This is a genomic window from Shinella sp. GW821-FHT10F02 (genome assembly GCF_058809275.1).
The window spans coordinates 340,331-451,010 of record NZ_JBXASL010000005.1 but is presented as its reverse complement, the minus strand read 5'-3'; the positions used below and the strand labels follow the sequence as shown (position 1 = coordinate 451,010).

The window sequence follows — 110,680 nt, the reverse complement described above, 5'->3', positions numbered from 1 at the left end:
GGTGCAGCCGGCCAAGCGGCCATTTGCAAGCATTGGGGGTCCTAATCCGGTTTTTTTGCCTGTTTGGCAAGAGGGTGATGGGTCTGAACGAGCTGGTGCAGCCGTTCTTCCAGCACATGGGTATAGATTTGTGTCGTGGAAATGTCCGAGTGGCCGAGCAGTTCCTGCACGGCACGCAGGTCCGCGCCGTTCTGCAGCAGATGGCTGGCAAAAGCATGGCGCAGCACATGCGGCGAGAGCGTCGCGGCACGAATGCCGGCCCGCCCCGCCAGCGCCTTCAGGTCGCGCGCGAAAACCTGGCGCGGCAGAAAGCCTTCCTTGCTTTGCGCGGGAAACAGGAAGCGCCCCGCCGCCGGATCGTCGCCGATCTCGGCCGCCAGCGCCCCGCCATAGGCATCGAGGGCGGCAACCGCGGCGCGCGACAGCGGCACCAGCCGCTCCTTGTTGCCCTTACCCTTCACCACGAGGAAGCGGCCGGTCTGCGCCAGCGCGCTTGCCGGGAGCGAAACGAGTTCGCTGACGCGCATGCCCGTCGCATAGAGCAGCTCCACGAGCAGGTGCATGCGACGGCGCAGAAGAACGTTGCCGCCGGGCTCCGCCGCCTCCGCCTCCGCCCGCCCGATGAGGCGGCCGACATCGTCGACGCTCAGCGTCTTCGGCAGCGAGCGGCCCTTCTTCGGCGCATCGAGAATGCCGGTCGGATCATCGCCGCGCAGACCCTCGCCATAGAGGAACTTGAAGAACTGCCGAAGCGCCGACAGGCGACGCGCCTGCGATGAGGCGGCAAAACCCTGTTTGGCGAGATGGCCGAGATAGGCGCGCAAATCGTCCGGCGTCGCCTCCGTCAGGCGCACGCCGCGCCCGTTGAGGAAGGAGCGCACGTCCTCCAGGTCCCGCTCGTAGGATTGCAGCGTGTTCGTCGCAGCGCCGCGCTCGGCGCTCATCATTTCGAGAAAGGATTCGACCTGCAGTGCGGAGGGGTCCCTCATGGCTGCGGGTTCACCCGTTCGGAAGGAATGCGGATCGTCACCTCGCGCTCCGTCGGCTCCACGAAGGTCACCAGCGCCACCATCGTGCCGTAGATCGAGCCGGCGATCACGGCGCAAAAGAACAGGAATCGGAACAGGGTCGGCATGGCGCTCTCCGGGACGATGCCCCCTATATCGCCTCGCCCCACGCCGAGCGCAAGGCCGACACGAGGCCGACACAAGGGATCAACCCCCGCGCAGGCTTGACGCTTCCGGTGCTTTTGTCGATACGGAAAGGGACGAAACCCCGGAAACACCAATGACCGAGCTGATCGAACAGGCCCCTCCCACGCTCGCCGAGCAGGCCCGCGCAGCACTCGGCAAGCGCAACCTCGTGCTGATCGGCCTGATGGGCGCCGGCAAGTCGGCGATCGGCCGGATGACGGCGCAGGCGCTCGGCATTCCCTTCATCGATTCCGACCACGAAATCGAGCGCGTCTCGCGCATGTCGATCACCGATCTTTTCGCGGCTTACGGCGAGGCGGAGTTCCGCGCGCTGGAAACCCGGGTCATCAAGCGCCTGCTGCGCTCCGGCCCGCGGGTCGTATCGACCGGCGGCGGCGCCTATATCAACGAGAACACGCGAAAACACATCCGGCGCGGCGGGCTCACCGTCTGGCTGAAGGCCGACCTCGACGTGCTGTGGGAGCGCGTCAACAAGCGCGACACCCGCCCGCTGCTCAAGACGGAAAATCCGCGCCAGACGCTCGAAAACCTCATGAACGCCCGCTATCCCGTCTATGCGGAAGCCGATCTCACGGTGCTCTCGCGCGACGTGAAGAAGGAAACCATGGTGGAGGAGGTGCTCTCCGCGATCACCGCCGCCCGCCCCAGAACCTGACGAGATGATAATGACTGCCACTGCCACCGCCCGCCGCACCGTAAGGGTCGAACTGGGCGACCGCGCCTACGATATCCTGATCGGCCCCGGCCTGATCGCCGCCGCCGGCCGCGAGATCGCCACCCGCCTCAAAGGCCGCAAGATCGCCGTCATCACCGATGCGCATGTCGCCCCCCTCTATCTCGACGGCTTCATGGCCGCCCTCAACGCAGAAGGCATCGATGCCGTCTCGCTGGTGCTGCCCGCCGGCGAGAAGACGAAGAGCTTCGAGCACCTGATCAGCGTCTGCGACAGCGTGCTCGCCGCCCGCATCGAGCGCAACGACGCGGTCGTGGCGCTCGGCGGCGGCGTCATCGGCGACTTGACCGGCTTTGCCGCCGGCATCGCGCGTCGCGGCTCGCGCTTCATCCAGGTGCCGACCTCGCTGCTGGCGCAGGTCGATTCCTCCGTCGGCGGCAAGACTGGCATCAACTCGTCGCACGGCAAGAACCTGATCGGCGTCTTCCACCAGCCGGACCTCGTGCTTGCCGATACGGACGTGCTCGATACGCTCTCGAAGCGCGAATTCCGCGCCGGTTATGCCGAAGTCGCCAAATATGGCCTGATCGACAAGCCGGACTTCTTCGCCTGGCTGGAGAAGAACTGGCAGGACGTCTTTGCCGGCGGCGAGGCCCGCATCGAGGCGATCGCCACGAGCTGCCAGGCCAAGGCCGACGTCGTCGCCGCCGACGAGCGGGAGAACGGCGCACGCGCCCTGCTCAACCTCGGCCACACCTTCGGCCATGCGCTGGAGGCCGCGACGGACTATGACAGCGCCCGCCTCGTCCACGGCGAGGGCGTTTCGATCGGCATGGTGCTCGCCCACCAGTTTTCCGCCCGCATGAACCTTGCCAGCCCGGACGATGGTCGGCGCGTCGAGGCGCATCTTCGCGAGGTCGGCCTGCCGACCACGCTGGACCAGATCCCGGGCGGCCTGCCGCCGGCGGAACGGCTGATGGACGCGATCGCCCAGGACAAGAAGGTCAAGGGCGGCAAGCTCACCTTTATCCTGACGCGCGGCATCGGCCAGTCCTTCGTCGCCGACGACGTGCCGCAATCCGAAGTCGTCGCCTTCCTCAAGGAAAAGCTGCCGAAATGAACAGCGACACGCCCGCCGCGCTCGCTCCCAACCACTGGCTGTTGATCGTCCTCATCCTCGGCCTGATCCTTCTCGCCGTGGCTCTCTTCCGCTGGCGGGCGTCGATCGCCGGGCTCTGGCGCTCACACCAGGAGACGCGCGAGACGGAAGGCGAGCGCCGCAACGGCCAAGCCTCTCGCGACCCGCAGGCAAAAGCCGAGCGCGAAAAGTCCCCCAGCACGCTCGACCTCGACGCGCTGGAGGTCTCCGACATCATGATCCACCGCACCACGATGCGGGCGCTCAATGCCGGCGATCCGCCGGAGGAGATCGTGAAGGCCGTGCTCGAAAGCCCCTATACGCGCATGCCGCTCTGGGCAGGCTCGGTCGACAACATCGTTGGCGTCGTGCACGCCAAGGATCTTCTGCGCGCGCTGGCGGAACCGGGAGTGGAGCCGAAGAACCTCGACATCACCGAGGTCGCGCAAAAACCCTGGTTCGTGCCGGACACCACGACGCTCAAGGAACAGCTCGCCGCCTTCCTGCGCCGCAAGGAGCACTTTGCCACCGTGGTGGACGAATATGGCGAGGTGCAGGGCCTCGTCACGCTGCAGGACATCCTGAAAGAGATCGTCGGCGATATTTCCGACGAGAAGGACGTCGACATGCAGGGCGTGCGCCAGGAGGCGGACGGGTCGCTCGTCGTCGACGGCAGCGTTTCGATCCGCGACCTCAACCGCGCCTTCGACTGGGCCTTACCCGACGAGGAAGCCACGACCATTGCCGGCCTCGTCATCCACGAATCGAAATCCATTCCGGAAGAACGCCAGGCCTTCACCTTCCACGGCAAGCGCTTCATCGTCATGAAGCGGGTAAAGAACCGCATCACCAAGCTGCGCATCCGCCCGGTCGCCCCGGAGCAGCTGCGAGCCTGATTACCAGCGCGTCGGCTCGCCCGGTGCCGCCACCTCGACGGCGAGCGCATGCAGCCCGGCATCGAACTCCGCCTTCACCAGATCGTTGATCGCCCGGTGGCGCGCCACGCGGCTCATGCCGGCGAAGGCGGACGAGACGATGCGTACGCGCATATGCGTCTCGCCCTCCCCGTCAAATTCCGGCTTGTGGCCGGCATGCAGGTGGCTTTCGTTGATGACCTCGAGACGCTCCGGCGCAAAAGCGGCGCCGAGCTTCTCGGTTATGCTGGATTTCATGGACATGGCAAACCTTCGGCGGCGCTGCCGCGACGCAGGAAAAGGGTCCCACAAAGCCAGCAACAATCCGCTTTGTCAATTCTTGTGGGAGATCGTCCTGACCCCCATAATTAGCGCCATGAAACTCGATTCCAAATACTTCGACCGCATCCGCACGAAGCGGCGCGTGGAGCGTCCCGAACGCGCCGCGCCGGCCTGTCAGTGGGACGGCTGCGAGGAGAATGCCGTGCATCGCGCGCCGGTGGGCCGCAATGCCGAAGGCCAGTATTTCATGTTCTGCTTCGAGCACGTCAAGGAATACAACAAGGGCTACAACTACTTCTCCGGCCTCTCCGACGGCGAGATCGCGCGCTACCAGAAAGAGGCGATCACCGGCCACCGCCCGACCTGGACGATCGGCGTCAACAAGGCCTCCAAGAACGGCCCGACACAGGGCAGCGCCCGCTCCGGCACCGCTGGGGCAAATCAGCGCATCCGCGATCCTTTCGGCCTGTTCGGCGAGGGCAAGGGCAGCCGCGGACCGCGCCTCGAACCCCGCACCCGAAAACTGAAGACACTGGAGGCAAAAGCCTTCGATACGCTCGGCCTTGCCGCCAATGCGACGGCCCAGGACGTCAAGACCGCCTACAAAGCCCTTGTCAAAAAGCATCACCCCGATGCAAATGGCGGAGATAGGGGCTCGGAGGAGCGTTTTCGCGCGGTCATTCAAGCATATCAATTGTTAAAGCAGGCCGGCTTCTGCTAGAGCAGTCGGCGCACAATAAGACGGCGCACAACAAGACATTGGGCGGACGCGCGGGTGGCGGCAGCCCACGGAGACGTGATGAGCAAGATGGATCTCGATATTTCCAACCTCCCGGACACCACGGTTTCCGTACGGGAGGCCTTCGGCATTGATACGGACCTTCGGGTTCCGGCCTATTCCAAGGCGGACGCCTATGTGCCGGACCTCGATCCGGACTACCTGTTCGACCGGGAAACCACGCTGGCCATCCTCGCGGGCTTCGCGCATAACCGACGCGTCATGGTCTCGGGCTATCACGGCACGGGCAAGTCGACCCATATCGAGCAGGTCGCGGCCCGCCTCAACTGGCCCTGCGTGCGCGTCAACCTCGACAGCCATGTCAGCCGTATCGACCTCGTCGGCAAGGACGCGATCGTCGTCAAGGACGGCTTGCAGGTCACCGAATTCAAGGACGGCATCCTGCCCTGGGCCTACCAGCACAATGTCGCGCTCGTCTTCGACGAATACGACGCCGGCCGCCCGGACGTGATGTTCGTCATCCAGCGCGTGCTGGAATCCTCCGGCCGCCTGACGCTGCTCGACCAGAGCCGCGTCATCCGCCCGCACCCCGCCTTCCGCCTGTTTGCCACCGCCAACACGGTCGGCCTCGGCGATACGACGGGCCTCTACCACGGCACGCAGCAGATCAACCAGGCGCAGATGGACCGCTGGTCGATCGTCACCACGCTGAACTACCTGCCGCACGACAACGAAGTCAGCATCGTCGCCGCCAAGGTGAAGCGCCTGGCCGCCGGCAAGGACGGCCGCGAGACGATTTCGCGCATGGTGCGCGTCGCCGATCTCACCCGCGCCGCCTTCATCAACGGCGACCTTTCCACCGTGATGAGCCCGCGTACGGTCATTACCTGGGGCGAAAACGCGGAAATCTTTGGGGACATCGCCTTTGCCTTCCGTGTCACCTTCCTCAACAAGTGCGACGAACTGGAACGCACGCTGGTCGCCGAACTTTACCAGCGCGCCTTCGGCGTCGAGCTGAAGGAAAGTGCCGCCAACATCGTGCTTGAGGCGACGGCCTGACGGTCGGGTAGGAATCTCATGGCTGCTCGCGGAGACAATTCGAAGCCGAGGCCCGGCGGCGTGGTCGACATGGAGCCGTTCCGCCGCGCGGTGACGGGCTGTGTTCGCGCCGTCTCCGGCGATGCGGAGGTGGAAGTCACCTTCGCCAACGAGCGGCCCGGCATGACCGGCGAGCGCATCCGCCTGCCGGAACTGACCAAGCGCCCGACGCCTGCCGAAGTCGCCATCACCCGCGGCCTCGGCGACAGCATGGCGCTGCGCAAGGCCTGCCACGACGCCCGCATCCACGCCACCATGTCGCCGCAGGGGGCGGATGCCCGCGCCATCTTCGACGCCGTCGAACAGGCGCGCGTCGAGGCGATCGGTTCCAACCGCATGCATGGCATGGCGCAGAACCTAACCACCATGCTGACGGAGAAATACGCCAAGGCGAATTTTTCCGCTATCACTCGCCAGGCCGATGCGCCGCTCGAAGAAGCCGTCGCCCTCATCGTGCGCGAAAAGCTGACGGGCCAGGCCCCGCCGGCCTCCGCGGGCAAGGTGCTCGATCTCTGGCGCGATTTCATCGAGGACAAGGCCGCCAGGGACATGGACGGTCTTTCCGCCACGATCAACGACCAGCAGGCCTTCTCCCGCGTCGTGCGCAACATGCTCGCCTCGATGAATGTCGCCGAGCAGTATGGTGACGACGAGACCGAGCCGGACGATTCGGAAACGCCCGAGGACGAAAACCAGCCGCGCAGCGACGAGCAGGAAGACAACGACAGCCAGGAAGATGCCGGCGACGATTCGGCGCCGGCCGACGAGACCGAGACGTCCGACGAACAGATGGACGAAGGCGAGATGGACGGCGCGGAAATCTCCGACGACGACCTCGTCGACGACGACGGCGACGACACCGAGACGCCCGGCGAAGTGCGCCGCCCGAACCATCCCTTCACGGATTTCAACGAGAAGGTCGATTACACGGTCTTCACGCAGGAATTCGACGAGACGATCACCGCCGAAGAGCTCTGCGACGAGGCGGAACTCGATCGCCTGCGCGCCTTCCTCGACAAGCAGCTCGCCCATCTGCAAGGGGCGGTCGGTCGCCTGGCGAACCGCCTGCAACGCCGCCTGATGGCGCAGCAGAACCGCGCCTGGGAATTCGACCTCGAAGAGGGTTACCTCGACAGCGCCCGCCTGCAACGCATCATCATCGATCCGATGCAGCCGCTCTCCTTCAAGCGCGAGAAGGACACGACCTTCCGCGATACGGTCGTGACGCTGCTCATCGACAATTCCGGCTCCATGCGCGGCCGGCCGATCACGGTTGCCGCTACCTGCGCGGATATTCTCGCCCGCACGCTGGAGCGTTGCGGCGTGAAGGTGGAAATCCTCGGCTTTACCACCAAGGCGTGGAAGGGCGGACAGTCGCGCGAAAAATGGCTCGGCAGCGGCAAGCCGCAGGCACCGGGCCGCCTCAACGACCTGCGCCACATCATCTACAAGGCAGCGGACGCCCCCTGGCGGCGTGCACGGCGCAATCTCGGCCTGATGATGCGCGAGGGCCTGCTCAAGGAAAATATCGACGGCGAGGCACTGATCTGGGCGCACGACCGCCTGCTTGCCCGTCCCGAACAGCGCCGCATCCTGATGATGATCTCGGACGGCGCGCCGGTCGATGATTCGACGCTCTCGGTGAACCCCGGCAACTATCTGGAACGGCACCTGCGCGCCGTCATCGAGCAGATCGAGACGCGCTCGCCGGTCGAATTGCTGGCGATCGGCATCGGCCACGACGTCACCCGCTACTATCGCCGCGCCGTCACCATCGTCGATGCGGACGAGCTGGCGGGCGCGATGACCGAGCAGCTCGCCTCGCTCTTCGCCGACGAGGCCACCAGCCGACGCCCCGCCGGCCGCCGCCGTGCAGGCTGAGCCGGCGGCGCACCGGCGCCTGTTGCGTGGCCTCGCGCTCTCCGTGGCGCTCATACTCGCGCAACCGGCGACGGCTGAAATCATCGACCTGCCGGTCGTCAACCGCGCCTTCTCGCAATTCGCGCTCGGCTCCGACACGCGTACCTTCGGCAAGCTCGAATTCCTCGGCGGCCTTAGCTATTCCTCCAGCAATCCGCTGCTCGGCGCCGTGTCGGCGATCCGCTTTCGCGCGGACCATCAATCCTTCGTCGCCGTGCTCGATACCGGGCACTGGCTGACCGGCCGCATCGAGCGGGACGCCGAAGGTCGCCTCAGCGGCCTTGCCGACCTCAAGACGCGCTCGATGTTCAACGCCGAGGGCCAGGACGAGAACGTCAAATACCAGATGGATGCCGAGGGCCTGGCGATCGGCAAGGGCGAGCTGCTCGTCAGCTTCGAGTCCGTGCATCGCATCGACGCCTATCCGGACCCGGGCTTCATGGAAGCACGGCCATCACGCGAACTGCCACTCCCCTTCCCCCGCGAGGAACTGCGCGGCAATCGCGGCATGGAGACGCTTGTGATGTCGCCGGAGGCCGGACCGCTCGGCGCCGTACCGGTGACGGTCACCGAGCGCAGCCTCGATGCCGAGGGCAACGCGCTCGCCGCCATCCTCGACGGCCCGCTTGCCGGCTTGTTCACCGTGAAGCGCAACGACCCCTGGGACATCACCGACGGCGCCTTCCTGCCGAACGGTGACCTGCTGCTGCTGGAGCGCCGCTTCCGGCTTTCCGACGGCGTCGGCATGCGCATCCGCCGGATCGACGGCACGAAGATTCGTCCGGGCGCGGTGGTCGATGGCGAGGTTCTGATCGACGTCGACCTCAGCCACCAGATCGACAATATGGAGGGGCTGGACGTGGTGGTGATGGCGCCAGACGACATCCGCCTCATCGTGGTCTCCGACGACAACCACTCCATTCTCCAGCGCAACCTCATGCTGGAATTCCGCCTGCTCCAAGCGCAATGAAGCGTCACGCCAGCTGCGTTTTAACCGGTTCTCGCCTGCTACATCTCCTTGATACCAGTCAAAACCACCGATGCCCCTTAATAACGGTGGTCGTTCTCTAATCACGCCGCTCTTGACGTCATGGTCTTAGGAAGGAAAATCAGCGAACGAATCGATCGATATGCTGATCGATCCCGTCCTGTCTCTGCTGTAATTGCACCGGAATATCTGTGCGTACTTTATTAAGGAAGTTACATGAACAGATCTACAATCATTGCCACGCTCGTTGCTCTGGCCGCCTTGCCCGCATTTGCGCAGGACGTAAACCCGCTGGAGGGATTGTGGTCCGGCAAGGGTGAAGGCGATCTGACGGTCGATCTCAAACATGTGCAGGACGATATCTACAAGATCTCCATCGAGACGGTGGTTCCCATGCAGGAGGATGGACTTCCAGGCTGCGGCGGCGGCATTGAGGGTGAAGCGAAGCTCGATAGTGCCGGAGGAAACTTCTTCGTCGAGAATGAAGCCTACGATCCGAACGCGGAACAGTCGGGGGTCAATGCACGCTATTGTGAAATCGGTCTGGTCTTTTCAAGAGACGGCAAACTGTTGATCGAAGAGCGCAGCGGTTGCCTCAGCTATCATGGCGCCGCGTGTGGATTCACGGGTGAGCTCGTCCACGACGCGGCAGGGCTCTAGCCCTTTCTTTTTTCAAGCCGTCTTTTCGACGCCCGGCATCGGCTTCAGCTTGCTCATCAGCGCGCCGTACGGCAGCAGCATGACGATGCCGACCAGCACCTTTACCGTGAAGTCGCCGAGTGCCCAGGAGATCCAGCGCGGCGCGTCCGTGGTCAGCACGCCGAGCACCGGCGCCCATTCGATCGCGAAGGCATCGTTCGGGCCGAAGATGGAAAAGACCGGCGCGAAGGCGAAGGAGAAGAAGATCACCGTATCGAGCACCGAGCCGATCACCGAGGCGAGCAGCGGCGCGCGCCACCAGGCCTGCCGGCGCAGCTGGTTGAACACGGAGATGTCGAGGAGCTGGCCCAGCAGGAACGCCGAACCGGACGCAATGGCGATGCGCGGCGAGGCGACGGCGAAGGAAAACACCACGGCGACCAGAAAGCCGGCCGCGACGACGCGGCGCGCAACGCGCGGGCCGAACTGGCGGTTCGTGAGGTCGGTGATGAGGAAGGCGACCGGATAGGTAAAGGCGCCGTAGGTCAGGAGGTCGCCGAGAGCGATGCCGAACAGTTCGCCGGAAAGCGGATACTGCACCAGCACGTTGGAGGCGACGACGACGACCGTCATCAGGAGGACATAGATAAGGGTAATGCGGTTCGCTAGCATTTTTTTATCCTGGGTGATGCCACCAGTTGGAGGACTGACAATTTAACGCAAAGCATTGAGGCCTGCCCGGAACCGGTCAAGCCTCAATCAAAGCATCGCAACGCAAAACCTGAAAGATCAGGCAGCGATAGCAGCGGCTGCGGTCTTCTTGGCGATCTGGCGGCGCAGCAGACGGGCGCGCATCGACAGTTCGTTCTCGTCAGCCTTCAGAAGGAAGGCATCGAGGCCACCGCGGTGCTCGACGGAGCGGAGCGCTGCAGCGGAAACGCGAAGACGGTAACGCTGGCCGAGGGCGTCGGAAATCAGCGTGACACTGCACAGGTTCGGCAGGAACTTGCGCTTCGTCTTGTTGTTTGCGTGGCTCACATTGTTGCCCGACTGGACGCCCTTGCCGGTCAATTCGCAACTACGGGACATGGTACACCTATTTTTCTTGGTTCAGGACAATACGTTTCCGGCACCGAAACCGGCCGCAGTCCGTCTGGCCTTTTTGGAAAGTTGCGGTTCTATAGTCACACGGAGCGGAGCCGTCAAGCCAAACCTGCCGTTCAGCTTGAATTCAGTTGCCAAAGCTCATGATTTGCAGGCAATAGCAAGCCGATCGGGATTTTTCGACCGGCGCAGAATCGCCGCAATGGCGGGTTAGGCGGAGCGTCTCAATGGAGAGCGTAAGGATGAACGGGCGGGGTTGGATTGCTGGCGCACTGATGTCGCTTGCCCTTGCGGGCAGCGCGACACCCTTGTCGTCGGCTGAAATCGAGCACCGCACGGACTACAGCATCCGGCTTTCCGGCCTGCCGGTCGCCACCGCCACCTTCCGCTCGGCCTTCCAGGGCAACCGCTACACGATCTCCGGCAGCCTGCAATCGGCCGGCCTCGCCGATATCTTTTCCAGCACCAAGGGCACGACCTCGGTCTCCGGCACGGTCAGCCGCGACAAGCTGCGCGCCACCAACTATTCCGTGACCTACAAGAGCGGCAAGCGCAGCCGCGCCATCGACGTCACCTTCCGCAACGGCAACGTCATCACCGCGAACATGACGCCGCCGCGCCGCAAGCCGAAGAACTGGGTGCCGGTCTCCAGCGCCGACATGCGCGCCGTGCTGGACCCGATCTCCGGCCTGATCATCCCGTCCGACGACGGCAAGGTCTGCCCGAAGACGCTGCCGATCTTCGACGGCGAATCCCGGATGGACCTGAAGCTCACCTCCAAGGGCACCAAGCCCTATTCCACCAAGGGTTTCGAGGGCGACGTCGTGGTCTGCGGCATCCGCTTCATCCCCAAGTCCGGCTACAAGAAGGGCCGTGACGACGTGGAATACCTGCGCAAGCTGAAGACGATGGAAATCTGGTTTGCCAAGGCCGAGGGGGCAAATGTATATGCTCCGGTCTATGTGCAGATTCCGACCAAGCTCGGCCCTGTCACCGTCTCGGCCACGCGCTTCGGCGGCTGACGCGGCGCCCCGTCGGAAAACCGGCGGGAGTGATCGGCCTTGAAGACGCGTGCAACCCTCATCGGCTTTTCGGCGATCCTCATGTGGGCGCTGCTGGCGCTCTTCACCGCCGCCTCGGGCAAGATGCCGCCCTTCCAGCTTTCCGCCATCTGCTTCCTGATCGGCAGCCTGCCCGGCCTCGTCGTGCTCGCCGCAAGGCCGCAGCGCGTCAGACTGCTGCGCCAGCCGCCAAAGGTCTGGATCATCGGCATTCTCGGCCTGTTCGGCTACCACTTCCTCTATTTCACGGCGCTGCGCAACGCGCCGGCCGTCGAGGCCGGCCTCATCGCCTATCTCTGGCCGCTGCTGATCGTCGTCGGCTCGGCACTGCTGCCGGGTGAGACACTGAAGTGGAACCATGTCGTCGGCGCCGTCCTCGGCCTTGGCGGCACGGTCCTCATCGTCGGCCGCAACGGCTTTGCCTTCGACGAGGCCTATCTCGTCGGCTATGGCGCGGCCTTCCTCTGCGCCTTCACCTGGGCGGGTTATTCGCTGATCACCCGCCGCTTCGAGACCGTCTCGACCGATGTGGTGACCGGCTTCTGCCTTGCCACCTCGCTCCTGTCGCTCCTCTGCCATGTGATGCTGGAAACCACCGTCTGGCCGCAAAGCAATTTCGAGTGGTTCGCCGTTGCCGGTCTCGGCCTGCTGCCGGTGGGGGCCGCTTTCTATGCCTGGGATTTCGGCGTCAAGAACGGCGACATCCAGATCCTCGGCGCCGCAAGCTATGCCGCGCCGCTGCTCTCGACCTTCATGCTGATCCTCACCGGGTTCGCCGAACCGTCCTGGCGCATCGGCCTCGCCTGCCTGCTGGTGACGGGCGGCGCGGTGCTCGCCGCCAAGGACATGATCCTGCGCAGGCGCGCGACGGCGCCGGTCTGAACTTCAGCTACCAGGCACCCAGCCGGGCGGCGCCATCTCGAAGGAGGAAAAGACGAAGCCGGGCGAGACCGTGCAGCCGACCAGCGTCCAGTCGCCGAGCGGCTCGGCCGCCTGCCACCAGTTTGCCGGAACGATGAGCTGCAGCCGCTCGCCCGCAGCAAGATCCGGCCCGAGCACCTGCACCTTGGCCGGCGCCTTGCCATCGCTCAGCGACAGCGCCAGCGGCCCGCCCGCATAATGATGCCAGATCTCGACGGCATCCTTCACCCGGTGCCAGTGCGAGCGCTCGCCCTTTTCCAGCAGGTAGTAGATCGCCGTCGAATGCCCGCGCTCGCCGCCATCGGCATCCCTGAACGTCTGCACATACCAGCCGCCCTCCGGATGCCGCTCCATGCCGAGCCGGGCGATGATCTCCTCGGGCGTCATCAGAACCGATCCTTGCGCGCCCGGATCTCGGCAAAGACCTCGGCGTCGCTCGCCGTCTCCAGGCCGAGATGGCGGCGGATCGCCGGGTCAGCGGCGCGCAGGAAGGGGTTCGTCGCCTTTTCCAGCCCGATCGTCGTCGGCGCCGTGAAGGCGCCGTCCGCCCGTAGCGCCTCGATCTCGGCGACACGGCTGAGGAGCGCCGCATTCTCCGGATCGACGGTCTTTGCGAAGCGCGCATTGGACAGCGTGTATTCGTGGCCGAAATAGACGGTGGTCTCGTCCGGCAGGGCAGCGAGTTTTGTCAGCGAGTCCCACATCTGCGCCGGCGTGCCCTCGAAGAGACGACCGCAGCCGAGCGCGAAGAGCGTATCGGCCGCAAAGAGCAGCTTTTCCTGCGGCAGGTGGAAGCAGATGTGCCCCAGCGTATGGCCCGGCGTCAGGATGACCTCGACGCGGCGGCCGGCGAAGTCAAAGCTGTCGCCGCCATCCACCTTCTGGTCGATGCCGGGAATGCGCGGCGCCTCGCGCGAAGGCCCGATGATCGTGACGCCGAAACGATCCTTCAGCGCCAGGTTGGCCTCGACATGGTCGTTGTGGTGATGGGTCGTGAAAATATGGCTGAGCGTCCAGCCGCGGCGGGCGAGCGCGTCGAGGATCGGCTGTTCCTCCGGCGCATCGATGCTCGCGGTCGCGCCCGTTGCCGGGTCATGCAGCAGCACGCCGAAATTGTCGCTGCGGCAGGGAAAGAGGTCTAGTTCGAGCGAAGCCATGGCGCAATCCTCATCTATCGGTCGGGCGGTCGGCGGGAATGTAAGGCAATCGGCCTTGAAGTCCACCGGCCTATCGCTCACATTCAAGCCATGCATGCCGATATCGTCGACCTCCGCGAATTCTACCACTCGTCGCTCGGCCGCCTGGCCGATCATTCGATCGCCATGGCGCTCGCCTCGCTCTGGGCGCGGCTGCCGGACGAGCGGCTGGTGGGGCTCGGTTATGCCGTGCCCTATCTCGAACGCTTCCGCGCCGATACCGAGCGCACCTTCGCCTTCATGCCGGCCGGCCAGGGCGCGGTAAACTGGCCGCCGAGCGAACTCTCCTCCACGGCGCTGGTCTTTGACGAGGAACTGCCGCTGCCGGACGCGGCCGTCGACCGTATCCTGATGGTGCATTCGCTGGAATTCGCCGAAAATCCGCGCGAGACCATGAAGGAACTCTGGCGCGTGCTGGCACCGGGCGGGCGGCTCGTCATCGTCGTGCCGAACCGGCGCGGTGTCTGGGCGCGCATGGAGCACACGCCCTTCGGTTCCGGCCGGCCCTATTCGCGCGGCCAGCTGACCGCGCTGCTGCGCGAGACCAATTTCACGCCCGGCGCCAGCGCTGAAGCGCTGTTCTTCCCGCCCTCGAAACTGCGCAGCGTGCAGAAACTGCGCGGCGCCTTCGAGCGGCTGGGGCGCATGCTCTGGCCGATGTTTTCCGGCGTGATCATCGTGGAGGCGCAGAAACGGCTCTACCAGGGCCTGCCGGTCGCCGCCCGCGCCTCGCGCCGCGTCTTCGTGCCGGTGCTGGCGCCGCAGGGCGTGCCGACGACACGCGAGCGCGCGCCGCGCTGATCCTCTCGACAAATGTCGAGCTGCCCGCTAATCCGGGCCGGAGCGGGAAAAAGGGACGGCGGACATGACGGACGGACATTTCGACAAGATCACGCTGATCGGCATCGGCCTCATAGGCTCCTCCATCGCCCGCGCGGTGAAGGCCAAGGGGCTGGCAAAGACCGTCACCATCTCCAGCCGCAGCCAGGAGACGCTCGACCGCGCCCGCGAGCTCGATCTCGGCACCGATTATGTGCACGATGCGGGCCAGGCCGTCGAAGGCGCCGACCTCATCGTCGTCTCGGTGCCCGTCGGCGCCTCGGGCAAGGTGGCGGAGGAAATCGCGCCGCACCTGAAGCCCGGCTCCATCGTCACCGACGTCGGCTCCACCAAGGCCTCGGTGGTAGCGCAGATGCTGCCGCATATTCCGAAGAACGTGCATTTCATCCCCGGCCACCCGCTGGCCGGCACCGAACATTCCGGGCCTGACGCCGGTTTCGCCGAACTGTTCCAGGGCCGCTGGTGCATCCTGACGCCGGTGCACGGCACGGACAAGGACGCCAAGCGCAAGCTCGCCGCGTTCTGGGAGGCGCTCGGCTCGAAGGTCGACGAGATGGACACGGAGCACCACGACAAGGTGCTCGCCATCGTCTCGCACCTGCCGCATATCATCGCCTACAACATCGTCGGCACGGCCGATGACCTGGAGACGGTGACGGAATCGGAAGTCATCAAATATTCGGCTTCAGGTTTCCGCGACTTCACGCGTCTGGCGGCCTCGGACCCGACCATGTGGCGCGACGTCTGCCTGCACAACAAGGACGCGATCCTCGAAATGCTGTCGCGCTTCTCCGAAGACCTCGCCTATCTCCAGCGCGCCATCCGCTGGGGCGACGGGGAAAAGCTCTTCGACCTCTTCACCCGCACCCGCGCCATCCGCCGCTCGATCATCGATGCCGGCCAGGATACCGCAGCGCCGAACTTCGGCCGTCCGGTCGCTGATAAGAAAGGTTAGAACGGCGGGATGAAGGCGATCGGGAAGAGACCGAGATAGACGGTCCCGTCCTCGACATTGAGCTTGACCACCGCACGGTCGCCGCCCTTCGACAGGCCTTCGATGACCTGCGCCACCTGCGCCGCCGTCTCGGCAATCTCCGGAAAGGCCTCGGAAATCCGGTCGCGCCAGACCGTGATACCGGCAATGTCGAGATCGAGCGTGCCGGAGAGATAACCATCATCGCCCACCTTGAGCGGTCCGGAGAGTGCCGCGACCTTGCCGTCGCCGAGATCGAGCGAAAGGCGGCGTAGCTCCACGCTCGCGCCGAGCGGCACGTCCGCCGGCGGGCCTTCGGTGGAAATCCATTTCGCCGCATCGGCAACCGTCATGTCGACCACGACGTCGAGCGGCGGCAGCACGCGGTCGCCGAGATCGAGCGACAGCGCATCGAAGGAGGCGGCGACGTCGAGCGCTTCGCCGGACTGGCGGATATGTTTTTCGCCATGCGCGGCGGCAACACCGATCGAGACGGCTTCTGACGGCACGTTGAGCCGGCCCTTCAGCCCGTCATAGACGACGGAAGCCCGGTCGAGCCCGTTCGTCCAGGCGACGGCGCTGGCGCGCAACAGGTCCCAGTCGGCATCGAAGACGAGATCGGGCGTCACGCGCACCTGCGCCGGCCCGTCGAGCTCAACGACGGCATGGCCCGGACGATAGACCTGGGCGGCAGAGCGCAGCGCCCCGAACGTCGCCGACAGGCCCGTCGGGCGATCGTCGATGCCGACCGTGTCGCAGAACAGGCCGATGCGGAAGGGGAAGCCGCGGACGGAAAGATTGCTGCAGGAAGCGGAATGCAGGCCGGCGGCCGACGCCGAGAGCTGTTGCGTCAGCGTGTCCTTCAGCCAGCTTGCGGCATAGAACCATCCGCCCGTATAGAGTGCGACGACGAGAACGACGGCAATGGCGAGCCGAACGAGTTTGCGCGAGACGCCGGACGTGCCGGCGTGGCTTGACGATGCCATGTAGTTCTCCAATGGTGGCGATGCGATTTGCCCGCAAAGGCGTCAAAGCCGGCAATTGCGGCGGCTTTTAGAGAAACGGCAGAAGTGACGGTGGATATGAACGAATTCTGGGTCTTTGGCTATGGATCGCTGATGTGGAACCCGGGCTTCGAATTCGAGGAGCGACAGCCCGCCCATCTTTTCGGCTTCCGCCGGTCGCTCTGCGTGCGCTCCTGGGTGCACCGCGGCACGGAAGAGAAGCCCGGCCTGGTGCTCGGCCTCGATTACGGCGGCTCCTGCCGCGGCGTCGCCTTCCGCATCGCGCCCGAAAACCGCGACGCCGTCGTCGATTACCTGCGCGAGCGCGAACTGGTGACCCATGTCTACAAGGAGCGCACGCTCTCGGCGATGCTTAGCGGCGGCCGCCGCGTCACGACGCTGGCCTACATCATCGACCGCGCCCACCAGCAATATGCCGGCTCGCTCTCCGTCGACGAGGCGGCCTCGACCGTGAGTGCGGCGGTCGGAAAATCCGGCCGCAACATCGACTATGTGCGCAACACGCTGGCGCATCTGCGCGAAATGGGCATCCGAGACCATTGGCTGGAGGATGTCGGCCGCGCCGCGGACGGTCTCCACGCCCACCTGCCGGCCTGATCAGGCGGCCGCGTGCGCTTTCAGTTCCGCCAGCCGTTGCTCGGCGGTCGGCGGCAGGGGCAGGCTCGGGTTTGCCGCCGCGGTCTCGATCAGCAGGCGGTCGCTCGCCGTTTCCATGACGTCGATGAGATGGGCGAGGAAGGCATCCGGATCCATGCCCGGCGCGATCGGCGGCAGGATGCGCACCTTGAAGTGGCCGGGATAGCGCATGGCCTTGCGCCGCGGCCAGAACAGGCCCGGATGCATGACGACCGGCACCACCGGCACCTGAAGATCGCGATAGAGCCGGGCGATGCCGTATTTGTATTCGGGTGGCGCACCCGGCGGACGGCGCGTGCCTTCCGGATAGATGATGAGCTGGCGGCCGGAATTCATCTCCGCCTTTGTGCGCTCCATCACTGCGGCCATGACCTTGCCGCGCGCGCTGCGATCGACCGGCACCATGCGCTGCTTCTTCAGATACCAGCCGAACAGCGGGATCCAGGTCAGCTCGCGCTTGAGGATATAGAAGGGATCGTCGAGCCAGGGCAGCAGCGCATAGGCATCCCAGAACGACTGGTGTTTCGGCGCGAAGATGTACCCACCCGTCGGGATGTTCTCCAGGCCCTCGATCTCGAAGGTCGTGCCGACGATCTTGTCGAAGAGCCAGTGGTTGCTCCTCGCCCAGTTCTTGGCGATGCCATAGGCCTTCTTGCGCGGCAGCAGGAAATAGGCCGGCGTCATGACGATCATCTGCACGATGAGGTTGATGTAGAAGGCGGTGTTGAAAAGCACGGAACGAAGGACGATCATCGGGCAGCCTGTGAGGGGGACGCGTCCTTTCGCCCTACACGATATTGCCGGGCGGGGAAACTCCCGTCGCTGCGATCTCAGTGCGCCGAAAGGCCCGCCACGTCGCCGCGAAGACCGGACCAGCTGCGCGCGCCTGCCAAGGCCCTGATCTGCGCGGCGCTGTATTTCAGGTATTCCGACAGCATGGCCTTCACGACGCCGGGTTCGCGCAACCAGTTGCCGTTCTTCAGGTCGGAATTGACCACCGGATAGGCGATGAAATCCGTCTGCGGATCGGCGACCCTCAGCTCCAGCAGGCTGCGCGGCATGTGGTAATTGTTGGTGACGACGAGCACCCGGCGGAACTGGTGGTCGCTGATCCAGCGCGCCGTCTCGTTGGCATTGCCGATCGTGTCCACCGCCTCGTAGCCCATATCGACGCAGCATTCGAAGAGCGCGGAAGAGCTCTGCGTGAGCTTGCGGATCTGGTTGCCGCTCGTCGTGGGGTTCACGCCGGAAATCAGCAGCCTTTGGCCGGCCCCCTGCTTGAGCAGGCCGATCGCGCGGTCGATGCGCTGGTAACCGCCGGTCAAGACCACGATGGCGTCGGCCTTCGGGTCGCGCGGCGCTTCGAGGGCAGCGACCGTCTCGGCGAAATAGAGGAAGCCACCGATGCCGGCGACGGCGGCGATCAGGATCAGCGCCAGGACGACGCGCACGACGAGCCGGGCTGGGCGCATGCGTCGGCGCCGCCCCTCCCCGTCAGACCGGATGCCCTGCGGCAGTCCCGGTTTTGCCCGTTCCAGCGCGTTCATGATTCCGTCCATAGACCCGGATTGCGGCAAGCGATAGTCCGCTTCGCGGCGATGGTTCGTCTCATCTCGGTCATTGGTCGGGCAGTTGGTCGGTTCGCGACGGGTCGGAGCGGATGAGGTCGATTTCGTGGATCGTGCGCATCACCGTGAAGCGGGCCGTCAGCGTCGTCAGCACCGCGATGACGACGATCGTCGCGGCAATGCCGAGATAGCCGGTGAGCCCCATGGAAAAGGTGCCGAAGAGCGCGGTGGCCTGATCGCTCTGGGGCGTGGCGATCGAGCGCCCCTGCCAGAAGCTGGCGACCGCGAAGAACAGGGCCGCGAGAAAACCGCCGGCAACCGAGCCCTTGAGGCTGATCTTCAAAAAATGTTTCTGGAATTCGGAGGCGACGAAACCCGCCTCCGCGCCGACGAAATGCAGCACCTCGACGATATGCCGGTTGCCGGAAAGCGCCCCGCGCGTCGCGAAGACAACGGTCAGCACCATGGCGGAAAAGACCAGCACCAGCACGCCCGTGCCGATGAAGGCGGTGGTGCGCGCCATGGCGACGAGGCGGTCCACCCAGGTGCGGTGGTCGTCGAGAAACGCCGTCGGGACCTTTTCCGCCAGCGCCACCCGCATTGCCGCGAAATCCGGCGGGCTTTGCTCGTCGATGGTCACGATGACGAGGCGTGGCACCGGCAGTTCGTCGATGTTGAGGCCCTCGCCGAGCCAGGGTTCGAGCAGGCGCGCCGTCGCCGCCTTGTCGACGATGGTGCCGTCGCGGGTGCCGGAGAAGGTGAGCGCGAGGTCGCGCACGTCCTTCAGCGCCTGTTCCATGTCGAGCGCGTCGTCCGGCTTGATCTGGATGGTAACCTCGCGGGAGATCTGGCTCTGCCAGCTCGCGGCCGTGGCGCGCACCATGTTGACCGCGCCGAAGGTGAGGCAGGCGAGGAAGGCCATGATGGCGATGACCAGCATCAGCGCATTGCCGGAGACGTTCGATGGCGGCACGATGGGTGCGGTCGGGCGCACGCGCATTTCCAGCCGGCGGGCGGGCTGGGCGTCCTGGGCGGTCTCCTGTGGAGCGTCAGTCATAGATGTCGAGCCGTCCCTGCGAGAGGATCATGCGCCGCGCCTCGTCCACCTGGTCCATCAGCGACAGATCATGCGTGGCGATCACCACGGCCGTACCGAGCCGGTTCAATTCGAGGAAGAGGCTGAGCAATCGTCGCGCCATCGGCGGATCGACATTGCCGGTCGGCTCGTCGGCAAGCAGCAGCTCGGGCCGGTCGATGAGCGCGCGCGCAATGGCCGCGCGCTGCTTTTCCCCGCCGGACAGGACTGCAGGCAGCACATTGATTCGCTCGCCAAGCCCGACCCATTTCAGCAGTTCCAGCACATCGGCGCGATAGCTCGATTCCTCCTTGCCCCGCACGCGCAGCGGCAACGCGACATTCTCATAGGTCGTCAGGTGATCGAGCAGGCGAAAATCCTGGAAGACGATGCCGATGCGCCGACGCAGCATCGGCAGCTCGTCGCGCGGGATCGTCGAAATCTCGCGGTCGAAGGTGCGGATGATGCCGCGCGTCGGCTGGAGCGACAGGAAAAGCAGGCGCAAAAGCGTCGTCTTGCCGGCGCCGGACGGCCCCGTCAGGAACTGGAAGGACCGGCGCGGAATATCGAAGGTCAGGTCGCGGAGGATCTCCGGCCCCATCCCGTAGCGCAGTCCGACATTCTCGAAATGAATCAATGGCCAATCCGGTTCTAGAAGCGGTTACCTGAACCGCGATTCGCTATCGTAGCGCAGGTCGCACAGGAAAGCGGCTCTTTCACGGTCGGGTTTCCGAAGCATTAACCAGTATGGTTTACGTTTCGTAAGGATTTCATTCAATGCCCGACTTTTCGCCCCTGACTTTGCGCGGAAAACCGGCCAAGCGGGAGATCGCGATGAACGCCTTCAGAGCGAGACAACAGGCAAAAGGCCGGATCGATCTCCTGCCGCCCGAACCCAGGACGCCTGCCAAAAAGCCGCGATCCCAGGCACGCTGCGAAGTGGTCGACGTCGATTTCGTCGTCATCCGAACCGGTCCGGCGCGCACCTCCAACGACAACCACCGCACGATTCGCCCTGCACCGCTGAGCCCGGCCCCGCGCCACCTGCTGGTGCGCACCGGCGCGGCGGGCGCCCGGCTGTGCGAGGCCGGCCTGCAGCTTCTCTCCGGCCGCGCCTTTGCCGGCCTGGTCACCGCGAGCTTCCTCTTCGTCTTCGCCTATGCCGGCGGCCTGTCGGCGCTGAAGGCGGCCCTTCCGACGGGCGAGCCCGGCGCGGCGCTTCGCGTGACCGACGTCACGGCGACGGTCGACGACCGGAACGGCATGAAGGTGCTGTCCGTCTACGGCCGCGTCGAGAATGTCGGCGATGGCGTGGAGGTCGCCCCGCCGGTGGATATCCTCGTCGGTGGTGCGGGTGAAACACCGCGCCGCGTCGCCCTCGACGGCAAGACGATCGCGGCCGGCGGCAGCGAAAACTTCGCGCTTCGCATTCCGCACGGCGGCGGAAAAGTGCCGAAAGTCACGGTTTCCCTGGTGCCCGAGGGTGCACCGGTCAACTGACTGTGCTAATCGGCTCCTTTGACGCCACCCAGGGAGCCCCCTCGCGATGCATATTGTCCGCGGAAAAAAGATCGAAACGCTCTATGATGCCGGGCAGATCGCCAAGCGCAACGAAGAGCTTGCGGTCCAGATCGCCGGCGGCCCGACGAAGGACCTTCTCGTCATCGCCGTTCTCAAGGGCTCGTTCATCTTCGCCGCCGACCTGACCCGCGCGCTGCATGCGGCAGGCCTTGCGCCGGAAGTCGAGTTTATCACGCTGTCGAGCTATGGCACCGGCACCGTCTCGCAGGGCGTGAAGGTGGTGAAGGACATCGATTCGGACGTCACCGGCCGCGATATCCTCTTGATCGACGACATCCTCGAATCCGGCCGCACGCTGACCTTCGCCAAGGAACTGATGTACGAGCGCGGCGCACGCAACGTCACCATCGCCGTGCTGCTCGACAAGCGCGAGAAGCGCAAGACCGACCTGGAGGCCGACTATGTCGGCTTCGAATGCCCGGATTATTTCGTCGTCGGCTACGGCATGGACGTCGCCTACGCCTTCCGCGAACTGCCCTTCGTCGGCATCGTGACGGGCGACGCGGACGCCTGACTGCAAATTCCGCCAGCCGCCGTTTACCGATCGACAAGGAAAGTCTGGTCTTTTCATTGCCGAACGGACCGAACAGGGGAACCGATGGCGAAGATTCTGATCACCGAAGACGAGGATTCGCTGCGCGTCTTCGTGGCGCGCGCCTTGCGGCTGGACGGCCATGAAACCGTCGAGGCGCCGGATGGCGCCGCCGGGCTCGACGCGCTGACGGCCGGCGGCTTCGACCTGCTGCTCTCCGATATTCGCATGCCTGTCATGGACGGTATCGAACTCGCCCACAAGGCCGCCGCCGCCCACCCGGCGCTGAAAATCCTGCTGATGACGGGTTATGCCGAACAGCGCGAACGCGCCGACGACCTTGCCTCGAAGATCGTCGACGTGGTGAGCAAGCCCTTCAGCCTGCCGGATATCCGCCGCGCTGTCGCACAGGCTTTGGCAGCCTAATCACCGAATCCCGAGCAGCCGCTCCAGATAGTCCCGCTCGAAGCCGGGCGCCGCACCGGTGCCGAGCCGGCGGCGGATTTCGTCGAGGATTTCACGCGCGCGCTGGATGTCGATCTCTTCCGGGATCTTCGTCGGGCCGCCGAAGTCCGGACCCTGCCCGTTGACGGGCCGCTCGCGGCCGAGCGGATCGCGCCCGTTGCGGCCGGCCTGCGGAATGCCTTCGCCGGGGCCTTGACCCTGGCCCTGCCCCATGGCCTGCATCTGGCTCATCATGTTCTGCGCGCCCTGGCGCAACGCCTCCAGCGCCCGGCCCTGGCTGCCGACGGCCGATTCGCCCTGACCTTCGCCAAGCGCTTCCGACGCACCCTTCATCTCGCGCCCGGCCTGGCCAAAGCCTTCGCCCGGCTCCATGCCCATGCCCTTCAGCGCTTCCTGCACCTCGCCGAGCTGTTTGCCCAGCGCATCCTGCTGCTCCTGAAGCTTCTTCAGCGCCTCGCGAAGCTGTTCGGCCGTCATCTGGTCGGTCGGCTGCTGGCCGGCGCCGTTGTCGCCCTGCTGCTGCTGCTGTTGCTGCTCGCCTTCCTCGCCCGGCATCGGGTCGCCGCGCTGCTGGCGGTCGCGCAAGGCCTGGTCGAGCTGGAAGGTCTGCTCCATCAACTGCTGCTGCTTCTGCATCAACTCGCCGAGCTTATCCATCTGCTGGCGCATGGCGTCGTTCTGCTGGCCCTGCTGACCCTGTTGTGGACGGCCGGCCTGCAGGTTGTTCATCATGCGCTGAAGCTCGGAAAGCATCTGCTGCGCCTGGTCACGCGCGCCGGAACGGGCCAGATTCTCGATCTGGTCCATCATTCGCTGCAAATCCTGCTGGCGCAGGATCTGGCCCTGCTGCTGGGCATTCTGCTGCATCTGGCCGTTCTTGGCGGCCTGGCGGGCGAGCTCCTGCATATAGGCTTCCATCGCCTCGCGCAGTTCCTTCATCAGCGCAGCGATCTCCTCGTCGGGGGCATTGCGTTCCAGCGCCTCGGACAAGGCCTTCTGCGCCTCGCGCAGGCGCCGGTCGGCGAGCGACAGGTTGCCGTCCTCGATGCCGAGCGCGATCTCCCAGAGATAATCGGCCGTTTCGCGCATCTGGTCTTCCGTGCGCGAAAGTTTCATGCGCGCAGCGGCCGATTGCAGCAGTAGGTAATGCGTGAGGTTCGGGATCGTCTCTTCCGGCCGCATGGTCAGCGCCTCGTTGAGCGCGATCGCATAGGGCAGCTGGTTGGCATCGAGCGCAAAGACCTGCCGCTGTTCGGCGACGGCGGCGGCGAGCGGCTCGAAGAAATTCTTCGCCGGCAGCACCATCTCGACCGGCTGGCTACGACCCTCCTGCCCCGCCGCATCCTTGGCCACGAGCGTGATCTTCACGCGCTTGCCGGAGAGCGGATGTTCGGAGAGGTTGCGGCTCGTCGTGCCCTTGGCATCCCGCGCGCTGCGGCGCGGCAGGTCGAGCCGGTATTCCGGCAGCGGATAGAGCGGCCGGGCATCCTTCTGCGCGTCGACCGGCACGATCTCTGCATGGGCTTCCTGAAGGCCGTAATCGTCCTTGGCGATGAAGCTGATCTCCAGCGCCGCCGCCACGGTCTGTTTCGGAATGCCATCGAAGGCGATTTCCGGCACGCGGTCCGGAATGACCGTGAAGGCCCAGGTCCGGCCATCGACCGAAAGCGTGCCGTCCTTCAGGATCTTGTAATGCAGGGTCTTGGCGCCGTTGGCGACCGCGACCGGCACCTTCGCCTCGGTCTTCGCGCCTTCCGCCTTCTCGTCCTTCGGCTTTTCTTCCTCGATGGCGGTGGCTGCGGTCTCGCCGGCCACCTGATAGCTCACCTGTTCGTCGCCGCTGCCGCCTGTGACGCGCACGGTCAGCTCGCTGAACTGGGGAATGCGGATCTCGCCCTTCGCCGCCTCGCTCGGCTGGCCCTGCCCGTTGCCGGTGAGAAAGACGGGCGCGCGCGACGTATGCGCCGGCGGCGTCACCCAGGCATCGATGCGCACATCCGGCGCCGATTCGCTCGGCGCGCGCAGCGAAACGACGTCCGCAAGCAGCCCACCGCGGTTGGAATAGGAGAAGGCAAAGGCGATGGCGAGGAGGAGCACCGGCACGGCGCGCAGCGCGTGGCGGTCATGGCGGGCGATATCCGGCTCCGGCGCGCCGGTGCGCAGCGTGCCGATCAGACGCGCCATGCGGGCCTGGTGCTCGCGCCAGAGCGCCTGCGCAAAGGCATCGCCACCGGCCGGCCTGTCGTCCTGCACGCGGATCGCCTGGTGGGCGAGCGCATTGCGCGTCTCCAGCATGCGGTCGGCATTGTCGACGGACGGCCAGACGATGCCGCGCAGGCGGAAAAGCAACCAGGCGAGGCCGAGCGCGAAAACGGCGAGCGTCGCGATATGCAGCCAGGCGGGTACGTGGCGGAAATAGCCGAACCAGGTCAGCGCCAGGAAACCCGCGACGAGCAGCAGGATCGGCAGCAGCCGCGGCGCAAGCGCCTCCGTGTAGAGGATGGTCCGGGCGGCAAGGCGTTTTCCCGCGAGCCGACGGGCCAGCGGATTGCCGCTTGCCCCCTTCTCGCGCTGCCTGTCCGTGTCAATCGCCATCGGTCGCCGCTCTCCGCTGCAGGTTGTCACGGCTAAAAGATAACATGCTTTGTGGCGAAGACGAGGGCACGCGCAAAAACGTGATCACGTTCCCGTGCGTGTTTTCTCAGGCGAGCCAGTCAGGCAATGAGTCGAGCCCGATCAGGTCGTCATAGGAAAGCCGCGGCCGGACGACGTGGAACTCGGCTCCGTTGACCAGCACCTCCGGCACCAGCAGGCGGCTGTTGTAGGTGCCGGCCTGCACCGCGCCATAGGCCCCGGCCGAGCCGACGGCAATCAAATCGCCCGGTTTCGGCTGCACCATCTCGCGGTCCTGCGCCAGATAATCGCCCGTCTCGCAGACCGGACCGACCACGTCTGCGCGGATGCGCGGGGCGCTCGCGGCGGAAAGAACGACCGGCTGGATCTCGTGCCAGGCCTCGTAAAGCGTCGGGCGGATGAGGTCGTTCATCGCCGCATCGACGATGACGAAGGTCTTCTCGCCGCCATCCTTCACGTAGATGACCTCGGTGACCAGGATGCCGGCATTGCCGACGATCAGGCGCCCGGGCTCCGTGACGATCTTGCAGTTCAGGCCCTTGAGCTGGTTCTTGACGATTTCAGCATAGGCATCCGGCAGCGGCGGCGGCGCGTTGTCCGTCTTGTAGGGAATACCGAGACCGCCGCCGACATCGACGTGATCGATGCCGTGGCCATCAGCGCGCAGCGTATCGACCAGTTCGCGCAGCAGCTTGAAAGCGTCTTCAAAGGGTTGCAGCTCGGTGATCTGGCTGCCGATATGCATGTCGATGCCGGTCACCTGGATGCCGGGCAGGGTGGCCGCGCGGGCGTAGACGGCGCGCGCACGCTCCCAGGAAATGCCGAACTTGTTCTCCTTCTTGCCCGTCGAAATCTTGGCATGGGTGCGCGCGTCGACATCCGGATTGATGCGGAAGGAGACGTGCGCGACCTTGCCGGCCTTCACGGCGCGGGCATTGAGGATTTCGAGTTCCGGCTCGGATTCGACGTTGAAGCAGTAGATGCCGACCTCAAGCGCGAGGTCCATCTCGCGCGGCGTCTTGCCGACGCCGGAGAACATGATGCGGGATGCCGGAACGCCGGCCGCGAGCGCGCGGCGCAGTTCGCCTTCGGAGACCACGTCGATGCCGGCGCCGAGCTTAGCGAGCGTCTTCAGCACCGCCTGGTTGGAATTCGCCTTCATGGCGTAGCACACCATGGCGTCGACGCCGTCGAAGGCCTTGGAGAAGACCTTGTAGTGGCGCTCCAGCGTGGCCGTCGAATAGACGTAGAAGGGTGTGCCGACCGCCTTGGCGATGTCCGGAACGGGCACGTCCTCCGCATGGAGGATGCCGTCGCGATGCTCGAAATGGTTCACGGGTCTTGTCCGTTTAAAACAACTAGAGAAGGGGGTCGAGGATGAAGGGCTTGTCTTCGACCTGCTCGACCTTCTTGCCGTCGATGGTCTTCACGACCGGTTTTGCGCCGCCCGGCAGGTCGAGATCGCCCTTGCGGCCGCAGGCGGTGAGAACCGCTGCGGAAAGGCAGAGCACGAGCGTGAGCCTGCCGATATCGATGCGTGTCATGAGGCGTTCCCTGGAATTGCCGGTGATCGGGTGGGCACCATCCTTAGCGAATTCGCCAAGTCTTGTGCACCCTGATTCTGCTGATGAGTCCTGCAAGCAACCTGATCAGTTCCGCTGCCGCCACCAGGCGATCTGCTTCCTGACTTCGGAGGGTGCGGTGCCGCCATAGCTCTTGCGGCTGGCGACCGAGGCCTCGACCGTCAGCACGTTGAAGATGTCGTCGGTGATCGACGCGTGGATCGCCTGCAAATCCTCCAGCGAAAGCTCGGCGAGGTCGCAACCCTTGCTTTCGGCCAGCGCCACGGCGCGGCCCGTCACATGGTGGGCATCGCGGAAGGGCAGGCCCGCCTCGCGCACCAGCCAGTCGGCAAGGTCCGTCGCGGTGGAGTAGCCGGAGCCGGCGGCGGCCTTCATCTTGTCGGTGCGGATGGTCATGTCGCGCACCATGCCGGTCATCGCGGCAATCGCCAGCTCGATGCTCTCGGCGGCGTCGAAGACCTGTTCCTTGTCTTCCTGCATGTCCTTGGAATAGGCGAGCGGCAGGCCCTTCATGACGGTCAGAAGTGCTATCAGCGAGCCGTTGATGCGGCCGGTCTTGGCGCGCACCAGCTCGGCGGCATCCGGGTTCTTCTTCTGCGGCATGATGGAGGAGCCGGTCGAGAAGGCATCCGACAGGCGGATGAAGCCGAACTGCGGCGTCGACCAGATGACGATCTCTTCGGCGAGACGGGACAGATGGACGGCGGCGATCGCGGAGATCGACAGGAATTCCAGCGCGAAATCGCGGTCCGACACGGTGTCGATCGAGTTGCGCGTCGGCTCGCGGAAGCCGAGCGCCTTTGCCGTCATGTGGCGGTCGATGGCATAGCCGGTGCCGGCGAGTGCCGCGGCGCCGATCGGGCTCTCGTCGAGATGCTCGATGGCATGGCGCACGCGCTGGCGGTCGCGACCGAACATTTCCACATAGGCCATGCAATGGTGGCCGAAGGTCACCGGCTGGGCCGTCTGGAGATGGGTGAAGCCGGGCATGACGGTTTCGGCATGTTCTTCCGCACGGTCGAGGAAGGCGGCAATCAGGCCGGTCAGCGCCTTTTCGGTCTTTTCCAGCTCTTCCTTCACCCAGAGGCGGAAGTCGAGCGCCACCTGGTCGTTGCGCGAGCGGGCGGTGTGCAGGCGTCCGGCGGCGGGGCCGATCAGCGTCGCAAGCCGGGCTTCGACATTCATATGGATGTCTTCCAGCCGGCGGGAAAACTCGAACTGGCCGCTTTCGATCTCTGACAGGATCGTGTCGAGACCGTGAACGATCTTTTCCTTATCGTCCGCCGAAATAATGCCCTGATGGGCAAGCATTTCGGCATGCGCCTTTGAGCCGCGGATGTCCTGGGCGTAAAGCTTCTTGTCGAAGCCGATGGAGGCATTTATCTCCTCCATGATCGCATCCGGCCCGGAGGCGAAGCGGCCGCCCCACATCTGGTTCGAGGATTTCGTCTCGGAAGTGCCGTCAGCCATGGGTGCCTGTCCTGGAGAATGAAATGACATTGAAGAAGACATTCGGCCTGCCCGCCACGAAGCTGATCGCCATCGCGGGACTGGCCGGACTTCTCGCCGGTGGTGCAGCGATATACGTGAAGGAAAGCCTGTCTGGCAATGGCGCGGCCGCCCTCGCCTCCGCCGATCCCGCCGCCTGCGCCGCCGCCAGCGCCAAGGCCGAGGCGATCACGCCCTTCTCCAAGGGCCAGGTTGCCGCCATGCGCACGGTCGACGAACACCGCCCGCTGCCCGACCTGATCTTCGATGGCCCGGACGGCAAAAAGAAGACGATCGCCGACTTCTCCGGCAAGACCCTGCTCGTCAATCTCTGGGCGACCTGGTGCGTGCCGTGCCGCGAAGAGATGCCGGCGCTCAACGCGCTGGAAAAGGAACTCGGCAGCGACAAGTTCGAGGTCGTGGCGATCAACATCGACACCGGCGACGACGAGAAGCCGAAAACCTTCCTCACGGAGACCGGCGTCAACGAACTCGGCTACTACCGTGACGCCTCGATGGGCGTCTTCAACACGCTGAAGAAGGAAGGCCTCGCCTTCGGCCTGCCCGTGACGCTCCTGATGGACGAGAAGGGCTGCCTGATCTCCGCCATGAACGGCCCCGCCGCCTGGGACAGCCAGGACGCAAAGGCGCTGATCAACGCCGCGCTGGCGACGCCGAAAAGCTGAGGCGTCAGGCGGTCGCGTAGACGCGCGGCCGGCGGATATCGATGAAACCCTGCTCGCCCTTGCGATGGGGGAATTCCGGCGCGGTGTCGAATTCGACCGGCTGACCGCTGCCGGTCATTGCCAGCACGCGGCGGGAATCCGGCCGGTCGATGACGCGCAGGATTTTTGCGGCAATGCCGTGCCCATCCTCGCGCCAGGTTACATCCGCCGGACGGAACAGGATCTGCCCGCCGCCATCCGCCACGTCGCCCGCGTCGAAGGCAATATCGTCGACATAGGCCTTGCCGCCGCGGATATCGGCGTCGAGCCGGTTGGCATCGCCCAGAAAATTCATCACGAAGGCATTGGCCGGCGTGCGGCAGACGGCCTCCGGCGTGCCCTCCTGCACGATCTTGCCCTTGTCGAGGATGACGACGCGGTCGGCGAGGTCGAGCGCCTCTTCCTGGTCGTGGGTGACGAAGATGGTGGTTATGCCGAGTTCGTCGTGGATTTTTCGAAGCCAGCGGCGCAGGTCACGGCGCACATTGGCGTCGAGCGCGCCAAACGGCTCGTCCAGCAGCAGCACACGCGGATCGACCGCGAGCGCGCGCGCAAGCGCCACACGCTGGCGCTGGCCGCCGGAGATCTGACCGGGGAAGCGATCCTTGAGGCCGCCGAGCTGCACGAGGTCGAGCAGTTCCTTGACCCGCTCGGCGATGGCCTGCGGCGAGCGCTTCACTTTGGAGACCTTCATGCCGAAGGCGATGTTTTCGCCCACTGTCATATGCGGGAACAGCGCATAGTGCTGGAAGACGAAGCCGACGCCGCGTTCGCGCACGGGAATGTCGGTGGCGTTCTCGTCGCCGAAATAGATCGCGCCGCCATCGGCATATTCAAGGCCGGCGACCATGCGCAGGATGGTCGTCTTGCCGGAGCCGGAGGGGCCCAGCAGCGCGACCAGCTCACCGCTTTCGATATCGAGCGAGACGCCGTGCACGGCGCGGAAAGTCTCGAACGTCTTGACCACGTTGTCCAGGCGGATCTTCAAGGTTTTGTCTCCGGAATGATGCTGTCGGCGCCGGTAAGCGCCGTCGGACGCTGCACGCGGCCTGCACCCTGCCGCTCCAGCGCCACCTTGGCGATGAGCGTGACGATGGCGAGGCCGGCGAGGATGGATGCGGCGGCAAAGGAGCCGGCCGCGTTATAGTCGTGATAGAGCAGCTCGATATGCAGCGGCAGCGTGTTGGTCTGGCCGCGGATATTGCCCGAGACGACAGAGACCGCGCCGAACTCGCCCATGACGCGCGAATTGCACAGCACCACGCCGTAGAGCAGCGCCCATTTGATATTGGGCAGCGTCACGGAGATGAAGGTGCGCCAGCCGCTGGCGCCCAGCGACGTCGCCGCCTCCTCCAGATCGCGGCCCTGCGCCTGCATCAGCGGGATCAGCTCGCGCGCCACAAAGGGCGCCGTCACGAACATGCTGGCCAGCACGATGCCGGGCAGTGCGAAGAGTATCTTGATCTCCATCGATTGCAGCGCCGGACCGAACAGGCCCTGCAAGCCATAGACGAAAAGATAGGAGACGCCCGCGACGATCGGCGAGACCGAGAAGGGCAGCTCGATGATGACGGTCAAGAGCCGCTTGCCGCGGAAATCGTGTTTGGTGATTGCCCAGGCGGCCGCCACGCCGAAGGCCGTGTTGATCGGCACGGCGATGAGCGCGGTGATGACGGTCAGCATGATGGCGTGGCGCGTATCCGGATCGGCAATCGATTCGGCGAAATAGACGATGCCCTTGGAAAAGGCCTCGACGGCGATGACGACGAGCGGGGCGACGATCATCAGCCCGACGAGCACGAGCACGATGCCGAGCAGCACGCCACGAAAGATCTTGTTGTCGCCGACGCGGGGCGGCTTGCCCTTCCTGTTATGCGCCATCGTCAGCCCCTCACCGTGTAGCGCAGGGCGCGGGCCTGCATCAGATTGGTGATGGCGAGCATGACGAAGGCTGTCAGCAGCATGACGGAGGCGATCGCGGCCGACGCCGGATAGTCGTATTCCTCCAGCCGGATGAAGGCGAGCAGCGCGGTGATCTCCGTCGAAAACGGCTGGTTGCCGGCGATGAAGATGATGGCGCCGAACTCGCCGAGGCTGCGCGCAAAGGAGAGCGACACGCCGGCCAGCAGCGCCGGCGTCAGGAGCGGCAGGATGACGCTGACGAAGATCGAAAGATCGCTGGCGCCGAGCGTCTGCCCCGCCTCTTCCAGCGCCGGGTCGAGCTCTTCCAGCACCGGCTGCACCGTGCGCACGATGAAGGGGATGCTGGTAAAGCTCATCGCGACGATGATGCCGAGCGGCGTATAGGCGACCTTGATGCCGAGCAGTGACAGCGGCCCGCCGAACCAGCCGTTCGTGGCAAACAGCGTGGTCAGCGCGATGCCGGCAACGGCGGTCGGCAGCGCGAAGGGCAGGTCGACCAGCGCATCGACGAAACGACGGCCGGGGAAACGATAGCGCACCAGCACCCAGGCGAGCGACAGGCCGAAGAATAGGTTGAACACCGTCGCGGCCAGCGCGCAGAGCACGGTCACGCGGTAGCTGGCGAAGGCGCGGTCGGACGAGATGATGCGCCAATAGTCTTCCGGCCCGAGGCTCGCCGCCTTGAAGACGAGCGCGGCCAGCGGCAGCACGACGATGATGCCGACATAGACGAGGGTTATGCCGAGCGCGAGCGGCAATCCGGGCAGTACACGCCGTCTCAAAGCGCGCGTCCTTTCTCAAGCAATTCCAGGAAAAGTGCGAAGCGGTTTCCATCCGGAATGCGTCGCGCTTTTCATGCCAACAACCGGCGGGCTTTTTGCCCGCCGGTTGCCGGAAAAACAATGGCTTTGGACGATCAGCGGCTGCCGTAGATCTTGTCCAGCGTGCCGCCTTCGGCAAAGTGCTCTTCGGAAATCTTCTTCCAGCCGCCGAAAACGTCATCGACATTCACGAGGCGGATTTCCGGGAACTGGTCCTTGAACTCGGCGGCGACCTTTTCGTCAAGGACGCGGTGGCCGAATTCGGCGGCGATCTTCTGGCCTTCCGGCGAATAGAGGAAGTCGAGATAGGACTTGGCGAGATCACGGCTGCCCTTGGCATCCGCCACCTTGTCGACGATCGCGACCGGGAATTCGGACAGCAGCGAGACCGAGGGAACGACGCTTTCGAACTTGTCCTGGCCGTACTGCTTGGCAATACCCTTGGTCTCAGCCTCGAAGGTCACGATCACGTCGCCGATCTCGCGCTCGACGAAGGTCGTCGTCGCCGCACGGCCGCCCGTGTCGAAGACCGGCACGTTGTCGAAGATCTTGGTGACGAATTCCTCGACCTTGGCCGGATCATCCTTGAAGGCTTCCTTGGCGTAGGCGGTGGCGGCGAGATAGGTGTAGCGCGCATTGCCCGAGGTCTTCGGGTTCGGGAAGATGACCTTCACGTCGTCACGGGCGAGATCCGACCAGTCCTTGATGTTCTTCGGGTTGCCGGCGCGAACCAGGAAGGACGGGAAGGAGTAGAAGGGCGAAGCGTTGTTCGGGAATTTTGCCTGCCAGCCTTCCGCGACGAAGCCGTTCTTCGCCAGGAAATCGATGTCGGTCACCTGGTTGAAGGTCACGACATCGGCCTCGAGGCCTTCGACGATGGCGCGCGCCTGCTTGGAGGTGCCGCCATGCGACTGGTCGATGGTGACGCCGGGATGCTCCTTGATGAAGGCTGCGTTCTCCGCCTCGAAGAGTTCGCGCGCCACGTCATAGGAAGCATTGAGGAGCTTGTCGGCGGCATGCGCGGAGAACGGCGCGGCGAGGCCGAGGAGAGCCACGCCGAGAAGGAGCAAACGTTTCATCTGGAAAACCCCGAATGTGAAATTGAATTCGGGCAGACAATAGCGACCGGCCGGTGGCGATCCGAGACATGGGCCTGTCGCCACCGGGGCGGCAGGCGAAACATTTTTCCCTGAAAGGCAGGCTTGGCGGAATCTCCGCCGCTCAGCGCGTCGGAATCGGAACCTCGCCGCGATAGTCGTAGAAACCGCGGCCGGACTTGCGGCCGAGCCAGCCGGCCTCGACATATTTCACGAGCAGCGGGCACGGGCGATATTTCGAGTCGGCGAGCCCGTCATGCAGCACCTGCATGATCGAAAGGCAGGTGTCGAGGCCGATGAAATCGGCCAGCTGCAGCGGCCCCATCGGGTGGTTGGCGCCGAGCCGCATCGCCGTGTCGATGGCTTCGACCGAGCCGACGCCTTCATAAAGCGTGTAGATCGCCTCGTTGATCATCGGCAGCAGGATGCGGTTGACGATGAAGGCCGGGAAATCCTCGGCGACGGTGATCGTCTTGTCGAGCTTGGTGACGAATTCCTTGGCGGCCGAAAAGGTGACTTCCTCGGTCGCGATGCCGCGCACGAGTTCCACCAGCTTCATGACCGGAACCGGGTTCATAAAGTGGATGCCCATGAAGCGCTCCGGCCGGTCGGTGGCGGAAGCAAGGCGGGTGATCGACAGCGAGGAGGTGTTGGTGGCGAGGATCGCTTCCGGCTTCAGCACGGAACAGACCAGGCCGTAGATCTTGCGCTTGACGGTCTCGTCCTCGGTCGCCGCCTCGATGACGAGGTCGGCGTCGGAGAGATCGTTGATGTCGGAAGACCCCTTGATCAGGGCGAGCGCCTTCTTGCGCTCTTCGTCGTCCATCTTGCCGGAGGAGACCTGGCGGGCGAGGTTGCCGTTGATCGTGGCGAGCCCGGCCTCGATGCGCTCCGGCGACAGGTCGTAGATATGGACCTTGTACCCGGCCATGGCCGAGACATGCGCGATACCGCACCCCATCTGGCCCGCACCCACAATACCGACGTTCTTGATCATAGCGCCAACCGCCTCGCCACACAGTCTGCGCCTCTAGGCGCAGGCAAAAAAACACCGGGCCGGTCGAGCCGGCCCGGTGAAGTGATAAAGGGACGCGACGTATATTTCCAGTGAAATCATCGTCGCAAAGCCAGGCCCTTGCCGGCTCAGAGCGCCTTCTGCAACTCCGGCAGCGCCTCGAAGAGATCCGCCACAAGCCCATAATCGGCGACCTGGAAGATCGGCGCCTCCTCGTCCTTGTTGATCGCCACGATCACCTTGGAGTCCTTCATGCCGGCGAGATGCTGGATGGCACCGGAAATGCCGCAGGCGATATAGAGCTGCGGCGCAACAACCTTGCCCGTCTGCCCGACCTGCCAGTCGTTCGGCGCATAGCCCGCATCGACCGCAGCGCGGGAGGCACCAACGGCAGCGCCGAGCTTGTCGGCCACCGGCAGGATCACTTCCTGGAATTTCTCCGACGAACCGAGTGCACGACCGCCCGAGATGATGATCTTTGCGGATGTCAGCTCCGGACGATCCGACGAGGACAGAGCATCCTTGACGTGGGTCGAGAGGCCGGGGTTAGCCACGGCCGAGACGCTTTCGATCGATGCACTGCCGCCCTCGCCTGCTGCGGCGAAGGACGCCGTGCGCACCGTGATCACCTTCTTGGCGTCGGTGGACTGCACCGTCTGGATCGCATTGCCCGCATAGATCGGACGCTTGAACGTATCGGCGGAGACGACCTCGATGATTTCCGAGACCTGGGCGACATCGAGAAGTGCTGCAACACGCGGCAGAACGTTCTTGCCGACGGAGGTCGCGGCCGAGACGATTGCCTCATAGCCGCCAGCCAGCGACACGATGAGCGCTGCCAGCGGTTCTGCCAGATTGTTGGCAAGGGTTTGATCCTCGGCGACGAGGACCTTGGTCACGCCTGCGAGCTTTGCCGCCTGTTCGGCTGCGGCCTTGGCGCCGGCACCGGCGACGAGCACATGCACGTCGGACCCGATCTTCGATGCCGCCGTCAGCGCCTTCGCCGTCTGGTCGGAAAGGTGGGCATTGTCGTGATCTGCCAGAAGAAGAATGGCCATGATGATGTCCTTTGGAAAATAGTTCGGTCCCGAAACCCGTCAGGCCCTGCCGAAAACGGTGGGGCGCGAGAACCGGCGCGCAGCGTACGTCAGTACGTGAGCACCGGAAGCGCAGTGCCACGCCGTTTGCAGGCGGGCCTCACGGGTTTCCTTACAGCACGCCGGCTTCGTTCTTAAGCTTGTCAACGAGTTCGGCGACGCTCTTGACCTTGACGCCTGCCTTGCGGCCGGACGGTTCCTCGGTCTTCAGCACCTTGAGGCGCGGGCTCGTGTCGACGCCGAAGTCGGATGGCGTCTTCTTGTCGAGCGGCTTCTTCTTCGCCTTCATGATGTTGGGCAGCGAAGCATAACGCGGTTCGTTGAGGCGCAGGTCCGTCGTGACGACCGCCGGGAGCTTGACTTCGATGGTCTGGAGACCGCCGTCGACTTCGCGGGTGACCTGTGCGGAACCGTCACCGATCTCGACCTTCGAGGCAAACGTCGCCTGTGCCCAGCCGAGCAGCGCCGAGAGCATCTGGCCGGTCTGGTTGCTGTCGTCGTCGATCGCCTGCTTGCCGACGATGACGAGGCCTGGCTGTTCAGCTTCGGCGACACCCTTGAGGATCTTCGCCACGGCGAGCGGTTCGACGGCGTCGTCCGTCTCGACCAGCACGGCGCGGTCGGCGCCCATGGCGAGTGCGGTGCGCAGCGTCTCTTCGGCCTTGGCAGGACCGATCGACACGACCACAACTTCCGAAGCCTTGCCGGCTTCCTTCAGCCGCAACGCCTCCTCGACCGAAATCTCGTCGAACGGGTTCATCGACATCTTCACATTCGCTAGCTCGACACCCGAGCCATCCGCCTTCACGCGAATTTTGACGTTGTAATCAACGACCCGCTTTACAGGGACCAAGATCTTCATGGCTTCCTTCCTTCATATGCCCGCGAGGGAAAATGCGCCTTTCAAAGGCGCCCTGATTGTCGGTTGGCGACATCGATACGCGTTTTTTCCCCAAATACAATGCGCCACAGGCCCTCCTCACGCGAAAACGCAGGCGTTATAAATTACCTTTACGTTCACGTCAATTTTCTCCACGAGACGCCATCATCGCCCCCAATGGGTGGGCGGCACGGAGGGGCCGGACGACGTCTCCTCGGCGGGAACCGGCGTCGCTTCGACATGCCGGACGGCCTTCGGCGTGACGATCGTGCGGTCGAACAGCGGCACGCCCCGCCGGCGCATGACGAGGACGAGAACCGCGCCGGCAAGAATGCCGCCGACATGGGCGCCCCAGGAGACGCCGCTGTCGCCATCGACCACCAGCATGTAGAATTGCTGGGCGATCCAGAAGGCGAGCGGAATGACCGCCGGCAGCGGCAGGGGAATGCGGAAGAACACCAGGACCCAGACGCGCACCTTCGGATGCAGGAGGAAATAGGCCGCCACCACGCCGGAAATCGCGCCCGAGGCGCCGATCAGCGGCGCCTCCGAATTCATCTGCACGAGGCCATGCACCAGCGCGCCGGCGGCCGCGCACAGCAGGTAGAAGATGAGGAAGCGGATATGGCCGAGCGCATCCTCGACATTGTCGCCGAACACCCAGAGGAAAATCATGTTCGAGGCGAGATGCATGAAATCGCCGTGCAGGAAGGCATAAGTGATGTAGGTCGCATCCTCCGGCACCAGCACGAGGCTCGGCTCCAGGTCGGCGAAATCGAAGACGACCGCGGGAATGTAACCGAGGCCGACCACCGCCGCATCGTTGAAGTCCTGCGTCGAGGCGAGGCCCGTCACCAGCCAGACGACGACATTGATCACGATCAGGCTGATCGTGACATATTGCACCTTGATGTATTTCAGGGCGTTGGCGTCGTGCAGCGGTATGAACATGGATCCCCTTCCCCAAAGGATGGCTGCGCACTTTTGCTAAGCTGCTTGCGACGACCTTATCTGTTCTGCCCCGGAACCCACAATATGTCCGTGCTGCCCTTGTCGTTGACCCAGCGGGCGGCGACGAAGAGGAAATCGGACAGCCGGTTGATATAGGCGACGGCCGCGGCCGAGACGGTTTCCCCGCTATCCTGAAGCGCCACGATCCGCCGTTCCGCCCGGCGCGCGACGGTGCGCGCCACATGGAGTGCGGCCGCCGCCGCCGTGCCGCCCGGCAGCACGAAGGAGCGCAGCGGTTCGAGATCGGCATTGAGCGTGTCGATTTCGCTCTCCAGCCGGTCGACCTGCGCCTGCACGATGCGCAGCGGTTCGTATTCCAGCTTCTTGCCGGTATCGGGCGTGGCGAGGTCGGCGCCGAGATCAAAGAGGTCGTTCTGGATGCGCATCAGCATCCGATCGAGCTCCGGATGGCCTGCGAGATGCTGGCGGACGACGCCGATGCAGGAATTCGCCTCGTCGACCTCGCCGTAGGATTCGACGCGCAGGTCGTGCTTTTTGCGGCGCGGGCCTGCCACGAGGCCGGTCGTGCCGTCATCGCCCGTGCGTGTGTAAATCTTGTTGAGCTTCACCATCATCCGCGCCCGCCGCCCGTGATCCACAGGGTCAGCATGATGAGCACGATGGCGATCGCCTGCAAGAGCACGCGCGCCTGCATCAGCTTGTTCGAGGTATTGCCGTTGCCGCCCTTGGCCATGTTGGCAAGACCGCGCACGAGCACGATGACCACGAGGCCCATGACGAGCAGGGTCATGAAGGTGAGAAAGGAAGACATGCCAACGATCCGATTTGATTTCTGTCAGCCCTATTCAAATAGGGCATTTGGGCGAAATAGCACGCGATTTGACAACGAATGCCTGCGACGCCGCGCCGCGTCAGCCGAGTTTGCCGATGATGCGGTAGAACAGCGCCGCCGGCAGCAGCTTCTTCAGCAACGCGCCCTGCTTGGCCGGCGTCGTCACGATATAGTGCGGCCGCGGCGCCTTCGCCGTCAGCGCGTGGCGCAGCACGGCATGCACCGCCTCCGGCCCGAGTTTTCCGGGCGCGGGCTTGGCTTCGCCGCGCAGCCGCTGGAGCTGCCGGCGATATTCCTCCGCATGCACCGAGTTTTCCAGGTCGATGTTGCGCTCGATATGGGTCAGCGCATTGGCGGTGAAGCGTGAGGTGATAGGCCCCGGCTCGATGAGGCTGACATGCACGCCGGAGCCGGCAAGCTCCATGCGCAGCGTCAGCGACAGCGCTTCGAGCGCGAATTTCGAGGCATTGTAGGCGCCGCGCCAGCGATAAGGCACGATGCCGAGGATCGACGAGCATTGCACGATGCGGCCGGCCCCCTGTTTGCGCATGGTCGGGATCAACCGCCGCGTCAGGTCGTGCCAGCCGAAGACATTCGTCTCGAATTGCAGGCGTAATGCCTCGACCGGCAGGTCCTCGACGGCCCCGGCCTGCCCATAGGCGCCATTGTTGAACAGCGCATCGAGCCGCCCGCCGGTGCGCGCCAGCACCGTCTCGACGAGGGCCGCGATCGTCTCCGGCTTGGTATAGTCCATCAGCAGCGCCTCGATGCCGTCGGCTTCGAGGCTCGCGAGATCCTCCTCGCGGCGCACCGTCGCGAAGACGCGCCAGCCCTCCGCCTTCAGCGCCCGGGCGCAATGCGCGCCGATGCCGGAGGAGCACCCGGTGACGATGATGCTCGGCAGGGAGGTCGCTGTTGGAGAAGACATGGCGGTTTCCTGTACAAATCTGCCTGGGTTTCCCATATTCACCATTCCAGCAACCTCTGTCTGTCATCCAGGAGGCACAAAGGTCGCCGTAGAACGTTGAACCGGGCATAAGCCCTTAAATCGATTCTGATTTACGGGCCATGCCCGCGCAGACAATGAGAGACCGGCGACGGTCGCAAAGGGACTGGACATTGCTTATGCCAACCGTCATCCGCCTTGCCTACAAGGTCGTCTTCGACGCGATCTGGCACTTTTCCGAGGACGACGGCTGGGCGATGGCGAGCCATGTCGCGCTGTCGACGCTGCTTGCGATCTTCCCCTTCCTGATCTTCGGCACCGCGCTCGGCTCCTTCCTCGGCGCCGACCAGTTCGCCGAAACCGCCGTGCACCTGATCTTCGACACCTGGCCGGAATCGATCGCCGCCCCCATCTCGCGCGAGGTCGTCGCCGTACTCACCATCCCGCGCGGCGGGCTGCTGACGGTCTCCGTGCTCGCCGCCGCCTATTTCGCCTCGAACGGCGTGGAGGCGCTGCGCGTCTCGCTCAACCGCGCCTACCGGGTCGCCGAGACGCGCTACTGGTACGTCACGCGCCTCGCCAGCTTGGGCTTCGTCATCGCCGGCGTGCTGGCGCTGGCCGTCATCAGCATCGTGCTCGTCGCAGCCCCCCTTGCCGTGCGGGCCACGGGCGACTGGCTGCCGTGGCTCACCTATATCTATTCCTGGGTGGAGAGCTGGGGCCTCTTCGGCACGGTGCTCGTGCTGCTGGTCGGCCTGCTGATCGCCCATCTCTGGCTACCGGCGGGCCGGCGCAAGATCGCCGACGTGCTGCCCGGCATCCTGCTCACGCTGATCGCCTGGGGCGTCGGGGCCTATATCTTCGCCTCCTATCTCGCCACCTTCGCCAATTACGTCTCGACCTATGCCGGCCTCGCCTCGATCATGATCGCGCTGGTCTTCCTCTACATCGTCGGCGCGATCTTCATCATCGGCGCGGAAATCAATGCGGCCCTGATGAAATACCGGGTGAAACACCTGATCCTCGACAAGGTGCGCGGCGTGAAGAAACCGCAGGCCGAGGACGACCCGTCAATGGAAGACGAAGCCATAGCCCGCGAGCAGGGCGCGAATGCCGGCCGGTGACACGCCCTTGTCACGATAGGCCGCGATCCCCGTATCCTGGTTGCTCTTGGAGAGTTTTCGCCCATCCGGCCCCGGCACCAGCCCATGGTGGCGGTACGCAGGCACCGGCAGGCCAAGCAGGCTTTGCAGCAGGCGGTGCACGGCCGTCGCGTGAAACAGATCCTGCCCGCGCACCACGTCGGTAATGCCCTGCGCCGCGTCGTCGAGCACCACCGCGAGATGATAGCTCGCCGGCGCATCCGGCCGCGACAGGATGACGTCGCCCCAGCGCTCCGGCTTCGCCGCCACGATGCCGGTCTCCCCTTCCGGCCCCTCGCCCGCCTCCGACCAGTCGAGGATGGCCGGCGCCAGCGCCCGGGCCTTGTCCATGTCGAGCCGCCAGGCATGCTGCCGCCCCGCCGCGATCCAGGCGAGCGCCTGGTCCCGGTCGAGCGCGCGCTCCTCGGTCGAATACAGCGCCGCGCCGTCCGGATCGCGCGGCCAGGTGCCGCCCGCCGCCTCATGGGCCTGGACCCGCGCCTTCACCTCGCCGCGGCTCAGAAACCCCGGATAGAGCACGCCCATCGCCTTCAGCCGCTCCAGCGCCTCGCCATAGAAGGCGACATGCTCCGACTGGCGGCGCACCGGCTTTTCCCAGTCGAGCCCGAGCCAGGCGAGATCGCGGTAGATCGCGGCTTCGAATTCGGGTCGCGAGCGGGCAGGATCAATGTCTTCCATGCGCAGCAGGAAACGGCCGCCGCAGGCTGCGGCAAGGTCGTGATTGAGGATCGCTGAAAGCGCATGTCCGAGATGCAGGAGGCCGTTCGGGCTCGGCGCAAAACGAAAGACACGATTTTTTGACAAAGCGCTTGGCATGAGGTCTTCTGGCACGAAGAGGCGTGTCGCGTCACTACGGCATCAGGGCCGCTTGAAAAAATGCAGTTGCACATGATCAGGACGGAGGCGGACGTCGCGGCGGGTCTCGTCGACCTCGCGCTGCTCGACGCACGCCTTTTCACCGTCATCGACAAGGCCGGCCCCGTGCCGTTGCGGCGCCTGGCGCCCGGCTATCGCGGCCTTGCCGGCATCATCGTCGCGCAGATGGTGTCACGCGCCAGTGCGGACGCGATCTGGCGCCGGCTGGAGGAGGCGGCAAGCGACATCACGCCCCATCACATCCTCGACCTGTCCGATGAGGATTGCCGCGCCATCGGCCTGTCGCGCGCCAAGGCCGAAACGCTGCGCCGCGCCGCCGACGCCGTCGACCGGGGCGAACTCGATCTCGACGCGATCTGTCACATGGAGGCGACGGCCGCGACCCGCAAGCTGACCGCGATCAAGGGCATCGGCCGCTGGACGGCGGATGTCTACCTGCTGTTTTGCGGCGGCCACCCGGATATCTTCCCCTCCGGCGACATCGCGCTGCAAAATGCCGTCGCGCATGCCTTCGGCCTTGCCGTGCGTCCGGGGCCGCAGGAGCTCGACCGGATCGCCGAAAGCTGGTCGCCCTGGCGCGGCGTTTCGGCCCGGCTTTTCTGGGCTTATTATTCGCGCGAGATGCGCCGCGAGGCCGTCCCGGTGCTCGAAGGCTGAGGCTCGCGAAATACGTTGTTTTCGCTTTTCCTTTCCGGCTTCACAATGCTGTAACAACGGGCCTAATATAGAAGGGCAGATGCCGAATCGATCAGGAGAAGCCCTTGACGATTTCTGTTTCACCACAGGCCCTGCCAGCCCTTGTATTGAATGCTGACTACAGGCCGCTGAGTTATTATCCCTTGTCGCTCTGGTCGTGGCAGGACGCGATCAAGGCTGTGTTTCTCGACCGCGTAAACATCATCGCCGAATACGACCATTCGGTTTCCTCCCCGAGCTTCACGATGCGCCTGCCGAGCGTCGTGTGCCTGAAGACATACGTGCAGCCGTCACGCCACCCGGCCTTCACCCGGTTCAACGTGTTCCTGCGCGACAGGTTCGAATGCCAGTACTGCGGGTCGCCGGACGACCTGACCTTCGACCATGTCATCCCGCGCGCCCATGGCGGCGAGACAACCTGGTGCAACGTGGTCGCCGCCTGCTCCCCATGCAATTTGAGAAAAGGCAGCAAGCTGCCGAAGCAGGCGGGCATGCTCCCGCATCAGAAGCCCTACCAGCCGACGGTTCAGGATCTGCACAACAACGGGCGACTGTTTCCACCCAACTATCTGCATGAAAGCTGGATGGACTATCTCTACTGGGACGTCGAACTGCAACCCTGACGCAGGCTGCGTGAACGGCAAGACCGTTTCACGTCAGCGACATGCGTGACACGAAGGGTTGCGGCATCTCAGGCTTTCGCGGACCGCGCGCCCGAAAAGGCGATTGCGGCGAGGATGACGCTTGCGATCACATTCCAGCCGGCAAAGGACAGGCCGAGCAGGCGGAACGACGCCTCCGTGCAGGAGGGGCCGTGTTTGGTGTTGAGATCGGAGAGCAGGTCGCCGGCATTCTGCGTGACGCCCTGCGCCGTGGTCGCGCAGGTCGCAGGTCCTTCCCAGAAACCCCATTCGACGCCCGCGTGGTAGACGCCCATACCCGCACCGACCAGCATCATGATGCCGGCAATCGCCAGCAACAGCCGCGTCAGCCAGGCCGGACCGCCGAACAGCGCCGAAACCAGCGCCGCGACCGCAACCGGAATGCCGTAATAATAGGGATCGCGCTGCAACAGGCAGAGCGCGCAGGGAATGTAGCCGCCGATATGCTCGAAGGCGAGCGCGCCACCGACGGTCGCCGCCATGCCGAGCGTCAGGAGGCCTGCGGATGTCTTGCGGGAAAGGTCGAGGGGTGCAGTCATCAGGATCGTCCAATCGGGCCGGCGGGGGTGCCGGCGGAACGGCGCCGAGTTCTATCAGGCGGCGCGCCGTTGTAAATCACCCGCACGGATAAGTGATCATGCCCGCCCCCGGATTTGCCGGTTGCCGCCCGCGAAAGCTTCGTGTAAACGGCGATGGCTCACAAGTGCCGTGCCCCATTGGCGGAACTGGTAGACGCGCTCGACTCAAAATCGAGTTCCGAAAGGAGTGCTGGTTCGATTCCGGCATGGGGCACCAAAATTTTCATAGAAACGCTGGTTTCTCAGGCTATACAGCGGAAGGATTTTTCCTGAATTCACCGTTGAATGCGGTCGCCGGCCCTATTCGGTTCCTTCACCGGCCATATGTCCAGCCCTGCACGGCCACCTCGCGTGATCGTCTCAACCGACACTCACGGCGATCCTGTAAATACTGCTTCATTCACGATTTGCACCGGGATACTTCGAATGCGGGCTCATACTCAAGCAAGTGGTCGCCCTTGTTCGGGTGGCTTAGTGAAAGCGTAATCTGGTTCAAAAAAGCGCTATATTAATAGAAGATTCAAAGGCTTAAAAAGTTTCGTTAGATAGGCTGCGGAACACCGCATCCCAGTAGCGCGGCATCACGTATCGTTGAGATACAATCCAGGAATGATCTTATATGATTGTTTGCCACTTTTTGGGGTGAATCGCTTTGGTTGCAATTCTTTAATACTCCTCTCCTGATACTTGCACCTGCCCACATGGGCTCGTGCAACAGAGGTCCTTCAAGGAGGAGTAAATTATGGCAAAGACCTATTTTCTCACCGCCGACAGTGACACGTTTGTTTTCGGCGATCGGCAGGGAAGCGTATTTTCCCAGGGAGGCAACGATACGGTTGTCGGTAACGACGGCGAAAACAGGATCGGCCTCGGTTTTGGCGATGACAATGCCCAGGGTGGTGGCGGCAACGATGTGATCTGGGGGAACGCCGGCAACGACGAGATCGATGGGGGGGCCGGCAACGACACGCTGTTCCACGGCGCCGGCGACGATATCGTCCGTGGTGGTGCGGGTAACGACCATGTCTACGGTGGCCCCAACATCTCTCCAAATTCCGGTGCTGACGATATCGACGGCGGCGCCGGCAACGACACCGTCTATGGCGGCGACAGGAACGATACGATCCGTGGCGGTAGCGGCAACGATGAAATCGGCGGCGGCGCAGGGGATGACATTCTTTATGCCGACGCGAACGACACCGTCTACGGTGGCGACGGGGTCGATACCGCCTATGTCGAAGGCGACGCTCAGGACTACCTTATCTCGCTGAGGGTCGATGGTGGTTTCAACCTCCTCGGCAATGGCGGTACACAAAACATCTACAGCGTCGAAAAGATCGTTACCGGCGACAATACTGTCCTCGACCTGAATCTGGGAGTGTCGGAGTTGACCGGCGCAGTTGATGACCTGCTGGATGGTCTTGGTGTTGGCAATCTCCTTGACGAACTCGGCCTTGGCGGCGTGCTCGGCGGCCTTGGCGTCGACGAATTCTCGCTGGAAAGCCTGGTCGATGGGCTGGATCTTGATGACATTCTGTCATCTCTCGGCGGCCAGAGCGGACTTGAAGATGGTTTGACGAACCTCCTCAACTCCAATGGGCTCGGCAATCTTGTCGGCGACATTCTCGACGACTTGGGCGGCGTGCTCGACGGTCTGCTCGGTGGCCTCGGACTTGGATCGCAGCCCGACCAGCTTCTCTAAGAGCGAACTGCGAAAGACGTATTTGGTGCCGGCCCCGTTTTCTTCGGGGCCGGGCAACAGCGAAAAGTATCTTGAAGCTATCGCCTGCAATCTAAACGTTTGATGCGGAGAGCGACAATGCAGAAAGCGACTTTCGGCAAACGCAGCAACGAAATGGCGGAACGCTACATCGAAAATGGAGACGCGCCCGCGGCACGTACCTTTCTATATGGCTATGCGACCTTCCTAGTCGCAGGCTTGTTAACTTCTGCCGTACTCCTAATCGCTTGAAACGAAACAAAAAACGTGAATTTGTTTCAGTGTGCGAGGGTCACGCTCGTGGGCAAGCAGCATGTGTCCGCATGGAAAGCGCCGATCGTAGTTTTACTGGACGGCGAAAGCAGCCTCATTGCGATACATAACGTATGCGAGGCGGCGCGGTTTCTCGTTGGCAACTGTCCTCCAGTCCCTGGAATTGCGTTTAGGAAGGCCGTTTCGACGTGTTTTGCCGCGCTTGAAGGCGAGGTGGACAGTGAACGCGCGAGATTGGCATTTCTGGCAGCCGCGCATGAGGCCGGAATTGCCATAACGCTGGTTTAACCATTTCCATAGCTGCCAAGACTTGTCCGTATTGAACAAAAATGGGCCAACCGTGTGCAATTAAGGTCTCGTTAAAGGGATGAGAGCATCCTATAAGTTGTATGAGGTTTCTGTTTTGCAACGTTGGCGCAGGAGGCCTGGATGCAGAATATCAAGCAGGAAATCAATCATCTCTTACTGATGGCAAAGCTCTTAGCTGCGCAGCATAACGACCCGATGTTATGCTACTTCATCAACATGGCTATCGATCAGAATCGTGCTTCTTCACGTTCAGTCCCCAAAATCAAACCTGAGACGGACGCTGCCTGACGGCAGTGCCGCAGTGAAAACTATTACACGCGGCTGACACAGGTTGAACGACTGCGATACGTTTATCCGTGGTCTGAAGATCAACCTCGGGCCCGAGCGCCGCGGATTAACGCATGTAGATGCCCTGTCGGTTCAGCCACTTGTGCCTGTCTCTGCCCTCGCGTGACAGACAGGAGCGATTTCACTGCTACCGGCCTCTTACTGAGTTTCGGAAGGTTACGCAGTTGGAATGGGCTGCAACAAAGTTTTCCGTATCGCTGTAAAGTATCAATGATAGTCATTTGCCCTTTTTGGCGCACATATTCGCGCGCACTAACGGCTCGTTCATCACTTAATTAGCACATCATAAAATTACCTGGACTCCACCCCGACCCAGGTTCACCCTCCCACGCATAGTCCAAGCTCCGCTTCGACTATCAGCGACTTCAGCTCCGTCTGCCGTCAAGGGCCAACCAGCTGCGTGGGCGTCCATGAAATATCTGATCATCATCGTTACGGTGGTTTGCGCCATGGCATGGGACTTCACGCAGAACCACGGCGCTTACACGTCGCGGACCGTGCGGAATGTGCATCATTTCATCCAGAGCACGCTTTAGGCCAGCGCGCCATTCCGGCCGAAAACCCCGCGCTCAAAAAACCTGCATTTTAGCGGGAACAAATTTTGCACAGCCGCATTTTACGGCTGCAACTGCAGACACCCCCGGATGCGGTTGTGAGGGGGACCCGAGAGCGATGTGCACGCTCTTGGGTCTCAACCATCCTGGGGTCTTCAGAGAATGAAATCGGCCTTTGTGAAATCGATCGACGCGTCGATGCGGATCGAGAAATCGGCCCTGCCGTCGCCATCGACGTCGCCGTGGAGAAAGGTATCCCCGCCCTTCTTCTCGTAGCGCAGTTCGCCCGCATCCTTGGAAAAGGCCTTGTCTGCGATGAAGCTGAACGCCTGGTTCTTGGCGAGCGTCGTATCAGCATCGATCGCCTTGAGGTCGATCCTGTCCTTTTCCGTCTGGCTGAAATCGACGATCGTGTCGCGTCCACCCGCGGCAACGGTCGAATCCTTCACCGAGCGGAAGACGAACGTGTCCGCCCCCGCGCCGCCATGGAGCTTGTCGGCGCCCGCGCCGCCTTCCAGCCGGTCGTTGCCGGCATAGCCGTAGAGCGTGTCGTTGCCGGCCCCGCCCCAGAACGTATCGGCATATTTGGTGGCTTTGATGACGTCATTGCCGGAGAGAAGCGTGTCGAGGAAGGTCTTCGTGCTGCCGCTGTCGAGCGCATCCGAGAGTTTTTTGCCGGCGAGCGAAAGTTTTGTGATGTCGAGCAGCGCCTGACCTTCGGACACCGCCTTGAAAGACGTGATCGTTCCCGATGTAATGCCGGAGACTTCCTTGTCGTCGAAGGTGTATTTCAGCTTCGAGCCGCCGATCGCCATGTAGTTCTTTGCGTCATTTGAGAACTTCAGCGAGGTCGATGTTACTTTTTCGTGCTCGTAGTCGAGAATGTCATGCAGTTTTTCCGAAACGAACTTGCTGAAATTGGCGCCGGATTTCGATGTGAAACCGCTAATATTGATGGAACTCATAAACACGTCCTCGCTGGAGATGCCGATGCTTAACGCGGGTGCTCAGGCCCGGCAACCGCCGTTTCGGCACAGGGCTGTCCAACATCGAAGCACCCCTAACCATCCCTTAAACCGCCATGAACAAATCCGATCTTTCAGCGTTGTCCACCGAACCCGCCATAGAGGAGCGCGCGCCATGGTCTTCAAGGAAGGCACCTTCAAGGGCGAACCGCCCGAACATTTCGATGGCCCGCACCCCGCCTGGTTGGAGGCCGCGGTAGCGGATGCGCTTTCGCTGGCCGGCGACGTGGACGCCTCCGACATCAGGGTGACCTGCAAGGGCACGCGCATCATCCTCACCGGCAGCGTCGGCTCCGCCGCGGAGGCGGAGCGGGCGAGCGCGATCGCAGCTTCGCTCAAGGACGTCACGGAGGTGGACAGCCGCCTTTCCTGGCTCTGAGCCCCACAAAAAGCCGCCATTGCCGGCGGCCCCTCCGGAATGCTAGGTGCAATGCAGCAAACTGGAGTGCCGCCGGATGCTCGACGAGAGACCGACCTATGACGCGCTGTACCGGGATTTTCGCTGGAAGATCCCGGAACGGTTCAACATCGGCACCGCGGTCTCCGACGCCTGGGCGGCGCGTGAGCCCGACCGCGTCTGCCTCCAGCATTTCCTGCCCGACGCCCCGCCGCTGGCGCTGACCTATGGCAAACTCGCCGCCCGCTCGGATGCCTTTGCGGCTGCGCTTGCCGCTGAAGGGGTAAAAAAAGGCGACCGCGTCGGCATCCTGCTGCCGCAGGGTTTCGAGACGGTCATCGCCCATGTCGCGATCTACAAGCTCGGCGCCATCGCGTTGCCGCTGGCGCTGCTTTTCGGTGCGGATGCCCTGCTCTTCCGGCTGCATAATGCAGAAGCCAAGGCGATCGTCACCAACCGGTTTGGCGCCGAGCGCCTGCGGCCGATCCGCGAGGCGCTTCCGACGCTGGAGCTGGTGGTGACCACCGACCCGGTCGCCGATCCCGCGGAAAAGTCCTTCCACGACCTCGCCGCCCGGCATGCCGGCCCCTTCGAGGCCGTCGACAGCGGGCCGGACGATCCGGCGATGATGATCTACACGTCGGGCACGACCGGTCCGCCGAAGGGCGCGCTGCACGGCCATCGCGTTCTGCTCGGCCATGTGCCGGGCTTCCAGATGCACCATGAATTCCTGCCGCAGCCGGGAGACCGCATCTGGACGCCGTCCGACTGGGCCTGGGCCGGCGGGCTTCTCAACGTGCTCATGCCGGCGCTGCTGCTCGGCGTGCCGGTCGTCTCCTCGCCCGGCCAGAAATTTGATCCTGACATGGCCTACCGCATCATGCAGGACATGGACGTGCGCAACGCCTTCATCCCGCCGACGGCGCTGAGATTGATGAAATCGGTCGCCAATCCGCGCGAAAAATACCGGCTGAATCTCCGCACCATCGGCTCGGCCGGCGAATCGCTCGGCCGCGAGACCTGGGAATGGGTGCGCGACACGCTCGGCATCACGATCAACGAATTCTACGGCCAGACCGAGTGCAACATCGTGCTCGGCTCGATCGGCAAGCTCGGCGTCTCGCGCCCGGGGCCGATCGGCAAGCCGGTGCCAGGCCATGTCGTGGCGATCATCGATGCGGACGGCCGGGAAGTGCCGCGCGGCACCGTCGGCCAGGTCGCGGTGAAGCGGCCCGACCCGGTGATGTTCCTCGGCTATTGGCGGAACGACAAGGCGACGGCGGAAAAATTCGTCGGCGACTGGATGACGACCGGCGATCTCGGCCGCATGGACGCAGAGGGCTACGTCACCTTCTTCGGCCGCGACGACGACGTCATCACCTCGTCGGGCTACCGCATCGGGCCGAGCGAGATCGAGGACTGCCTTGCCGGCCACCCGGCGGTGCAACTCGCCGCCGCCGTCGGCAAACCGGACGAGCTGCGCACCGAGATCGTCAAGGCCTATGTCGTGCTGCGTCCGGGCCAGACACCCTCGGAGGCGCTTGCCGCCGATATCCGCGAATGGGTGAAATCGCGGCTCTCCATGCACGAATATCCGCGCGAGGTGGAGTTCGTCGACAGTCTGCCGCTGACGACCTCGGGAAAAGTCATCCGCCACCTGCTGCGCAAGCGCGCCGCAGACGAGGCCTCATTCGCCGCTTAACGCTTAGCCAGCGAACGGATCTTGTCGCGCAGCAGCCGCGCCACGTTGCGCGTGTTGCGGTAGAGGTGGAGCTGGGCTGCGACCTGGCGCACGTCGCGGTCGCGGTTCTGTTGCAGGCCGACGACGAGCGTGCCCATGTCCTCGCGCTCTTCCCAGAACCGGCTCATCACCGGATGGTCCGGCACCGCGCAGGAATCCGAACGCGCGATATTGGCGTCGTCGAGATGCCATTCGGTGAGTTCGGCCACCAGCAGCTTGCCCGGCGAATATTTGGAAAACTCTTCGTCATAGGCCGTCTTCCACGTATAGGCCTCGCCGCCCGTCATGAAGACGATCATCGAGGCGATGGCGCGGCCGTCGAGGTCGAGCGTGTGGATGCGCACGCCGTCGGTTTCGGCAAGGTTGGTGATCGCCTCGCGGGCGAAGGCCGCGCGGTAGCGGTCGTTGATCATCGCCGTGCGGCCGCGGCCCTTCCAGCCGGCCGCCTCCAGCAATAGGAACTCCTCCATGCGCAGCCTTATGTCGGCGGGCTGGCGGGCGACGTTGTAGCTGAGCGCGCCCTGCTGGTCGAGCTTGCGCCATTGCCGGCGCAACTCGCGAAAATGCTCGGGCGAGATCGCCTTCTGCAAATAGGTCTGGCCGTCGAGCAGGCTTTCCAGCATCGGCCGGCGATAGGTATCGGTGACCGTGACCGGCAGGTTGCGACCGATCGCCACGGCGCGCATCAGCTGCGCGAAGGCGCCGTTGAGGCGCAGGTCCGGCAGGACGAGGATCGGCGGCAGGCCGGTGCCCGCGCTGCCGAGCGCGTCGAGCAGGTTGTCGAGCGTTTCGGCCGCCTCCTCCGCATCGACGAGCGGCGTGCCGAGCGGCCCGAAAGGATTGGACCAGGCGCGAAGAATGCTGGAGCCGATGGAGAAGCCGGGCTTTTCGACCGAGAAGGGCATCAGGAAGCGCATGCGGCTGCGCCCGTTGCTCTCGTCGCGGATGACCGAGAGGCGCACCGTGCGGTCTTCGAGGCGCGGCATGGCGGGTGCGAGAAACCGGCCGGTGAAGAAGACGTTCGGTTCCATGACGCGGTTCGACAGGAAATCGAGCTCCTGCTGCAACTCGTAGCCGGCGGTCGCGGGATAGAGTGCCAGCGAACGGCCCGGGCGGCCGACGGCGACGCGTTTGTCCGCCGGCGGCTGCGCCATCGGCGGGGCCGGCGGGATGGCGGCCTGGGCACGTCCGGCCGCAATGGCGTGGTCGAAGCCGTGGCTATCGGTCATGGCGGTCCATCCCGTTGACGAGGCTCGCCTTCACCGGATTGGCGAAGGCGAAGAGAATGATGGAGAGTTTCGTGCGCACCGCCAGGTGCAGCAGCACCGCCTCGACGATCATGGCGCTGGTGGTGGCGATCGCAGCACCCGTCAGGCCGTAAAGCGGAATGAGCGTGACGTTGAAGGCGATGTTCGCGGTGAGCGCCACCGCATAGACGGCGACGCAAAGCTTCTGTTCGCCGGACATGGTGAGCAGCACCTCGCCCGGGCCGACGAGCGCCTTGGCGAGGATGCCGACGAACAGGATGAACATCAGGCTGTAGCCCGCCGTGAAGGCCGGGCCGAACAGCGACAGCAGGAAATGCCCGACCAGCAGCACGCTGCCGCCGACGACGAGCGACGGCCAGAAGCTCCAGCGCACGGTCTCGCCGGCAAAACGCGCGAGCGCCACGCGGTCACCGGCGGAAAACATCGCGGAAAAACGCGGCGCCGCGGCCGCCTTTACCGAGAAGAACACGAAATGCACCAGCGCCATCGTCTTGGCGGCGGCAAAATAGATGGCGACGCTTTCCGGATCGAGGAACAGGCCGACGACGAGCACGTCGGAATTGGTCAGCATGAAGCCGAAACCCTCGATCAGGAAGATCGGCAGCGCCGCCTTAATCCACAGCGAGAACTCGATCTTGCGCGGCCCCGCGACATAGCGTTTTCCCAGCCGGCGCACGATGTTGAAGAACTGCACGACCGTGGTGAGGTAGGTGGCGGCAAGGGCTGCGACGATCGCCGTCAGCGCCGTATGCGGCGCGTCCAGCGAGATGGCGAGCATCATGAAGACGAGGATCAGCAGCGGGCGCACGATATAGGTCGGGCTCAAAGCCACGACCGCCCAGCTATGCGCGCGCGCCGTGCTTTCGAGCACATCGCCGAGCGCGATCATCGGCATGCAGAACAGGCCGATGAAGAGCGGCACGAGATAGTAGCCGGCAAAGGATTCGTGGAAGAGCCAAAGGCAGAGGAGGCCGACGGCGGCCAGCCCCGAGGATGCCAGCATGGCGAAGATGCGCGCAGTCGAGGTCAGGCCGCGGATTTCCGCATGCGCGCTGCGCCCCGCATAACCCGGCAGGAAGCGCACGATCGTCGTGTGGATTCCGAGACAGGAGAGATCGCCGAAAATGACGACGAGCGCCCAGACGAAGACGAAGATGCCATATTCGAACTCGCCCATCACGCGGGCGAGAATGATCTGCGAAATGAAGGCGATGGCCGCGCTTACGACGCGGATGGCGAAGGCGATCAACGCCATGCGCTGGGCGAGATTGCGGGGATCGTCGCTGGCGAGCGTGGCGGCAAGCGCGCGCACGAGCGGCTCCGCCTTGCCGCGCAGGCCGGATGGCAGCAACTTTTCCGCCGACTGAATGACCGCCATCAACACAGGAACCCGAACGCTACGCGAGACTATACAAAGGCCAGTCTTGTCAGATCAGGGTTAACAAACGGTTGGGTCGGGGCGTGAAGAGCCGCCCGGCGAGGAAAAGAAAATGCCGCCAACCTCTCCCCGTCATGGTCGGGCCTGACCCGACCATCCACGCTACGAGCACGCCGTTGGATCCTCGGCTCAGGGCCGAGGATGACGTCGCGGGTGGGGGGAAACCTGTCAGCAAAATGCCGCCCGGAGGCGGCATTTTCTGGGTTCATCAGGCCTGTTCGAAGGCGCCGTGGCAATGCTTGTATTTCTTGCCCGAGCCGCACGGGCAGGCCTCGTTACGCGAAACGCGGCCCCAGGTCGCCGGATCGTTCGGGTCGCGGTTTTCCGGTGCGACGGCAACGGCCATGAAGCCACCGCCATTGCCCTCGCCGAAATCGTCCTCGCCGGTCGTGCCGTCAATGTGGTGGCCTTCCATTTCCGGAAGGGCCGGTGCCGGTCCGTCGGCAGCCTGGCGCACCAGCTCGACGCGCATCAGCTGCGCGGTCACCGTCTGGCGCAGGTTCGCAAGCAGCGCCTGGAAGAGTTCGAAGGCTTCCGCCTTGTATTCCTGCAACGGATCGCGCTGGGCATAACCGCGGAAGCCGATGACGGAACGCAGGTGGTCGAGGTTGACGATGTGCTCGCGCCACAGGAGGTCCAGCGTCTGGAGCAGCACCGAGCGCTCGACATAGGTCATGATTTCCGGGCCAAAACGGTCGGCGCGGGCCTGCGCGGCCTCGTCGACGGTCGTCTTCAGCCGCTCCAGGATGTCCTTCTCGTCGATGCCTTCCTCGGCCGCCCAGGCGTCGATCGGCAGGTCGAGATTAAGCTGTTCGAGCACGCCGGCCTTCAGGCCCGCGACGTTCCACTGCTCCGCATAAGCGTTTTCCGGAATGTTCAGGCGGACGAGGTTTTCCACCACTTCGTGGCGCATGTCGGCGACGATGTCCGACAGGCTTTCGCTGTCCATCAGCTCGATGCGCTGCTCAAAGATCACCTTGCGCTGGTCGTTCAGCACGTCGTCATATTTCAGCAGGTTCTTGCGGATGTCGAAGTTGCGCGCCTCGACCTTCTTCTGCGCCCGCTCCAGAGCCTTGTTGATCCAGGGATGGACGATCGCCTCGCCCTCCTTGAGACCAAGCTTCTGCAGCATGGAATCCATGCGCTCGGAGCCGAAGATGCGCATCAGGTCGTCCTGAAGCGAGAGGAAGAACTTCGAGCGGCCCGGGTCGCCCTGACGGCCGGAACGGCCGCGCAGCTGGTTGTCGATGCGGCGGCTTTCGTGGCGTTCGGTGGCAAGCACGTAGAGGCCGCCGCCGGCAAGCGCCTGCTCTTTCAGCTTCTTCACCTCGGCGATGATCGCCTCGCGCTTGGCATCGCGCTCCGGACCCGGCTCCATTTCGGCGAGATCCCGCTCCAGGCGCATTTCGAGGTTGCCGCCGAGCTGGATGTCCGTGCCGCGGCCGGCCATGTTGGTAGCGATCGTCACGGCGCCGGGAACGCCGGCTTGGCTGACGATATAGGCTTCCTGCTCGTGATAACGGGCGTTCAGCACCTGGAAATCCTGGAAGCCGGCCATCTTGAGCCGTTCGGCAAGATATTCCGACTTCTCGATCGAGGTCGTGCCGACGAGGACCGGCTGACCCTTTTCGCGCGCATCCTTGATCTCCTGGATGATCGCCTTGTACTTCTCCTCGACGGTCCGGTAGACCTCGTCGTCCTCGTCGAGGCGCTTGATCGGCAGGTTGGTCGGCACTTCCACGACGTCGAGGCCGTAGATGTTGCCGAATTCCTCGGCTTCCGTCGAAGCCGTACCCGTCATGCCGCCGAGCTTGGAATACATGCGGAAATAATTCTGGAAGGTGATCGAGGCCAGCGTCTGGTTTTCCGGCTGGATCGTCACCTTTTCCTTGGCTTCAAGCGCCTGGTGCTGGCCTTCCGAATAACGGCGGCCCGGCATCATGCGGCCGGTGAATTCGTCGATGATGACGATCTCGTCGTTGCGGACGATGTAATCCTTGTCGCGGGTGAAGAGCTTGTGGGCCTTCAGCGCGTTGTTGATGTGGTGGACGATCGCGACGTTCTCGACGTCATAGAGCGATTCGCCCTTGAGAAGCCCGGCCTGGCGCAGCAGGTTTTCGAGCTTTTCCGTGCCGACTTCGGAGAAGTTGGCGGAGCGCTGCTTCTCGTCGATTTCGTAGTCCGCCTCGTCCAGCATCGGGATGAAGGCGTCGATCGTCGTGTAGAGGTCGGAGCGGTCGTCGAGCGGGCCGGAGATGATCAGCGGCGTGCGCGCTTCGTCGACGAGGATCGAGTCGACTTCGTCGACGATCGCGAAGAAGTGGCCGCGCTGCACCATCTGGCTGCGCTCGTACTTCATGTTGTCGCGCAGATAGTCGAAGCCGAGTTCGTTGTTGGTGGCGTAGGTAATATCGCTGCCATAGGCGGCGCGGCGCTGGTCGTCGTCGAGGCCGTGCATGATGACGCCGGTCGAAAGGCCCAGGAAGCCGTAGATCTTGCCCATCATCGCGCTGTCGCGCGTGGCGAGGTAGTCGTTGACGGTGACGACATGCACGCCCTTGCCGGCGAGCGCGTTGAGGTAGACGGGCAGCGTCGCCACCAGCGTCTTGCCTTCACCGGTCTTCATTTCGGCGATCGATTTTTCATGCAGGATCATGCCGCCGACGAGCTGGACGTCGAAGGGGCGCAGCCCCAGGACGCGCAACGCGGCCTCGCGGGCGACCGCGAAGGCCGGCACCAGGAGGTCGTCGAGCGTCTTGCCCGCGGCAAGCTGCTCGCGGAATTCCACGGTCTTTGCCCGCAGCGCCTCGTCGGAGAGCGCCTTCATCTCCGGTTCGAGCGCATTGATGGCGTCAACGCGGGGCTTGTAGGAGCGGATGCGGCGATCGTTCGAGGAACCGAACAACTTGCGGGCTATGCCGCCGAGGCTGACCATCAGGATGGTCCTTTCTTCATGGGCGCCCGGCGCGTGACAGGTCGCACGATATTTGCGCGCAAAGCCTTGAGACGCCCGGAAACTGTTCTGGACGCGGGATTGCGTGACAGATAAGAGGGGGGTCGAATGATGTCAACGGCTCAGGCGGTTGCACAACTGCCACATTCTGGTGGTGTTGAGCCGACTGGCACCGGATATCGGCCCGATTCCGGCGAGGATGTGAAAGGTCTCTTCGAAATGTTCAAGTACAGCAAGCTCGCAGCAGTCGCCCTTATCGCGATTGCCGCCGCAAGCACCAGCGTCCGCGCACAGGATGCGGCGGCCGATCCGGTCGTCGCCAAGGTCGGCGCGCTCGAGATCCACGAATCGGAGCTGAAGCTCGCGATCGCCGGCCTCGACCCGCAGCTCGCCAACCTGCCGGACGAGCAGAAGCGCGTCGCAGCCCTCTCCTCCATCATCGACGTGAAGCTGCTGGCGGCAGACGCCGACAAGGAAGGCCTCCAGAACGACGCCGACTTCAAGCAGCGCCTCGCTTTCCTCACCGACCGCGAATTGCACAACGCCTATTTCAAGAAGCACGTCGTCGATGCCGTCACCCCGGAAGAGGTGAAGGCGCGCTACGACAAGGAAGTCGCCGCGATTACGCCGGAAGACGAGATCCGCGCCCGCCACATCCTCGTCAAGACCGAGGACGAGGCCAAGGCCGTGATCGCCGAACTCGATGCCGGCAAGGATTTCGTCGAGATTGCCAAGGCGAAGTCGACCGACCCGAATAAATCCGAAGGCGGCGACCTCGGCTATTTCGCCAAGGGACGCATGGTTCCGGAATTCGAAACGGCCGCCTTCGCACTGGACAAGGGCGCCTATTCCAAGGTCCCGGTAAAGACCCAGTTCGGCTTCCACGTCATCAAGATCGAGGACAAGCGCCAGCAGCAGCCCCCGGCGCTCGACCAGGTCGAAGCCCAGGTTCGTCAGCTCGTCATGCGCGACAAGTATCTGGCACTTCTGGAAAAGGCGAAGGCCGCGGCCCCCGTCGACATCCAGGACCCGGCACTGAAGACCGCCTATGACGCGGTCAACAAGCCGGAGGCAGCAGGCGAAGGCGAAGCAGCGCCGGCAACCGAAGGCCAGCAGTAAGATCGACAATGGCCCGGCTTTTTTCGCCGGGCCTCTTCTTGAGGCAGGAAAACAGCATGTCCGGTTCCATCTCCCCGCTCGCCCCGAAAACCTATGCCGAAATGCCGCCGGTCGGCGGTGTTCGCATGGCGACCGCCGCCGCCGGGATCAAGTACAAGAACCGCACCGACGTGCTGATGATGATCTTCGACCGCCCCGCAGCGGTCGCAGGCGTCTTCACCCGCTCCAAATGCCCTTCGGCGCCCGTCGATTTTTGCCGCGCCAATCTGCCGGGCGGCGTTGCCCGCGCCGTGGTGGTCAATTCCGGCAATGCGAACGCCTTCACCGGCCGCAAGGGCCGCGAATCGACCAAAATGACGGCGGAAGCCGCCGCCAAGGCCATCGGTTGCAGCGAAAGCGAAGTCTTCCTCGCCTCGACCGGCGTCATCGGCGAACCGCTCGACGCCACGAAATTCTCCGGCGTGCTCGACAGCCTCGGGACCTCCGCCACGGAAGATTTCTGGTTCGAAGCCGCCAAAGCGATCATGACGACGGATACCTATCCGAAGGTCGCGACCCGCACGGCGGCCCTCGGCGGCGTCACGGTCCGCATCAACGGCATCGCCAAGGGCGCCGGCATGATCGCGCCCGACATGGCGACCATGCTCTCCTTCGTCGTCACCGACGCGAATATCCCGTCCCCGGTGCTGCAATCGCTGCTCTCGGCCGGCGTCGGCCCGACCTTCAATTCCGTCACGGTCGACAGCGACACCTCGACGTCGGACACGCTGATGCTTTTTGCGACCGGTGCGGCCGAAGGCCAGGCGCCGGTGACGGCGGACGACGCAACGCTCGACGGTTTCCGCGCCGCCCTCAACGACCTCCTGCGTGATCTGGCCCTCCAGGTCGTGCGCGACGGCGAAGGTGCGCGCAAGATGGTGGAAGTCACCGTCGAAGGCGCCGAGAACGACGACGCCGCCAAGCGCATCGCGCTGTCGATCGCCAATTCGCCGCTGGTCAAGACCGCGGTTGCCGGCGAAGACGCCAACTGGGGCCGCATCGTCATGGCCGTCGGCAAGTCCGGCGAGATGGCCGACCGCGACCGCCTCGCCATCTGGTTCGGCGACGTGCGCGTCGCCGTCGATGGCGAACGCGACCCCGCCTATTCGGAAGAGGCGACCACCGCCGTCATGGAGAAGCAGGATATTCCGGTGCGCGTCGAGATCGGCCTCGGCAATGGCAAGGCGACGGTCTGGACCTGCGACCTCACCAAGGAATATGTCGAGATCAACGGCGACTATCGTAGCTGAGGCCCGGACCGCGTGACCCCTTCCGGACAAGCGACGACAAGCGATCTCCCCAAAGTCCGGCGGCTGGAAGCCGTCGGGTTTCGCGCCTGGCCCGCGGCCTCCGTCATCTATGACGGCAGCTGGCTTTGCCGGCTGACCGCCGGCCACCCCTCGCGCCGGCTGAATTCGGTGAACCCGCTCGATCCGTCGGACACGCGCGACATCGACATCCGCCTGCAGAAGGCGGCAAAACGCTTTGCCGATTACGGCCGCCCGCTGCTGGTGCGCCAGACGCCGCTGACCCCGCCGAAACTCGTCGCCTTCATGGACGAGGCCGGCTGGGTGGAGGACGGCCGCACCATCGTCATGATGGCAGACCTCGCCACCCTGATCCGCGACGAAGGCCTCGACCACCTGCCGAGCCGCGACGTCGGCCGTTTCGTCGATGCCCGCATCCGCGTGGCCGGCGACGACCCGGCGCTGAAACCCGGCCTCACCGAGATCATCAACGCCATCAAGCCGGAAACCGGCCTCTTCATCTTCGAGGAGCCCGATTTCGGCCCGACGGCGGTGACGATCGCCGTGCACGACAACGATCTCGTCGGCATCCTCCAGCTTGGCGTGGCGGAAGAACGACGCGGCCAGGGCACCGGCACGGCTATCCTGCATGCGAGCCTGCGCTGGGCGAAGCTCAAGGGCGCGCGCCACGCCTGGGTGCAGGTCGAGGCCGACAATGCGGCGGCAATCGCGCTCTACCGCCGCACCGGCTTCCATGACGTCTACCAGTACAGCTACCGGGGGCCGCAAGCGGCATGACCGAGACCATCGCAAAACCCCGCCGCATCCTGCTCGTTGCCGCCTGCGCGCTGGTCGATGCCGATGGCCGCATCCTTCTGGCACAGCGGCCGGAGGGCAAATCGCTTGCCGGCCTCTGGGAGTTTCCCGGCGGCAAGGTCGAGCCGGGCGAGACGCCCGAGGAGACGCTGATCCGCGAGCTCGACGAGGAACTCGGCATCCAGACGAAAGTGGCCTGCCTTGCGCCGCTGACCTTCGCCAGCCACACCTATGACGACTTCCACCTGCTGATGCCGCTTTACATCTGCCGCCGCTTCGAGGGCACGGCCCATGGCCGCGAGGGACAGGCGATCAAGTGGGTGCGCGCGAAGGCGCTGCGCGATTATCCGATGCCGCCGGCCGACGAACCGCTCATCCCCTTCCTGATGGACCTTCTTTGAGAAGTTTGGCTTTGAGGGGTTCGGCAGGAATTTACCCTGCATTTTTCGCGTCTCGTTAAGCAATCGTTTAGCACCGTCGTTCAAAGATTGAGCTTAACGTTGCAATGAATGCCTACGAGACTCAGAGATGCGTGACGAAGACTTCTGGAAAGCCGTTCAGGAGAAGGACTACACGCCGGCCGGAGATACCCGGACCGGTGCGTTGAACCTTGCTCTGCTGTTCGGCACGGCCGTCATAGCGCTTGCGCTGGTCCTTACCCCCGTGCTGTCGGCGAAGACCGACAAGCGCATGATGGCAAACGTGCCGGACGAATTCGATATGATCTCGACGGGATCGATCCCGTCGGAAGGCGGCAAGCGCTATACCGTGCGCCGCAGCGTGCTTCAGGAAATGCCGGGCGCCGTCTGCATCGTCAATGGCAATGGCCAGGGCAACGGCTGCTGAACCGGACAAACACGGGGGTGGGAATGGTGCTGAGACTGCTGAAATCATTCTGCTCCGATCGCGACGGCGGCACCGCCGTCGAATACGGCCTGTTGCTGGCGCTGATCTCGATCGGCCTGCTGCTCGGCTTGGAGAGCTTCCAGAACGGCCTCCAGAACACATTCGGCGCGGTCAGCAACAGCATCGATTCCGCTGGCAAGCAATAAGCCGGATCAGCTCCCGCCGCCCTGCTTCAGCGCATCGGCAAGCCGCATCGTCGCCGAACCCGGCTTCAGCGGCTTCTGCTGGCTTTCATGCGGTGCCCAGCCCGAAACATAGATGACGGAAAAGGTCGCGCGGATGCGCCCGTCCGGATCGGAAAAACGCTCCGCATAAAGCTCCGCCGCGCGCAGCAGCATGCCGCGTGTCAGCGGCCGGCGGCTGCGGCCGGAAAGCGGATTGGCCATGCCCATCGCCCGCAGATCCCGCATCAGCGGAAAGATCGAATCGTAGCGTACCGTATAGGCCTCCTTGTCCGTCACCGGCAGCGCGAAGCCGCCGCGCTGGAGCAGCGCACCGACATCCCGCACATCCGGGAAGGGAATGACCCGCGGGCTCGCCCCGCCCGAAATCTCGCTTTCCGCCGCCAGCAGCACCTCGCGCAGCTCCTGCAATGTGCCGCTGCCGGGGATTGCCGCGAGGAACAGCCCGTCCGGCTTCAGCGCCCGGCGGATCTGCACGAAGACGCCCGGCGTGTCATTGGTGAGGTGCAGCGAAAGCGGCGAGACGATAAGGTTCACCGATTGCTGTTCCAGCGGCACCGTTTCGAGCGGCGCCACCGTCAGCGTTTCGCCGGGTGCAGCAAACCGCGCATCGCTCTCTATCCGCTCGATGGCGTCCACCTTGCCCGTCTCCGTGATCGCCCGCGCGGTGGCACCGGTATGGCCGTGCAGCTCGACCGCGCGCTCGAAGCGGCGATCGATGACGCTGAGGCGCTCCGCAAGTTCCCGCGCCACCACGTCGAGCAGGAAATCCGCCGGTGTGCCGCGGAGCGCCCGCAGCCGGTTGGTGTCGATTAGGGCGTGGTCGAAGAGCGTTTCCATGGCAAGATCCCGTTCGGAATTCATGTCGCTTTGGCCGGTAAGACCGACTATTGTCAACCGCATGGGCGAAATCGAGGCCGAGGCATTGCCGGCAATCCCGCTCCGGCAGGGTATTACCCGCCGGCTGCGCGGCCTTGGCCGTGCCGCCCTCGACATCGTCTACCCGCCGGCCTGCCCCGGCTGCGACAGGCTTCTCGGCAGCCGCGCCAGCCTCTGCCCGCAATGCTGGTCGAAACTCGGCTTCATCGAGCGTCCCTATTGCGAAGTGCTCGGCACGCCGTTCACCCACGATCTCGGCCCCGGCATTCTCAGCGCCGACGCCATCGCCACGCCGCCGCCCTTCGACCGGTTGCGCTCCGTGGCGCTCTATGACGACCTCGCCCGCGTGCTCGTGCATTCGCTGAAATATCGCGACCGCACGGATCTGGCCCCCATGATGGCGCAATGGATGCTGCGCGCCGGCGACGGCACGGTGCAGGCGGCAGACGTCATCCTGCCCGTTCCGCTGCACCGCTTCCGCCTGATCTGGCGCAAGTTCAACCAGGCGGCGGAACTCGCCCGCGCGCTCGGCCGGCTTTCGGAAAAACCCGTGCTGATCGACGCCGTGCGCCGCACGAAACGCACCCGCCGCCAGATCGGCCTCGGCCCCCGGGCGCGCGAGGAAAACGTGCGCGGCGCCTTCACCGTGACGCCGGCCGGCCGCGAGGCGCTGTTCGGCCGGCGCGTCGTGCTGGTCGACGATGTCTACACGACCGGCGCCACCGTCGCCGCCGTCACCCGCACGCTGAAGCGCGCCGGTGTCACCGACATTACCGTTTTGACCTTTGCAAGGGCACTTCCCGGACCTATATGAAAAGGACGAATTTCCAAGTCTTGGAGCAGGTAAGCATGGCTTCGGTCGTTATTTATACGCGTCAATTCTGCGGCTATTGCAGCGCCGCCAAGAAACTTCTCGAGACCAAGGGCGTGAGCTTCGAAGAGCATGACGCGACCTATGCGCCGGATGTGCGCCAGGAGATGATCAAGCGCGCCAACGGCCGCACCACCTTCCCGCAGATCTTCATCAACGAGCGCCATGTCGGCGGCTGTGATGACCTGCAGGCGCTGGAGCGTGCCGGCGAACTCGACGCCCTGCTGGCGGCCTGAGGAGACACCCATGACCGTCACGATCGCCGCCCTCCAGATGTGCTCCGGGACCGACCCCGTCCGCAACGTGGAGACCATGCGGCGCCTCGTGCGCGAGGCGGCCGCCAAGGGCGCCGTCTATGTCCAGACCCCGGAAATGACCGGAGCCCTCCAGCGCGATCGCGCGGGGCTTAGGGCGATCCTGCGCTCCGAAGCCGACGACCTCGTGGTCGCCGCCGCAGCAGAGCTTGCAAAAGAACTGGGCATCCATGTGCATGTCGGCTCGACGGCCATTGCGCTTGCTGACGGCAAGGTCGCCAATCGCGGCTTCCTCTTCGGCCCGGACGGCGCGCAGGTCTGCACCTACGACAAGATCCACATGTTCGACGTCGACCTCGACAATGGCGAGAGTTGGCGCGAAAGCGCGGTCTATTCGCCGGGCGCCGTCGCCCGCATGGCGGACCTGCCCTTCGCCAAGCTCGGCTTCACCATCTGCTATGACGTGCGTTTTCCGGAACTCTTCAAGGTCCAGGCGCAGGCCGGCGCGGAAATCATCTCCGTCCCCGCCGCCTTCACCCGCCAGACGGGCGAAGCGCATTGGGAGACGCTGCTGCGCGCCCGCGCCATCGAGAACGGCGTCTACATCATCGCCGCCGCCCAGGCGGGCGTGCATGAGGACGGCCGCGAGACCTTCGGCCATTCGATGATCATCGACCCCTGGGGCCGCGTGCTCGCCTCTGCCGGTGGCACGGGGGAGGCTATCGTGGTCGCGGAAGTCGACCCCGCCGCCGTCAAATCCGCGCACCAGAAGATTCCCAACCTGCGCAATGGTCGCGCCTTCACGCTCGAAGTGGCAGGCGAACCCGCGAAGGGAGGCGTTGCCGCTTGATCCGCTACGAGCTTTCCTGTGACAACGGGCACACCTTCGAAGGGTGGTTCGGCTCGGCGGACGATTTCGACCGCCAGCAGAAGATGGCGCTCGTCTCCTGTCCGACCTGCGGCTCGGCGCATGTCGCCAAGCGCCTGATGGCGCCCTCCGTCTCCACCGCCCGCAAGAAGGAGCGCCGCCAGGAGCTCGTCGTGCAGGCCGGGCAGAAGGAGATGATGGGCAAGCTCCGCGAGATCGTCACCGCCATCCGAGCCAATTCGGAAGATGTCGGCGAGCGCTTCCCCGAGGAAGCGCGGAAAATCCACTACGGCGAGACCGAACAGCGCGGCCTGATCGGCCGGGCTTCCGCCGAAGAGGTGCGCGACCTGCTGGAAGAGGGCGTCGAAGTGGCGCCGCTTCCCGTCCTGCCCGACGAAACGAACTGATCAGGCGGACGCGCGCCGCGCCACCATCATGTAGTTCACGTCCATGTCCTTCGACAGGTTCCACTGGTTGGTCAGCGGGTTGAAGAACACGCCGGTGCGGTCCGTTACCGTCAGCCCGGATGCATTGAGCGGCTTCTCGATCTCTTCCGGGCGCACCAGCTTTTCATATTGATGCGTGCCGCGCGGCAGCCAGCGCAGCACGTTTTCCGCGGCGAAGATCGCGAGCGCCGCCGCCTTCATCGTGCGGTTGATCGTGGCGACGAACATCATGCCACCGGGGCGCACCATCGAGGCGCAGGTGGTGAGGAAGAACTCGACGTCGGAGACATGCTCGACCACTTCCATGTTGAGCACAACGTCGAAGGTCTCGCCGGCTTCCGCCAGCGCTTCGGCCGTTACGGCACGGTAATCGACCGGAACGCCGCTGCCGGCCGCATGCGCCTTGGCGATGCCGATATTCTTTTCCGAGGCATCCGCGCCGAGCACCTCCGCCCCCATGCGCGCCATCGGCTCGGAGAGCAAGCCGCCGCCGCAGCCGATGTCGAGGACGCGCAGGCCTTCGAGCGGACGATGCGCCTTCGGGTCGCGGCCGAACTGGGCGGAGACGATATCGCGGATATAGGTGAGGCGGACGGGATTGAACTTGTGCAGCGGCCGGAATTTGCCGTTCGGATCCCACCACTCCGCGGCCATCGCCGAAAACCGGTCGACTTCCGCCTGGTCGATCGTCGTGCGGGCTGCCTCGCTCATGGCTCGTCTCCTTCGCGTCCGTATCCCCGTGAAGTCGGCCTCCACGGGGCATATGTCAAGGGGGCGAAGTGAAGCGGCTCAGGGAAGCCGCGTCGCCTTGAGCCTCTCTTCGTCGAGCACGATGCCGAGGCCCGGCGCCTCTCCCAGGAGCAGCCAGCCGTTCTCGTGGCGCAGCGGCGTTGCGAGCGGATAGTCGCGGCGCGCCTCGCTCCATTCCGGCGTGTCATAGGGATATTCGAGGAAGGGCGCGTCCCCCGCACCCGCCGTCAGATGCGCATTGGCGAGCACGCCGATGCCGTTCGTCCAGGAGTGCGGTGTGAAGGTGACGCCTGCCTCGCGCGCCTGGAAGGCGAGCCGCCTGCAGCCGGTAATGCCGCCGACCAGCGCCACGTCCGGCTGGATGACGTCGAAAGCGCGCTCCTCGATGATGTCGCGGAACTCGTAGAGCTCGCGCGTCATCTCGCCGCCGGCGATGCGGATGTCGGTCGCCTCCTTGAGCGCCTTCATGCCCTTGCGGTCGGAGCGGTGCAGCGGCTCCTCCATCCAGTAGATGCCGAGCCGTTCCAGCTCGCGCGCCACGACCAGCGCATCCTTGAAGGTCCAGGGCAGCGTCGTGTCCCAGGGCATGCGCCAACCCTGGTTGCAATCGACCATCAGCTCCAGCCGGTCGCCGACACGCGCGCGGATCGCCTCCAGCGCCTTCACGTCGTCGCGCCAGCCATTGCGGCCGCCGGCAGACGACGAGAAGCGCACCTTCATCGCCGGAAAACCCTCTTCGATATAGCGCTCCGCCTGGTCCGCCATGGCGGCAGGCTCGCGCAGCACGCCGGAGGAGGCGTAGAGCCGGACACGATCCGCCCGGCCGCCAAGCATGCGCCAGACCGGCTCGCCCGTCACCTTGCCGGCAAGGTCCCAGAGCGCGAGATCGAGCGGCCAGCAGCGGCCGTAGTGGAAGTTGATATGCGACAGCACCTCATAGTGCCGTTCGAGATGGCGCGGGTCCTGACCGATGAACAGGTCCTCGTGGCCCTCGAACCCCTTCATCAGGTCGCCGGAGCCGATACCCTCGCGGCCCTCGTCATCCGTCACGCGCACGATCGTCGCGTCGAAATGCCGGCGCGGCCGGCCGTCCCAGCTTGCCTTGAACGGCGGATCGAGCGGCAGCCGGTGATGGCTGATCCCGATGGAAACGATCTTGCTCATGCGCCCCTCCCCTTCAAAACTTTAGCCGAACTGCTGCCAGATCGTCTTGTAATCGCAATATTTGTCGATCGCGTGCACCGAGCGGTCGCGGCCGAAGCCGGATTGCTTGAAGCCGCCGAAGGGTGTGGCGAAATTCGACATGTCATAGGTGTTGATCCAGACTGTCCCGGCATGGATCGCCTCGGAGAAGCGGTGCGCCCGGTCCATGTCGCGGGTGAAGACCGCGCCAGCCAACCCGTAGATCGTATCGTTGGCGATCGCGAGCGCCTCCTCCTCCGTGTCGAAGGCAATCGCCGCCAGCACCGGCCCAAAAATCTCCTGCCGGGCGATGCGCATATCGTTCGTCACATCGGTGATGACCCCCGGCGAGACATAATAGCCCCCCGTCTCCGAAAGCACCCGCTCTGCCCCGAAAGCCCGGCGCCCGCCGTCCTTTTCACCCATGGCGATCAGGCCCAGCACCTTGTCCATATGCTCCGCCTCGATCAGCGCACCGATCTGCGCCGAAGGCTCGAAGGGATGCGCCAGCGCGATCTCGCGTTTTACAACGGCCTCGATCTTCTCGATCAGCGTGTCCTGCACCGAGCGCTGCACGACGAGGCGGGTGGCGGCATGGCAGGTCTCGCCGGAATTGTAGAAGCAGCCCCAGGCGGCGGCACTCGCCGCCGCATCGAGATCGGCATCCTCGAACACGACGAGTGGCGACTTGCCGCCAAGCTCCAGCGCCACGCGCTTGAGGTTCGACTGCGCCGCATAGCCCATGATCAGCTTGCCGACCTCCGTCGAGCCGGTGAAGGCCACCATGTCGACATCCCTGTGCAGCGCCAGCGGCTTGCCGACTTCCTCGCCAAAGCCGGTGACGACATTGAACACGCCGGCGGGCAGGCCCGCCTCGGTCGCCAGTTCCGCCAGCCGCAGCGCCGAGAGCGACGACTGTTCCGCCGGCTTCAGCACGACGGAATTGCCGGCCGCAATCGCCGGCCCGAGCTTCCAGGCGTCGATGATCATCGGATAGTTCCACGGCGTGATCGCCGCGATGACGCCGAGCGGCACCTTGCGCACCAACGCGCGGGCCTTCGGTCCCGTCGGCGCGATCTCGTCGTAGAGCTTGTCGACCATCTCTCCGTAATACTGGATACCCTCGGCGCAGAGCCGCACATCGACGCCGAGCGAGGCCTGCACCGGCTTGCCGACATCGAGCGTCTCCAGCAGCGCCAGTTCCTCGCCATGCGCACGGATCAGCTCCGCCCAGCGCAGCATGATCTTCTTCTTCTCGATCGGCTCCTTGCCGCGCCACACCGCGCTCGCAAAGGCCTTGCGGGCGGAAGCCACCGCAAGATCGACATCCGCCACGTCACCGCGCGCCAGGACGGCACCCGGCTGGCCATCCATGGGACGCGTGCGGGTGAAGGTCTTGCCGGAAGCGGCGGGCTGCACCTTGCCCTCGATGAAATGCCCGCGCTCCAGCGAAAGGCCGGCAAGGCGGTCTTCCCAATAGGCGCGGCTGAACTGTTCGGTCATATCGGGTCCTCAGAGCGTCTTGGGCAGGGCCATCATCTTGGCCGCGAAGGTTTCGATGTCGGCGTCGGAAATCTCGCGCACCGTCGAGCGGCGCATGGGCTGGTTTTCCGGCGCGCGCATTTCGCGGGCGAGATCGGCGGTGGTGAAATCCGCAAAGGCCTTTGGCAGCGCGCGGACGATGCCGCAGCGATCCATCAGGTCGCCGACGAAGCCGGGCAGCATCGCCGCGTCGGAGAGCCCGCAGGCCCGCGCCGCAGCCGCAAGATCCGCCGTGTCGGCCTCAACCAGCCAGGCGAGCGTCGCCTCGAAGCCGAGCGCCGTGGCAAGCCCGTGATGCACCGGTGCAAGGCCGGCCAGCGCATGGCTGATATTGTGGGCGACCGCCGTGCCGCAATTATCGATGGCGACGCCGGCATAACACGAGCCGAGCAGCACCTTGCCGCGCGCTTCGATATCCGCGGGGTGCTTGACCGCCGTTTCCAGCGCCTCGGTCAGCAAGCCGAGCGCCGCATGGGCATAGAGCGCCGCGCCCGCATGGGCATTGCGGTTGGTCGCCGCCTCGAAGGCGTGCACGAAAGCATCGAGGCCGCACCAGGCGGTGAGGTTCGCCGGCAGCGTCACCGTCAGCGCCGGATCGAGCAGCACGAGATCCGCCTTGGTTTCCGGCCCCCAGATCCAGAGTTTCTTGCCTTCCGGCCCGGCAAAGATCGTCGTCGCCGAGGTTTCCGAGCCGGTCCCTGCAGTCGTCGGCACCATGATCTTCTTCAGGGGCGCCTTCGGCAGCGGATTGGCCGCGAGCGCATAATGCATCGGATCTTGCGAAGACGCCGCCGCGCAGGCCGCGATCTTGGCGATATCCAGCGCCGACCCGCCGCCGATGCCGACGACGAGGTCCTTGCCGCGGGCCGCCGCCGTTGCGGCCTGCACATGCGCAAGCTTCGGCTCGCCGGCAAAGTCCGAATAGAAATCCGCCGCCACGCCTTCGGCGGCGAACTGCGCTGCCAGGCGCGCGCCGAGGCCGCTGGCGGCAAGGAAACCATCGATGACGACGAGCACTTTTTCCGCGCCAAGCGCGCGGGCGGAGGCGGCGATGGTGTCATGAACCCCGTCGCCGAAGCGGATATCGGGCACGAAAGACGTTGCGAACTTCACGGAAACTCCCCCGAACGATTTTCCGAACCGTGCATCACGATTTCAGATTTTCAAATCCTTGGATTTTTCGGGCTTTTTGATAACATCAGATCATGAAGGCCAATTTGCTCGCCCATATCCCGCTGGAAGCCTTCCGCGTCTTCGACGCCGCCTGCCGGCACATGAATTTTTCCCGCGCCGGGCGCGAGCTCAATATCACGCAGGCCGCCGTCAGCCGCCGCATCAAGGGGCTGGAGGACCATCTCGGCACGCAGCTCTTCGCCCGCGCCGGCAAGAACCTGTCGCTGACGCCGCGCGGCGAAAAGCTGTTCCAGCGCGTGCGCGCCTCGCTCGATTATCTGGAGGAAAGCCTCGAACCCTTCCGCACCGGCGCCGGCCAGAGCATCTCGCTTGCCGCCAGCGGCTCCGTCTCGCATCTCTGGCTTGGCCCGCGCCTGCGCGATTTCGCCCGCGACAATCCCGGCGTTTCCATTCGCCTCGTCACCGTCGACAGCCCCGCCGACCTCGCCTCGGAAAACAACGACCTCGTCATCCTCTATTCCGCCGGCGAACATCCGCGCTGGAACCTGACGCCGCTTCTGGCCGAGGAACTGGCGCCGGTGGCGGCCCCCGCCTACATCGCCCGCAAGGGGCTCGATCCGGCCACGCTCGCCCCGGCCGATCTCGCCGGCCTCGACCTCATCGACTACGAACGCTTCAACGCCAACTGGATTTCCTTCCGCCCCTGGCTGGAGCGCGTCGCGCCCGAAACCTTTCGGCGCCGGCCGCTGCCCCGGCCGCATCTCACCTTCTCAACCTATGCACTCGCCATCGATGCCGCGCGCAGCGGCGACGGCGTGGCGCTCGGCAGCCTCGATCTCATCGCCGCCGAGCTTGCCGCGGGCACCCTCGTGCAGCTCGGCGGGACGAGCCTCGTCACCGGCTACGGCTACCATCTCGGCCTGCCGAAATTTCGCACCGCGCCGCCGGAGGTGCTGATGCTGCATGAAAGCCTGCTGGCCTCGCGCAACGCAGCGTGAGGCGAGCGCCGGGCCGCGCTTGCAGGTATGCGCCTTGTGGCCTATCAGGAACGAAAGATCGGCCGCGGCCGGGGCTTGCCCTCGCCCAGCGGCCGCATCGACACGGGCAACGGCGCGGTTCGGCATGACGGAGCGGAAGCAAAGCAGATCCGGCTTGGTTGTCTTCGGGCTCTTCGCCATCGTGCTGCTCGGAGCGATCGGCGCGACCGTGCTTCTGGCCAACGACTACCGCAACCTCAACCTGCTGCTCGCCCGCTTCGGCTACGACCCGATAGAGGCCCAACCGCGCGAACGCGCGCTGCGCCCCTACGAGATGAAGGGCAACCGCATGCCGCGCCCCGAGGGCCTTATTTCCGAACGGCTGCTGACCCCCGTCACGCCCACGCAGACCCAGTTCGTGCGCACGATCCGCAAGGCGCCGGAAGCGCTCTGCGAGGCGCTGCGCCGCGGCGGCTTCGTCAATTCCGGCTGGAAGGCCGGCGTCTTCGACCAGCAGAGCTGGGAGTGCCAGTCCTACCGCGAATTCGCCCATGAGCGCGACGGGCCGAACCCGTCCTCCTCCGTCTTCCTGTCGATCAAGGGCAATGCGGAAACGCGCGTCTCCTCCTTCCGCCTCAAGCTGAACATCGAGAACCCGGCAACGCAAACCCAGGTGACCGACGCCGTCATCAATGCCATCGAAGTCTTTCTCGACGAGGTGCGCTGGGAAGAGGCCCCCGATATTTTCGAGAACATCCGGGCGCTCAAGGAGTTCGACATCATCCGCTTCGGCAACCGCATCCAGCTCAAGAAGGAATTCGGCGAAACGCCGCGCTATAATTTCACCATCAACCCGGACCGCACGCGCAACCGCGGCTCCTACCTGCCGGATTATTTCGACCGCAGCCGCTGGCTGCCGCTCGCGGAAAAAATGTGATGCACTTGCGAACGACGCCGATGATCGCAGCACTCCTGCTGCTGCTCGTCACCACCATGGCGGCAATGGCGGCGGAACTCCTGCCGGGGGCAGCCTCCGACGATCCGATCTGGACCGACAAACCCGTGCGGATCGACCGCAGCAAGCAGACCTATGAACGGCTGGCGGTCGACCACGTCATGACGCCGCTGCGCATCCCCGTCAGCAGCCGCGTCACCGTGCTCGACAGCACGTCCTTTCGCGACGGCAACCGTCTCTACGTGCTGACGAATGCGATCGCCGTCGATGCGAAACGGTTCTGCCGCGGCGAAGGGGGCGCCATCGCAGTCTGCGGCCAGAAGGCACGGATCGTGCTGCGGCAGCTTGTCGCCAACCGCACGCTCTTCTGCGAGCAGGATTTTCGCATCGGCCCCGCCACCTTCCTCACCTGCTCATCCGGCGGCAAGGATATCGCCCAGGCGCTGATCGCCGCCGGCGCGGCCTGGGCAGCGACGCCGGAAGGAATGGCTGCCCAGCAGCAGGCGATGCAGAAGAAGGCCGGCATCTGGATCGATGCGGAATGCCGCGCGCTCGGCCGCTGCCCACCCGTCAGGCGGCGTTAGCGATGCGCCACTTTGCCGGTTTCCGTCCGCCGCCTTCCCGGCTATGACGTCGAATATGAGCATTGCCCCACCCCCGCTGCGCCGCCGCCGTCTGACGCTTCCCGCCGAGCAGCCGCTGATCTACGCGATCGGCGACGTGCACGGCTGCCACGATGCCGTGCTGGCACTGGAGGAGAAGATCCGCGCCGATGTCGCCGCCCATACCGGCGTGCCGGCGCTGATCCTCTATCTCGGGGATTACGTCGATCGCGGGCCGGCGTCCAACGCGGTGATCGAGCATCTGGCGACGGAGCGCCATGCAGACGGCATCGAGCGCATCGCGCTCTGCGGCAATCATGACGATACGTTCCTGAAGTTCATCATCGACCCGCTGCAGCACCTGCGCTGGCTGGACTACGGCGGCGACGCGACGTTGCGCTCCTACGGCATCGACCTTGCGGACTATCGTTATGGCGAGCGCGGCATGCGAGCCCTCGGCGAGGCGCTGCGCCAGCGCGTGCCGCCGCATCACATCGCCTTCCTGCAAGACCTGCCGATCGCGGCCTTGAGCGGCCGTCGCCTCTTCGTGCATGCCGGCATCCAGCCGGGCGTGCCCCTTCCGCAGCAGAAGGATTACGACATGATCTGGATCCGCGAACCCTTCCTGAGCGAAGGCCCCGGCCTGCCGATCACGGTCATCCACGGCCATACCGCTGGACCCGACCCGGTCTTCGGTACGGGCCGCATCTGCATCGACACCACCTGTTATGCCAGCGGCCGCCTGACGGCGCTGAAGGTGACACCGGAGGGCGCCACGCTGCTCTGATCAGCCGCGGCCGAACTCGTCCTCGATGCGGATGATGTCGTCCTCGCCGAGATAGGAGCCCGTCTGCACCTCGATGAGTTCGAGCAGGATCTTTCCGGGATTGGCAAGGCGATGCACTTCGCCCTGCGGGATATAAACGGATTCGTTTTCGCGCAGCATGACCGTCTTGTCCCCGATGGTCACCTCCGCCGTACCGCGCACGACGATCCAGTGTTCGGAGCGGTGATGGTGCTTTTGCAGCGACAGGCGTTTACCGGGGGTCACGAAGAGGCGCTTCACCTGGAAGCGCTCGCCGTTCAGCACGGACGTATAGCCGCCCCACGGGCGGTAGGAGGTCGGGTGGGTCTCGGTCAGCTTCGCCGTCTTCGGCAGCGCCGCGAGATGCTTCACCAGCTTGCCGACATTCTGGCTGTCTTCCATGCGGCCGACATAAACGGCGTCTTCGCTGGCGATGACGGCCACATTGTCGAGGCCCTGCACGGCGACATGGATATCACGCGAGATGACCAGCGAATTGCGCGTGTCGAGCACGGTCGTGCTGCCATCCGCCACGTTGCCGGCCTCGTCCTGCTTGCCGGTCTTCCAGACGGAATCCCAGCTGCCGAGATCGGACCAGGTGATGGGCGACGGCACGACGGCGGCGATCGGCGTCTTCTCGAAGATCGCATAGTCGACGGAAATATCGGGGGCACGCGAAAAGGCGGCCTCGTCGAGCCGTTCGAAATCGAGGTCGTGTTTCGCCTTGGCAACGGCTTCACTCGCGGCGTCGAGAACCTCCGGCGCATATTGCCGGAGCTCGCGCAGGAACAGACCGACGGGCAGCATGAACATGCCGGAATTCCACAGATAGCCGCCTGCCGAAAGCATCTCCGCCGCCTTGTCGCGATCCGGCTTCTCGACGAAGCGGCGCACGGCATTGGCGCCATTGCCGAGATCCTCGCCGATCTCGATATAGCCGTAGCCGGTCGCGGGCTCGCTCGGCGTGATGCCGAAGGTGACGAGGCGGCCGGCTTGCGCTGCGGCCCGCGCCCGGGCGATGCAGTCGAAATAGACGTCGTTCGCATCGATCTCGTGGTCGGAGGCCAGCACCTGCATGACGGCATCGTCGCCGTGGAGGCGCGCGATGAGCGTGGCGGCGGCGGCCAATGCCGGCGCGGTGTTGCGCGCGACAGGCTCCAGCAGGATCGAGGTGAGCGGCGCATCCGCGGCGCGCGCCTGCTCGGCGACGAGGAAGCGGAAATCGCTGTTGGTCACGACGATCGCCGGCTCGTAGAGCGCGGTGTCGGAAACGCGCGCCAGCGTCTTCTGGAACAGCGTCGTTTCACCGAGGAATTCGAGGAACTGTTTTGGCGCGGAGGCGCGCGACAGGGGCCAGAGCCGCGTGCCCTTACCGCCGGCCATGATTACGGGTACGATCTTGCGGGTCATCATTCCTCGTCCTGATGCTGGAGCCAGCCATTTTGGGGCCACTCTCCATCCCTGCCGTAAAGAAACAGCAAAATCGGACGCCCGGCAGCCCCCGCCGATGAGCATTCTTGCGGATAAGGTAAAGAGACCCTGTTCCGTCGGCAAGCGGATCCAGAGCAACAAAAAACCCGCCGAAGCGGGTTTGGTGTCTGCGAAATCCGGGTTCGGATCAGGCCGGCAGGAGCGTGCCCTGCAGCGTGGTGAGCTGCGCGAGGTAGCTCTCGATGCCGAACTTGTGTTCGTCCGAGGACGCATGCTCCAGCTCGGCGCGGGTGGCCTCGATCCGGCGCGTGATGTCTTCGCTCTTGATCTCGTCGACATGCACGGCCGATTCGGCCAGCAGCGTGCAGCCGGTCGGCAGGATGTCGGCGAAGCCGCCGAAGACCGCGTAGCGGTCCTTCTTGCCATCCGCGAACGTCACGGTGACGACACCCGGCTTGATCGTCGTCATGGTCGGCGCGTGGTTGGCCATGACGGTCATTTCGCCCTCGGTCGCCGGAATGACGACGGAGCTGACGCTGCCGGAAACCAGCAGTCGCTCGGGAGAAACGAGTTCAAAGTTGAAACTGTCAGCCATGACCATTCACTTCTTCTGATTTCATTCGGCCGGGAAACAGGGCGCCCGTTTCAGGGCGCCCCAAGTTCATCAAGCGGCTTCGGCAGCCAGCTTCTTGGCCTTTTCGACCGCTTCTTCCATGGAACCAACCATGTAGAAGGCGGCTTCCGGCAGGTGGTCGTACTCGCCGTTGACGAGGCCCTTGAAGCCCTTGATCGTGTCTTCGAGCGCGACGAGCTTGCCCGGCGAACCGGTGAAGACTTCGGCCACGAAGAACGGCTGGGACAGGAAGCGCTCGATCTTGCGGGCGCGGGCAACGGCGATCTTGTCGTCTTCCGACAGTTCGTCCATGCCCAGGATGGCGATGATGTCCTGGAGCGACTTGTAGCGCTGCAGGGTCGTCTGGACCTTACGGGCGACTTCGTAGTGCTCTTCGCCGACAACCATCGGGTCGAGCATGCGCGAGGTCGAGTCGAGCGGGTCCACGGCCGGGTAGATGCCCTTTTCGGCGATCGAGCGCGACAGAACCGTCGTTGCGTCCAGGTGGGCGAACGAGGTTGCCGGCGCCGGGTCGGTCAAGTCGTCGGCGGGAACGTAGATGGCCTGAACCGAGGTGATCGAGCCCTTGGTCGTGGTGGTGATGCGTTCCTGCATCTGGCCCATGTCGGTGGCGAGCGTCGGCTGGTAGCCCACGGCCGACGGGATACGGCCGAGCAGAGCGGACACTTCGGAACCGGCCTGCGTGAAGCGGAAGATGTTGTCGACGAAGAACAGAACGTCCTGGCCCTTGTCGCGGAAGTCCTCAGCGATCGTCAGACCGGTCAGGGCGACGCGAGCGCGCGCACCCGGCGGTTCGTTCATCTGGCCGTAAACGAGGGCAGCCTTGGAGCCTTCGCCGCCGCCGTGCTTGTTCACGCCGGATTCGATCATTTCGTGGTAGAGGTCGTTGCCTTCGCGGGTACGTTCACCCACGCCTGCGAACACCGAGTAACCACCGTGCGCCTTGGCGACGTTGTTGATCAGTTCCATGATGAGAACGGTCTTGCCGACGCCTGCGCCGCCGAAGAGGCCGATCTTGCCGCCCTTTGCGTAAGGAGCCAGCAGGTCGACGACCTTGATGCCGGTGACGAGGATCTGGGCTTCCGTCGACTGCTCGACGTAGGACGGCGCATCCTGATGGATGGCGCGCTTGCCGGCGGTGACCAGCGGACCGGCTTCGTCAACGGGCTCGCCGATGACGTTCATGATGCGGCCGAGCGTTTCCGGGCCGACCGGAACGGTGATCGGGGCGCCGGTGTTGGCGACCGGCTGGCCGCGGACGAGACCTTCGGTCGAGTCCATGGCGATCGTGCGAACGGTGTTTTCGCCGAGGTGCTGGGCGACTTCGAGAACGAGGCGGTTGCCGTTGTTGTCGGTTTCCAGCGCGTTCAGGATCTGCGGCAGTTCGCCGTCGAACGAAACGTCGACGACGGCGCCGATGACCTGCGTCACGCGGCCGGTCGCAACGAATGCGGCCGGAGCCGCAGCCTTCGTGGCGGCCTTGGCGACAGCGGTCTTCGCAGCCGGTGCCTTGGCAGCGGTTGCCTTTGCGGCCGGAGCCTTGGTTGCTGCTGCTGCGACCGGAGCCGCCGCTGCTGCTGCCGTCTTGGTCGCAGCCGGCTTCTTCGCCGCTGCGGTGTCCTTCGGGGTAGCTGCCTTAGCCATATCTCTTACCCTCTTTGTCCTGGTCCTTAGAGCGCTTCAGCGCCCGAGATGATTTCGATGAGTTCCTTGGTGATCTGAGCCTGGCGCTGACGGTTGTAGTTGAGTGTCAGCTTGTTGATCATTTCACCAGCATTGCGGGTCGCGTTGTCCATGGCGCTCATCTTGGCGCCCATTTCGCCGGCGACGTTCTCGAGCAGGGCCCGGAAGATCTGGACGGAAATGTTGCGCGGGATGAGATCGCCGAGGATCGCGCCGGCATCCGGCTCGTAGTCGTAGATCGCCGTTGCACCGGTCGTCTCGGCGACTGCCGCGGGAGCGGAGGCCGGGATGAGCTGGAGCGCGGTCGGGATCTGCGAAATGACCGACTTGAACTCGGAATAGAACAGCGTGCAAACGTCGAACTCGCCCTTTTCGAACAGGCCGATGACCTTGCGGCCGACCTGGTCAGCATTGGCGAAGTTGATGCGCTTGACTTCACGCAGGTCGACGCGGTCGATGATCAGCGACGCGAATTCGCGACGCAGGATATCGAAACCCTTCTTGCCGACGCAGATGATCTTGACCGTCTTGCCGCTCGCCAGAAGCTTGCGGGTGTGGTCACGCGCCAGACGCGCGATCTGCGAGTTGAAGCCGCCGCACAGGCCGCGTTCGGCCGTGCAGACGACGAGCAGATGAACCTGGTCCTTGCCCGTGCCGGTCATGAGGCGCGGTGCCGAATCGTCCTGGCCGACGGCCTGGGCGATGTTGGCAAGAACGGCGCTCATGCGCTGCGAATAGGGCCGGGCGGCCTCGGCCGCTTCCTGGGCACGCCGAAGCTTCGCCGCGGCGACCATTTTCATCGCCTTGGTGATCTTCTGCGTCGCCTTGACGGAGGCGATCCGGTTTTTCAGATCCTTAAGTGAAGGCATCCGTTTTCCGTCCTGTGACATGATCCCCCAGAAAATCCTCTGAGCGGATCATGCGTCAATCAAAGTTCCCGGGCTGCCTGCGCGCCAGCTTAGCGCGCAGGGCTCGAACCGTAGCCTCAGCCGAAGGTCTTGGCGAAGGCATCGAGGGCGGCCTTGAGCTTGCCCTTGGTGTCGTCGCTGATCGCCTTTTCGGTGCGGATCTTGTCGAGGATGTCCTTGCCCTCGGAGCGGAAGTAGCCGAGCACGCCCTGCTCGAACTTGCCGACCTGGTTGACCGCGATCTTGTCGAGGTAACCGTTGACGCCGGCGAAGATCACCACGACCTGCTCTTCCGTCTTCAGCGGCGAGAACTGCGGCTGCTTCAGGAGTTCGGTCAGGCGTGCACCGCGGTTGAGCAGGCGCTGCGTCGCGGCGTCGAGGTCCGAGCCGAACTGGGCGAAGGCTGCCATTTCGCGATACTGGGCAAGTTCGCCCTTGATCGAGCCGGCAACCTGCTTCATCGCCTTGATCTGTGCGGACGAGCCCACGCGGGACACCGACAGACCGACGTTCACGGCCGGGCGGATACCCTGGTAGAACAGGTCCGTTTCAAGGAAGATCTGGCCATCGGTGATCGAGATCACGTTGGTCGGGATGAACGCCGACACGTCGTTGCCCTGGGTTTCGATGACCGGCAGAGCCGTCAGCGAGCCAGCGCCCATGTCGTCGTTGAGCTTTGCAGCGCGCTCGAGGAGACGCGAATGCAGGTAGAAGACGTCGCCCGGATAGGCTTCGCGGCCCGGCGGGCGGCGCAGCAAGAGCGACATCTGGCGGTAGGAAACGGCCTGCTTGGAAAGGTCGTCGTAGCCGATGAGGGCATGCTTGCCGTTGTCACGGAAGTATTCGCCCATCGCGCAACCGGCGAACGGTGCGAGGTACTGCATCGGCGCCGGGTCGGAGGCGGTTGCAGCAACGATGATCGAGTACTGCAGAGCGCCGCGCTCTTCGAGAACCTTCACGAACTGGGCGACGGTCGAACGCTTCTGGCCGATAGCGACGTAGACGCAGTAAAGCTTGTCGCCTTCCGGGCCGTTGTCGTGGATCGCCTTCTGGTTCAGGATCGCGTCCAGGATGATCGCGGTCTTGCCGGTCTGGCGGTCGCCGATGACGAGCTCGCGCTGGCCGCGGCCGACCGGGATGAGGGCGTCGATGGCCTTGAGGCCCGTCGACATCGGCTCATGCACCGACTTGCGCGGAATGATGCCCGGAGCCTTGACGTCGACGCGCGAGCGCAGCTTGGCATTGATCGGGCCCTTGCCGTCGATCGGGTTGCCGAGCGCGTCGACGACGCGGCCGAGCAGTTCCGGACCGACCGGCACGTCCACGATGGCGCCGGTCCGCTTGACGGTGTCGCCTTCCTTGATGTCACGGTCCGAACCGAAAATAACGACACCGACGTTGTCGCTTTCGAGGTTCAGCGCCATGCCACGGATGCCACCCGGGAATTCCACCATTTCGCCGGCCTGGACGTTGTCGAGGCCATAAACGCGGGCGATGCCGTCACCGACGGAGAGCACCTGGCCGACTTCCGAGACTTCCGCCTCTTTGCCGAAATTTTTGATCTGATCTTTGAGAATTGCGGAAATTTCCGCGGCGCGGATATCCATCAGCCGACCTCTTTCAGTGCAAGCTTAAGAGTAGAGAGTTTGGTGCGAAGGGACGTGTCGATCTGGCGGGAACCCACCTTGACGATCAGGCCACCGAGAATGGACGGGTCGACGGTGACGGCGATCGTCACGTCTTTGCCGGTGACGCCTTTCAGCGCCGCCTTCAATTCTGTTTCCTGCGCTGCGGTCAGCGCATGGGCCGAGGTGACATCGGCCGTGATTTCGCCGCGGGCGCGGGCCGCGATGACGCGGTAGGCCTTGATCATGCCCGGAACGGCGAACAGGCGGCGATTTGACGCAACCACCTTGAGGAAGTTTGCCACGAGGCCCGTGATGCCGGCTTTGGCGGCAACGGCGGCAATGGCCTTGGTCTGATCTTCGGCGGAGAAGACAGGGCTGAGGATCAGCCGCTTGAGGTCTTCGCTCCCGTCGATCAGCGCCTGGAAACGGGCGAGATCGGCACCGACACTGTCAGCCGAACCGGCTTCCTGAGCGAGGTCGAAAAGCGAGGACGCGTATCTTTCTGCAACACCGGAAACGAGCTGGGATGTGTCTGCCACGGGCACAAGCTTCTCTTCTTTTCATCCAGAAAGCGGGGCGGTAGCGAGGCTACAGTCCTAACCCTCTGAAATCGTTGCGGTAATCTTCAGTTCCCACAGGCTTTGAAGCCCGTTTTTTCTGAATTTCGCGGTTCGTCTAGCATAGGAAACCGGGACTCGCAACACACGCGGCGCAGGAATGCGCCATAAGTCGGCCATAGTCGGAGCAAAAGTTGACTGCGCAGACTATGTTCTGGTCTCGCCGAGGCAGGCCGGGCCGGTTTTTCGCTCAGATGAAGCCGAATGCATAGGCCAAAGGCAGCGCGGCAAGGCCCGCCTGCACGAGGAGCACGACGAGGTTTTTCAGCGTGAAGGACCCGTCCGACATCAGCGAGAGAATGCGGCCGAATGCAGCGAGCGCGAAGCCGCCGCCGATGCCCATATAGATCCAGCTCTGCGCCATCATCAGCGCGACGATGGCGAGCCCCGCATAAAAACCGCCGGCCGAGCGGGCGAAGGCATAGCCTTCGCGGCTCGCCTCGCGGGTCTGGAGGCCGGCGAGCTTCAATGCCGTGCCGGGCGCGAAGAGGGCGACGAGGCCGAAGAGCGCGGTGACGATGGCCGCCGAGAATGCGAGCAGCTCGCCCGTTTCGGTGGGGATGTAGAATTCCATCGCGACGTTTCTCCGGTTGTGCTCGCCGCCCCTCTATCGCACAGGCGCGAAAGGCGCAGAAGCGGGCGCGCCGACTTCGCACAACTCTTTGTTAACTATGACGCTCAGAGGAAACTCTGCGGATCGATATCGAGCTGCACCTGAAGCGAGGCCCGTTCCTTCGGCCCGTTGGCGAGCATGGTGCGCAGGAACGTCTGCATGTCGCTGTTGCGCCGCCCATGGATCAGCAGGCGAAAGCGATGGCGGCCGCGCACGAGCGCCAGCGGCGCTTCGGCCGGGCCGAGGATCGAGATGCCGTCCACATGGGGTGCGGCCTGCCGCAGTCCCCGCGCATGCGTCTCCGCCTCACCACGGGTGTCGGCCGAGACGATGACCGAGGCAAGCCGTCCGAACGGGGGCAGCAGCGCCTTTTCCCGCTCGCCGATCTCGCGATCGTAGAAGGCCTGCGCATCGCCCGAGACGATCGCCTGCATGACGGGATGCAGCGGCTGATAGGTCTGGATGAGGCCGTGGCTCTTGAGGCCGGAGCGGCCGGCACGCCCCGTCACCTGCGAGAGCAACTGGAACGTCCGCTCTGCCGCGCGCGGATCGCCGTTCGAAAGCCCGAGATCCGCATCGACCACGCCGACCAGCGACATCAGCGGGAAATTGTGCCCCTTGGCGACGAGCTGCGTGCCGATGACGATATCCGCCTCGCCGCGCGCAATCGCCTCCAGCTCCAGCCGGAGCCGCTTCACGCCCATCAGGTCGGAGGAGAGAACGATGGTGCGGGCTTCCGGAAAATGCTTCTCCACCTCCTCGGCAATGCGCTCCACGCCCGGTCCGCAGGCGGCGAGATGATCGAAGGTGCCGCATTCCGGGCAGGCTTCCGGCGTGCGCTCGGCATAACCGCAATGGTGGCACTGGATCTGCCCGCGAAACCGGTGCTCGACCAGCCAGCTTGAGCATTGCGGGCACTGGAAACGATGGCCGCAGACGCGGCAGAGCGTCAGCGGCGCATAACCGCGGCGATTGAGGAAGAGCAGCGCCTGCTGCTCCTTCTCGATGGTGCGGGCGATGCCGCGCAGCATGACAGGCGAGAGAAACCCGCCGCGCGCCGGCGGATGGCGCCGCATGTCGACAAGGTGCAGGTCCGGAAGGGCGGCGTCGCCATATCGCGTCGGCAGATGCAGCTTGCGATAGCGCCCGACATCGCTGTTGACCCGGCTTTCGACCGAGGGCGTCGCCGAGACGAGCACGGCCGGGAAATCGCCGATGCGTGCCCGCACCACCGCCATGTCGCGCGCATTGTAGAACACCCGGTCTTCTTGCTTGTAGGCAGGATCGTGTTCCTCATCGACGATAACGAGGCCGAGATTCTCGAAGGGCAGGAACAGCGCCGAACGCGCGCCGGCCACGACCCGCACATCCCCCATCGTCACCTGCCGCCAGACCTTTTCGCGAATGCGGGGCGCGAGATCGGAATGCCACTCCGCGGGCTTGGCGCCAAACCGATCCTGGAAACGTTCGAGGAAACTCGCTGTCAGCGCGATTTCCGGCAGCAGGATCAGCACCTGCTTGCCCCGCCGCAGCGTCTCGGCAATCGCCTCGAAATAGACCTCGGTCTTGCCCGAGCCGGTAATGCCATCGATCAGCGAGACGTTGAAGCCACCGGCGCGCACGCTTTCGACAAGCTCCGCCGCACTCTCAGTCTGCGGCCCTTCGAGCCGCGGTTCCACATGCTCCGGATCGGGCACCGCCACGACGGGCGGCGGCGGCAGGAAGACGGTCTCGAAGCTGCCCTGCTTCACGAGCCCGTCGACGACGCTCGTCGAGGTGCCGGCGGCGTGCGCGAGACCAGAGCGGGTCCACGGAATGCCGTCCTCGACCATTTCCAGCACCCGCTCGCGGGCACTCGTCAGCCGCTCCGGCCGGTGGCCGGTGAACCGCAGCCCCTCGATCATCGGCTCGGGATCGAACGCCGTCGGCGCACGTAGCGCCATGCGGGCGACGAGGCCCGGCGGCGTCACCGTATAGGCGGACACCCAGTCGAGGAAATCGCGCATCTCCCTGGAGAGCGGCGGGCAGTCGAAGACCTTTTCGATCGGTCGCAGCTTCTTCGGATCAACCCGCTTGTCATCGCCGCCGTCCCAGACGACGCCCGGCACCAGCCGCGGCCCGAGCGGCACCTGCACGATCGAGCCCGGCTCCACCGCCATGCCCTCCGGCACGGAATAGGAATAGGGCGTGGGCGTGGGCACCGGCACCATCACGGGCACCGTGCGCGGAAAAAGTTTTTCCCCGAAGAGATCGATCGAATCGCTGCTCATTGCCCGCGAAGATGCCCCCGCCGGTGCGGGAAGAAAACCGCAAAGATCGCCGGCCCGCTCATTCGTCGTCCTCATCCATTTCGCCGGTCAGCCGCATGCCGTCGATCCAGGTCGCGCCGTCATTGCGCACGACGCGCTTCGCCCGCACGCCGCAGCGCGTCTCCACCTCCTGTGCCAGCCGCTCGGAATGGGTGACGATCCACAACTGGCTCGTCTCGGCGGCCCGCGCGATCATCTCGGCAAGCGGCGACAGCATGTCCGGATGGAGGCTCGCCTCCGGTTCGTTCAGCGCGATCAGTGGCGGCGTGCGGTACGAAAGCAATGCCGCCGCGAGCGCCAAAAAACGGATCTGCCCGTCGGAAAGCTCGCGCGGCTGGAAGATGCGCTGGGGAAACTGCGGGAAGGTCAGCCCGTAGGAGGCGAATTCCTCCGGCTCGGGCACGGAAAGCCGCGCGCCGCCAAAGGCATCCGCCACCGCCCGGTCGAGATCGACCGTGTCCCCCCGCGTCCATTTCAGCGTCGCGAACACCGCCGCCATGTTCGCGCCGTCCTCGTCGAGCAGCGGCGCGGTGACGGCAAGGCAGGGCTGGCGCAGCGCCGAATCGCGGTCCGAGCGGAAACCGTGGAAGAACCGCCATTGCGAAACCGCGCGGCGGAACGTGCCAACCTCCGGATAATGGCCGGCATCGCCGAGAAGGGCGATGGCGGTCTCCGAGGTCAGGGCCTGTTCGGGATACTCCACCATCCGGCCCGCCTCGCTGCGCACCATGATGCCCGGCCCGCCGCGTTTCATCATCGTCACCGGCCGGCGGCCGGTTTCGATCGACAGTTCCTCGGCCTTGACCTGCGGCTCGAAGGCAAAACCCGCGGCATCGATCGGCGGCCGCAACCCCGCCTCGACGCGGTAGCGGAAGGTGATCGCCCGGTCCTCGTCGAGCAGCTCGGCCTCCAGCCGGATGCGCACCGGCTCGTTCGCCCGCCGCTTGCCCGTCCACAGCGCCGAGGCCATGCCGCCTTCGGCCGCGATCTCATGGGCGAAGTTGCCGCGCACCGCCGCCTGTACCAGTTGCAGCGAGCGGTAGAGGTTCGACTTGCCCGCCCCGTTCTCGCCGACGAACAGGTTCACCCGCCCGAGATCCATGCGGATCGAGCGCAGCGAACGGTAGTTTTCGGCGGACATGGAGCGCAGCAGCATGAAGCGTATCCGGAATCAGAAGGACGATCGTCTCTATACCCGGCACCATGTCCAGAGGAAGGCGGCCGGTGAAGCAAACGTTAACGCAAATCAACGACCATGCGGCAAACGGCCGAAGGGCATGCCATGAACGAACTTCTCATCATCGCCGACCAGACCCTGATGACCGAGCGGCAAAGCTGGCTCGCGTCGCTTGCCGACGAGCGGCGGCTGTCGGACAACACGCTCGACGCCTACGAGCGAGACACGAGGCAGTTCCTCACTTTCCTGACGCAGCATCTCGCCGCCCCCGCGCGCCTCAAGGATATCGGCGACCTGCGCCCCGCGGACCTGCGCGGCTTCCTCGCCAGCCGGCGCCGCGACGGCGCGGGTGCGCGCACGCTCGGCCGCGGGCTTGCGGGCCTGCGCTCCTTCCTGCGCCATCTGGAGCGCAAGGGCCTTGCCAATGCCGCCGGTGCCTCCGCCGTGCGTTCGCCAAAACAGCCGAAATCGCTGCCGAAGCCGCTTTCCGCCGGGCAGGCGATCGCCGTCGTCGATGCCAGCGAACAGCTCGCCGACGAACCGTGGATCCGCGTGCGCAATGCCGCGGTGCTGACGCTGCTCTATGGCTGCGGCCTGCGCATCTCCGAGGCGCTGTCGCTGACGCCCGCCGATTTCGCCGGCACGCCGACGTCGCTGCGCATCACCGGCAAGGGCGACAAGATGCGCATCGTGCCGCTGATTGCGCCGGCGCTGACCGGCGTCGAGGACTACATCAAACTCTGCCCCATCCCGCTGGCCGAAGACAGACCGCTGTTCCGCGGCATGCGCGGCGGGCCGTTGCAACCCGCCATCATCCAGCGCGAGATGCAGAAGATGCGCAGCGCGCTCGGCCTGCCGGACAGCGCCACGCCGCATGCGCTGCGCCATTCCTTCGCCACGCACCTGCTCGCGGGCGGCGGGGACCTGCGCACCATCCAGGAACTGCTCGGCCATGCCAGCCTCTCGACCACGCAGGTCTATACCGGTGTCGATTCGGCCCGGCTGCTGGAAATCTACGACCGAGCGCACCCCCGCGCCTGAATCCGTTAACGGCTTGCGGCTAGGGTCGCGAAAAGTATGCAGGGAGTTCGACCATGACAGTCCTTCTTCACAAGAGCCGCATGGTGCTGGCCGACCGGCTGGCCGATGCCGGCCTCTGGGCGCTGGCCGCGATCCATCTTCTCATCGCCCTCTCCGTCCTCGTCGTGCTGGCCACCCTCTCCCCGGCCCATGCGCAGGAGCCCGCAGCGTGCGGCGGTGACAACCTGCTGACGAAATTCGAAAAGGACGACCCGGCCGGTTTTGCCAAGCTGCGCGCCGAGGCGGATGCCGTGCCGAACGGCAAGGGCATTTTCTGGAAGATCGAGAAGGACGGCAAGCCCGCCTCCTGGCTGCTCGGCACCATGCATGTGACGGATCCGCGCGTGCTCGCCATGCCGGAAGCGGCGCGCACCGCCTACGCCGATGCCGCCACCATCGTCGTCGAATCGGACGAGATCGCCGACGAGAAGAAGGCGGGCGCCGCCATCATGGCGCGGCCGGACCTCACCATGTTCACGGACGGAAAATCCATCACCGATTTCCTCGACAAGCAGGATGCGGAGAAGCTTGCGGAAGGCCTGAAGGGCCGCGGCCTGTCGCTCGCCGCCGTCGGCCGCATGAAGCCGTGGATGATCGCAAGCTTCGTCGCGCTGCCCGCCTGCGAAATCGCCCGCAAGACGGCCGGTGCCGCCTTCCTCGACCAGCAGCTCGCCAAGACCGCGCTCGCCGAAGGCAAGACGCTGAAGGGCCTCGAAACGCTGATCGAGCAGATCTCCGCCCTCGATTCGCTGCCGGTCGAACCGCAGGTCCAGGGCCTCGTGCAGACGCTGGAACTCGGCGATACGCTGACGGACGTCATCGAAACGATGAGCCAGCTCTACCTTGCCGGCGATACCGGCATGATCATGCCGATGATGCGGGCCTCCGCGCCTGAGACGGATGAGGATGCCAAGGCCTATGCCGATTTCGAGCAGCGCATCATCATCGACCGCAACCACACGATGGCCGAACGCGCGGCCCCGATTCTGGCGGACGGCAACGTCTTCATCGCCGTCGGCGCGCTGCACCTCGCCGGCCCGGAGGGCGTCGTCGAACTCCTGCGCAAGCAGGGCTTTACGGTGACCGCGGTGAACTGACCCGGCGCCCGACGCCGCACAGCATGGTGCGAACGATCAGCTTGTGGAACGGCATGATGGCGGCGAGATAGAGCCGGCCGAGCAGGTTGTTGCGATGCACGAGCGTCATCACGCTGAGGGTCTGGCCACTTGGCCGGTCCTGCCGGATATCGATGACGATGCGGAAATCGAGATGTTTGTCATCAAAGCCGAGCACGACCCGGTCGTCGCTGGCGCTCACCACCGGAAATCCGCCGATCTCCACCGCCGATGTCGCGGCCTGTTCCGCCGCCCGCTTCAGGCCGAAGGGCGCGACCAGCGCATTGCGCAGCGCCATCAGTCTGCGCACCCAGCCCGGCGGATGTTCGAGCGCCAGCCGCGCCGCCTCCCGCGCCGTGAGATGATCGACGGGCAGGCCGAGCGTGAAGCGATCCGCCCAGTCGGCAGTCGGCAGAAGCGGGTGCGGGAGCGAGACGGGTCTCGATACGGGGGACATGAAGGCCATCCTTTACAGCCTGCATGGTGCCCCTGATCGAGCGGAGAGGACAGGCGGCCGGTTGTCGCAGCCGCCTGATCCCGATCACATATGGATCGGCTTGAAGAAGGTTGCGAGTGCGGCTTCCTTGACGGCTTCCGACATGGTCGGGTGCGCGTGGCAGGTACGGCCGAGGTCTTCGGAGGAACCGCCGAATTCCATCAGCACGGCGGCCTCATGGATCATCTCGCCGGCGCCGAAGCCGACGATGTGCACGCCAAGCACGCGGTCGGTCTCCTTGTCGGCCAGGACCTTGACGAAGCCGTCGGTTGCCAGCATGGCGCGGGCGCGGCCGTTCGCCGTGAACGGGAATTTTCCCGCCTTATAGGCAATACCCGCGGCCTTCAGCTCCTCTTCCGTCTTACCGACCGAGGCGACTTCCGGCTGGGTGTAGACGACGCCCGGAATGACGTCGTAGTTCACATGGCCCGCCTGGCCTGCGAGGATTTCGGCAACGGCGACACCCTCGTCTTCCGCCTTGTGGGCAAGCATCGGGCCGCGCACCACGTCGCCGAGCGCATAGATGCCGGCAACGTTGGTCTGGAAGTGGTTGTCGATCTCGACGCGGCCGCGGTTGTCCAGCACGACGCCGGCCTCCTTGAGGCCGAGGCCTTCGGTATAGGGCTTGCGGCCGGTGGCGATCAGCACGACATCCGCTTCGATCGTGGCCGCATCACCGCCCTTGACCGGCTCGAAGGTCACCTTGGCGCCCGCGCCGGCTTTCTCCACGCCGGTCACCTTGGCGCCGAGCTTGAACTCCATGCCCTGCTTGGCGAGCATGCGCTGGAACTGCTTGGAGACCTCGCCATCCATGCCGCCGAGGATCGTGTCGAGATATTCGATGACCGTCACCTTGGCGCCGAGGCGCGCCCAGACCGAGCCGAGCTCCAGCCCGATCACGCCGCCGCCGACGACGATCAGGTGGCCCGGCACCTTTTCAAGCGCGATACCGCCGGTGGACGAGATGATGACCTTCTCGTCGATATCGACCGGAACACCCGGAATGCCGGCGACGTCGGAACCCGTGGCAATCACGATGTTCTTCGTCTCCAGGACCTGCTCCTCGCCCTTGTCGTTGGTGACGGAGACCTTGCCGGCGCCCAGCACCTTGCCGGTGCCCTGGATGCCGTCGATCTTGTTCTTCTTGAACAGGAAGGCGACGCCGTCGACATTCGACTTCACGGTCGCATCCTTGTGCGCCATCATCTTCGGTAGGTTGAGCGTCGGCTTCACGCCGTCGATGCCGAGGGCTTCCATGCCATGGCCGGCCTGGTGGTAGACCTCGGAGGCATGCAGCAGCGCCTTCGACGGGATGCAGCCGACATTGAGGCAGGTGCCGCCATAGGTCTGGCGCTTCTCGACGACGCCGACCTTCAGGCCGAGCTGGGCCGCCTTGATGGCGCAGACATAGCCGCCGGGGCCGGAACCGATAACGATGAGATCATATGCCATGACAAGTCCTTCCTGCGCGGGGCCTAGCGGCCGCCGCTGACGTTGAGGGCGGCACCCGTCACATAGGATGCCGCATCGGAGAGAAGATAGAGAATGGAATGGGCGACTTCATCGGCCGTGCCCGGCCGCTGCATCGGGATGAGCGACGCCATGTCGCGCGCCCGGTCCGGCAGGCCGCCGGAGGCGTGGATGTCGGTATCGATGATGCCGGGGCGCACGAGATTGACGCGCACGCCTTCCGTCGCGACCTCGCGGGCAAGACCGATGGTAAAACTTTCGATGGCGCCTTTGCTCGCGGCATAGTCGACATATTGCCCGGCCGAACCCAGCTGCGCCGCCACCGACGAGATGTTGACGATCGAACCACCCTTGCCGCCATGTCGTCTCGACATGCGCCGCACGGCCTCCTGCGCGCAGCGGATCGAGCCCATGACATTGACCGCGAACATGCGCTCCAGCCGCTCGGCGGACATTTCATCGACGCGCTGCGGCAGGGCGACGATACCGGCATTGTTCACCAGTCCTTCGAGCCGGCCGAACGTGCCGTCGATGGTGGAGAAGATATTGGCAAGCCCGAGTTCGCTGCCGACATCGCCCTGAACGGGGATCGCCGAGCCGCCCATGGCATGGATATCCGCGACCACGGCCTCGGCGGCTTCGAGGTTCGACACATAGTTCACCGCAACCTGCCAGCCGGCAGCGCCCGCCATGCGGCAGACGCTGGCGCCGATGCCGCGGCTGCCGCCGGTGACGAGAAGAACGGGCGCTTCCGTCATGCGGCACATCCCTTGCGCTTGAGCACGTCCCAGGGCGCGACCTTGGCCTTGCCCTCGTCCCACAGCGTCGAATAGCGCAGGGACGGGCCGAAGCCGGCGAGCAGCAGCGTTTCGGCCGCCTTGGCGCCATCGGCGGGCAGCAGGTCCGCACCACCGGACCCATCGAGCGTGTAGATAACGCCTTCCCAGACCGTGCAGGCGGCGATTTCCTCGCCGGTCACGTCGCCTTCCGGGCAATTGTGCATGACCATGCCGTTGGAACGGGCGGGATCGTCACCGGGCATGACGATGCCGTCGAGCACCGTGCCGGTGGACAGCACCTTCACCTTGAAATGATGGCTCGTCGCGGCAGCACTCGATCCGACGGGTTCGAAGGTCAGCTCATAGCCCCCGTCGCGATCCGCATAGATCGCGCGGTCCTGCCGGCACTCCGCCGCAGAGGCGGCGGTCGCGGCAAAAAGTCCGGCGACGACGAGGGCGGTGCGCATGGCTCAGTGGGCCTTTTCCGTGGCGAGCTTGATGCCGAGCGCGATGAAGACGAGGCCGCTGGCGCGATCGATCCACTGACTCATGCGCGAGAAGGCGGCCCGCATGCGCGGGGTCGTCATGAACAGCGATACGCCGACGAACCAGGCGATGAGGCAGGAGGCCATGACGAGGCCGTAGCCGAACTTGATCGCGATCGGCGTGTGGGCGCTGACGACGGTCGAGAAGATCGACAGGAAGAAGAAGACCGGCTTGGGGTTCAGCGCATTGGCAAGGAAGCCGAGGCCGAAGGCGCGCAAGGCCGACTGCTCGCCCTTGCCATCCTCATTGCCCTTCACGGCCTCGACGGACATGTCCGTCTTGCCGGCACGCAAGGCCTTGATGCCGATATAGATGAGGTAAGCGACGCCGCACCATTTCACGATGTTGAAGAGGTAGATCGACTGGGAAATGATGAGGCCGAGGCCGAGGATCGTGTAGGTGACGTGGAACATCAGCGACGTGCCGACGCCGAAGGACGTGATGATCGCCGCGCGGCGGCCATGCACGATCGACTGGCGCATGACCATGGCGAGGTCCGCACCCGGCGAGACGATGGCGAAGGAGAAGATCGCCATCAGCGAGGCGAGTTCCAGGAAATAGCTGCTCATGGGATACCTGTCTCCTAGAAGATGACCACGCCCGCCATGACCGCGAGGCCCGCCAGCGCGACGAGCCAGACGATCGAACGGATATAGGGAATGCCTGCCAGATAGAGCGGAAGATAGACGAGCCGGGCGGCGAACCACAGCCAGGCGCCGGCGAGCCCCCAGCCCGCCGGATCACCCGCAATGGCAAGCGCCAGGGCGAGGGCGACGAAGCCGGGATAGGTTTCCCGGAAATTGGCCGACGCGCGGCCAGCGCGACCGGCAAGCTTGCCTGTCGGCTCCCGCCCGCCATCCCGCGGGCCAGCATTCCAGGTGGAACCGAGTTCGCGCGTGGAAAGCACGCCCTGGAGCCCGATATGGAAGACGAGCAGCGCCACGCTCAATGCCAGAAGCACGAGCATGGGCGAAGACGCTGACGCTGCCGCCTCCATGACTATCCCCTCTTAGAGATCGAGAACGAGGCGTTCCGGATCTTCCAGGCTGTCCTTGACGCGGACCAGGAAGGTCACGGCTTCCTTGCCGTCGACCATGCGGTGGTCGTACGAAAGCGCCAGATACATCATCGGACGGATGACGATCTGGCCGCCGACGACGACCGGGCGCTCCTGGATCTTGTGCATGCCCAGGATGCCGGACTGCGGGGCATTGAGGATCGGCGAGGACATCAGCGAGCCGTAGACGCCGCCGTTCGAGATGGTGAACGTACCGCCCTGCATGTCGGCCATGGAGAGCGCGCCGTCACGGGCGAGCTTGCCGAGGCGGCCGATGTCCTTTTCGATCTCGGCGATCGACATCTGGTCGGCATCGCGCACGACCGGAACCACAAGGCCCTTGTCCGTGCCGACGGCGACGCCGATATGGCAGTAGTTCTTGTAGATGATGTCGGTGCCATCGATCTCGGCGTTGACAGCCGGCAGTTCCTTCAGCGCGTGCGTCACGGCCTTGGTGAAGAAGCCCATGAAGCCGAGCTTCACGCCGTGCTTCTTCTCGAACAGGTCCTTGTAGCGGTTGCGCAGGTCCATCACGGCCGACATGTCCACCTCATTGTAGGTGGTGAGCATGGCGGCGGTGTTCTGGGCGTCCTTGAGGCGCTTGGCGATGGTCTGGCGCAGGCGCGTCATCTTCACGCGCTCTTCACGCGGCGCATCGGCTTCGGAGGAGGCTGCGCGGGCGACAACCTTGACCGGCTCGGCAACGGCAGCCGGCGTCGAAACGCCCTTTGCGACGGCGGCGAGCACGTCGCCCTTCAGCACCTGGCCACGCTTGCCGGACCCATCGACCTGATCGGCGGAGATGTTGTTTTCGGCGAGCAGCTTGGTAGCGGAAGGCGCTGCCGGCATGGAAGACGCAGCCGCGGCGGGCTTGGCTTCGGCAGCCGGAGCGGCCGCAACCTTCTCGACCTTTTCGGCGGCGGCAGGCGCGCTCGCACCGGCGGAACCGCTCGCAGAAATCTGGCCGAGCAGGCCGCCCGGCTCGACCGTGTCGCCGGCATTCGCGACGATTTCCGACAGGACGCCAGCGGCCGGTGCCGGCACTTCGATCGTCACCTTGTCGGTTTCGAGCTCACAGAGCGGCTCGTCGGCCTTGATGACGTCGCCGACCTTCTTGAACCAGGTGCCGACGGTCGCTTCGCTGACGGATTCTCCCAAAGTCGGGACGCGGATTTCGGTAGCCATGAGTGTTTTCCGTTCGTGATTCTTTTCGTGGTTACTGGATAGCCGGGCGGATCAACCGCCCAGCGCGTCCTCGAGGAAGGCGGCGAGCTGCGCGAGGTGCTTCGACATCAGGCCCGTTGCAGGCGACGCAGCGGCCGGACGGCCGGTGTAGCGCACGCGCTGGTACTTGGCGTCGATATGGGCGAGCACCCATTCGAGATAGGGGTCGATGAAGGCCCAGCCACCCATGTTCTTGGGCTCTTCCTGGCACCAGACCATCTCGGCATTGCGGAAGCGCGACAGCTCGTTGATCAGCGCCTTGGCCGGGAACGGGTAGAGCTGTTCCAGGCGCAGCAGGTAGACGTCGTCGATGCCGCGCTTTTCGCGCTCTTCCAGAAGGTCGTAATAGACCTTGCCCGAGCACATCACGACGCGACGGATCTTCGCGTCCTTCTGCAGCTTGATCGGGCCGTCCTTGATGACTTCCGCATCGTCCCACAGCAGGCGGTGGAACGAGCTTTCGCCCGCCATTTCCGACAGCGAGGAGACCGCGCGCTTGTGGCGCAGCAGCGACTTCGGCGTCATCATGATCAGCGGCTTGCGGAAGTCGCGCTTCACCTGGCGGCGCAGGATGTGGAAGTAGTTCGCCGGCGTCGTAACGTTGGCGACCTGCATGTTGTCCTCGGCGCACATCTGCAGCCAGCGTTCGAGGCGGGCGGAGGAGTGTTCCGGACCCTGGCCCTCATAGCCGTGCGGCAGCAGGCAGACGAGACCCGACATGCGCAGCCACTTGCGTTCGCCCGACGAGATGAACTGGTCGAAGACGACCTGCGCACCGTTTGCGAAGTCGCCGAACTGGGCTTCCCACAGCGTCAGCGCATTCGGACGGGCCAGCGAATAGCCATATTCGAAACCGAGCACGGCCTCTTCCGAGAGCATCGAGTTGATGACCTCGTAGCGGGCCTGCGTCGGCGCGAGGTTGGCGAGCGGGATGTAGCGGTCTTCGGTCTCCTGGTCGTAGAGAACGGAATGGCGCTGCGAGAAGGTGCCGCGTTCGCAATCCTGGCCGGACAGGCGGATCTTCGTGCCCTCGACGCAGAGCGTGCCGAAGGCGAGCGCTTCGCCCATCGCCCAGTCGATGCCCTCGCCCGTCTCGACCATCTGCATGCGGTTGTCCATGAACCGCTGGATGGTCTTGTGGGCCTTGAAGCCTTCCGGGATCGTCGAGATCTTGCGGCCGATTTCCTTGAGCTGCTTCATCGGCACGGAGGTCTTGCCGCGGCGCTGTTCGTCCTGGTTGTCGGCCGAGCGCAGGCCCGACCACGCACCGTCCAGCCAGTCGGCCTTGTTCGGCTTGTAGGACTGACCGGCCTCGAATTCCTGTTCGAGATTGGCGCGCCAGTCGGCCTTCATCTTCTCGAATTCGCCCTCACTGATCACGCCCTCGGCAATGAGGCGCGCGCCATAGATGTTGACGACCGTCTTGTGGGCGCGGATCGCCTTGTACATCTTCGGCTGCGTGAACGCCGGCTCGTCGCCTTCGTTATGGCCGAAGCGGCGGTAGCAGAACATGTCCAGCACGACCGGCTTGTGGAACTTCATGCGGAATTCGGTGGCGATCTTGGCAGCGTAGGTCACCGCTTCCGGATCGTCGCCGTTCACATGGAAGATCGGCGCCTCGATCATCTTCGCCACGTCGGAGGGATAAGGCGAGGAGCGCGAGAAGGCCGGGTTCGTGGTGAAGCCGATCTGGTTGTTGATGATGACGTGTACCGTGCCGGCGACGCGATGGCCGCGCAGGCCCGACAGGCCGAGGATTTCGGCCGTCACGCCCTGGCCGGCAAAGGCCGCATCGCCGTGCAGAAGCAGCGGCATGACCTGGGCGCGTTCGAAGAGCGGGATGATGTCGCCCTCGAAGACCTTCGCCATCTGGTCCTGCTTGGCGCGTGCCTTGCCCATGACGACCGGGTTGACGATCTCAAGGTGAGAGGGGTTCGCCGTCAGCGACAGGTGCACCTTGTTGCCGTCGAACTCGCGGTCCGAGGAGGCGCCGAGATGGTACTTCACGTCGCCCGAGCCTTCCACTTCGTCCGGCGCGTAGGAGCCGCCCTTGAACTCGTGGAAGACGGCGCGGTGGGGCTTGGCCATCACGTTCGTTAGAACGTTGAGGCGGCCGCGATGCGCCATGCCGAGCACGATTTCCTTCAGGCCAAGCTGGCCGCCGCGCTTGATGATCTGTTCCAGCGCCGGGATCAGCGCTTCACCGCCGTCGAGGCCGAAGCGCTTGGTGCCCTTGTACTTGACGTCGATGAACTGCTCGAAGCCTTCCGACTCGATCAGCTTCTGAAGGATCGCCTTCTTGCCTTCCGGCGTGAAGTCGACGCCCTTGTCCGGGCCTTCGATGCGTTCCTGGATCCAGCCCTTTTCTTCCGGGTTGGAGATGTGCATGAACTCGACGCCGATCGTCGAGCAATAGGTGCGCTCGAGGATTTCGACCATCTCGCGGATGCTGGCGTATTCGAGGCCGAGCACGTTATCGATGAAGATCTTGCGGTCGAGATCGGCATCGGTGAAGCCGTAGTTCGACGGCGACAGCTCGTGATAGTCCTCGACGGGCGCCGCGATGCCGAGCGGGTCGAGCTTGGCATGCAGGTGGCCGCGGGCGCGGTAGGCGCGGATCATCATGATGGCGCGCACCGAATCGCGCGTCGCCTGGTTGACGTCGGCCTGGTTGACGGGCGCGCCGGTCTGGACCGCGACGGCTTCCGCCTTTGCCTGCACCTTCTTCTCAAGCACCTTCTCGACGACGCCCCAGTTGCCGTCGAGCGCCGAGACGAGCTCGCCATTGGCCGCGATCGGCCAGTTCGCCCGCTTCCAAGAGGCGCCCTTGGCGGCCTTCACGATGTCGGAGGGCTGGTCTTCCAGCGCCTTGAAGAAGGCCTGCCACTCTTCGCCGACGGAAGCGGGGTCCGCCTCATACTTCGCGTAGAGCTGTTCGATATAGGCCGCATTCGCCCCGTCGAGGAAGGACGTGGCCAGGAATTGTTCGTTGGCGTCTAGTCGTGCCATGGTGTTTCGCGGGCGCCGCGCCCGCCTCCCGAACGATCGTGTTGACCGGGCTTTCCCCGGATTGCCGCCCGCCGCAGGCCTGTCCGCCACGCGCCGGGAAGAGACGGATCGGCCGGCATTTTCAGCCGGCCCACCCAGTTTTGATTTCTCAGCCCTTCAGGACTTCGACCAGCGTCTTGCCGAGGCGGGCCGGCGAGGGCGAAACGCGGATGCCCGCGGATTCCATCGCCGCGATCTTGGATTCCGCATCACCCTTGCCGCCGGAAACGACAGCGCCGGCGTGACCCATGGTGCGGCCCTTCGGAGCGGTACGGCCCGCGATGAAGCCGGCCATCGGCTTCTTGCGGCCCTTCTTGGCTTCGTCGATGAGGAACTGCGCCGCATCTTCTTCCGCCGAGCCGCCGATTTCGCCGATCATGATGATGGAGGTCGTGGCGTCGTCCGCCAGGAACATCTCCAGCACGTCGATGAATTCGGTGCCCTTGACCGGGTCGCCGCCGATGCCGACGGCCGTGGTCTGGCCGAGGCCTTCGTTGGAGGTCTGGAACACCGCTTCATAGGTAAGCGTGCCGGAGCGCGAAACAATACCGACCGAACCCTTGCGGAAGATCGAGCCCGGCATGATGCCGATCTTGCATTCTTCCGGCGTCAGGATGCCCGGGCAGTTCGGGCCGAGCAGGCGCGAGGAGGAGCGGTCGAGGCGGGCCTTGACGCGCACCATGTCGGCAACCGGAATGCCTTCGGTGATGCAGGTGATGAAGGGGATTTCCGCTTCGATCGCCTCGATGATCGCGTCCGCGGCGCCTGCCGGCGGAACGTAGATCACGGAGGCGTCCGCGCCGGTCTTTTCCTTGCCTTCGGCAACGGAGGCGAAGATCGGCAGGCTTTCGCCCTTCGAGCCGGTCCAGGTTTCGCCGCCCTTCTTCGGGTGGATGCCGCCGACCATCTGCGTGCCGTAATAGGCGAGCGCCTGTTCGGTATGGAAGGTGCCGGTCTTGCCGGTCAGGCCCTGAACGAGGACCTTGGTGTTCTTGTTGACGAGAATCGACATGAGGTCAGGTCCTTCAATTAGCCGTTGATCGCGGCGACGATCTTCTTGGCAGCATCATCCAGATCGTCGGCGGCGGTGATCGCCAGGCCCGATTCGTTCAGGATCTTCTTGCCAAGCTCGACATTCGTGCCTTCGAGACGAACGACCAGCGGAACCTTGAGGCCGACTTCCTGCACGGCCGCAACGACACCCTCGGCGATGACATCGCACTTCATGATGCCGCCGAAGATGTTGACGAGGATGCCCTCGACCTTCGGGTCGGCCGTAATGATCTTGAAGGCAGCCGCGACCTTCTCCTTGCCGGCACCGCCGCCGACGTCGCAGAAGTTCGCCGGCTCCTTGCCGTAAAGCTTGATGATGTCCATCGTCGCCATGGCGAGACCGGCACCGTTGACCATGCAGCCGATATTGCCGTCGAGCGCCACATAGGCGAGATCCCACTTGGAGGCCTCGATTTCCTTGGCGTCCTCTTCGGTCTCGTCGCGCAGCGCCTTGATGTCGTCATGGCGGAACAGCGCGTTGCCGTCGAACGAGACCTTGGCGTCGAGAACGCGCATGCGGCCGTTCTTCATGACGATCAGCGGGTTGATCTCGAGCAGGCTCATGTCCTTCTCGACAAAGGCCTTGTAGAGGATCGGGAAGAGCTTTTCGGCGTCAGCCTTGGCTTCGCCTTCAAGCTTGAGAGCCGAGGTGAGCTTCGCCAGGTCGTCGGCGGTGACGCCGGCTTCCGGGTTGATCGCGACGGTGAGGATCTTTTCCGGCGTGTCATGGGCGACAGCCTCGATGTCCATGCCGCCTTCGGTCGAAACGACGAAAGCAACCTGGCCGACGGAGCGGTCGACGAGCAGCGAGAGATAGAGTTCGCGGTCGATATCGGCGCCATCCTCGATGTAGAGGCGGTTCACCTGCTTGCCGGCGGGGCCGGTCTGCGCGGTGACGAGCGTGTTGCCGAGCATTTCCTTGGCATGGGCCTTGGCCTCCTCGATCGAGAAGGCGAGGCGCACGCCGCCCTTGGCGTCGGGGCCGAGTTCCTTGAACTTGCCCTTGCCGCGGCCGCCGGCGTGGATCTGGCTCTTGACCACGTAGAGCGGGCCGGGAAGCGACTTCGCAGCCGCTTCGGCCTCGTCGGCGGAGAAGATGGCGACGCCTTCGGCAACCGGTGCGCCAAAGCTCTTCAGCAGAGCCTTGCCCTGATATTCATGAATGTTCATGGGGAAAATCCTGTCCTGATGCCGGGATTACTTCAGCGAAGGCGCGATGTTGATGCAGGCTTCGCAAAGGCCGGCGACGGCCGCGACCGACTTTTCGAAGGCTTCCTGTTCGGCCTTGTTGAACTCGACTTCGATGATGCGCTCGACACCACCCTCGCCGATGATGGTGGGCACGCCGACATACATGTCCTTCACGCCGTACTGGCCGGAGAGATAGGCCGCGCAGGGCAGGACGCGCTTCTTGTCCTTGAGGAAGGATTCGGCCATCTCGATCGCCGAAGCGGCCGGGGCGTAGTAGGCCGAGCCGGTCTTCAGCAGGCCGACGATTTCGGCGCCGCCGTCACGGGTGCGCTGGATGATTTCTTCGAGGCGCTCCTTGGTGACCCAGCCCATCTTGACGAGGTCGGTCAGCGGAATGCCGCCGACGGTGGAGTAGCGGGCGAGCGGCACCATCGTGTCGCCATGGCCACCGAGAACGAAGGCGGTGACGTCCTGCACGGAAACCTTGAATTCTTCCGAGAGGAAGAGGCGGAAGCGGGCCGAGTCCAGCACGCCGGCCATTCCGACGACCATGTTCTTCGGCAGGCCCGAGAACTTCTGCAGCGCCCAGACCATCGCGTCGAGCGGGTTGGTGATGCAGATGACGAAGGCGTTCGGGGCATACTTCTTGATGCCGGCGCCGACCTGTTCCATGACCTTGAGGTTGATGCCGAGCAGGTCGTCGCGGCTCATGCCGGGCTTGCGGGCAACGCCGGCGGTGACGATGCAGACGTCCGCGCCTTCGATGGCGGCGTAGTCGCTGGCGCCCGTCAGCGAGGCATTGAAGCCTTCGACCGGCGAGGACTGGGCAATGTCGAGGCCCTTACCCTGCGGAATGCCGTCGGCGATGTCGAAGAGGACGATGTCGCCCAGCTCCTTCAGGCCGGCGAGATGCGCCAGCGTGCCACCGATCATTCCAGAACCAATAAGTGCGATCTTCTTGCGGGCCATGAAAGCTTCCTCTTGCTCCGATCAACAGGCCCCCAATGTCGCAATTGCGGGACCTTTCGGCGCAAGGGCTTACGCTTGTCAGGTTAAAAATTCAACACATACTTTTGCATCGAAGATTTTCAATCGGTTAGATGCAAAAATACTTACGTAAACGTAAGAAATTCTGTCACGCTTTCGTCACGTCGTCGCCATATCGGGCGGTATGATCTGCAAGATATTCCGTGCTGCGGATCTCGATGAGGCGCGAGACGGTGCGGTCGAACTCGAAACCCTCGGTGCCCTTGCGGGTCACCAGAAGCTCTTCCGGGGCGGCCGCTGCGGAGGCGAAGAGCCGGACGCGATGATCGTAGACCGTGTCGACGAGATTGATGAAGCGCTTGGTCTCGTTGCGCTTGTCGGCACCGAGCAAGGGGATGTGGTCGACGAACAGCGTGTCGTAATGCGACAGGATTTCGAGATAGTCGGCAGCACCCAGTGGACGCTGGCAGAGATCGGCGAAGGAAAAGCGCGCCGCCCGGCCCGCCGCCTGCGGCACCGTTATGCTGCGTCCGCGGAAGGCGAGTGTCGCAGCATCGACCGGCTTGCCCGCCACCTCGCGCCGCCAGGCCGCATCCATCGCCATGTCGGCTTCCGGCGTCAGCGGATAGCGGAAGACCGGCAGGCCGCTGTCCTTCTCCAGACGATAATCCGTCAGGGAATCCAGCGGCACGATCTCGACATATTGTTTCAGGAGATCGACGAAGGGCAGGAACAGGCCGCGATTGAGGCCGTCCTTGTAGAGATTGTCCGGCTCGACATTGGATGTCGCCACCAGAATGCAACCGCGTTGAAAGAGCTCGCCGAAGAGGCGCGACAGGATCATCGCATCGGCAATGTCCGTCACCGAGAACTCGTCGAAGCAGAGAAGGCGCGCCTCCTCGATCAGGCTCTCCGCCACCGGCGGCACCGGATCGGCCTGCTTGGTCTCGCCGGCCTTCAGCTTCTGGCGGTGCTTGTGGATGCGGTCGTGCACATCGGCCATGAACTCATGAAAATGCGCCCGGCGCTTGCGCTTGACCCGCGCCTGCTCGAAGAACATGTCCATCAGCATGGTCTTGCCACGCCCGACGCCGCCGTAGAGGTAGAGGCCCTTGGGGGCGCTGACGGTCTCGGGCTTGCGGGAGGCAAACAGCCAGCCGAGCGCGCTGGACTTGCGCGCGGGACGCTGGGCATGCAGGTCGAGCAGCAGCCGGTCGAACCGCGCCGCCATCGCCTTCTGCGCCGGGTCGGGCTTCAGTTCGCCGCTCGCGACAAGGGCCTTCAGCCTATCCGAAACGCCATGGTCCGGATGTGTCGACCCGCTGTCCCAGTCCTTGCCCATGGGCGGAGGCTACCGTTTCGTGTCGGAGGACAAGGATCAGCGCGAGAGGCTGACGGGCTGGCCGGAATTGGTCGAACCGTCGAAGCGTGCATCCGCCGACTTGTAGAGGCGGGCGATCGCATTGCCGGCGCGGTCCTTCAGCACGACCTGCTTGCCGGCCACTTCCCAGGAGCCCATCGCCGTCAGTTCGCCCGCGCAACCGCGCGTGCCGCCGCGCGAACCGCTGCCGAGATTGGTGAGCGTCAGGAACATATCGCAGGAGGACGGGCCGCTTGCCACGCGCCAGTTGCCGACCATGGATTCCTTGGTGACGTCGAGCGCCGTCGCGGCTGCCGCGTCCCCCGTACCGGTGCCCGTCGCCATCGCCGTCTCGGTCGTCGGCTTTTCCGGGAACTGCGAGGTATCGGTCGTCGGATCGGGAAGCTGGCTCGACGACACGGTGCCGACGGGTGCGGCTTCGAGCGGCGTGATGTTCTGCTGCGTATTGACGCTGTCCATGGACGAGGAGGTCCGCTGGCACCCGGCCAGAGCAAGCGCCATCATCAGCCCGCCTGCCACATGTACAATCCGCATGTCGATACTCCCGATATCTGCCCGATACTGCTGCCATGCAGCAATTTCCGCCGAATTAACGTGAATCGCCCGTACGAATCAAGATGAAACGGCCCGATTGATCGGGCCGTCTTTCACGTTTCGTGAACGGTCGGTCATATGTCAGAGCCGACGCTCGACCATCATCTTCTTGATCTCGCCGATTGCCTTGGCCGGATTAAGGCCTTTCGGGCAGGCCTGGGCGCAATTCATGATCGTATGGCAGCGATAAAGGCGGAAAGGATCTTCCAGATTGTCGAGACGCTCGCCCGTTGCCTCGTCGCGGCTGTCGATCAGCCAGCGGTAGGCCTGAAGGAGGACGGCGGGGCCAAGATAGCGGTCGCCGTTCCACCAGTAGCTCGGACAGGAGGTCGAACAGCAGGCGCACAGGATGCATTCGTAGAGGCCGTCGAGCTTGAGGCGGTCCTCATGGCTCTGCTTCCATTCCTTGGCAGGCGCCGGCGACACGGTCTTGAGCCAGGGCTCGATGGAGCGGTGCTGGGCGTAGAAGTTGGTGAGATCCGGAATAAGGTCCTTGACCACAGGCATATGCGGCAGCGGGTAGACCTTCACGGTCCCCTTCACCTCGTCCATGCCCTTGGTGCAGGCGAGCGTGTTGGTGCCGTCGATGTTCATGGCGCAGGAGCCGCAGATGCCCTCGCGGCAGGAGCGGCGCAGCGTCAGCGTCGGGTCGATCTTGTTCTTGATGTAGAGCAGCGCGTCCAGCACCATCGGGCCGCAATCATCGACGTCGATGTAGAACGTGTCGATCGACGGGTTCTTCCCGTCGTCCGGGTTCCAGCGGTAGATGCGGAACTCGCGGGTGTTCGTGGCGCCGTCCGGCTTCGGCCAGACCTTGCCTTCGGTCATCTGCGAGTTTTTCGGGAGAGCGAGTTCAACCATGTCCTGTTCTCCTCGGGATCAGTAGACGCGGGCCTTGGGCTCGATCTTCTTGGGATCGATCCCGTCCGCGATGAGGTCTGTGTGCACCGGGCGATAGTCGAGCGTCACGTCGCCCGCCTCGTTCACCCAGGACAGCGTGTGCTTGCGCCAGTTGACGTCGTCGCGGCCGCCGAAGGGGCCGTCGACATAGTCTTCGCGGGCATGCGAGCCGCGGCTTTCCTTGCGCGCTTCGGCACCGTAGACGGTCGTGATGGCGTTCGCCATCAGGTTTTCCAGCTCCAGCGTCTCGACGAGGTCGGAGTTCCAGATCATCGAACGGTCGGTGACCTTGATGTCCGGCATTTCCTTCCAGATCGCGGTCATGCGCTTGCAGCCGCTTTCGAGCGATTCCTGGGTGCGGAACACGGCGGCGTCGTCCTGCATGGTGCGCTGCATCTTGTCGCGCAGGATGGCCGTCGGCGTGCCGCCATTGGCGTTCCTGAGGCGATCGAAGCGGTCCATGATCTTGTCGCAGGCGGCAATGTCGAGTGCGGGCACGGAGCCGACGCGGTCGATCACCTGGCCGGCGCGGATGGCGGCGGCGCGGCCGAAGACCACGAGGTCGATCAGCGAGTTGGAGCCGAGGCGGTTGGCGCCGTGCACCGAGGCACAGCCGGCTTCGCCGACAGCCATGAGGCCGGGCGCGATGCGCTCCGGGTTCTCGCTGTTGGCGTTGAGCACCTCGCCCCAGTAGTTCGTCGGCACGCCGCCCATGTTGTAGTGCACGGTCGGCAGGACCGGGATCGGCTCGCGCGTCACATCGACGCCGGCGAAGATCTTTGCGCTCTCGGAAATGCCCGGCAGGCGCTCGTGCAGCACGGCCGGGTCGAGATGGTCGAGATGCAGGTAGATGTGGTCCTTGTTCTTGCCGACGCCGCGGCCTTCGCGGATTTCCATCGTCATGCAGCGCGAAACGACGTCGCGGGACGCCAGATCCTTCGCCGACGGCGCATAGCGCTCCATGAAGCGCTCGCCTTCCGAATTGACAAGGTAGCCGCCTTCGCCGCGTGCACCCTCGGTGATGAGGCAGCCCGCGCCATAGATGCCGGTCGGGTGGAACTGCACGAATTCCATGTCCTGCAACGGCAGGCCGGCGCGTGCGATCATGCCGCCGCCGTCGCCGGTGCAGGTATGCGCCGAGGTGGCTGAGAAGTAGGCGCGGCCGTAGCCGCCGGTCGCCAGCACCACCATCTTGGCGGCGAAGCGGTGGATCGTGCCGTCATCGAGGTTCCAGGCGACGACGCCGGTGCAGCGGCCATCGGCCGACATGATCAGGTCGAGCGCGAAATATTCGATGAAGAATTCCGCATTGTTGCGCAGCGACTGGCCATAGAGCGTGTGCAGGATGGCGTGGCCGGTGCGGTCGGCGGCGGCACAGGTGCGCTGCACCGGCGGGCCTTCGCCGTAATTCTGCATATGGCCGCCGAACGGCCGCTGGTAGATCTTGCCCTCTTCGTTGCGCGAGAAGGGCACGCCGTAATGCTCAAGCTCATAGACCGCCTTGGGCGCTTCCATGGCGAGATACTGCATGGCGTCGACGTCGCCCAGCCAGTCGGAGCCCTTGACGGTGTCGTAGAGGTGCCACTGCCACGAATCCGGCGTCATGTTCTGCAGCGAGGCCGCGATGCCGCCCTGGGCGGCGACCGTGTGCGAACGCGTCGGGAAGACTTTCGTGATGCAGGCCGTCGTGAGGCCCTGTTCGGCCATGCCGAGCGTGGCGCGAAGGCCAGCGCCGCCGGCGCCGACGACGATCACGTCGAAGGAATGGTCCACATAGTTATAGGCCTTGCCGTTGGCCGCCGGGGAGGAGATCGCTGCCATGATGGATTATCCTGCGAAGGCGATTTTGAGGACGGCGAAAAGACAGAGCCCGCCGACCAGGATCGCGAAGAAGGTGTTGAGCATGAGAAGGCCGATCTTGATGCCTTCCGCATGCACGTAGTCCTCGATGATGACCTGCATGCCGAGCTTCATGTGGATGAGGCCGGAGACGACGACAAGGCCCATGAGAACGGCGACGATCGGGTTCGAGAGCGCTGCGGTCACTTCGGCGTAGGACGCGCCGTTGTAGCAGATCAGGAAGCCGATGAAGAAGAGAATGAGCGGAACGTTGGCGACGGCTGTCAGGCGCTGGCGCCAGAAGTGCTCCGTGCCGTCCTTTGCCGAGCCGAGGCCGCGAACCTTGCCGAGGGGCGTGCGCATGTCCATGGGGCTCTCCTCAGCGGGCCAGGGTGCCGATGATCCAGATCAGCACCGTCAGGGCGACGGCGACGACCGGGGTCACGATGGCAAGTTTGGTGGAAAAGTTCTTCTCGTAGCCGTGGCCGAGGTCCCACATGAAGTGGCGAAGGCCGCCCAGCATGTGCTGCATCAGCGCCCAGGTATAGCCGAACAGCACGATACGGCCGATCAGCGAGCCGAAGAGCCAGTTGGCCCAGTCGAAATAAGCTTGCCCGGACGCGGCCGCGATCAGCCAGAAGGCGACGAGCACGGTGCCGAAATAAAGTGCAGCGCCGGTTATGCGATGCACGATGGACATGACCATCGTCGGAATCGGCTTGTAGACTTGGAGATGCGGCGAGAGTGGCCGGCTTCGAGTGACATTCGCCATCTGAACCTCACGGAACCCCGGAGAGCCAAAAACTGGACAAATTTTCTCCGGAATTGCAGTATGTTGTGCACAATGTAGTGATTGCGACGTTTAATCACCAGCGTGCGGAACCACAAGCCTCATTGCAGTGCAAAATGAATTTAATCGATTAGACGGCGCGCCTGAAATTGCGCCATTTTGGGACGCATTTCCAGCGTTAACGATATCGACGGAATCCATAACCAAATCCGTGACTTTTGCCCCTCGCTGCGCCATCTTGCCGTTAAGGATCTGTTAAGCGTAATCCGGAAGGCAGGACAGAATGACTCTGTTTTCAGCGCCCCATGCGACCAAAGTGCTAGTGCTTGCGGTCGCGCTTGTGGCAGGCGGCATGACGACCGCAAAGGCCGGCGACGGCAATTTCAACTCGGGCTGGTCGAACGGCAACGTCAGCGGCTACATGGTGACGCGCCGCGACCGGCATGGCCGCGACGGCTGGCGCCAGCGTGATCGCCGGTCATTCGACGATCGCCGCACCGAGCGGCATCGCGACCGCCACTGGCGCAACAAGGACCGGAATTTCTACGGCGGCAGCGTCGCGGCGTATAACGATCCCGGCAACGGCATCTATTTCTACTTCGACGGCGATTCCTATCCGCGCATCGTCGAGCGACCCTACGCCGAAAGCCGCGGCCCGAAGGTCATCCATGTCGTGCCAGGCATGAGCGCCTGCTCCTGGGAATCCGGCGTCTGCGTCGTCCGGCCCTAGGCCAAGAAGCGCCAGACCGTCGTTTTCTTGACTTCGCTGTCCTCCAGCGCCCGCGTCACCGGCACCGTATAGGTGGCGAGCGCTTCCATGCGTTCACGCGGACAATAGGCGCGGCCGGGATCGCCGACGAGCACGGTGGCGCCGCGGGCGGCAAGCGCTGAAAACCACGGGATCAGCACATCGGCAAAGCCGCGGTCGTAAAAGACGTCGCCGGCGAGCACGACGTCCCAGCCCTCGTCCCGTCCGATCATGTTTTCGACGGTAGAGGCGAGCGTGACGCCGTTGAGGGCGGCGTTCAGCCGGATCGCCGTCTCGCTCCAGGGATCGATATCCGCCGCCAGCACGCTCGACGCGCCGGCAAGACGCGCGGCGATGCCGACAAGGCCGGAACCGCTGGCAAAGTCGAGCACCGATTTGCCGGCAACCAAGGCGGAATGATCGAGCACATGGCGCGCCAACCCCTGCCCGCCCGCCCAGGCGAAGGCCCAGAACGGCGGCGGCAGGCCGATCGCCTCCAGCTCCTCCTCCGTCTTCAGCCACAGGTCATGCGCCTCGGTGGCAAGCCGCAGCGTCACCTCCGGTACATGCGGCGGCGAAAGCACGCCGGTATTGTCGCGGATGAAGACTTCGGGGTCCGTTTTCACCAGAGCATCGTTCCGAAAATGCTCAGCGCGGCGGCTTGGACAGGCCACCCATGCGGCAGACCTCGATCCACTCCTCCTCGGTCACCGGCTGCACCGAAAGGCGCATGGAGGTGACGAGTGCCATGTTGGAGAGTTTCGGATTGGCCTTGATCGCCTTCAGCGACACCGGCTTCGGCATGTCCTGCACCGCGCGGATATCGACGCAGTCCCAGCGCGGATCTTCGCCGGCCGTCGAATCGGGGTGCGACAGGGCGCAGACCTCGGTGAAGCCGACGATCTCCAGCCCCTCGTTGGAATGGTAGAAGAAGCCCTTGTCGCCGATCTTCATCGCCCGCATGTGGTTGCGCGCCAGATAGTTGCGCACGCCGGTCCATTCGGTGCCGGCAGCGCCCGCGTCCTTCTGCATCTGCCAGGACCATTTGAAGGGTTCGGACTTGTAGAGCCAGTATGCCATGCGTCTCAGGCCTCCGGATTGTTGAAGACCCAGTTCCAGGCCTTCACCTCGACGGAGGCGAAGAGGCCCGCCTTGGCATAGGGATCGTTGTCGGCGATCTGCCGCGCGTCCTCGATGGTCTCGGCCTTGACCACGACGAGGCTGCCGGTCGGCTTGCCGTCCTCGCCCAGGAACGGGCCGGCAAAGGCGAGCTTGCCGCCCGCATTGAGCTCGTTCAGGTAGGCGACGTGTTCCGGGCGCGTATCGAGACGCACCTGGAGCGCGCCGGGCTTGTCTGCGCAGATGAATGCGAAAAGCATGAAACGATCCTTCCTTTTATTCCTGGGTGATCGGGCGCGTCATGAGCTGCCCGATGGCGGTCTTTACGTCGAGCGTGCCGTCAATGATGCGGGCGACCGCGTCGGTGATCGGCATGTCGATGCCCTTGTCCGCGGCAACGCCGGAGGCGACCGAGGCGGCGAACGCGCCTTCGACGAGATCGCCCGACCAGCCGGCGGCTGTGCCATGACGGCCGAGCGCGATGCCGAAGCGCAGGTTGCGCGACTGGTGGCTGGTGCCGGTGAGCACGAGATCGCCAAGGCCGGAAAGCCCGGTCACCGTGGTGCCCTCGCCGCCATGCGCCCCGACGAAACGCGACAGTTCCGCAAGCCCGCGCGAAATCAGGGCCGCCCGCGCCGAATCGCCGAGTCCTGCGCCCTCGACGATGCCGCAGGCGATCGCCAGCACGTTCTTCAGCGCGCCGCCGAGCTGCACGCCGATCCGGTCGGTCGAGGGATAGAGCCGGAAGGTCGGCCCGGACAGCGCCTGCGCCAGCATCGCGCCGATCTCCGCCGTGCGTGCGGCAACGACCATCGCCGTCGGCAAGCCCTTGGCGATATCGGCGGCAAAACCGGGACCGGACAGCACCGCAATTTCGCGGCCGGGCAGTTCTTCTTCCAGCACCTCGGTCAGGAGGCGGCCGGTGCCCTTCTCCATGCCCTTGGCGCAGATGACGACCGCCGTGCCGGGCGCCAGCAGATGGGCGAAGGCCCGCGCCGCCTCGCGCTGTGCCTGCGAGGGCATGGCGAAAAGCACGATGCCCGCACCGCGAACGGCCTCGACATCCGCGCTAAAGGCGAGTGCGGGCGGCAGGTCGATGCCTGGCAGAACCTTTTCGTTGCGTCGCGAGGCGCGCATGGCCTCGACGGCCTCGGCATTGCGGCCGATCAGCGTGACGTTGCCGCCGCTTGCCGCAGCGACACTCGCGAGCGCCGTGCCGAAGGCGCCAGCGCCGATGACGGCAATCCTCGGGGTCGAACTCATGCCTTGGCTCCCCGCTTGCCGGAACCGAGCATCGTCGCCGCCTCGCGGTCGAGCGGCCAGCGCGAGCGCGGTGCGACGGCAAGGTCATCCGGCGCAAAACCCGCCGCCATGCGCTCCAGCCCCGCCCAGGCGATCATCGCGGCATTGTCGGTGCAGAGCGCCAGCGGCGGCGCGATGAAGCGGAATTTGTTCTTGTCGCAGAGCGCCTGCAAGGTCGCGCGCAGCTCGGCGTTCGCCGCGACACCGCCGGCCACGACCAGCGCCGGCGTCTCGACTGTCGGATGGAGCGTGCGGAACCGTTCCAGCCCGCGGCCGATGCGATTCTTCAGCGTGCGCGACACGGCGCGCTGGAAGGAGGCGCAGATATCGGCGATGTCCTGCTCCGTCACCGGCTCGATCGACTGCGCCGCCTGGCGCACCGCCGTCTTCAGCCCGGAAAACGAAAAATCGAGCCGCGCCTCGCCGACGAGCGGCCGCGGGAAGGTGAAACGTTCCGGATTGCCGGTCTTCGCCATGCGCTCCACCGCCGGCCCACCGGGATAGGGCAGGCCGAGCAGCTTGGCCGTCTTGTCGAAGGCTTCGCCCAGCGCGTCGTCGATCGTCGTGCCCCAGCGCTCGTAATCGTCGACGCCGCGCACCAGCACGAGCTGGGTATGGCCGCCGGAGACGAGCAGCATGAGATAGGGAAAGGCGAGCCCGTCCGTCAGCCGCGCCGTCAGCGCATGGCCTTCCAGATGGTTGACCGCATAGAGCGGCTTTCCCGTGGCCCGCGCGATCGCCTTGCCTGTCATCAGCCCGACGATGAGCCCGCCGATCAGCCCCGGCCCGCTCGTCGCGGCAATCGCATCGATATCCTTCAGCGACCGGCCGGAGCGCAGGAGTGCCTCGGAAATCAGGCTGTCGAGCGCTTCCACATGGGCGCGCGCCGCGATTTCCGGCACCACGCCGCCATAGGCGCTGTGCTCTTCCAGCTGGCTCAGCACCACCTCGCCGAGGATCTCGCCCCTGCCGTCCGCATCACGCAGCACGACGGCCGCGGCGGTCTCGTCGCAGCTCGTTTCGATGCCGAGAATGGTCAATTGGGACGACATGAAGCACTAGGATTGATTGCGGGCAGCTTTAAAGCCAGTTACGAGACATCCCGGTAACAACGGATCAAGGCGGATGCAAACAAAACCTTTCAGGATCGGCACGCGCGGCAGCCCGCTGGCGCTCGCCCAGGCCCACGAGACCCGCGCACGCCTGATGGCCGCCCATGGCCTGCCGGAAGAGATGTTCGAGATCGTCGTGCTCTCGACGAAGGGCGACCGCATCACCGACCGTTCGCTGGCGCTGATCGGCGGCAAGGGCCTGTTCACGGAAGAGATCGAGGCGCAGCTGTCCTCGGGCGAGCTGGATTTCGCCGTGCACTCCTCCAAGGACATGCCGACGAAGCTGCCGGACGGCCTCTATCTCTCCGCCTTCCTGCCGCGCGAGGACATGCGCGACGCCTTCATCGGCCGCTCCGCCGCCCGCCTACTGGATCTGCCTAAGGGCGCCACGGTCGGCTCGGCGTCGCTGCGCCGCCAGGCGCTTATCAAGCGTCTTCGGCCGGACCTCAACGTCATCGTCTTCCGCGGCCAGGTCGAGACCCGTCTGGCCAAGCTCGCCGAAGGCCAGGCGGATGCGACGCTGCTCGCCTATGCCGGCCTGAAGCGCCTCGGCAAGCTCGACGTGCCGACGGAAATCCTCGATCCCGTGTCCTTCCCGCCAGCGCCGGCGCAGGGCGCGATCGGCATCGAAAGCCGCATCGGCGATGCACGCATCGACGCGCTGCTGTCGGCCATCGACGACCGGCCAACCCGCGCCGCCGTCTCCTGCGAGCGCGGCTTCCTCGGCACGCTCGACGGCTCCTGCCGCACGCCGATCGCCGGTTACGCGACCGTCGAGGGCGAGCACCTCCAGTTCCGTGGCATGATTCTCACGCCCGACGGCAGCCAGTTCCATGAAATCGAAACGAGCGGCCCGGTGGGTGACGCCGAGCGGCTCGGCGCAGCGGCGGGGCAGGCTATCCGCGACAAAGCGGGAGCGGATTTCTTCGAAAGCTGGGGCTGATCCGTGCGCGTTCTCGTTCTTCGCCCGGAGCCCGCAGCCACCCGCACGGCGCGCAAGCTCGTGGCCCTGGGGCACGAGACGGTCCTGCTGTCGCTGTCCAAACCGGAACATGACATAAACGCGGTGAAGGCAGCGCTTGCCGAGCGCCATTCCGCCATCGCCATCACCAGCGCGGAAGTGGCCCGCCTGTTCGGCAAGATCGGCGACGATCTCGACCGCCACCTGCTGACGACCATCTTTTCCGTCGGCCAGGCGTCGGCCCATGCCGCGGAAGAGGCCGGTTTCCGCACCGTGCTCACCCCCGGCGGCGACGGCAAGGACCTCGCGGAGATGATCGTCGCCCATTGCCGCGATTTCGGCATGCCCGCCGAGCCGATCCTCTACCTCGCCGGCTTGCCCCGCGCGCGCAGCTTCGAAACCCGGCTGACGGAAGCGGGCATTCCGTTTCGCACCGTCGAAGCCTATCGCATGGTGCCGATCATCCCCCGGCGCACGGCGACGGAAACAGCCCTGCTGCGCCCGGTGCCGGATGCCGTGCTGTTCTATTCGCGCGAAAGTGCGCGCGCCTTCTTCGAACTGCCGCCGCTTGCCGAAATCCCGGAACGGTTCCTCTCGACGCTGATGCTCTGCATGAGCGCAAATGTCGCAAAGGCCGTGCCGCAACGTTTTGCGGCGCTGACGGTCGTCGCCTCCTCGCCCAACGAGGAAAGCCTGCTCGACCTGCTATAGCCGCAAGTGCCGGCGGATGAATCTGCCGCCGGGGTCTTTCCCTCGCCGCCTTCCCTGTCTAGGTTTAGTGCAGTGCACATGAATAGCAGGAGGTCGCCATGGAACCGGAAACCCCGTCCCGTCGCAAGAAAGCCGGCGACGAACCCGTGACGATCGACCTCGAAGCCGTTCCGGCCTCCGTCAGCAACGAGGCGCTCGCCGCCGAAGAAAAGCCGGAAGCCGACGTAGCGGCACCGGACGCCGAGCCCACGGAAACGACGACGACCGAGACGGAAACCACGGAAACCGTGACCGAAGAGACCGTCGCCGCCGAGCCCGAACCCATCGTCGAGGAAAAGCAGGAGCCGGTGGAGCCCGCCCGCGCGACCTATGAGGAGCCGGTGCGCGCGCAAACGCCGCCGCCCCCGCAGAAAAGCAATGCGGGCACGCTTGCCGCCAGCATTCTCGGCGGCCTGATCGCGCTTCTCGGCGCCGGCAGCCTGCAATATGGCGGCTACCTGCCCGCACTCGGCCCCGACCGGGCCGGCGACACCAGCGCCGTTTCCGCCCTTTCCAACGAGGTCGAGGCGCTGAAGACCCGCCTTTCCGAGGCCGGCACGGCAAGCCCGGTCGATCTCCAGCCGATCGAAACGCGGATCGCCGCGCTCGAAAAATCGACGGCCGAAGGCACGGGCGCGACCGGCGCAGCACCTGAAACCGTCACCAAGCTCGAAGGCGACGTGACGCGGCTGACGACGGAACTTGCGGCCCTGCGTGAGGCCATTGCGGCCGTGAGCTCGACCGAAAGCCAGCTGACCGAGCGCATCGCCGCCGCCGAGCAGAAACTCGACGAACCGCGCAGCGACATCGCGATGGCGCGCGCCGTCGCCGCAAGCGCCCTCAAGACCGCGATCGACCGCGGCGGCCCCTATCTTGCCGAACTGGAAGCCTTCGCCAGCATCTCGCCGGACGACCCGTCCGTTGCGGGCCTGCGCGAACAGGCCGCCATCGGCGTGCCGTCGCGCTCGGATCTCGTGCGTGACTTCCAGAAGACGGCGGATGCCATTCTGGATGCCGTGCACCAGCCGGAAGGCGACCAGGGCATCTTCAACCGCCTGATGTCGAGCGCCGCCTCGGCAATCCGCGTGCGCCCCGTCGGCATCGTGGAAGGCGATTCACCCGAGGCGATCGTCGCGCGCATCGAGACCAAGCTGCAGAACGGCGACTTCAAGGGCGCGCAGATAGAATGGCAGACCCTGCCGGAGGTGGGCCAGACCGCGGCGGCAGACTACAAGCGCACGCTCGACCAGCGTGTGGCCGTCGAAGGCCTGATCGGCGCCGTGGTTTCCGGCGCCATGAACGGCACCACGACCACCGGCAACCAGGGCTGAGGAGAAAGACTTCATGATTCGCATTCTGGTCTTCGCCCTCTTTGTACTGGCTCTTGCGGCAGGCTTTGCCTGGCTTGCCGACCGTCCCGGCGAACTCTCCATCATCTGGCAGGGCCAGCGGGCCGATATGAGCCTGATGGTCGCCGCCACGCTCGTCGTCTCGCTGATCGCCGCCGTCATGTTCACCTGGTGGATCGTGCGCGTGGTCTGGACCTCGCCGCACTCGATCCAGCGGTTTTTCCGCGCCCGCAAGCGCGACCGTGGCTACCAGGCGCTCTCGACCGGCCTGATCGCCGCCGGCGCGGGTGATGCCGCCGGTGCCCGGAAAATGCTGGGCCGCACCAAGGGCCTTCTCAGCGCCGACCAGGAGCCGCTCATCCACCTGCTCGAAGCGCAGGCCGCGATGATCGAAGGCCGCTACGACGACGCACGCAAAAAATTCGAACTGATGGCCGACGATCCCGAAACCCGCGAACTCGGCCTGCGCGGCCTCTACCTGGAAGCCCGCCGCCTCGGCGCCAACGAGGCCGCAAGGCAATATGCCGAGCGTGCCGCCGAAAAGGCGCCGCAGCTTCCCTGGGCGACCGAAGCGGCCCTCGAATACCGCTCCGAGGCCGGCGACTGGGACGAGGCGCTGCGGCTGCTCGGCGACGGCCGCTCCGGCTCGGCCGAGGAAAAGAAGGCGCATGCCCGCCGCCGGGCCGTGCTGCTCACCGCACGCGCTTCCGCAAAGCTCGATGCCGACCCGAAGGGTGCGCGCGACGATGCCCAGCACGCGCTGAAGCTCGATGAGAACTTCGTGCCGGCCGGCCTGATCGCCGCCAAGGCCTATCTGCGCGAAGACAACCTGCGCAAGGCGGCCTCCATTCTCGAAAAGCTCTGGAAGGCCACGGCGCATGGCGATGTCGCGAAACTTTACGTGCGCGCCCGCAGCGGCGATTCCGCGATCGACCGGCTGAAGCGGGCGGAGAAGCTCGAATCCATCCGGCCGAACAATGCCGAGGCGCTCTATGCCGTCGCCGAGGCAGCCCTTGAGACGCGCGACTTCGCCCTTGCCCGCACCAAGGCCGAAGCCGCTGCGCGTCTCTCGCCGCGCGAAAGCGCCTTCCTGCTGCTCGCCGATATCGAGGATGCCGAGACCGGCGACCAGGGGCGTATCCGCCACTGGATGAACCAGGCGCTGAAGGCGCCGCGCGATCCGGCCTGGACCGCCGACGGCATCACCGCACCGGAATGGCGCGCCATCTCGCCCGTCACCGGCCGACTCGACGCCTTCGAATGGAAGACGCCGGTGAGCGAGCTTCAGGGGCCGATCGAGGAAGGCTCCACGGACAGCGTCGACGAGGCGATCCGCACCCTGCCGCCGCTCGCCATCGAGGCGAAGCCGGCCGTCAGGACCGAACCGGTCGAGACGAAGGAAGCCGAAAAGCCGGTGGTCGTGGCGAGCGTCGTCGAACCGGCCCCGGTGAAGGAAATCATCGTCGCGGAAAAGGCGAAGGCGAAGCCGGAACCCGTGGTGGCCGAGGAGGAAGAACGACCGTTCTTCGGCCTGCCGGACGATCCGGGCGTCAAGGAAGGCGCCGTCAAACGGGACGGCACCAGCGGTTTCCGCTTGTTCTGAGAACACGTCCGGCGAAGCAACGGTTTGCTGGACGTGATGGGCATGCTCAAAGGGCTTGAGGGTAAACGGGGCGACAATCGATGTTCGAACGCTTGCAGCAGTTTCTGGCGAGCCTTTCCGGTGGCGAAAGCAAACCGGCCTTTGCCGCCGACGACCCGCGGGTCGCCGTCATCGCGCTCTGCATCCAGGTGATGGAGGCGGATGGCAAAGTGCTGGAGATCGAGAAGAAGGCGCTACGCGCCCGCTTCAAAGAGCTCTACGGCGTCGACGAGGCCGAGCTCGACGCGCTCGTTGCCGCCGGTACCGATGCCGAGAGCGAGGCGATCGACTTCTTCCGCTTTACCTCGGAACTGAAGCGCCAGCTTTCGGAGGACCAGCGCGTCGACCTGATCGGCCTGCTCTGGGAAATCGTCTATGCGGATGGCGAGAGGAGCGAGATGGAGGATCACGCGATCTGGCGCATTGCCGACCTGCTCGCCGTCTCGGGCCGCGAGCGCATCATGAAGCGGCAGCAAGTGGCCGAACGGGTGGAAGCCGTGGGGGAGAAAGAAGGAGAGGACGAAGCCTGAGCCATGCTCGATTTCCCCCGTAAACCGCGCCGCAGGCCGCCCGTGCTGGTCGTGCTGCACCAGGAGACCTCCAGCCCCGGCCGCGTCGGCCAGATCCTGCAGCAAATGGGCCATGCGCTGGATATCCGCCGCCCCGTGCTCGGCGATCCCCTGCCCGCCACGCTTGAGCACCATGCCGGCGCCGTCGTCTTCGGCGGGCCGATGAGCGCCAACGACGACGAGCCCTATGTGCGGGAAGAGATCGACTGGCTGTCGGTGCCCCTGAAAGAAAACCGCCCCTTCCTGGGCATCTGCCTCGGTGCGCAGATGCTGGTCAAGAATCTCGGCGGCAGGGTGTTCGGCCATGAAGAAGGCTGGACCGAGATCGGCTGGTATCCGCTGAAGGCGACGGAGGCGGGCACCGCGCTGCTGCCCTGGCCGGAAATGGTCTACCAGTTCCACCGCGAA

Annotated in this window: 117 protein-coding genes, 1 tRNA gene and 1 pseudogene (1 of these 119 only partly in view); 50 read left to right on the top strand and 69 right to left on the bottom strand. The window is 64.7% G+C overall.

Annotated elements, in window-relative coordinates; translation table 11 throughout:
- Nucleotides 1-41: 41 nt before the first annotated feature.
- Both AC1RWL_RS18360 and AC1RWL_RS18355 read right to left on the bottom strand, forming a co-directional pair.
- A complete protein-coding gene (locus AC1RWL_RS18360; protein ID WP_493095362.1) occupies nt 42-989 on the bottom strand; it encodes a site-specific tyrosine recombinase XerD in 948 nt (315 codons plus the stop codon).
- Nucleotides 986-1,135 carry a hypothetical protein gene (locus AC1RWL_RS18355; RefSeq protein ID WP_202402872.1) on the bottom strand — a complete coding sequence of 50 codons (150 nt, stop codon included), beginning with the start codon at nt 1,133-1,135 and terminating at the stop codon, nt 986-988. Before AC1RWL_RS18355 ends, AC1RWL_RS18360 begins: the two co-directional genes overlap by 4 nt.
- Before the next feature lie 152 nt (nt 1,136-1,287).
- On the opposite strand from AC1RWL_RS18355, the gene AC1RWL_RS18350 reads away from it, so the two are divergent.
- The 3 genes and pseudogenes from AC1RWL_RS18350 to AC1RWL_RS18340 all read left to right on the top strand — a co-directional run.
- Nucleotides 1,288-1,869 carry a shikimate kinase gene (locus tag AC1RWL_RS18350; RefSeq protein WP_493095363.1) on the top strand — a complete coding sequence of 194 codons (582 nt, stop codon included), beginning with the start codon at nt 1,288-1,290 and terminating at the stop codon, nt 1,867-1,869.
- Between the two features lie 10 nt (nt 1,870-1,879).
- Complete coding sequence (aroB, locus tag AC1RWL_RS18345; protein WP_493095364.1) at nt 1,880-3,007, top strand: 3-dehydroquinate synthase; 1,128 nt, start codon at nt 1,880-1,882, stop codon at nt 3,005-3,007.
- Between the two features lie 218 nt (nt 3,008-3,225).
- Nucleotides 3,226-3,921 (top strand): annotated as a pseudogene (locus AC1RWL_RS18340) (transporter associated domain-containing protein); the annotation flags it as partial.
- Here the strand turns inward: AC1RWL_RS18340 and AC1RWL_RS18335 are convergent.
- Nucleotides 3,922-4,203 carry a BolA family protein gene (locus AC1RWL_RS18335; RefSeq protein WP_319324171.1) on the bottom strand — a complete coding sequence of 94 codons (282 nt, stop codon included), beginning with the start codon at nt 4,201-4,203 and terminating at the stop codon, nt 3,922-3,924. It abuts the pseudogene before it with no gap.
- A gap of 103 nt (nt 4,204-4,306) precedes the next feature.
- On the opposite strand from AC1RWL_RS18335, the gene AC1RWL_RS18330 reads away from it, so the two are divergent.
- From AC1RWL_RS18330 to AC1RWL_RS18310, 5 genes are all read left to right on the top strand, one after another.
- Nucleotides 4,307-4,942, top strand: coding sequence for a J domain-containing protein (locus tag AC1RWL_RS18330; RefSeq protein WP_493095617.1), 636 nt, complete (start codon nt 4,307-4,309; stop codon nt 4,940-4,942).
- 78 nt (nt 4,943-5,020) lie between these two features.
- A complete protein-coding gene (gene cobS, locus AC1RWL_RS18325) occupies nt 5,021-6,019 on the top strand; it encodes a cobaltochelatase subunit CobS (protein WP_256121390.1) in 999 nt (332 codons plus the stop codon).
- A gap of 18 nt (nt 6,020-6,037) precedes the next feature.
- Entirely contained in the window at nt 6,038-7,939 is a 1,902-nt protein-coding gene (gene cobT, locus AC1RWL_RS18320; RefSeq protein ID WP_493095365.1) for a cobaltochelatase subunit CobT, read from the top strand.
- Nucleotides 7,929-8,948 carry an esterase-like activity of phytase family protein gene (locus tag AC1RWL_RS18315; RefSeq protein ID WP_493095366.1) on the top strand — a complete coding sequence of 340 codons (1,020 nt, stop codon included), beginning with the start codon at nt 7,929-7,931 and terminating at the stop codon, nt 8,946-8,948. Before cobT ends, AC1RWL_RS18315 begins: the two co-directional genes overlap by 11 nt.
- 234 nt (nt 8,949-9,182) lie before the next feature.
- Entirely contained in the window at nt 9,183-9,626 is a 444-nt protein-coding gene (locus tag AC1RWL_RS18310; protein ID WP_493095367.1) for a hypothetical protein, read from the top strand.
- A gap of 12 nt (nt 9,627-9,638) precedes the next feature.
- Here the strand turns inward: AC1RWL_RS18310 and AC1RWL_RS18305 are convergent, their stop codons facing one another.
- Entirely contained in the window at nt 9,639-10,277 is a 639-nt protein-coding gene (locus tag AC1RWL_RS18305; RefSeq protein ID WP_256121394.1) for a VUT family protein, read from the bottom strand.
- Nucleotides 10,278-10,394: 117 nt separating this feature from the next.
- Entirely contained in the window at nt 10,395-10,694 is a 300-nt protein-coding gene (gene rpmB / locus AC1RWL_RS18300) for a 50S ribosomal protein L28 (protein ID WP_493095368.1), read from the bottom strand.
- 257 nt (nt 10,695-10,951) lie between these two features.
- Here rpmB and AC1RWL_RS18295 point away from each other — a divergent pair, with 257 nt between their 5' ends.
- Entirely contained in the window at nt 10,952-11,731 is a 780-nt protein-coding gene (locus AC1RWL_RS18295; protein ID WP_256121396.1) for a DUF3108 domain-containing protein, read from the top strand.
- Between the two features lie 39 nt (nt 11,732-11,770).
- The gene (gene yddG, locus AC1RWL_RS18290) at nt 11,771-12,652 is read left to right on the top strand and encodes an aromatic amino acid exporter YddG (RefSeq protein ID WP_493095369.1); all 882 of its coding nucleotides are present in this window, start codon (nt 11,771-11,773) and stop codon (nt 12,650-12,652) included.
- 3 nt (nt 12,653-12,655) lie between these two features.
- On the opposite strand, the gene AC1RWL_RS18285 is transcribed toward yddG, so the two are convergent.
- Together AC1RWL_RS18285 and gloB are read right to left on the bottom strand one after the other, a co-directional pair.
- Nucleotides 12,656-13,078: a cupin domain-containing protein gene (locus tag AC1RWL_RS18285; protein ID WP_493095370.1), complete on the bottom strand. Its 423-nt coding sequence runs from the start codon at nt 13,076-13,078 to the stop codon at nt 12,656-12,658.
- Nucleotides 13,078-13,848 carry a hydroxyacylglutathione hydrolase gene (gene gloB, locus AC1RWL_RS18280; RefSeq protein WP_493095371.1) on the bottom strand — a complete coding sequence of 257 codons (771 nt, stop codon included), beginning with the start codon at nt 13,846-13,848 and terminating at the stop codon, nt 13,078-13,080. Before gloB ends, AC1RWL_RS18285 begins: the two co-directional genes overlap by 1 nt.
- Before the next feature lie 90 nt (nt 13,849-13,938).
- On the opposite strand from gloB, the gene AC1RWL_RS18275 reads away from it, so the two are divergent.
- Both AC1RWL_RS18275 and AC1RWL_RS18270 read left to right on the top strand, forming a co-directional pair.
- Nucleotides 13,939-14,688 (top strand): class I SAM-dependent methyltransferase, encoded by a 750-nt coding sequence (locus AC1RWL_RS18275; RefSeq protein WP_256121401.1) that lies wholly within the window; start codon nt 13,939-13,941, stop codon nt 14,686-14,688.
- A gap of 64 nt (nt 14,689-14,752) precedes the next feature.
- On the top strand, nt 14,753-15,682 hold the full coding sequence (locus AC1RWL_RS18270) for a prephenate/arogenate dehydrogenase family protein (protein ID WP_493095372.1): 930 nt from the start codon (nt 14,753-14,755) through the stop codon (nt 15,680-15,682).
- Here the strand turns inward: AC1RWL_RS18270 and AC1RWL_RS18265 are convergent.
- On the bottom strand, nt 15,679-16,686 hold the full coding sequence (locus AC1RWL_RS18265) for a DUF2125 domain-containing protein (protein WP_493095373.1): 1,008 nt from the start codon (nt 16,684-16,686) through the stop codon (nt 15,679-15,681). The genes AC1RWL_RS18270 and AC1RWL_RS18265 overlap by 4 nt on opposite strands.
- 84 nt (nt 16,687-16,770) lie before the next feature.
- Here AC1RWL_RS18265 and AC1RWL_RS18260 point away from each other — a divergent pair, with 84 nt between their 5' ends.
- Complete coding sequence (locus AC1RWL_RS18260) at nt 16,771-17,322, top strand: gamma-glutamylcyclotransferase (protein WP_493095374.1); 552 nt, start codon at nt 16,771-16,773, stop codon at nt 17,320-17,322.
- Here the strand turns inward: AC1RWL_RS18260 and AC1RWL_RS18255 are convergent, their stop codons facing one another.
- The 4 genes from AC1RWL_RS18255 to ftsE form a co-directional block, all read right to left on the bottom strand.
- Entirely contained in the window at nt 17,323-18,114 is a 792-nt protein-coding gene (locus AC1RWL_RS18255; protein ID WP_435269215.1) for a lysophospholipid acyltransferase family protein, read from the bottom strand. It abuts the gene before it with no gap.
- A 77-nt stretch (nt 18,115-18,191) separates the two neighbouring features.
- The gene (locus AC1RWL_RS18250; protein ID WP_493095618.1) at nt 18,192-18,833 is read right to left on the bottom strand and encodes a YdcF family protein; all 642 of its coding nucleotides are present in this window, start codon (nt 18,831-18,833) and stop codon (nt 18,192-18,194) included.
- Nucleotides 18,834-18,978: 145 nt separating this feature from the next.
- The gene (locus AC1RWL_RS18245) at nt 18,979-19,986 is read right to left on the bottom strand and encodes a cell division protein FtsX (protein ID WP_435269216.1); all 1,008 of its coding nucleotides are present in this window, start codon (nt 19,984-19,986) and stop codon (nt 18,979-18,981) included.
- Nucleotides 19,979-20,641, bottom strand: a complete 663-nt coding sequence (gene ftsE, locus AC1RWL_RS18240) for a cell division ATP-binding protein FtsE (RefSeq protein WP_256121406.1) — start codon at nt 20,639-20,641, stop codon at nt 19,979-19,981. The genes AC1RWL_RS18245 and ftsE overlap by 8 nt, the downstream gene beginning before the upstream one ends.
- A gap of 197 nt (nt 20,642-20,838) precedes the next feature.
- Between ftsE and AC1RWL_RS18235 the strand changes: the two genes are divergently transcribed.
- The 3 genes from AC1RWL_RS18235 (at nt 20,839) to AC1RWL_RS18225 (ending at nt 22,543) form a co-directional block, all read left to right on the top strand.
- A complete protein-coding gene (locus AC1RWL_RS18235; protein WP_493095375.1) occupies nt 20,839-21,504 on the top strand; it encodes a hypothetical protein in 666 nt (221 codons plus the stop codon).
- Nucleotides 21,505-21,550: 46 nt separating this feature from the next.
- Nucleotides 21,551-22,099, top strand: a complete 549-nt coding sequence (gene hpt / locus AC1RWL_RS18230) for a hypoxanthine phosphoribosyltransferase (protein ID WP_256121408.1) — start codon at nt 21,551-21,553, stop codon at nt 22,097-22,099.
- Nucleotides 22,100-22,183: 84 nt separating this feature from the next.
- Entirely contained in the window at nt 22,184-22,543 is a 360-nt protein-coding gene (locus AC1RWL_RS18225; protein ID WP_319324192.1) for a response regulator, read from the top strand.
- Here AC1RWL_RS18225 and AC1RWL_RS18220 read toward each other — a convergent pair whose 3' ends face one another.
- The 4 genes from AC1RWL_RS18220 to argH form a co-directional block, all read right to left on the bottom strand.
- Nucleotides 22,544-25,177 carry a TIGR02302 family protein gene (locus tag AC1RWL_RS18220; protein ID WP_493095376.1) on the bottom strand — a complete coding sequence of 878 codons (2,634 nt, stop codon included), beginning with the start codon at nt 25,175-25,177 and terminating at the stop codon, nt 22,544-22,546. It abuts the gene before it with no gap.
- 106 nt (nt 25,178-25,283) lie between these two features.
- A complete protein-coding gene (gene lysA / locus AC1RWL_RS18215) occupies nt 25,284-26,552 on the bottom strand; it encodes a diaminopimelate decarboxylase (protein WP_493095377.1) in 1,269 nt (422 codons plus the stop codon).
- 22 nt (nt 26,553-26,574) lie between these two features.
- Nucleotides 26,575-26,760, bottom strand: coding sequence for an LPS translocon maturation chaperone LptM (gene lptM / locus AC1RWL_RS18210; RefSeq protein WP_319324196.1), 186 nt, complete (start codon nt 26,758-26,760; stop codon nt 26,575-26,577).
- A 105-nt stretch (nt 26,761-26,865) separates the two neighbouring features.
- Nucleotides 26,866-28,269, bottom strand: coding sequence for an argininosuccinate lyase (gene argH / locus AC1RWL_RS18205; RefSeq protein WP_493095378.1), 1,404 nt, complete (start codon nt 28,267-28,269; stop codon nt 26,866-26,868).
- A gap of 23 nt (nt 28,270-28,292) precedes the next feature.
- Here argH and tlpA point away from each other — a divergent pair, with 23 nt between their 5' ends.
- Nucleotides 28,293-28,973, top strand: coding sequence for a thiol:disulfide interchange protein TlpA (tlpA, locus tag AC1RWL_RS18200; RefSeq protein WP_493095379.1), 681 nt, complete (start codon nt 28,293-28,295; stop codon nt 28,971-28,973).
- Nucleotides 28,974-28,977: 4 nt separating this feature from the next.
- Here tlpA and AC1RWL_RS18195 read toward each other — a convergent pair whose 3' ends face one another.
- From AC1RWL_RS18195 to AC1RWL_RS18145, 11 genes are all read right to left on the bottom strand, one after another.
- Nucleotides 28,978-30,000 carry a sulfate/molybdate ABC transporter ATP-binding protein gene (locus AC1RWL_RS18195; RefSeq protein ID WP_493095380.1) on the bottom strand — a complete coding sequence of 341 codons (1,023 nt, stop codon included), beginning with the start codon at nt 29,998-30,000 and terminating at the stop codon, nt 28,978-28,980.
- Nucleotides 29,997-30,893, bottom strand: a complete 897-nt coding sequence (cysW, locus tag AC1RWL_RS18190) for a sulfate ABC transporter permease subunit CysW (protein ID WP_493095381.1) — start codon at nt 30,891-30,893, stop codon at nt 29,997-29,999. The genes AC1RWL_RS18195 and cysW overlap by 4 nt, the downstream gene beginning before the upstream one ends.
- 2 nt (nt 30,894-30,895) lie before the next feature.
- Entirely contained in the window at nt 30,896-31,717 is an 822-nt protein-coding gene (cysT, locus tag AC1RWL_RS18185) for a sulfate ABC transporter permease subunit CysT (RefSeq protein ID WP_493095382.1), read from the bottom strand.
- Between the two features lie 134 nt (nt 31,718-31,851).
- Nucleotides 31,852-32,835 (bottom strand): sulfate ABC transporter substrate-binding protein, encoded by a 984-nt coding sequence (locus tag AC1RWL_RS18180; protein ID WP_493095383.1) that lies wholly within the window; start codon nt 32,833-32,835, stop codon nt 31,852-31,854.
- Between the two features lie 142 nt (nt 32,836-32,977).
- Entirely contained in the window at nt 32,978-33,850 is an 873-nt protein-coding gene (locus tag AC1RWL_RS18175; RefSeq protein ID WP_256121418.1) for a 3-hydroxybutyryl-CoA dehydrogenase, read from the bottom strand.
- Between the two features lie 146 nt (nt 33,851-33,996).
- Entirely contained in the window at nt 33,997-34,926 is a 930-nt protein-coding gene (locus AC1RWL_RS18170) for an electron transfer flavoprotein subunit alpha/FixB family protein (protein ID WP_493095384.1), read from the bottom strand.
- Between the two features lie 151 nt (nt 34,927-35,077).
- Nucleotides 35,078-35,827, bottom strand: a complete 750-nt coding sequence (locus tag AC1RWL_RS18165; RefSeq protein ID WP_493095385.1) for an electron transfer flavoprotein subunit beta/FixA family protein — start codon at nt 35,825-35,827, stop codon at nt 35,078-35,080.
- Nucleotides 35,828-36,010: 183 nt separating this feature from the next.
- Nucleotides 36,011-36,796 carry a rhomboid family intramembrane serine protease gene (locus tag AC1RWL_RS18160; RefSeq protein WP_493095386.1) on the bottom strand — a complete coding sequence of 262 codons (786 nt, stop codon included), beginning with the start codon at nt 36,794-36,796 and terminating at the stop codon, nt 36,011-36,013.
- A gap of 56 nt (nt 36,797-36,852) precedes the next feature.
- Nucleotides 36,853-37,428, bottom strand: coding sequence for a cob(I)yrinic acid a,c-diamide adenosyltransferase (locus AC1RWL_RS18155; RefSeq protein ID WP_493095619.1), 576 nt, complete (start codon nt 37,426-37,428; stop codon nt 36,853-36,855).
- Nucleotides 37,428-37,628: a twin transmembrane helix small protein gene (locus tag AC1RWL_RS18150; protein WP_256119372.1), complete on the bottom strand. Its 201-nt coding sequence runs from the start codon at nt 37,626-37,628 to the stop codon at nt 37,428-37,430. The genes AC1RWL_RS18155 and AC1RWL_RS18150 overlap by 1 nt, the downstream gene beginning before the upstream one ends.
- A gap of 100 nt (nt 37,629-37,728) precedes the next feature.
- A complete protein-coding gene (locus tag AC1RWL_RS18145; protein WP_493095387.1) occupies nt 37,729-38,577 on the bottom strand; it encodes an SDR family oxidoreductase in 849 nt (282 codons plus the stop codon).
- Nucleotides 38,578-38,774: 197 nt separating this feature from the next.
- Between AC1RWL_RS18145 and AC1RWL_RS18140 the strand changes: the two genes are divergently transcribed.
- On the top strand, nt 38,775-39,719 hold the full coding sequence (locus AC1RWL_RS18140) for a YihY/virulence factor BrkB family protein (protein WP_256119374.1): 945 nt from the start codon (nt 38,775-38,777) through the stop codon (nt 39,717-39,719).
- Here AC1RWL_RS18140 and gluQRS read toward each other — a convergent pair.
- A complete protein-coding gene (gluQRS, locus tag AC1RWL_RS18135; protein WP_493095388.1) occupies nt 39,666-40,574 on the bottom strand; it encodes a tRNA glutamyl-Q(34) synthetase GluQRS in 909 nt (302 codons plus the stop codon). The genes AC1RWL_RS18140 and gluQRS overlap by 54 nt on opposite strands.
- A 66-nt stretch (nt 40,575-40,640) precedes the next feature.
- Here gluQRS and AC1RWL_RS18130 point away from each other — a divergent pair, with 66 nt between their 5' ends.
- Together AC1RWL_RS18130 and AC1RWL_RS18125 are read left to right on the top strand one after the other, a co-directional pair.
- Nucleotides 40,641-41,291, top strand: coding sequence for a DNA-3-methyladenine glycosylase family protein (locus AC1RWL_RS18130; protein ID WP_439631901.1), 651 nt, complete (start codon nt 40,641-40,643; stop codon nt 41,289-41,291).
- 104 nt (nt 41,292-41,395) lie between these two features.
- Nucleotides 41,396-41,953: an HNH endonuclease gene (locus tag AC1RWL_RS18125; protein WP_256119377.1), complete on the top strand. Its 558-nt coding sequence runs from the start codon at nt 41,396-41,398 to the stop codon at nt 41,951-41,953.
- 68 nt (nt 41,954-42,021) lie between these two features.
- Here the strand turns inward: AC1RWL_RS18125 and AC1RWL_RS18120 are convergent, their stop codons facing one another.
- A complete protein-coding gene (locus AC1RWL_RS18120; RefSeq protein WP_493095389.1) occupies nt 42,022-42,531 on the bottom strand; it encodes a disulfide bond formation protein B in 510 nt (169 codons plus the stop codon).
- Between the two features lie 171 nt (nt 42,532-42,702).
- Here AC1RWL_RS18120 and AC1RWL_RS18115 point away from each other — a divergent pair.
- From AC1RWL_RS18115 to AC1RWL_RS18095, 5 genes are all read left to right on the top strand, one after another.
- A tRNA-Leu gene (locus AC1RWL_RS18115) sits at nt 42,703-42,787 on the top strand.
- 525 nt (nt 42,788-43,312) lie between these two features.
- Nucleotides 43,313-44,272 carry a calcium-binding protein gene (locus tag AC1RWL_RS18110; RefSeq protein ID WP_493095390.1) on the top strand — a complete coding sequence of 320 codons (960 nt, stop codon included), beginning with the start codon at nt 43,313-43,315 and terminating at the stop codon, nt 44,270-44,272.
- A gap of 117 nt (nt 44,273-44,389) precedes the next feature.
- Nucleotides 44,390-44,542 carry a hypothetical protein gene (locus AC1RWL_RS18105; RefSeq protein ID WP_493095391.1) on the top strand — a complete coding sequence of 51 codons (153 nt, stop codon included), beginning with the start codon at nt 44,390-44,392 and terminating at the stop codon, nt 44,540-44,542.
- Between the two features lie 15 nt (nt 44,543-44,557).
- Nucleotides 44,558-44,851, top strand: coding sequence for a DUF982 domain-containing protein (locus AC1RWL_RS18100; protein WP_493158418.1), 294 nt, complete (start codon nt 44,558-44,560; stop codon nt 44,849-44,851).
- 141 nt (nt 44,852-44,992) lie between these two features.
- Nucleotides 44,993-45,160 (top strand): hypothetical protein, encoded by a 168-nt coding sequence (locus tag AC1RWL_RS18095; protein WP_439617984.1) that lies wholly within the window; start codon nt 44,993-44,995, stop codon nt 45,158-45,160.
- A gap of 769 nt (nt 45,161-45,929) precedes the next feature.
- Here the strand turns inward: AC1RWL_RS18095 and AC1RWL_RS18090 are convergent.
- Nucleotides 45,930-46,739, bottom strand: a complete 810-nt coding sequence (locus AC1RWL_RS18090; RefSeq protein ID WP_493095392.1) for a M10 family metallopeptidase C-terminal domain-containing protein — start codon at nt 46,737-46,739, stop codon at nt 45,930-45,932.
- Between the two features lie 175 nt (nt 46,740-46,914).
- On the opposite strand from AC1RWL_RS18090, the gene AC1RWL_RS18085 reads away from it, so the two are divergent.
- Nucleotides 46,915-47,178 carry a BON domain-containing protein gene (locus AC1RWL_RS18085; protein ID WP_493095393.1) on the top strand — a complete coding sequence of 88 codons (264 nt, stop codon included), beginning with the start codon at nt 46,915-46,917 and terminating at the stop codon, nt 47,176-47,178.
- Nucleotides 47,179-47,254: 76 nt separating this feature from the next.
- Nucleotides 47,255-48,898 (top strand): AMP-binding protein, encoded by a 1,644-nt coding sequence (locus AC1RWL_RS18080; RefSeq protein ID WP_493095394.1) that lies wholly within the window; start codon nt 47,255-47,257, stop codon nt 48,896-48,898.
- Here the strand turns inward: AC1RWL_RS18080 and AC1RWL_RS18075 are convergent.
- From AC1RWL_RS18075 to secA, 3 genes are all read right to left on the bottom strand, one after another.
- Nucleotides 48,895-50,166, bottom strand: coding sequence for a GNAT family N-acetyltransferase (locus AC1RWL_RS18075; RefSeq protein WP_256119384.1), 1,272 nt, complete (start codon nt 50,164-50,166; stop codon nt 48,895-48,897). The genes AC1RWL_RS18080 and AC1RWL_RS18075 overlap by 4 nt on opposite strands.
- Complete coding sequence (locus AC1RWL_RS18070; protein WP_493095395.1) at nt 50,156-51,583, bottom strand: lipopolysaccharide biosynthesis protein; 1,428 nt, start codon at nt 51,581-51,583, stop codon at nt 50,156-50,158. Before AC1RWL_RS18070 ends, AC1RWL_RS18075 begins: the two co-directional genes overlap by 11 nt.
- Before the next feature lie 268 nt (nt 51,584-51,851).
- Nucleotides 51,852-54,578, bottom strand: a complete 2,727-nt coding sequence (gene secA / locus AC1RWL_RS18065; RefSeq protein ID WP_256119386.1) for a preprotein translocase subunit SecA — start codon at nt 54,576-54,578, stop codon at nt 51,852-51,854.
- 237 nt (nt 54,579-54,815) lie between these two features.
- On the opposite strand from secA, the gene AC1RWL_RS18060 reads away from it, so the two are divergent.
- The 6 genes from AC1RWL_RS18060 (at nt 54,816) to AC1RWL_RS18035 (ending at nt 58,869) form a co-directional block, all read left to right on the top strand.
- Nucleotides 54,816-55,715 (top strand): peptidylprolyl isomerase, encoded by a 900-nt coding sequence (locus tag AC1RWL_RS18060; RefSeq protein WP_493095621.1) that lies wholly within the window; start codon nt 54,816-54,818, stop codon nt 55,713-55,715.
- Nucleotides 55,716-55,771: 56 nt separating this feature from the next.
- A complete protein-coding gene (gene argJ, locus AC1RWL_RS18055) occupies nt 55,772-57,004 on the top strand; it encodes a bifunctional glutamate N-acetyltransferase/amino-acid acetyltransferase ArgJ (protein WP_493095396.1) in 1,233 nt (410 codons plus the stop codon).
- A gap of 12 nt (nt 57,005-57,016) precedes the next feature.
- Complete coding sequence (locus tag AC1RWL_RS18050; RefSeq protein WP_492648809.1) at nt 57,017-57,799, top strand: GNAT family N-acetyltransferase; 783 nt, start codon at nt 57,017-57,019, stop codon at nt 57,797-57,799.
- The gene (mutT, locus tag AC1RWL_RS18045) at nt 57,796-58,218 is read left to right on the top strand and encodes an 8-oxo-dGTP diphosphatase MutT (RefSeq protein WP_435268241.1); all 423 of its coding nucleotides are present in this window, start codon (nt 57,796-57,798) and stop codon (nt 58,216-58,218) included. The genes AC1RWL_RS18050 and mutT overlap by 4 nt, the downstream gene beginning before the upstream one ends.
- 127 nt (nt 58,219-58,345) lie before the next feature.
- Nucleotides 58,346-58,663: a hypothetical protein gene (locus AC1RWL_RS18040; RefSeq protein ID WP_256119390.1), complete on the top strand. Its 318-nt coding sequence runs from the start codon at nt 58,346-58,348 to the stop codon at nt 58,661-58,663.
- A gap of 23 nt (nt 58,664-58,686) precedes the next feature.
- Nucleotides 58,687-58,869 carry a Flp family type IVb pilin gene (locus tag AC1RWL_RS18035; protein ID WP_435268242.1) on the top strand — a complete coding sequence of 61 codons (183 nt, stop codon included), beginning with the start codon at nt 58,687-58,689 and terminating at the stop codon, nt 58,867-58,869.
- Nucleotides 58,870-58,875: 6 nt separating this feature from the next.
- Here AC1RWL_RS18035 and AC1RWL_RS18030 read toward each other — a convergent pair whose 3' ends face one another.
- On the bottom strand, nt 58,876-59,745 hold the full coding sequence (locus tag AC1RWL_RS18030; protein WP_493095397.1) for a methyltransferase domain-containing protein: 870 nt from the start codon (nt 59,743-59,745) through the stop codon (nt 58,876-58,878).
- Nucleotides 59,746-59,806: 61 nt separating this feature from the next.
- Here AC1RWL_RS18030 and AC1RWL_RS18025 point away from each other — a divergent pair, with 61 nt between their 5' ends.
- Genes AC1RWL_RS18025 through AC1RWL_RS18010 form a run of 4 tightly spaced genes read left to right on the top strand, consistent with a single transcriptional unit; the run spans nt 59,807 to nt 62,184 of the window.
- Nucleotides 59,807-60,598: a ComF family protein gene (locus AC1RWL_RS18025; RefSeq protein WP_493095622.1), complete on the top strand. Its 792-nt coding sequence runs from the start codon at nt 59,807-59,809 to the stop codon at nt 60,596-60,598.
- Nucleotides 60,599-60,633: 35 nt separating this feature from the next.
- Nucleotides 60,634-60,891, top strand: coding sequence for a glutaredoxin 3 (gene grxC, locus AC1RWL_RS18020; RefSeq protein WP_256119393.1), 258 nt, complete (start codon nt 60,634-60,636; stop codon nt 60,889-60,891).
- A 10-nt stretch (nt 60,892-60,901) separates the two neighbouring features.
- Nucleotides 60,902-61,759 carry a carbon-nitrogen hydrolase family protein gene (locus tag AC1RWL_RS18015; protein ID WP_493095398.1) on the top strand — a complete coding sequence of 286 codons (858 nt, stop codon included), beginning with the start codon at nt 60,902-60,904 and terminating at the stop codon, nt 61,757-61,759.
- The gene (locus tag AC1RWL_RS18010; protein WP_435268245.1) at nt 61,756-62,184 is read left to right on the top strand and encodes a DUF1178 family protein; all 429 of its coding nucleotides are present in this window, start codon (nt 61,756-61,758) and stop codon (nt 62,182-62,184) included. Before AC1RWL_RS18015 ends, AC1RWL_RS18010 begins: the two co-directional genes overlap by 4 nt.
- Here the strand turns inward: AC1RWL_RS18010 and ubiG are convergent, their stop codons facing one another.
- The 4 genes from ubiG to AC1RWL_RS17990 all read right to left on the bottom strand — a co-directional run bounded on the left by ubiG (nt 62,185) and on the right by AC1RWL_RS17990 (nt 66,810).
- Nucleotides 62,185-62,934, bottom strand: coding sequence for a bifunctional 2-polyprenyl-6-hydroxyphenol methylase/3-demethylubiquinol 3-O-methyltransferase UbiG (ubiG, locus tag AC1RWL_RS18005; RefSeq protein WP_493095399.1), 750 nt, complete (start codon nt 62,932-62,934; stop codon nt 62,185-62,187). It abuts the gene before it with no gap.
- Nucleotides 62,935-63,012: 78 nt separating this feature from the next.
- Nucleotides 63,013-64,137: a mandelate racemase/muconate lactonizing enzyme family protein gene (locus AC1RWL_RS18000; protein ID WP_493095400.1), complete on the bottom strand. Its 1,125-nt coding sequence runs from the start codon at nt 64,135-64,137 to the stop codon at nt 63,013-63,015.
- A gap of 21 nt (nt 64,138-64,158) precedes the next feature.
- Nucleotides 64,159-65,658 (bottom strand): aldehyde dehydrogenase, encoded by a 1,500-nt coding sequence (locus AC1RWL_RS17995; protein WP_493095401.1) that lies wholly within the window; start codon nt 65,656-65,658, stop codon nt 64,159-64,161.
- Nucleotides 65,659-65,667: 9 nt separating this feature from the next.
- On the bottom strand, nt 65,668-66,810 hold the full coding sequence (locus tag AC1RWL_RS17990) for an iron-containing alcohol dehydrogenase (RefSeq protein ID WP_493095402.1): 1,143 nt from the start codon (nt 66,808-66,810) through the stop codon (nt 65,668-65,670).
- Between the two features lie 92 nt (nt 66,811-66,902).
- Between AC1RWL_RS17990 and AC1RWL_RS17985 the strand changes: the two genes are divergently transcribed.
- From AC1RWL_RS17985 to AC1RWL_RS17970, 4 genes are all read left to right on the top strand, one after another.
- A complete protein-coding gene (locus AC1RWL_RS17985; RefSeq protein WP_493095403.1) occupies nt 66,903-67,829 on the top strand; it encodes a LysR substrate-binding domain-containing protein in 927 nt (308 codons plus the stop codon).
- Nucleotides 67,830-67,983: 154 nt separating this feature from the next.
- Nucleotides 67,984-68,745, top strand: coding sequence for a DUF6030 family protein (locus AC1RWL_RS17980; RefSeq protein ID WP_256119401.1), 762 nt, complete (start codon nt 67,984-67,986; stop codon nt 68,743-68,745).
- Nucleotides 68,745-69,347 (top strand): hypothetical protein, encoded by a 603-nt coding sequence (locus tag AC1RWL_RS17975; RefSeq protein WP_493095404.1) that lies wholly within the window; start codon nt 68,745-68,747, stop codon nt 69,345-69,347. The genes AC1RWL_RS17980 and AC1RWL_RS17975 overlap by 1 nt, the downstream gene beginning before the upstream one ends.
- Nucleotides 69,348-69,402: 55 nt before the next feature.
- On the top strand, nt 69,403-70,152 hold the full coding sequence (locus AC1RWL_RS17970; RefSeq protein WP_493095405.1) for a metallophosphoesterase: 750 nt from the start codon (nt 69,403-69,405) through the stop codon (nt 70,150-70,152).
- On the opposite strand, the gene AC1RWL_RS17965 is transcribed toward AC1RWL_RS17970, so the two are convergent.
- The 9 genes from AC1RWL_RS17965 to AC1RWL_RS17925 form a co-directional block, all read right to left on the bottom strand.
- A complete protein-coding gene (locus tag AC1RWL_RS17965; protein ID WP_439631909.1) occupies nt 70,153-71,580 on the bottom strand; it encodes a mannose-1-phosphate guanylyltransferase/mannose-6-phosphate isomerase in 1,428 nt (475 codons plus the stop codon).
- 208 nt (nt 71,581-71,788) lie between these two features.
- Complete coding sequence (locus AC1RWL_RS17960; protein ID WP_493095406.1) at nt 71,789-72,196, bottom strand: F0F1 ATP synthase subunit epsilon; 408 nt, start codon at nt 72,194-72,196, stop codon at nt 71,789-71,791.
- A 69-nt stretch (nt 72,197-72,265) separates the two neighbouring features.
- Nucleotides 72,266-73,879, bottom strand: a complete 1,614-nt coding sequence (gene atpD, locus AC1RWL_RS17955) for a F0F1 ATP synthase subunit beta (protein ID WP_256119408.1) — start codon at nt 73,877-73,879, stop codon at nt 72,266-72,268.
- A 26-nt stretch (nt 73,880-73,905) separates the two neighbouring features.
- Nucleotides 73,906-74,787: a F0F1 ATP synthase subunit gamma gene (locus AC1RWL_RS17950; RefSeq protein WP_256119409.1), complete on the bottom strand. Its 882-nt coding sequence runs from the start codon at nt 74,785-74,787 to the stop codon at nt 73,906-73,908.
- Between the two features lie 116 nt (nt 74,788-74,903).
- The gene (atpA, locus tag AC1RWL_RS17945) at nt 74,904-76,433 is read right to left on the bottom strand and encodes a F0F1 ATP synthase subunit alpha (RefSeq protein ID WP_256119410.1); all 1,530 of its coding nucleotides are present in this window, start codon (nt 76,431-76,433) and stop codon (nt 74,904-74,906) included.
- Nucleotides 76,433-76,999, bottom strand: coding sequence for a F0F1 ATP synthase subunit delta (locus AC1RWL_RS17940; protein ID WP_256119411.1), 567 nt, complete (start codon nt 76,997-76,999; stop codon nt 76,433-76,435). Before AC1RWL_RS17940 ends, atpA begins: the two co-directional genes overlap by 1 nt.
- Before the next feature lie 262 nt (nt 77,000-77,261).
- Nucleotides 77,262-77,645 (bottom strand): AGROH133_08824 family phage infection protein, encoded by a 384-nt coding sequence (locus tag AC1RWL_RS17935; protein WP_493095407.1) that lies wholly within the window; start codon nt 77,643-77,645, stop codon nt 77,262-77,264.
- A 104-nt stretch (nt 77,646-77,749) separates the two neighbouring features.
- Nucleotides 77,750-79,954, bottom strand: coding sequence for a primosomal protein N' (locus AC1RWL_RS17930; protein WP_493095408.1), 2,205 nt, complete (start codon nt 79,952-79,954; stop codon nt 77,750-77,752).
- A 58-nt stretch (nt 79,955-80,012) separates the two neighbouring features.
- Nucleotides 80,013-81,149 (bottom strand): AAA family ATPase, encoded by a 1,137-nt coding sequence (locus AC1RWL_RS17925; protein WP_493095409.1) that lies wholly within the window; start codon nt 81,147-81,149, stop codon nt 80,013-80,015.
- 126 nt (nt 81,150-81,275) lie between these two features.
- Between AC1RWL_RS17925 and AC1RWL_RS17920 the strand changes: the two genes are divergently transcribed.
- The gene (locus AC1RWL_RS17920) at nt 81,276-82,211 is read left to right on the top strand and encodes a tyrosine recombinase XerC (RefSeq protein WP_493095410.1); all 936 of its coding nucleotides are present in this window, start codon (nt 81,276-81,278) and stop codon (nt 82,209-82,211) included.
- Between the two features lie 53 nt (nt 82,212-82,264).
- Complete coding sequence (locus tag AC1RWL_RS17915) at nt 82,265-83,347, top strand: TraB/GumN family protein (protein ID WP_493095411.1); 1,083 nt, start codon at nt 82,265-82,267, stop codon at nt 83,345-83,347.
- On the opposite strand, the gene AC1RWL_RS17910 is transcribed toward AC1RWL_RS17915, so the two are convergent.
- The 17 genes from AC1RWL_RS17910 to sdhC form a co-directional block, all read right to left on the bottom strand.
- Nucleotides 83,325-83,822 (bottom strand): DUF2867 domain-containing protein, encoded by a 498-nt coding sequence (locus AC1RWL_RS17910; RefSeq protein WP_439618010.1) that lies wholly within the window; start codon nt 83,820-83,822, stop codon nt 83,325-83,327. The two genes, AC1RWL_RS17915 and AC1RWL_RS17910, sit on opposite strands and share 23 nt — an antisense overlap.
- A gap of 84 nt (nt 83,823-83,906) precedes the next feature.
- Nucleotides 83,907-85,313 (bottom strand): dihydrolipoyl dehydrogenase, encoded by a 1,407-nt coding sequence (lpdA, locus tag AC1RWL_RS17905; RefSeq protein ID WP_493095412.1) that lies wholly within the window; start codon nt 85,311-85,313, stop codon nt 83,907-83,909.
- Nucleotides 85,314-85,336: 23 nt separating this feature from the next.
- Nucleotides 85,337-86,089, bottom strand: a complete 753-nt coding sequence (locus AC1RWL_RS17900) for an SDR family oxidoreductase (protein WP_493095413.1) — start codon at nt 86,087-86,089, stop codon at nt 85,337-85,339.
- The gene (locus AC1RWL_RS17895; protein WP_493095414.1) at nt 86,086-86,577 is read right to left on the bottom strand and encodes a hypothetical protein; all 492 of its coding nucleotides are present in this window, start codon (nt 86,575-86,577) and stop codon (nt 86,086-86,088) included. Before AC1RWL_RS17895 ends, AC1RWL_RS17900 begins: the two co-directional genes overlap by 4 nt.
- 3 nt (nt 86,578-86,580) lie before the next feature.
- Nucleotides 86,581-87,225 (bottom strand): LysE family translocator, encoded by a 645-nt coding sequence (locus AC1RWL_RS17890; RefSeq protein ID WP_256119422.1) that lies wholly within the window; start codon nt 87,223-87,225, stop codon nt 86,581-86,583.
- Nucleotides 87,226-87,239: 14 nt separating this feature from the next.
- The gene (locus AC1RWL_RS17885) at nt 87,240-87,653 is read right to left on the bottom strand and encodes an MAPEG family protein (RefSeq protein ID WP_493095415.1); all 414 of its coding nucleotides are present in this window, start codon (nt 87,651-87,653) and stop codon (nt 87,240-87,242) included.
- Between the two features lie 12 nt (nt 87,654-87,665).
- Complete coding sequence (odhB, locus tag AC1RWL_RS17880; RefSeq protein WP_493095416.1) at nt 87,666-88,898, bottom strand: 2-oxoglutarate dehydrogenase complex dihydrolipoyllysine-residue succinyltransferase; 1,233 nt, start codon at nt 88,896-88,898, stop codon at nt 87,666-87,668.
- A gap of 51 nt (nt 88,899-88,949) precedes the next feature.
- Complete coding sequence (locus tag AC1RWL_RS17875) at nt 88,950-91,946, bottom strand: 2-oxoglutarate dehydrogenase E1 component (protein ID WP_435268269.1); 2,997 nt, start codon at nt 91,944-91,946, stop codon at nt 88,950-88,952.
- A gap of 148 nt (nt 91,947-92,094) precedes the next feature.
- Nucleotides 92,095-92,997: a succinate--CoA ligase subunit alpha gene (gene sucD / locus AC1RWL_RS17870; protein WP_256119426.1), complete on the bottom strand. Its 903-nt coding sequence runs from the start codon at nt 92,995-92,997 to the stop codon at nt 92,095-92,097.
- 17 nt (nt 92,998-93,014) lie between these two features.
- Complete coding sequence (sucC, locus tag AC1RWL_RS17865; protein ID WP_069060767.1) at nt 93,015-94,208, bottom strand: ADP-forming succinate--CoA ligase subunit beta; 1,194 nt, start codon at nt 94,206-94,208, stop codon at nt 93,015-93,017.
- Between the two features lie 27 nt (nt 94,209-94,235).
- Nucleotides 94,236-95,198: a malate dehydrogenase gene (mdh, locus tag AC1RWL_RS17860; RefSeq protein ID WP_256119427.1), complete on the bottom strand. Its 963-nt coding sequence runs from the start codon at nt 95,196-95,198 to the stop codon at nt 94,236-94,238.
- Between the two features lie 166 nt (nt 95,199-95,364).
- A complete protein-coding gene (gene zapE / locus AC1RWL_RS17855; protein ID WP_493095417.1) occupies nt 95,365-96,558 on the bottom strand; it encodes a cell division protein ZapE in 1,194 nt (397 codons plus the stop codon).
- Between the two features lie 36 nt (nt 96,559-96,594).
- A complete protein-coding gene (locus AC1RWL_RS17850; RefSeq protein WP_256119429.1) occupies nt 96,595-97,131 on the bottom strand; it encodes a protease inhibitor Inh/omp19 family protein in 537 nt (178 codons plus the stop codon).
- Between the two features lie 141 nt (nt 97,132-97,272).
- A complete protein-coding gene (locus AC1RWL_RS17845; RefSeq protein WP_256119430.1) occupies nt 97,273-98,052 on the bottom strand; it encodes a succinate dehydrogenase iron-sulfur subunit in 780 nt (259 codons plus the stop codon).
- An 18-nt stretch (nt 98,053-98,070) separates the two neighbouring features.
- On the bottom strand, nt 98,071-99,912 hold the full coding sequence (gene sdhA / locus AC1RWL_RS17840; protein ID WP_493095418.1) for a succinate dehydrogenase flavoprotein subunit: 1,842 nt from the start codon (nt 99,910-99,912) through the stop codon (nt 98,071-98,073).
- 6 nt (nt 99,913-99,918) lie between these two features.
- A complete protein-coding gene (gene sdhD, locus AC1RWL_RS17835) occupies nt 99,919-100,299 on the bottom strand; it encodes a succinate dehydrogenase, hydrophobic membrane anchor protein (protein WP_256119432.1) in 381 nt (126 codons plus the stop codon).
- Between the two features lie 10 nt (nt 100,300-100,309).
- Nucleotides 100,310-100,702 carry a succinate dehydrogenase, cytochrome b556 subunit gene (gene sdhC / locus AC1RWL_RS17830; protein WP_439618018.1) on the bottom strand — a complete coding sequence of 131 codons (393 nt, stop codon included), beginning with the start codon at nt 100,700-100,702 and terminating at the stop codon, nt 100,310-100,312.
- 301 nt (nt 100,703-101,003) lie between these two features.
- On the opposite strand from sdhC, the gene AC1RWL_RS17825 reads away from it, so the two are divergent.
- Complete coding sequence (locus AC1RWL_RS17825; RefSeq protein ID WP_493158415.1) at nt 101,004-101,450, top strand: hypothetical protein; 447 nt, start codon at nt 101,004-101,006, stop codon at nt 101,448-101,450.
- On the opposite strand, the gene AC1RWL_RS17820 is transcribed toward AC1RWL_RS17825, so the two are convergent.
- The 5 genes from AC1RWL_RS17820 to tsaD are packed head-to-tail and all read right to left on the bottom strand — an operon-like array spanning nt 101,447 to nt 104,941.
- The gene (locus AC1RWL_RS17820) at nt 101,447-102,094 is read right to left on the bottom strand and encodes a class I SAM-dependent methyltransferase (protein ID WP_493095420.1); all 648 of its coding nucleotides are present in this window, start codon (nt 102,092-102,094) and stop codon (nt 101,447-101,449) included. The genes AC1RWL_RS17825 and AC1RWL_RS17820 overlap by 4 nt on opposite strands.
- Before the next feature lie 22 nt (nt 102,095-102,116).
- Complete coding sequence (locus AC1RWL_RS17815; protein ID WP_319315738.1) at nt 102,117-102,548, bottom strand: EVE domain-containing protein; 432 nt, start codon at nt 102,546-102,548, stop codon at nt 102,117-102,119.
- Nucleotides 102,549-102,553: 5 nt separating this feature from the next.
- On the bottom strand, nt 102,554-102,847 hold the full coding sequence (locus AC1RWL_RS17810) for a YciI-like protein (RefSeq protein ID WP_256119437.1): 294 nt from the start codon (nt 102,845-102,847) through the stop codon (nt 102,554-102,556).
- Between the two features lie 16 nt (nt 102,848-102,863).
- A complete protein-coding gene (locus AC1RWL_RS17805) occupies nt 102,864-103,850 on the bottom strand; it encodes an NAD(P)H-dependent glycerol-3-phosphate dehydrogenase (RefSeq protein ID WP_493095421.1) in 987 nt (328 codons plus the stop codon).
- Nucleotides 103,847-104,941, bottom strand: a complete 1,095-nt coding sequence (tsaD, locus tag AC1RWL_RS17800) for a tRNA (adenosine(37)-N6)-threonylcarbamoyltransferase complex transferase subunit TsaD (protein ID WP_493095422.1) — start codon at nt 104,939-104,941, stop codon at nt 103,847-103,849. The genes AC1RWL_RS17805 and tsaD overlap by 4 nt, the downstream gene beginning before the upstream one ends.
- Nucleotides 104,942-105,014: 73 nt before the next feature.
- Between tsaD and hemC the strand changes: the two genes are divergently transcribed.
- From hemC to AC1RWL_RS17770, 6 genes are all read left to right on the top strand, one after another.
- On the top strand, nt 105,015-105,944 hold the full coding sequence (gene hemC, locus AC1RWL_RS17795; RefSeq protein WP_493095423.1) for a hydroxymethylbilane synthase: 930 nt from the start codon (nt 105,015-105,017) through the stop codon (nt 105,942-105,944).
- Between the two features lie 3 nt (nt 105,945-105,947).
- Nucleotides 105,948-106,673: a uroporphyrinogen-III synthase gene (locus tag AC1RWL_RS17790; RefSeq protein ID WP_493095424.1), complete on the top strand. Its 726-nt coding sequence runs from the start codon at nt 105,948-105,950 to the stop codon at nt 106,671-106,673.
- 98 nt (nt 106,674-106,771) lie between these two features.
- Nucleotides 106,772-108,043, top strand: coding sequence for a COG4223 family protein (locus tag AC1RWL_RS17785; protein WP_493095425.1), 1,272 nt, complete (start codon nt 106,772-106,774; stop codon nt 108,041-108,043).
- Nucleotides 108,044-108,056: 13 nt separating this feature from the next.
- A complete protein-coding gene (locus AC1RWL_RS17780; RefSeq protein ID WP_493095426.1) occupies nt 108,057-109,664 on the top strand; it encodes a heme biosynthesis protein HemY in 1,608 nt (535 codons plus the stop codon).
- A gap of 80 nt (nt 109,665-109,744) precedes the next feature.
- Nucleotides 109,745-110,233: a tellurite resistance TerB family protein gene (locus AC1RWL_RS17775; protein ID WP_493095427.1), complete on the top strand. Its 489-nt coding sequence runs from the start codon at nt 109,745-109,747 to the stop codon at nt 110,231-110,233.
- Between the two features lie 3 nt (nt 110,234-110,236).
- Nucleotides 110,237-110,680: the 5' portion of a glutamine amidotransferase gene (locus AC1RWL_RS17770; protein WP_256119445.1), read on the top strand. Its footprint extends 273 nt past the window's final position; the window shows 444 of its 717 coding nt (coding positions 1-444); the start codon lies at nt 110,237-110,239; the stop codon falls past the right edge of the window.

Bases quoted from the DNA above. Each gene is read 5' to 3' on its own strand.
- cysW (WP_493095381.1), bottom strand. From the start codon at position 30,893: ATGGCGCATAACAGGAAGGGCAAGCCGCCCCGCGTCGGCGACAACAAG.
- AC1RWL_RS17935 (WP_493095407.1), bottom strand. From the start codon at position 77,645: ATGGAATTCTACATCCCCACCGAAACGGGCGAGCTGCTCGCATTCTCG.
- AC1RWL_RS18175 (WP_256121418.1), bottom strand. From the start codon at position 33,850: ATGATCAAGAACGTCGGTATTGTGGGTGCGGGCCAGATGGGGTGCGGT.
- AC1RWL_RS18070 (WP_493095395.1), bottom strand. From the start codon at position 51,583: ATGGCGGTCATTCAGTCGGCGGAAAAGTTGCTGCCATCCGGCCTGCGC.
- AC1RWL_RS17995 (WP_493095401.1), bottom strand. From the start codon at position 65,658: ATGACCGAACAGTTCAGCCGCGCCTATTGGGAAGACCGCCTTGCCGGC.
- AC1RWL_RS17825 (WP_493158415.1), top strand. From the start codon at position 101,004: ATGACTCTGTTTTCAGCGCCCCATGCGACCAAAGTGCTAGTGCTTGCG.
- atpA (WP_256119410.1), bottom strand. From the start codon at position 76,433: ATGGATATCCGCGCCGCGGAAATTTCCGCAATTCTCAAAGATCAGATC.
- cobS (WP_256121390.1), top strand. From the start codon at position 5,021: ATGAGCAAGATGGATCTCGATATTTCCAACCTCCCGGACACCACGGTT.
- sdhD (WP_256119432.1), bottom strand. From the start codon at position 100,299: ATGGACATGCGCACGCCCCTCGGCAAGGTTCGCGGCCTCGGCTCGGCA.
- AC1RWL_RS17815 (WP_319315738.1), bottom strand. From the start codon at position 102,548: ATGGCATACTGGCTCTACAAGTCCGAACCCTTCAAATGGTCCTGGCAG.
- AC1RWL_RS18285 (WP_493095370.1), bottom strand. From the start codon at position 13,078: ATGACGCCCGAGGAGATCATCGCCCGGCTCGGCATGGAGCGGCATCCG.
- AC1RWL_RS17920 (WP_493095410.1), top strand. From the start codon at position 81,276: ATGAACGAACTTCTCATCATCGCCGACCAGACCCTGATGACCGAGCGG.
- gluQRS (WP_493095388.1), bottom strand. From the start codon at position 40,574: ATGCCAAGCGCTTTGTCAAAAAATCGTGTCTTTCGTTTTGCGCCGAGC.
- zapE (WP_493095417.1), bottom strand. From the start codon at position 96,558: ATGGGCAAGGACTGGGACAGCGGGTCGACACATCCGGACCATGGCGTT.
- AC1RWL_RS17785 (WP_493095425.1), top strand. From the start codon at position 106,772: ATGGAACCGGAAACCCCGTCCCGTCGCAAGAAAGCCGGCGACGAACCC.
- AC1RWL_RS17950 (WP_256119409.1), bottom strand. From the start codon at position 74,787: ATGCCTTCACTTAAGGATCTGAAAAACCGGATCGCCTCCGTCAAGGCG.
- AC1RWL_RS18145 (WP_493095387.1), bottom strand. From the start codon at position 38,577: ATGTCTTCTCCAACAGCGACCTCCCTGCCGAGCATCATCGTCACCGGG.
- AC1RWL_RS17885 (WP_493095415.1), bottom strand. From the start codon at position 87,653: ATGGAGGCGGCAGCGTCAGCGTCTTCGCCCATGCTCGTGCTTCTGGCA.
- hpt (WP_256121408.1), top strand. From the start codon at position 21,551: ATGCATATTGTCCGCGGAAAAAAGATCGAAACGCTCTATGATGCCGGG.
- AC1RWL_RS17875 (WP_435268269.1), bottom strand. From the start codon at position 91,946: ATGGCACGACTAGACGCCAACGAACAATTCCTGGCCACGTCCTTCCTC.
- AC1RWL_RS18075 (WP_256119384.1), bottom strand. From the start codon at position 50,166: ATGACCGATAGCCACGGCTTCGACCACGCCATTGCGGCCGGACGTGCC.
- tsaD (WP_493095422.1), bottom strand. From the start codon at position 104,941: ATGTCGTCCCAATTGACCATTCTCGGCATCGAAACGAGCTGCGACGAG.
- AC1RWL_RS18350 (WP_493095363.1), top strand. From the start codon at position 1,288: ATGACCGAGCTGATCGAACAGGCCCCTCCCACGCTCGCCGAGCAGGCC.
- AC1RWL_RS18060 (WP_493095621.1), top strand. From the start codon at position 54,816: ATGTTCAAGTACAGCAAGCTCGCAGCAGTCGCCCTTATCGCGATTGCC.
- AC1RWL_RS18250 (WP_493095618.1), bottom strand. From the start codon at position 18,833: ATGCGCCCAGCCCGGCTCGTCGTGCGCGTCGTCCTGGCGCTGATCCTG.
- AC1RWL_RS18310 (WP_493095367.1), top strand. From the start codon at position 9,183: ATGAACAGATCTACAATCATTGCCACGCTCGTTGCTCTGGCCGCCTTG.
- AC1RWL_RS18255 (WP_435269215.1), bottom strand. From the start codon at position 18,114: ATGATCGTCCTTCGTTCCGTGCTTTTCAACACCGCCTTCTACATCAAC.
- AC1RWL_RS18025 (WP_493095622.1), top strand. From the start codon at position 59,807: ATGGGCGAAATCGAGGCCGAGGCATTGCCGGCAATCCCGCTCCGGCAG.
- AC1RWL_RS18035 (WP_435268242.1), top strand. From the start codon at position 58,687: ATGGTGCTGAGACTGCTGAAATCATTCTGCTCCGATCGCGACGGCGGC.
- AC1RWL_RS18040 (WP_256119390.1), top strand. From the start codon at position 58,346: ATGCGTGACGAAGACTTCTGGAAAGCCGTTCAGGAGAAGGACTACACG.
- AC1RWL_RS18015 (WP_493095398.1), top strand. From the start codon at position 60,902: ATGACCGTCACGATCGCCGCCCTCCAGATGTGCTCCGGGACCGACCCC.
- AC1RWL_RS17970 (WP_493095405.1), top strand. From the start codon at position 69,403: ATGAGCATTGCCCCACCCCCGCTGCGCCGCCGCCGTCTGACGCTTCCC.
- AC1RWL_RS18090 (WP_493095392.1), bottom strand. From the start codon at position 46,739: ATGAGTTCCATCAATATTAGCGGTTTCACATCGAAATCCGGCGCCAAT.
- cobT (WP_493095365.1), top strand. From the start codon at position 6,038: ATGGCTGCTCGCGGAGACAATTCGAAGCCGAGGCCCGGCGGCGTGGTC.
- tlpA (WP_493095379.1), top strand. From the start codon at position 28,293: ATGACATTGAAGAAGACATTCGGCCTGCCCGCCACGAAGCTGATCGCC.
- AC1RWL_RS17985 (WP_493095403.1), top strand. From the start codon at position 66,903: ATGAAGGCCAATTTGCTCGCCCATATCCCGCTGGAAGCCTTCCGCGTC.
- AC1RWL_RS18110 (WP_493095390.1), top strand. From the start codon at position 43,313: ATGGCAAAGACCTATTTTCTCACCGCCGACAGTGACACGTTTGTTTTC.
- AC1RWL_RS18105 (WP_493095391.1), top strand. From the start codon at position 44,390: ATGCAGAAAGCGACTTTCGGCAAACGCAGCAACGAAATGGCGGAACGC.
- lptM (WP_319324196.1), bottom strand. From the start codon at position 26,760: ATGACACGCATCGATATCGGCAGGCTCACGCTCGTGCTCTGCCTTTCC.
- AC1RWL_RS18275 (WP_256121401.1), top strand. From the start codon at position 13,939: ATGCATGCCGATATCGTCGACCTCCGCGAATTCTACCACTCGTCGCTC.
- AC1RWL_RS18335 (WP_319324171.1), bottom strand. From the start codon at position 4,203: ATGTCCATGAAATCCAGCATAACCGAGAAGCTCGGCGCCGCTTTTGCG.
- AC1RWL_RS18265 (WP_493095373.1), bottom strand. From the start codon at position 16,686: ATGGCATCGTCAAGCCACGCCGGCACGTCCGGCGTCTCGCGCAAACTC.
- AC1RWL_RS17910 (WP_439618010.1), bottom strand. From the start codon at position 83,822: ATGTCCCCCGTATCGAGACCCGTCTCGCTCCCGCACCCGCTTCTGCCG.
- AC1RWL_RS18155 (WP_493095619.1), bottom strand. From the start codon at position 37,428: ATGGTGAAGCTCAACAAGATTTACACACGCACGGGCGATGACGGCACG.
- odhB (WP_493095416.1), bottom strand. From the start codon at position 88,898: ATGGCTACCGAAATCCGCGTCCCGACTTTGGGAGAATCCGTCAGCGAA.
- AC1RWL_RS18270 (WP_493095372.1), top strand. From the start codon at position 14,753: ATGACGGACGGACATTTCGACAAGATCACGCTGATCGGCATCGGCCTC.
- AC1RWL_RS18170 (WP_493095384.1), bottom strand. From the start codon at position 34,926: ATGGCCATTCTTCTTCTGGCAGATCACGACAATGCCCACCTTTCCGAC.
- AC1RWL_RS17965 (WP_439631909.1), bottom strand. From the start codon at position 71,580: ATGACCCGCAAGATCGTACCCGTAATCATGGCCGGCGGTAAGGGCACG.
- gloB (WP_493095371.1), bottom strand. From the start codon at position 13,848: ATGGCTTCGCTCGAACTAGACCTCTTTCCCTGCCGCAGCGACAATTTC.
- AC1RWL_RS17805 (WP_493095421.1), bottom strand. From the start codon at position 103,850: ATGAGTTCGACCCCGAGGATTGCCGTCATCGGCGCTGGCGCCTTCGGC.
- AC1RWL_RS17780 (WP_493095426.1), top strand. From the start codon at position 108,057: ATGATTCGCATTCTGGTCTTCGCCCTCTTTGTACTGGCTCTTGCGGCA.
- AC1RWL_RS18245 (WP_435269216.1), bottom strand. From the start codon at position 19,986: ATGACTGACGCTCCACAGGAGACCGCCCAGGACGCCCAGCCCGCCCGC.
- AC1RWL_RS18120 (WP_493095389.1), bottom strand. From the start codon at position 42,531: ATGACTGCACCCCTCGACCTTTCCCGCAAGACATCCGCAGGCCTCCTG.
- mdh (WP_256119427.1), bottom strand. From the start codon at position 95,198: ATGGCCCGCAAGAAGATCGCACTTATTGGTTCTGGAATGATCGGTGGC.
- AC1RWL_RS18180 (WP_493095383.1), bottom strand. From the start codon at position 32,835: ATGAAACGTTTGCTCCTTCTCGGCGTGGCTCTCCTCGGCCTCGCCGCG.
- AC1RWL_RS17930 (WP_493095408.1), bottom strand. From the start codon at position 79,954: ATGAGCAGCGATTCGATCGATCTCTTCGGGGAAAAACTTTTTCCGCGC.
- aroB (WP_493095364.1), top strand. From the start codon at position 1,880: ATGACTGCCACTGCCACCGCCCGCCGCACCGTAAGGGTCGAACTGGGC.
- AC1RWL_RS18225 (WP_319324192.1), top strand. From the start codon at position 22,184: ATGGCGAAGATTCTGATCACCGAAGACGAGGATTCGCTGCGCGTCTTC.
- AC1RWL_RS18220 (WP_493095376.1), bottom strand. From the start codon at position 25,177: ATGGCGATTGACACGGACAGGCAGCGCGAGAAGGGGGCAAGCGGCAAT.
- AC1RWL_RS18360 (WP_493095362.1), bottom strand. From the start codon at position 989: ATGAGGGACCCCTCCGCACTGCAGGTCGAATCCTTTCTCGAAATGATG.
- AC1RWL_RS17890 (WP_256119422.1), bottom strand. From the start codon at position 87,225: ATGAGCAGCTATTTCCTGGAACTCGCCTCGCTGATGGCGATCTTCTCC.
- AC1RWL_RS17975 (WP_493095404.1), top strand. From the start codon at position 68,745: ATGCACTTGCGAACGACGCCGATGATCGCAGCACTCCTGCTGCTGCTC.
- AC1RWL_RS17775 (WP_493095427.1), top strand. From the start codon at position 109,745: ATGTTCGAACGCTTGCAGCAGTTTCTGGCGAGCCTTTCCGGTGGCGAA.
- mutT (WP_435268241.1), top strand. From the start codon at position 57,796: ATGACCGAGACCATCGCAAAACCCCGCCGCATCCTGCTCGTTGCCGCC.
- sdhC (WP_439618018.1), bottom strand. From the start codon at position 100,702: ATGGCGAATGTCACTCGAAGCCGGCCACTCTCGCCGCATCTCCAAGTC.
- AC1RWL_RS17900 (WP_493095413.1), bottom strand. From the start codon at position 86,089: ATGACGGAAGCGCCCGTTCTTCTCGTCACCGGCGGCAGCCGCGGCATC.
- AC1RWL_RS18295 (WP_256121396.1), top strand. From the start codon at position 10,952: ATGAACGGGCGGGGTTGGATTGCTGGCGCACTGATGTCGCTTGCCCTT.
- AC1RWL_RS18355 (WP_202402872.1), bottom strand. From the start codon at position 1,135: ATGCCGACCCTGTTCCGATTCCTGTTCTTTTGCGCCGTGATCGCCGGC.
- ubiG (WP_493095399.1), bottom strand. From the start codon at position 62,934: ATGAGCGAGGCAGCCCGCACGACGATCGACCAGGCGGAAGTCGACCGG.
- AC1RWL_RS17895 (WP_493095414.1), bottom strand. From the start codon at position 86,577: ATGCGCACCGCCCTCGTCGTCGCCGGACTTTTTGCCGCGACCGCCGCC.
- AC1RWL_RS18085 (WP_493095393.1), top strand. From the start codon at position 46,915: ATGGTCTTCAAGGAAGGCACCTTCAAGGGCGAACCGCCCGAACATTTC.
- hemC (WP_493095423.1), top strand. From the start codon at position 105,015: ATGCAAACAAAACCTTTCAGGATCGGCACGCGCGGCAGCCCGCTGGCG.
- AC1RWL_RS18030 (WP_493095397.1), bottom strand. From the start codon at position 59,745: ATGGAAACGCTCTTCGACCACGCCCTAATCGACACCAACCGGCTGCGG.
- AC1RWL_RS17960 (WP_493095406.1), bottom strand. From the start codon at position 72,196: ATGGCTGACAGTTTCAACTTTGAACTCGTTTCTCCCGAGCGACTGCTG.
- sdhA (WP_493095418.1), bottom strand. From the start codon at position 99,912: ATGGCAGCGATCTCCTCCCCGGCGGCCAACGGCAAGGCCTATAACTAT.
- AC1RWL_RS17810 (WP_256119437.1), bottom strand. From the start codon at position 102,847: ATGCTTTTCGCATTCATCTGCGCAGACAAGCCCGGCGCGCTCCAGGTG.
- AC1RWL_RS18305 (WP_256121394.1), bottom strand. From the start codon at position 10,277: ATGCTAGCGAACCGCATTACCCTTATCTATGTCCTCCTGATGACGGTC.
- argJ (WP_493095396.1), top strand. From the start codon at position 55,772: ATGTCCGGTTCCATCTCCCCGCTCGCCCCGAAAACCTATGCCGAAATG.
- argH (WP_493095378.1), bottom strand. From the start codon at position 28,269: ATGGCTGACGGCACTTCCGAGACGAAATCCTCGAACCAGATGTGGGGC.
- atpD (WP_256119408.1), bottom strand. From the start codon at position 73,879: ATGGCTAAGGCAGCTACCCCGAAGGACACCGCAGCGGCGAAGAAGCCG.
- AC1RWL_RS17850 (WP_256119429.1), bottom strand. From the start codon at position 97,131: ATGCGGATTGTACATGTGGCAGGCGGGCTGATGATGGCGCTTGCTCTG.
- AC1RWL_RS18160 (WP_493095386.1), bottom strand. From the start codon at position 36,796: ATGTTCATACCGCTGCACGACGCCAACGCCCTGAAATACATCAAGGTG.
- AC1RWL_RS18165 (WP_493095385.1), bottom strand. From the start codon at position 35,827: ATGAAGATCTTGGTCCCTGTAAAGCGGGTCGTTGATTACAACGTCAAA.
- lpdA (WP_493095412.1), bottom strand. From the start codon at position 85,313: ATGGCATATGATCTCATCGTTATCGGTTCCGGCCCCGGCGGCTATGTC.
- AC1RWL_RS18150 (WP_256119372.1), bottom strand. From the start codon at position 37,628: ATGTCTTCCTTTCTCACCTTCATGACCCTGCTCGTCATGGGCCTCGTG.
- sucC (WP_069060767.1), bottom strand. From the start codon at position 94,208: ATGAACATTCATGAATATCAGGGCAAGGCTCTGCTGAAGAGCTTTGGC.
- grxC (WP_256119393.1), top strand. From the start codon at position 60,634: ATGGCTTCGGTCGTTATTTATACGCGTCAATTCTGCGGCTATTGCAGC.
- AC1RWL_RS17845 (WP_256119430.1), bottom strand. From the start codon at position 98,052: ATGGTTGAACTCGCTCTCCCGAAAAACTCGCAGATGACCGAAGGCAAG.
- secA (WP_256119386.1), bottom strand. From the start codon at position 54,578: ATGGTCAGCCTCGGCGGCATAGCCCGCAAGTTGTTCGGTTCCTCGAAC.
- AC1RWL_RS18080 (WP_493095394.1), top strand. From the start codon at position 47,255: ATGCTCGACGAGAGACCGACCTATGACGCGCTGTACCGGGATTTTCGC.
- rpmB (WP_493095368.1), bottom strand. From the start codon at position 10,694: ATGTCCCGTAGTTGCGAATTGACCGGCAAGGGCGTCCAGTCGGGCAAC.
- AC1RWL_RS17915 (WP_493095411.1), top strand. From the start codon at position 82,265: ATGACAGTCCTTCTTCACAAGAGCCGCATGGTGCTGGCCGACCGGCTG.
- AC1RWL_RS18235 (WP_493095375.1), top strand. From the start codon at position 20,839: ATGAACGCCTTCAGAGCGAGACAACAGGCAAAAGGCCGGATCGATCTC.
- AC1RWL_RS18140 (WP_256119374.1), top strand. From the start codon at position 38,775: ATGCCAACCGTCATCCGCCTTGCCTACAAGGTCGTCTTCGACGCGATC.
- AC1RWL_RS18000 (WP_493095400.1), bottom strand. From the start codon at position 64,137: ATGAGCAAGATCGTTTCCATCGGGATCAGCCATCACCGGCTGCCGCTC.
- sucD (WP_256119426.1), bottom strand. From the start codon at position 92,997: ATGTCGATTCTCGTCAACAAGAACACCAAGGTCCTCGTTCAGGGCCTG.
- AC1RWL_RS17925 (WP_493095409.1), bottom strand. From the start codon at position 81,149: ATGCTGCTGCGCTCCATGTCCGCCGAAAACTACCGTTCGCTGCGCTCG.
- AC1RWL_RS18095 (WP_439617984.1), top strand. From the start codon at position 44,993: ATGCAGAATATCAAGCAGGAAATCAATCATCTCTTACTGATGGCAAAG.